109 protein-coding genes and 2 pseudogenes (2 of these 111 cut by a window edge) are annotated in these 114,856 nt (G+C 58.0%); 57 read left to right on the top strand and 54 right to left on the bottom strand.

What is annotated here, in order from left to right:
- From ABJ076_RS12110 to ABJ076_RS12090, 5 genes are all read left to right on the top strand, one after another.
- Positions 1-1,422, top strand: the 3' portion of a protein-coding gene (locus ABJ076_RS12110; protein WP_348189527.1) for a thiamine pyrophosphate-dependent enzyme. The gene continues 222 nt to the left of window position 1, outside the view; only the last 1,422 of its 1,644 coding nucleotides appear in the window; the start codon falls outside the window, past its left edge; it ends in the stop codon at positions 1,420-1,422.
- A 42-nt stretch (positions 1,423-1,464) separates the two neighbouring features.
- Complete coding sequence (locus ABJ076_RS12105) at positions 1,465-2,154, top strand: SDR family NAD(P)-dependent oxidoreductase (RefSeq protein WP_348189529.1); 690 nt, start codon at positions 1,465-1,467, stop codon at positions 2,152-2,154.
- Positions 2,155-2,298: 144 nt separating this feature from the next.
- Positions 2,299-2,844, top strand: a complete 546-nt coding sequence (locus ABJ076_RS12100) for a PadR family transcriptional regulator (protein WP_348189531.1) — start codon at positions 2,299-2,301, stop codon at positions 2,842-2,844.
- A 69-nt stretch (positions 2,845-2,913) separates the two neighbouring features.
- Positions 2,914-4,023, top strand: coding sequence for an efflux RND transporter periplasmic adaptor subunit (locus ABJ076_RS12095; RefSeq protein WP_348189533.1), 1,110 nt, complete (start codon positions 2,914-2,916; stop codon positions 4,021-4,023).
- Positions 4,024-4,033: 10 nt separating this feature from the next.
- A complete protein-coding gene (locus ABJ076_RS12090) occupies positions 4,034-7,216 on the top strand; it encodes an efflux RND transporter permease subunit (protein ID WP_348189535.1) in 3,183 nt (1,060 codons plus the stop codon).
- Positions 7,217-7,218: 2 nt separating this feature from the next.
- Here the strand turns inward: ABJ076_RS12090 and ABJ076_RS12085 are convergent, their stop codons facing one another.
- Both ABJ076_RS12085 and ABJ076_RS12080 read right to left on the bottom strand, forming a co-directional pair.
- Entirely contained in the window at positions 7,219-8,370 is a 1,152-nt protein-coding gene (locus ABJ076_RS12085; RefSeq protein ID WP_348189537.1) for a pyridoxal phosphate-dependent aminotransferase, read from the bottom strand.
- Between the two features lie 19 nt (positions 8,371-8,389).
- A complete protein-coding gene (locus tag ABJ076_RS12080; protein WP_348189539.1) occupies positions 8,390-9,952 on the bottom strand; it encodes a gamma-glutamyltransferase in 1,563 nt (520 codons plus the stop codon).
- 97 nt (positions 9,953-10,049) lie between these two features.
- On the opposite strand from ABJ076_RS12080, the gene ABJ076_RS12075 reads away from it, so the two are divergent.
- Positions 10,050-11,435 (top strand): M48 family metalloprotease, encoded by a 1,386-nt coding sequence (locus tag ABJ076_RS12075; RefSeq protein ID WP_348189541.1) that lies wholly within the window; start codon positions 10,050-10,052, stop codon positions 11,433-11,435.
- A gap of 106 nt (positions 11,436-11,541) precedes the next feature.
- Entirely contained in the window at positions 11,542-12,318 is a 777-nt protein-coding gene (locus ABJ076_RS12070; RefSeq protein WP_348189543.1) for a DsbA family protein, read from the top strand.
- 1 nt (position 12,319) lies between these two features.
- On the opposite strand, the gene ABJ076_RS12065 is transcribed toward ABJ076_RS12070, so the two are convergent.
- Both ABJ076_RS12065 and hppD read right to left on the bottom strand, forming a co-directional pair.
- A complete protein-coding gene (locus ABJ076_RS12065) occupies positions 12,320-13,576 on the bottom strand; it encodes an MFS transporter (RefSeq protein WP_348189545.1) in 1,257 nt (418 codons plus the stop codon).
- Between the two features lie 155 nt (positions 13,577-13,731).
- A complete protein-coding gene (hppD, locus tag ABJ076_RS12060; RefSeq protein WP_348198538.1) occupies positions 13,732-14,823 on the bottom strand; it encodes a 4-hydroxyphenylpyruvate dioxygenase in 1,092 nt (363 codons plus the stop codon).
- A gap of 116 nt (positions 14,824-14,939) precedes the next feature.
- Between hppD and ABJ076_RS12055 the strand changes: the two genes are divergently transcribed.
- The 6 genes from ABJ076_RS12055 to aat all read left to right on the top strand — a co-directional run bounded on the left by ABJ076_RS12055 (position 14,940) and on the right by aat (position 19,213).
- A complete protein-coding gene (locus ABJ076_RS12055; RefSeq protein ID WP_348187384.1) occupies positions 14,940-15,452 on the top strand; it encodes a MarR family winged helix-turn-helix transcriptional regulator in 513 nt (170 codons plus the stop codon).
- A 144-nt stretch (positions 15,453-15,596) separates the two neighbouring features.
- A complete protein-coding gene (locus tag ABJ076_RS12050) occupies positions 15,597-16,163 on the top strand; it encodes a PAS domain-containing protein (RefSeq protein ID WP_348187386.1) in 567 nt (188 codons plus the stop codon).
- A gap of 63 nt (positions 16,164-16,226) precedes the next feature.
- Entirely contained in the window at positions 16,227-16,691 is a 465-nt protein-coding gene (aroQ, locus tag ABJ076_RS12045) for a type II 3-dehydroquinate dehydratase (RefSeq protein WP_348202606.1), read from the top strand.
- A gap of 18 nt (positions 16,692-16,709) precedes the next feature.
- Positions 16,710-17,150 (top strand): acetyl-CoA carboxylase biotin carboxyl carrier protein, encoded by a 441-nt coding sequence (accB, locus tag ABJ076_RS12040; protein WP_348187390.1) that lies wholly within the window; start codon positions 16,710-16,712, stop codon positions 17,148-17,150.
- Positions 17,151-17,165: 15 nt separating this feature from the next.
- Positions 17,166-18,512, top strand: a complete 1,347-nt coding sequence (gene accC, locus ABJ076_RS12035) for an acetyl-CoA carboxylase biotin carboxylase subunit (protein ID WP_348187392.1) — start codon at positions 17,166-17,168, stop codon at positions 18,510-18,512.
- 47 nt (positions 18,513-18,559) lie between these two features.
- A complete protein-coding gene (gene aat, locus ABJ076_RS12030) occupies positions 18,560-19,213 on the top strand; it encodes a leucyl/phenylalanyl-tRNA--protein transferase (protein ID WP_348187394.1) in 654 nt (217 codons plus the stop codon).
- Here the strand turns inward: aat and ABJ076_RS12025 are convergent.
- The 5 genes from ABJ076_RS12025 to ABJ076_RS12005 all read right to left on the bottom strand — a co-directional run bounded on the left by ABJ076_RS12025 (position 19,147) and on the right by ABJ076_RS12005 (position 21,896).
- The gene (locus ABJ076_RS12025) at positions 19,147-19,578 is read right to left on the bottom strand and encodes a DUF2155 domain-containing protein (protein ID WP_348187396.1); all 432 of its coding nucleotides are present in this window, start codon (positions 19,576-19,578) and stop codon (positions 19,147-19,149) included. The two genes, aat and ABJ076_RS12025, sit on opposite strands and share 67 nt — an antisense overlap.
- A 28-nt stretch (positions 19,579-19,606) precedes the next feature.
- On the bottom strand, positions 19,607-20,065 hold the full coding sequence (gene mlaD / locus ABJ076_RS12020; protein WP_348187398.1) for an outer membrane lipid asymmetry maintenance protein MlaD: 459 nt from the start codon (positions 20,063-20,065) through the stop codon (positions 19,607-19,609).
- A 61-nt stretch (positions 20,066-20,126) separates the two neighbouring features.
- Complete coding sequence (locus ABJ076_RS12015; protein WP_348187400.1) at positions 20,127-20,480, bottom strand: NADH:ubiquinone oxidoreductase subunit NDUFA12; 354 nt, start codon at positions 20,478-20,480, stop codon at positions 20,127-20,129.
- An 88-nt stretch (positions 20,481-20,568) separates the two neighbouring features.
- A complete protein-coding gene (locus ABJ076_RS12010; protein ID WP_348187401.1) occupies positions 20,569-21,231 on the bottom strand; it encodes an RraA family protein in 663 nt (220 codons plus the stop codon).
- 35 nt (positions 21,232-21,266) lie between these two features.
- Positions 21,267-21,896: a LysE family translocator gene (locus tag ABJ076_RS12005; RefSeq protein WP_348187403.1), complete on the bottom strand. Its 630-nt coding sequence runs from the start codon at positions 21,894-21,896 to the stop codon at positions 21,267-21,269.
- Between the two features lie 567 nt (positions 21,897-22,463).
- Here ABJ076_RS12005 and ABJ076_RS12000 point away from each other — a divergent pair.
- The 9 genes from ABJ076_RS12000 (at position 22,464) to ABJ076_RS11960 (ending at position 32,921) form a co-directional block, all read left to right on the top strand.
- The gene (locus ABJ076_RS12000; RefSeq protein WP_348187405.1) at positions 22,464-26,150 is read left to right on the top strand and encodes a vitamin B12-dependent ribonucleotide reductase; all 3,687 of its coding nucleotides are present in this window, start codon (positions 22,464-22,466) and stop codon (positions 26,148-26,150) included.
- Between the two features lie 155 nt (positions 26,151-26,305).
- A complete protein-coding gene (locus ABJ076_RS11995; protein WP_348187407.1) occupies positions 26,306-28,003 on the top strand; it encodes a methyl-accepting chemotaxis protein in 1,698 nt (565 codons plus the stop codon).
- 246 nt (positions 28,004-28,249) lie between these two features.
- Positions 28,250-28,426, top strand: coding sequence for a hypothetical protein (locus ABJ076_RS11990; RefSeq protein WP_348187409.1), 177 nt, complete (start codon positions 28,250-28,252; stop codon positions 28,424-28,426).
- Positions 28,427-28,429: 3 nt separating this feature from the next.
- Positions 28,430-28,921: a hypothetical protein gene (locus ABJ076_RS11985; RefSeq protein WP_348187411.1), complete on the top strand. Its 492-nt coding sequence runs from the start codon at positions 28,430-28,432 to the stop codon at positions 28,919-28,921.
- 547 nt (positions 28,922-29,468) lie between these two features.
- Entirely contained in the window at positions 29,469-29,936 is a 468-nt protein-coding gene (locus ABJ076_RS11980; RefSeq protein ID WP_348187413.1) for a RidA family protein, read from the top strand.
- A 74-nt stretch (positions 29,937-30,010) separates the two neighbouring features.
- Positions 30,011-31,183 carry a GNAT family N-acetyltransferase gene (locus tag ABJ076_RS11975; protein ID WP_348187415.1) on the top strand — a complete coding sequence of 391 codons (1,173 nt, stop codon included), beginning with the start codon at positions 30,011-30,013 and terminating at the stop codon, positions 31,181-31,183.
- Between the two features lie 140 nt (positions 31,184-31,323).
- Positions 31,324-31,512, top strand: coding sequence for a hypothetical protein (locus ABJ076_RS11970; protein ID WP_348187417.1), 189 nt, complete (start codon positions 31,324-31,326; stop codon positions 31,510-31,512).
- Positions 31,513-31,770: 258 nt separating this feature from the next.
- The gene (locus tag ABJ076_RS11965) at positions 31,771-32,577 is read left to right on the top strand and encodes an MFS transporter (RefSeq protein WP_348187419.1); all 807 of its coding nucleotides are present in this window, start codon (positions 31,771-31,773) and stop codon (positions 32,575-32,577) included.
- Between the two features lie 29 nt (positions 32,578-32,606).
- Complete coding sequence (locus tag ABJ076_RS11960; RefSeq protein ID WP_348187421.1) at positions 32,607-32,921, top strand: hypothetical protein; 315 nt, start codon at positions 32,607-32,609, stop codon at positions 32,919-32,921.
- Between the two features lie 146 nt (positions 32,922-33,067).
- Here ABJ076_RS11960 and clpA read toward each other — a convergent pair whose 3' ends face one another.
- The 3 genes from clpA to ABJ076_RS11945 form a co-directional block, all read right to left on the bottom strand.
- Positions 33,068-35,383 (bottom strand): ATP-dependent Clp protease ATP-binding subunit ClpA, encoded by a 2,316-nt coding sequence (gene clpA, locus ABJ076_RS11955; protein ID WP_348187423.1) that lies wholly within the window; start codon positions 35,381-35,383, stop codon positions 33,068-33,070.
- Between the two features lie 6 nt (positions 35,384-35,389).
- A complete protein-coding gene (clpS, locus tag ABJ076_RS11950) occupies positions 35,390-35,716 on the bottom strand; it encodes an ATP-dependent Clp protease adapter ClpS (RefSeq protein WP_348187425.1) in 327 nt (108 codons plus the stop codon).
- A 320-nt stretch (positions 35,717-36,036) separates the two neighbouring features.
- On the bottom strand, positions 36,037-36,567 hold the full coding sequence (locus tag ABJ076_RS11945) for a phasin family protein (RefSeq protein ID WP_348187427.1): 531 nt from the start codon (positions 36,565-36,567) through the stop codon (positions 36,037-36,039).
- Positions 36,568-36,943: 376 nt separating this feature from the next.
- On the opposite strand from ABJ076_RS11945, the gene ABJ076_RS11940 reads away from it, so the two are divergent.
- On the top strand, positions 36,944-38,185 hold the full coding sequence (locus ABJ076_RS11940; RefSeq protein ID WP_348187429.1) for a D-alanyl-D-alanine carboxypeptidase: 1,242 nt from the start codon (positions 36,944-36,946) through the stop codon (positions 38,183-38,185).
- Positions 38,186-38,254: 69 nt separating this feature from the next.
- Here the strand turns inward: ABJ076_RS11940 and ABJ076_RS11935 are convergent, their stop codons facing one another.
- From ABJ076_RS11935 to ABJ076_RS11910, 6 genes are all read right to left on the bottom strand, one after another.
- Entirely contained in the window at positions 38,255-38,731 is a 477-nt protein-coding gene (locus tag ABJ076_RS11935) for a DUF2867 domain-containing protein (RefSeq protein WP_348187431.1), read from the bottom strand.
- Between the two features lie 103 nt (positions 38,732-38,834).
- Positions 38,835-40,217, bottom strand: a complete 1,383-nt coding sequence (locus tag ABJ076_RS11930; protein ID WP_348187433.1) for a phosphomannomutase/phosphoglucomutase — start codon at positions 40,215-40,217, stop codon at positions 38,835-38,837.
- Positions 40,214-41,542, bottom strand: coding sequence for a UDP-glucose/GDP-mannose dehydrogenase family protein (locus ABJ076_RS11925; protein ID WP_348187435.1), 1,329 nt, complete (start codon positions 41,540-41,542; stop codon positions 40,214-40,216). Before ABJ076_RS11925 ends, ABJ076_RS11930 begins: the two co-directional genes overlap by 4 nt.
- Before the next feature lie 15 nt (positions 41,543-41,557).
- Complete coding sequence (galU, locus tag ABJ076_RS11920; RefSeq protein ID WP_348187437.1) at positions 41,558-42,427, bottom strand: UTP--glucose-1-phosphate uridylyltransferase GalU; 870 nt, start codon at positions 42,425-42,427, stop codon at positions 41,558-41,560.
- 105 nt (positions 42,428-42,532) lie between these two features.
- Positions 42,533-43,258 carry a DnaJ domain-containing protein gene (locus ABJ076_RS11915; RefSeq protein ID WP_348187439.1) on the bottom strand — a complete coding sequence of 242 codons (726 nt, stop codon included), beginning with the start codon at positions 43,256-43,258 and terminating at the stop codon, positions 42,533-42,535.
- 25 nt (positions 43,259-43,283) lie between these two features.
- Complete coding sequence (locus ABJ076_RS11910) at positions 43,284-44,018, bottom strand: VWA domain-containing protein (protein ID WP_348187441.1); 735 nt, start codon at positions 44,016-44,018, stop codon at positions 43,284-43,286.
- Between the two features lie 85 nt (positions 44,019-44,103).
- On the opposite strand from ABJ076_RS11910, the gene ABJ076_RS11905 reads away from it, so the two are divergent.
- Positions 44,104-44,589, top strand: a complete 486-nt coding sequence (locus ABJ076_RS11905; RefSeq protein WP_348187443.1) for a GNAT family N-acetyltransferase — start codon at positions 44,104-44,106, stop codon at positions 44,587-44,589.
- 13 nt (positions 44,590-44,602) lie between these two features.
- On the opposite strand, the gene ABJ076_RS11900 is transcribed toward ABJ076_RS11905, so the two are convergent.
- Both ABJ076_RS11900 and ABJ076_RS11895 read right to left on the bottom strand, forming a co-directional pair.
- Positions 44,603-45,007, bottom strand: coding sequence for a VOC family protein (locus tag ABJ076_RS11900; RefSeq protein WP_348187445.1), 405 nt, complete (start codon positions 45,005-45,007; stop codon positions 44,603-44,605).
- 61 nt (positions 45,008-45,068) lie between these two features.
- Positions 45,069-46,010 carry a division plane positioning ATPase MipZ gene (locus ABJ076_RS11895; RefSeq protein ID WP_348187447.1) on the bottom strand — a complete coding sequence of 314 codons (942 nt, stop codon included), beginning with the start codon at positions 46,008-46,010 and terminating at the stop codon, positions 45,069-45,071.
- 448 nt (positions 46,011-46,458) lie between these two features.
- On the opposite strand from ABJ076_RS11895, the gene ABJ076_RS11890 reads away from it, so the two are divergent.
- Positions 46,459-46,668: a hypothetical protein gene (locus ABJ076_RS11890; RefSeq protein ID WP_348187449.1), complete on the top strand. Its 210-nt coding sequence runs from the start codon at positions 46,459-46,461 to the stop codon at positions 46,666-46,668.
- Positions 46,669-46,786: 118 nt separating this feature from the next.
- Here the strand turns inward: ABJ076_RS11890 and ABJ076_RS11885 are convergent, their stop codons facing one another.
- The 3 genes from ABJ076_RS11885 to ABJ076_RS11875 are packed head-to-tail and all read right to left on the bottom strand — an operon-like array spanning position 46,787 to position 51,190.
- Positions 46,787-48,004 (bottom strand): hypothetical protein, encoded by a 1,218-nt coding sequence (locus ABJ076_RS11885; RefSeq protein ID WP_348187451.1) that lies wholly within the window; start codon positions 48,002-48,004, stop codon positions 46,787-46,789.
- Positions 48,001-48,813, bottom strand: a complete 813-nt coding sequence (locus ABJ076_RS11880) for an outer membrane lipoprotein-sorting protein (protein WP_348187453.1) — start codon at positions 48,811-48,813, stop codon at positions 48,001-48,003. Before ABJ076_RS11880 ends, ABJ076_RS11885 begins: the two co-directional genes overlap by 4 nt.
- Positions 48,814-48,817: 4 nt before the next feature.
- On the bottom strand, positions 48,818-51,190 hold the full coding sequence (locus ABJ076_RS11875) for an MMPL family transporter (protein ID WP_348187455.1): 2,373 nt from the start codon (positions 51,188-51,190) through the stop codon (positions 48,818-48,820).
- 117 nt (positions 51,191-51,307) lie between these two features.
- Between ABJ076_RS11875 and ABJ076_RS11870 the strand changes: the two genes are divergently transcribed.
- Positions 51,308-51,940: a TetR/AcrR family transcriptional regulator gene (locus ABJ076_RS11870; protein WP_348187457.1), complete on the top strand. Its 633-nt coding sequence runs from the start codon at positions 51,308-51,310 to the stop codon at positions 51,938-51,940.
- Positions 51,941-51,968: 28 nt separating this feature from the next.
- Here the strand turns inward: ABJ076_RS11870 and ABJ076_RS11865 are convergent, their stop codons facing one another.
- Entirely contained in the window at positions 51,969-52,874 is a 906-nt protein-coding gene (locus ABJ076_RS11865; protein ID WP_348187459.1) for an allantoinase PuuE, read from the bottom strand.
- A 140-nt stretch (positions 52,875-53,014) separates the two neighbouring features.
- Between ABJ076_RS11865 and ABJ076_RS11860 the strand changes: the two genes are divergently transcribed.
- On the top strand, positions 53,015-54,007 hold the full coding sequence (locus ABJ076_RS11860) for an NAD(P)-dependent oxidoreductase (RefSeq protein WP_348187461.1): 993 nt from the start codon (positions 53,015-53,017) through the stop codon (positions 54,005-54,007).
- Positions 54,008-54,033: 26 nt separating this feature from the next.
- On the opposite strand, the gene ABJ076_RS11855 is transcribed toward ABJ076_RS11860, so the two are convergent.
- The 3 genes from ABJ076_RS11855 to ABJ076_RS11845 all read right to left on the bottom strand — a co-directional run bounded on the left by ABJ076_RS11855 (position 54,034) and on the right by ABJ076_RS11845 (position 57,070).
- Positions 54,034-54,933 carry an HNH endonuclease gene (locus ABJ076_RS11855; protein ID WP_348198354.1) on the bottom strand — a complete coding sequence of 300 codons (900 nt, stop codon included), beginning with the start codon at positions 54,931-54,933 and terminating at the stop codon, positions 54,034-54,036.
- 46 nt (positions 54,934-54,979) lie between these two features.
- Positions 54,980-56,212, bottom strand: a complete 1,233-nt coding sequence (locus tag ABJ076_RS11850; RefSeq protein ID WP_348187465.1) for an aminotransferase class I/II-fold pyridoxal phosphate-dependent enzyme — start codon at positions 56,210-56,212, stop codon at positions 54,980-54,982.
- A gap of 114 nt (positions 56,213-56,326) precedes the next feature.
- Positions 56,327-57,070: a transporter substrate-binding domain-containing protein gene (locus ABJ076_RS11845; protein WP_348187467.1), complete on the bottom strand. Its 744-nt coding sequence runs from the start codon at positions 57,068-57,070 to the stop codon at positions 56,327-56,329.
- Between the two features lie 242 nt (positions 57,071-57,312).
- Here ABJ076_RS11845 and ABJ076_RS11840 point away from each other — a divergent pair.
- A pseudogene (locus tag ABJ076_RS11840) lies at positions 57,313-57,502 on the top strand (helix-turn-helix transcriptional regulator).
- A 70-nt stretch (positions 57,503-57,572) separates the two neighbouring features.
- Here ABJ076_RS11840 and ABJ076_RS11835 read toward each other — a convergent pair.
- Positions 57,573-59,051 (bottom strand): MFS transporter, encoded by a 1,479-nt coding sequence (locus tag ABJ076_RS11835; RefSeq protein WP_348187469.1) that lies wholly within the window; start codon positions 59,049-59,051, stop codon positions 57,573-57,575.
- 145 nt (positions 59,052-59,196) lie between these two features.
- Between ABJ076_RS11835 and ABJ076_RS11830 the strand changes: the two genes are divergently transcribed.
- Complete coding sequence (locus ABJ076_RS11830) at positions 59,197-60,102, top strand: LysR family transcriptional regulator (RefSeq protein WP_348187471.1); 906 nt, start codon at positions 59,197-59,199, stop codon at positions 60,100-60,102.
- A 98-nt stretch (positions 60,103-60,200) separates the two neighbouring features.
- Here the strand turns inward: ABJ076_RS11830 and ABJ076_RS11825 are convergent, their stop codons facing one another.
- On the bottom strand, positions 60,201-60,722 hold the full coding sequence (locus ABJ076_RS11825; protein WP_348187473.1) for a CIA30 family protein: 522 nt from the start codon (positions 60,720-60,722) through the stop codon (positions 60,201-60,203).
- Positions 60,723-60,987: 265 nt separating this feature from the next.
- Here ABJ076_RS11825 and ABJ076_RS11820 point away from each other — a divergent pair, with 265 nt between their 5' ends.
- Positions 60,988-62,034 carry a hypothetical protein gene (locus ABJ076_RS11820; protein WP_348187475.1) on the top strand — a complete coding sequence of 349 codons (1,047 nt, stop codon included), beginning with the start codon at positions 60,988-60,990 and terminating at the stop codon, positions 62,032-62,034.
- A gap of 156 nt (positions 62,035-62,190) precedes the next feature.
- Here the strand turns inward: ABJ076_RS11820 and ABJ076_RS11815 are convergent, their stop codons facing one another.
- Positions 62,191-62,595 (bottom strand): ester cyclase, encoded by a 405-nt coding sequence (locus ABJ076_RS11815; protein ID WP_348187477.1) that lies wholly within the window; start codon positions 62,593-62,595, stop codon positions 62,191-62,193.
- 129 nt (positions 62,596-62,724) lie between these two features.
- On the opposite strand from ABJ076_RS11815, the gene ABJ076_RS11810 reads away from it, so the two are divergent.
- On the top strand, positions 62,725-63,099 hold the full coding sequence (locus tag ABJ076_RS11810) for a VOC family protein (RefSeq protein ID WP_348187479.1): 375 nt from the start codon (positions 62,725-62,727) through the stop codon (positions 63,097-63,099).
- A 27-nt stretch (positions 63,100-63,126) separates the two neighbouring features.
- Here ABJ076_RS11810 and ABJ076_RS11805 read toward each other — a convergent pair whose 3' ends face one another.
- The gene (locus ABJ076_RS11805) at positions 63,127-63,816 is read right to left on the bottom strand and encodes a glutathione S-transferase (RefSeq protein WP_348187481.1); all 690 of its coding nucleotides are present in this window, start codon (positions 63,814-63,816) and stop codon (positions 63,127-63,129) included.
- Positions 63,809-64,807: a rhodanese-related sulfurtransferase gene (locus tag ABJ076_RS11800; RefSeq protein ID WP_348187483.1), complete on the bottom strand. Its 999-nt coding sequence runs from the start codon at positions 64,805-64,807 to the stop codon at positions 63,809-63,811. The genes ABJ076_RS11805 and ABJ076_RS11800 overlap by 8 nt, the downstream gene beginning before the upstream one ends.
- 198 nt (positions 64,808-65,005) lie before the next feature.
- Between ABJ076_RS11800 and ABJ076_RS11795 the strand changes: the two genes are divergently transcribed.
- From ABJ076_RS11795 to ABJ076_RS11785, 3 genes are all read left to right on the top strand, one after another.
- Positions 65,006-65,926 (top strand): dihydrodipicolinate synthase family protein, encoded by a 921-nt coding sequence (locus tag ABJ076_RS11795; protein ID WP_348187484.1) that lies wholly within the window; start codon positions 65,006-65,008, stop codon positions 65,924-65,926.
- 126 nt (positions 65,927-66,052) lie between these two features.
- The gene (locus tag ABJ076_RS11790; protein ID WP_348187486.1) at positions 66,053-66,547 is read left to right on the top strand and encodes a DUF302 domain-containing protein; all 495 of its coding nucleotides are present in this window, start codon (positions 66,053-66,055) and stop codon (positions 66,545-66,547) included.
- Positions 66,548-66,623: 76 nt separating this feature from the next.
- Complete coding sequence (locus tag ABJ076_RS11785) at positions 66,624-67,418, top strand: SDR family NAD(P)-dependent oxidoreductase (RefSeq protein WP_348187488.1); 795 nt, start codon at positions 66,624-66,626, stop codon at positions 67,416-67,418.
- Positions 67,419-67,440: 22 nt separating this feature from the next.
- Here the strand turns inward: ABJ076_RS11785 and fliG are convergent, their stop codons facing one another.
- Positions 67,441-68,463 (bottom strand): flagellar motor switch protein FliG, encoded by a 1,023-nt coding sequence (fliG, locus tag ABJ076_RS11780; RefSeq protein WP_348187490.1) that lies wholly within the window; start codon positions 68,461-68,463, stop codon positions 67,441-67,443.
- Between the two features lie 205 nt (positions 68,464-68,668).
- On the opposite strand from fliG, the gene ABJ076_RS11775 reads away from it, so the two are divergent.
- On the top strand, positions 68,669-69,880 hold the full coding sequence (locus ABJ076_RS11775; protein WP_348187492.1) for an MFS transporter: 1,212 nt from the start codon (positions 68,669-68,671) through the stop codon (positions 69,878-69,880).
- A 142-nt stretch (positions 69,881-70,022) separates the two neighbouring features.
- Positions 70,023-70,580, top strand: coding sequence for a CIA30 family protein (locus ABJ076_RS11770; RefSeq protein ID WP_348187494.1), 558 nt, complete (start codon positions 70,023-70,025; stop codon positions 70,578-70,580).
- A 74-nt stretch (positions 70,581-70,654) separates the two neighbouring features.
- Here ABJ076_RS11770 and ABJ076_RS11765 read toward each other — a convergent pair whose 3' ends face one another.
- The 4 genes from ABJ076_RS11765 to ABJ076_RS11750 all read right to left on the bottom strand — a co-directional run bounded on the left by ABJ076_RS11765 (position 70,655) and on the right by ABJ076_RS11750 (position 73,536).
- On the bottom strand, positions 70,655-71,293 hold the full coding sequence (locus ABJ076_RS11765; RefSeq protein ID WP_348187496.1) for a phytanoyl-CoA dioxygenase family protein: 639 nt from the start codon (positions 71,291-71,293) through the stop codon (positions 70,655-70,657).
- 36 nt (positions 71,294-71,329) lie between these two features.
- A complete protein-coding gene (locus tag ABJ076_RS11760; protein WP_348187498.1) occupies positions 71,330-71,518 on the bottom strand; it encodes a hypothetical protein in 189 nt (62 codons plus the stop codon).
- Positions 71,519-71,688: 170 nt separating this feature from the next.
- Positions 71,689-72,852, bottom strand: a complete 1,164-nt coding sequence (locus ABJ076_RS11755; protein WP_348187500.1) for an S-(hydroxymethyl)glutathione dehydrogenase/class III alcohol dehydrogenase — start codon at positions 72,850-72,852, stop codon at positions 71,689-71,691.
- Between the two features lie 27 nt (positions 72,853-72,879).
- Positions 72,880-73,536, bottom strand: a complete 657-nt coding sequence (locus tag ABJ076_RS11750; protein ID WP_348187501.1) for a DUF1826 domain-containing protein — start codon at positions 73,534-73,536, stop codon at positions 72,880-72,882.
- 342 nt (positions 73,537-73,878) lie between these two features.
- Here ABJ076_RS11750 and ABJ076_RS11745 point away from each other — a divergent pair, with 342 nt between their 5' ends.
- Positions 73,879-75,033, top strand: coding sequence for an iron-containing alcohol dehydrogenase (locus ABJ076_RS11745; RefSeq protein WP_348187503.1), 1,155 nt, complete (start codon positions 73,879-73,881; stop codon positions 75,031-75,033).
- A 200-nt stretch (positions 75,034-75,233) separates the two neighbouring features.
- Here the strand turns inward: ABJ076_RS11745 and ABJ076_RS11740 are convergent, their stop codons facing one another.
- Positions 75,234-75,803 carry a Pycsar system effector family protein gene (locus tag ABJ076_RS11740; protein WP_348187505.1) on the bottom strand — a complete coding sequence of 190 codons (570 nt, stop codon included), beginning with the start codon at positions 75,801-75,803 and terminating at the stop codon, positions 75,234-75,236.
- Between the two features lie 181 nt (positions 75,804-75,984).
- On the opposite strand from ABJ076_RS11740, the gene ABJ076_RS11735 reads away from it, so the two are divergent.
- On the top strand, positions 75,985-76,482 hold the full coding sequence (locus tag ABJ076_RS11735; RefSeq protein ID WP_348187508.1) for an XRE family transcriptional regulator: 498 nt from the start codon (positions 75,985-75,987) through the stop codon (positions 76,480-76,482).
- A 140-nt stretch (positions 76,483-76,622) separates the two neighbouring features.
- Here the strand turns inward: ABJ076_RS11735 and ABJ076_RS11730 are convergent, their stop codons facing one another.
- On the bottom strand, positions 76,623-77,642 hold the full coding sequence (locus ABJ076_RS11730; protein ID WP_348187511.1) for an IS110 family transposase: 1,020 nt from the start codon (positions 77,640-77,642) through the stop codon (positions 76,623-76,625).
- A gap of 582 nt (positions 77,643-78,224) precedes the next feature.
- Here ABJ076_RS11730 and ABJ076_RS11725 point away from each other — a divergent pair.
- The 3 genes from ABJ076_RS11725 to ABJ076_RS11715 all read left to right on the top strand — a co-directional run bounded on the left by ABJ076_RS11725 (position 78,225) and on the right by ABJ076_RS11715 (position 82,816).
- Positions 78,225-79,223 carry a toll/interleukin-1 receptor domain-containing protein gene (locus tag ABJ076_RS11725; protein ID WP_348187515.1) on the top strand — a complete coding sequence of 333 codons (999 nt, stop codon included), beginning with the start codon at positions 78,225-78,227 and terminating at the stop codon, positions 79,221-79,223.
- An 81-nt stretch (positions 79,224-79,304) separates the two neighbouring features.
- A complete protein-coding gene (gene uvrB, locus ABJ076_RS11720; RefSeq protein WP_348187517.1) occupies positions 79,305-81,515 on the top strand; it encodes an excinuclease ABC subunit UvrB in 2,211 nt (736 codons plus the stop codon).
- Positions 81,516-81,838: 323 nt separating this feature from the next.
- On the top strand, positions 81,839-82,816 hold the full coding sequence (locus ABJ076_RS11715; RefSeq protein WP_348187519.1) for a calcium/sodium antiporter: 978 nt from the start codon (positions 81,839-81,841) through the stop codon (positions 82,814-82,816).
- 6 nt (positions 82,817-82,822) lie between these two features.
- On the opposite strand, the gene ABJ076_RS11710 is transcribed toward ABJ076_RS11715, so the two are convergent.
- Positions 82,823-83,185, bottom strand: a complete 363-nt coding sequence (locus tag ABJ076_RS11710; protein ID WP_348187522.1) for a dihydroneopterin aldolase — start codon at positions 83,183-83,185, stop codon at positions 82,823-82,825.
- 2 nt (positions 83,186-83,187) lie between these two features.
- Positions 83,188-84,012 carry an SDR family oxidoreductase gene (locus ABJ076_RS11705; protein ID WP_348202625.1) on the bottom strand — a complete coding sequence of 275 codons (825 nt, stop codon included), beginning with the start codon at positions 84,010-84,012 and terminating at the stop codon, positions 83,188-83,190.
- 471 nt (positions 84,013-84,483) lie between these two features.
- On the opposite strand from ABJ076_RS11705, the pseudogene uvrC reads away from it, so the two are divergent.
- The 6 genes and pseudogenes from uvrC to ABJ076_RS11675 all read left to right on the top strand — a co-directional run.
- A pseudogene (gene uvrC / locus ABJ076_RS11700) lies at positions 84,484-86,391 on the top strand (excinuclease ABC subunit UvrC); the annotation flags it as partial.
- Positions 86,392-86,466: 75 nt separating this feature from the next.
- Positions 86,467-87,096: a CDP-diacylglycerol--glycerol-3-phosphate 3-phosphatidyltransferase gene (gene pgsA / locus ABJ076_RS11695; RefSeq protein WP_348187528.1), complete on the top strand. Its 630-nt coding sequence runs from the start codon at positions 86,467-86,469 to the stop codon at positions 87,094-87,096.
- 37 nt (positions 87,097-87,133) lie between these two features.
- Complete coding sequence (mobB, locus tag ABJ076_RS11690) at positions 87,134-87,640, top strand: molybdopterin-guanine dinucleotide biosynthesis protein B (RefSeq protein WP_348187530.1); 507 nt, start codon at positions 87,134-87,136, stop codon at positions 87,638-87,640.
- Between the two features lie 3 nt (positions 87,641-87,643).
- Positions 87,644-88,915: a gephyrin-like molybdotransferase Glp gene (gene glp, locus ABJ076_RS11685; RefSeq protein WP_348187532.1), complete on the top strand. Its 1,272-nt coding sequence runs from the start codon at positions 87,644-87,646 to the stop codon at positions 88,913-88,915.
- Entirely contained in the window at positions 88,912-89,163 is a 252-nt protein-coding gene (gene moaD / locus ABJ076_RS11680; RefSeq protein ID WP_348187535.1) for a molybdopterin converting factor subunit 1, read from the top strand. The genes glp and moaD overlap by 4 nt, the downstream gene beginning before the upstream one ends.
- 4 nt (positions 89,164-89,167) lie before the next feature.
- Entirely contained in the window at positions 89,168-89,626 is a 459-nt protein-coding gene (locus tag ABJ076_RS11675) for a molybdenum cofactor biosynthesis protein MoaE (protein WP_348187538.1), read from the top strand.
- 3 nt (positions 89,627-89,629) lie between these two features.
- Here the strand turns inward: ABJ076_RS11675 and ABJ076_RS11670 are convergent, their stop codons facing one another.
- Positions 89,630-90,307, bottom strand: coding sequence for a GntR family transcriptional regulator (locus tag ABJ076_RS11670; protein ID WP_348187540.1), 678 nt, complete (start codon positions 90,305-90,307; stop codon positions 89,630-89,632).
- 80 nt (positions 90,308-90,387) lie between these two features.
- On the opposite strand from ABJ076_RS11670, the gene ABJ076_RS11665 reads away from it, so the two are divergent.
- The gene (locus tag ABJ076_RS11665) at positions 90,388-91,560 is read left to right on the top strand and encodes a benzoate/H(+) symporter BenE family transporter (RefSeq protein ID WP_348187543.1); all 1,173 of its coding nucleotides are present in this window, start codon (positions 90,388-90,390) and stop codon (positions 91,558-91,560) included.
- A gap of 74 nt (positions 91,561-91,634) precedes the next feature.
- On the opposite strand, the gene ABJ076_RS11660 is transcribed toward ABJ076_RS11665, so the two are convergent.
- Positions 91,635-91,991: a helix-turn-helix domain-containing protein gene (locus tag ABJ076_RS11660; RefSeq protein ID WP_348187547.1), complete on the bottom strand. Its 357-nt coding sequence runs from the start codon at positions 91,989-91,991 to the stop codon at positions 91,635-91,637.
- A gap of 141 nt (positions 91,992-92,132) precedes the next feature.
- Between ABJ076_RS11660 and ABJ076_RS11655 the strand changes: the two genes are divergently transcribed.
- From ABJ076_RS11655 to ABJ076_RS11630, 6 genes are all read left to right on the top strand, one after another.
- A complete protein-coding gene (locus tag ABJ076_RS11655; protein ID WP_348187550.1) occupies positions 92,133-92,978 on the top strand; it encodes an SDR family oxidoreductase in 846 nt (281 codons plus the stop codon).
- A 329-nt stretch (positions 92,979-93,307) separates the two neighbouring features.
- On the top strand, positions 93,308-93,673 hold the full coding sequence (locus ABJ076_RS11650) for a hypothetical protein (protein ID WP_348187552.1): 366 nt from the start codon (positions 93,308-93,310) through the stop codon (positions 93,671-93,673).
- Positions 93,674-93,755: 82 nt separating this feature from the next.
- Positions 93,756-94,112: a CidA/LrgA family protein gene (locus ABJ076_RS11645; protein ID WP_348187554.1), complete on the top strand. Its 357-nt coding sequence runs from the start codon at positions 93,756-93,758 to the stop codon at positions 94,110-94,112.
- Positions 94,112-94,831, top strand: a complete 720-nt coding sequence (locus ABJ076_RS11640; protein WP_348187556.1) for an LrgB family protein — start codon at positions 94,112-94,114, stop codon at positions 94,829-94,831. Before ABJ076_RS11645 ends, ABJ076_RS11640 begins: the two co-directional genes overlap by 1 nt.
- A 10-nt stretch (positions 94,832-94,841) precedes the next feature.
- Complete coding sequence (locus ABJ076_RS11635) at positions 94,842-95,831, top strand: DMT family transporter (protein ID WP_348187558.1); 990 nt, start codon at positions 94,842-94,844, stop codon at positions 95,829-95,831.
- Positions 95,832-95,943: 112 nt separating this feature from the next.
- A complete protein-coding gene (locus ABJ076_RS11630) occupies positions 95,944-96,945 on the top strand; it encodes a DMT family transporter (RefSeq protein WP_348187561.1) in 1,002 nt (333 codons plus the stop codon).
- Between the two features lie 59 nt (positions 96,946-97,004).
- Here the strand turns inward: ABJ076_RS11630 and ABJ076_RS11625 are convergent, their stop codons facing one another.
- The 4 genes from ABJ076_RS11625 to argC all read right to left on the bottom strand — a co-directional run bounded on the left by ABJ076_RS11625 (position 97,005) and on the right by argC (position 101,191).
- Complete coding sequence (locus tag ABJ076_RS11625; RefSeq protein ID WP_348187564.1) at positions 97,005-97,868, bottom strand: LysR substrate-binding domain-containing protein; 864 nt, start codon at positions 97,866-97,868, stop codon at positions 97,005-97,007.
- Positions 97,869-98,177: 309 nt separating this feature from the next.
- Complete coding sequence (locus ABJ076_RS11620; RefSeq protein ID WP_348199723.1) at positions 98,178-99,155, bottom strand: NAD(P)-dependent oxidoreductase; 978 nt, start codon at positions 99,153-99,155, stop codon at positions 98,178-98,180.
- Entirely contained in the window at positions 99,155-99,916 is a 762-nt protein-coding gene (locus ABJ076_RS11615) for an aldolase/citrate lyase family protein (RefSeq protein WP_348194311.1), read from the bottom strand. Before ABJ076_RS11615 ends, ABJ076_RS11620 begins: the two co-directional genes overlap by 1 nt.
- Before the next feature lie 252 nt (positions 99,917-100,168).
- Entirely contained in the window at positions 100,169-101,191 is a 1,023-nt protein-coding gene (argC, locus tag ABJ076_RS11610) for an N-acetyl-gamma-glutamyl-phosphate reductase (RefSeq protein ID WP_348194312.1), read from the bottom strand.
- Between the two features lie 327 nt (positions 101,192-101,518).
- Here argC and ABJ076_RS11605 point away from each other — a divergent pair, with 327 nt between their 5' ends.
- Positions 101,519-101,641 carry a hypothetical protein gene (locus tag ABJ076_RS11605; RefSeq protein ID WP_348194313.1) on the top strand — a complete coding sequence of 41 codons (123 nt, stop codon included), beginning with the start codon at positions 101,519-101,521 and terminating at the stop codon, positions 101,639-101,641.
- A gap of 190 nt (positions 101,642-101,831) precedes the next feature.
- The gene (locus ABJ076_RS11600; protein WP_348202604.1) at positions 101,832-103,667 is read left to right on the top strand and encodes a type II toxin-antitoxin system HipA family toxin; all 1,836 of its coding nucleotides are present in this window, start codon (positions 101,832-101,834) and stop codon (positions 103,665-103,667) included.
- A 456-nt stretch (positions 103,668-104,123) separates the two neighbouring features.
- Here the strand turns inward: ABJ076_RS11600 and ABJ076_RS11595 are convergent, their stop codons facing one another.
- From ABJ076_RS11595 to ABJ076_RS11585, 3 genes are all read right to left on the bottom strand, one after another.
- Complete coding sequence (locus tag ABJ076_RS11595; RefSeq protein WP_348202603.1) at positions 104,124-105,107, bottom strand: HupE/UreJ family protein; 984 nt, start codon at positions 105,105-105,107, stop codon at positions 104,124-104,126.
- Complete coding sequence (locus tag ABJ076_RS11590; RefSeq protein WP_348194319.1) at positions 105,104-105,943, bottom strand: peptidylprolyl isomerase; 840 nt, start codon at positions 105,941-105,943, stop codon at positions 105,104-105,106. The genes ABJ076_RS11595 and ABJ076_RS11590 overlap by 4 nt, the downstream gene beginning before the upstream one ends.
- Before the next feature lie 146 nt (positions 105,944-106,089).
- Positions 106,090-107,952, bottom strand: coding sequence for a DUF3604 domain-containing protein (locus ABJ076_RS11585; protein WP_348194321.1), 1,863 nt, complete (start codon positions 107,950-107,952; stop codon positions 106,090-106,092).
- 1,013 nt (positions 107,953-108,965) lie between these two features.
- On the opposite strand from ABJ076_RS11585, the gene ABJ076_RS11580 reads away from it, so the two are divergent.
- On the top strand, positions 108,966-109,799 hold the full coding sequence (locus tag ABJ076_RS11580; protein ID WP_348194323.1) for a transporter: 834 nt from the start codon (positions 108,966-108,968) through the stop codon (positions 109,797-109,799).
- A 1,290-nt stretch (positions 109,800-111,089) separates the two neighbouring features.
- On the opposite strand, the gene ABJ076_RS11575 is transcribed toward ABJ076_RS11580, so the two are convergent.
- From ABJ076_RS11575 to ABJ076_RS11560, 4 genes are all read right to left on the bottom strand, one after another.
- Complete coding sequence (locus ABJ076_RS11575; RefSeq protein WP_348194325.1) at positions 111,090-111,722, bottom strand: DUF3726 domain-containing protein; 633 nt, start codon at positions 111,720-111,722, stop codon at positions 111,090-111,092.
- On the bottom strand, positions 111,719-113,356 hold the full coding sequence (locus tag ABJ076_RS11570) for a hypothetical protein (protein WP_348194327.1): 1,638 nt from the start codon (positions 113,354-113,356) through the stop codon (positions 111,719-111,721). The genes ABJ076_RS11575 and ABJ076_RS11570 overlap by 4 nt, the downstream gene beginning before the upstream one ends.
- 95 nt (positions 113,357-113,451) lie before the next feature.
- Complete coding sequence (locus tag ABJ076_RS11565) at positions 113,452-114,510, bottom strand: betaine/proline/choline family ABC transporter ATP-binding protein (protein WP_348194329.1); 1,059 nt, start codon at positions 114,508-114,510, stop codon at positions 113,452-113,454.
- A 16-nt stretch (positions 114,511-114,526) separates the two neighbouring features.
- On the bottom strand, positions 114,527-114,856 hold the end of the coding sequence (locus tag ABJ076_RS11560; RefSeq protein ID WP_348194330.1) for an ABC transporter permease subunit. The gene runs 708 nt beyond the window's last position; the window shows 330 of its 1,038 coding nt (coding positions 709-1,038); its start codon lies off the right edge, out of view — the gene reads right to left on this strand; it ends in the stop codon at positions 114,527-114,529.

Here is a 114,856-nt window from a genome sequence, read left to right as displayed (position 1 = left end):
TATGCCGTGGTTCCCGGCCCCGGCCTTCTCAACACTTTCGCCGCGCTCTCCACCGCCTACGGATGCAATGCCCGCGTCCTTGCTCTTACCGGGCAGATCCCGAGCAACACCATCGGTCGCGGCCTGGGCATGTTACACGAGATCCCAGATCAGCTCGGTCAGATGGAGCGACTGACGAAATGGTCCCACCGGATCAATCATCCGTCAGAGGTCCCCGCCGTCATGGATCAGGCCTTCCGGGAACTTTGGAGCGGGCGCCCTCGCCCCGTCGGCATCGAAATGCCGCTCGACCAGTTACACTTGGAAGCGCCCGTCAGTCCGATCACACCGACCGTGCCCCCGGAGCCACCCGAGCCCGATCCGGACAAGATTGTAGAAGCGGCAAGGATGCTTGGCGAGGCCAGCAACCCGATGATATTCGTCGGCGGCGGTGCCTATGAAGCGGCCGAAGAAATCCGCGCGTTGGCGGAAATGCTTCAGGCGCCTGTGGTTTCCTACATGAACGGCAAGGGTGTGCTGGACGACCGGCATCCACTCTCCCTGCACCATCCGGCGGGTAACCGGCTCTGGGGCGATGCGGACGTGGTTATTTCCATCGGCTGCCGCCTGCAGCACGAGCGCATGACATGGGGCATGGATGAACAGCTCTCCATCATCCACGTCGATATAGACCCGGTCGAGCTGACCCGCGTCGGCAAGCCCGATGTCGGCATTGTCGCCGACGCGACGGATGCGGCGCGTGCATTGCTCGACAAGATACCGGCGCATAACCGGGCACGGCCATCACGCACCGACGAGATGGAGACCCTGAAAGCGGAGTTCCAGGCGCAGTTTGAAGCCAAAATCGGCCCGCAGATGGAGTGGCTGGCGGCCATTCGCACCGCTTTGCCCGAAGACGGCTTCCTGGTCGATGAGTTTACCCAGGTCGCCTACGCCTCCCGCGTAGGCTTTCCGACCTACGGCCCACGCACTCTGGTCTCGCCCGGCTATCAGGGCACGCTCGGATACGGGTATGCCACCGCGCTTGGCGTGCAGGTTGCGCACCCGGACAAGCAGGTGCTGTCGATCAATGGCGATGGCGGCTTCATGTACACCATGCCGGAGCTGGCGACCGCCGTACATCACGGCATCAATGTTGTCGCCGTGGTCTTCGCCGACGGCGCCTATGGCAATGTGATGCGGATGCAGAAAGAGCTCTATGACAACCGGGTTATCGGCAGCGAGTTCACAAATCCCGATTTCGTGAAGCTCGCCGAAAGCTGCGGTGCGTTAGGCTTGCGCGCAACCACACCGACCGAGCTGAAGAAAAAGATCGAGGAAGGTTTCGCCTCCGGGCGTCCGACCCTGATCGAGGTTCCGGTCGGTGAATTTCCAGAACCCTGGCCGGTGATCAGGCCGGGACCGTCGCGACCGAAGCGGTAGCGGCGATCCTGCCCGGCACCGCCCGAACCATTTGGACGGACCATGAGCGAAACTGCCCTGATCGTGGGAGCCGGTGCTGGCCTGAGCGCCTCCCTCGCCCGCCTCTTCTCAACAAACGGCATGAAGGTCGCCCTGGCCGCCCGCAATACGGACAAGCTGAGCGAACTGGCGTCGGAGACCGGCGCCCTCACCCAAGCCTGCGATGTCTCCGACAAGACAAGCGTCGCTGACATGTTCGATTGGATGGATGACGCACTCGGCAGTCCAGACATTGTCGTCTTCAATGCCTCGAAGCGGGCGCGCGGACCGATTATCGAGCTCGATCCGGATGAAGTCCTCGCCGCCACGACAGTGACCTGCCACGGGGCCTTCCTGGTAGCTCAGCAAGCGGCACGACGCATGCTGAAAACCGGTCATGGCACAATTCTGCTCACCGGCTCGTCGGCCGGGGTGAAGGGCTATCCACAATCCGCGCCCTTTGCCATGGGCAAGTTCGGGCTGCGAGGCCTTGCACAATCCATGGCCCGTGAGCTGCATCCGCAGAATGTTCATATCGGTCATTTCGTGATCGATGGCGGTATCCGGGCCTCAAACGATCAGCGCGAAGCTCTCGGAGAAGACAGACTGCTAGATCCGGACGCGATCGCCGAAAGCTACCTGCATTTCCACCGCCAACACCGCTCGAGCTGGGCCTGGGAAGTCGAACTCAGGCCCTGGAAAGAGACTTTCTGACGCCGGGAGCTGTTACCCTGAAACCACAGAACGTGCGTAATCTCACATGAGATAACAACTCAGGCTTTTTTTCCTTCCATCTACAAATGCATCCCCCATATATCGGTCCGACATATATCAGACCGATATAGTTTGGCCTTGTTCATGGATGTAAAGACTCTCTGTCTTGCGGTTCTCAGCCGACGAGACGCAACGGGCTATGAGATCCGCAAGCAGTTTGCGGAAGGACCGTTCGCGCATTTCCAGAAAGCCTCTCTGGGCGCCATCTATCCAGCTTTGACGCGCGCCGCCAGAGAAGGTCTGGTAACGGTTACCGAAGAAGCACAGGACGGCCGACCGGATAAGAAAGTCTATTCCTTGACCGAGGCGGGCGAGACGGGCCTGCGCCTCGCTTGCGAGATCGAACCTGAGCCAGATCAAGTTCGTTCCGATCTTTTTTTCCTGTTTTTTTTCGCCCGCTATCAATCCCCGGAGAAAATCGCCCGACTGATTGATGAGCGGATCGCATTTTACGATACCCAGCAATGCGAGCTCGACGAGTTCAACCCGAACTGTGCCGCCGACCCCGGAATGAATTTTGTCCGAGGTCTCGGCAGTACGATCTATCGCGCCGCCGCCGACTACATGCGGGCCAACCGCGCGTCGCTTCTAGCTGAGCTCGGCTCGGAGACGCGCCATGCAGCTGAGTAAATTGCCACCCTGCCACCTCATCAGAACGCGCGCTTGCGCTCCAAAACCATACAGCCCCGCCGAGGTCCTATGAGAATCAACTATTCCATCCTACTGGCTACCGTAATCGCTGTCGGGACAACTACTTGGATTCTATCAGGCCAGTTCGCCAACGGGGCTCGAACGGAAGGTGAGGACACAACGGAGACAAAACCGGTCACACCTGTCGCCGAAATGGCCTCCGTACGCGTTAGAGAGAGCATCGCCGAGCCATACCGCTCAGCCGTTGTCATTACCGGCCGGACAGCTCCCTCGCGTCAGATCGAACTGAAAGCGCAAATTCTGGGCAAAGTCGTCGCGCTTGGCGCGAAGGACGGCGACCATGTCAAGAAAGGCGCTCCGATTATCCGCTTCGACCCTGAAGATAGGGAAGCCAGGCGGCAGATGGCGAAAGCCCGGATCGTGCAGCGCGAAACGGAGTTCAATGCCGCCGATAAACTTGCCAATAAGGGCTTCCAGGCAAAAACGACCCGCGCTGGAGCCTTCGCGGACTTGCAGGAATCAAAAGCAGAACTCGCCAAGATCGAAGAAGAAATTCGGCGTCTCACCATATCGGCACCTTTTGATGCTGTGCTCGACGATGTCTTTGTAGAAATCGGCGATGTCCTGCAAAGCGGCGATCCGGTAGCCACCCTCTACGATCTCGACCCAGTTCTCGTCGTAGCCCAGGTAGCCGAGCAGGAGCGGGTCAAACTCGCGGTTGGGCAACCCGGTAGAGCCAAATTGCTCAACGGCACCGATCTGATTGGAACCATCCGGTACATCACTGCCGCGGCCGATTCCGAAACCCGGACGTTCCGGGTTGAACTTGAAGTTCCGAATCCGGACAAATCCCTGGAACTCGGGGTCACGGCCGGCGTCATCCTGCCACTCCCGGAAGTCACCGCACACAAAATCACCGCTGGCGTGTTCACGCTGAATGATGATGGACAGCTCGGGGTGATGACGGTCGATGCATCCGATATCGTTCGGTTCAATAAGGTAAACGTGCTCGACAGCGATGCGGACTGGGCCTACGTGACTGGCCTGCCCGAGCGCGCGATGCTGATTTCGGTCGGCCAGGAGTTTGTTTCCGACGGCGAGACCGTGCGGGCAGTCCCGGAATCCGCCGTCGGTACTGACGCCGCCAAAGCAAGCTGAGGACCGCCCGATGCACGCTCTGATCGACGCCGCCCTGCACCGCAGCCGGACTACCCTGATGGTGCTGGCCCTGATCCTGATTTCTGGAGCGGTCGCCTATGTGACCATCCCGAAAGAAGCGGATCCGGACGTCAATATCCCGATCATATACGTTTCGATGAAACATGACGGCATCTCGCCGGAAGATGCAGAGCGCCTTCTGCTGAAACCGATGGAATCCGAAATGCGCGGCATCGAAGGCGTGAAGGAAATGCGCGCCACCGCATACGAGGGCGGCGCGAACGTCACCTTGGAATTCACAGCCGGATTCGATGCCGATCAGGCCATGCTGGATGTCCGAGAGAAAGTCGATCTCGCCAAACCGGAATTGCCTGAGGAAACGGACGAGCCGACAGTTCACGAAGTCAATGTGAGCCTTTTCCCTATTCTGGTTGTTACCCTTTCGGGCGAGTTGCCCGAGCGTACAATGCTGCACCTTGCTCGCAATCTGCGTGACGAGATCGAGGGCGTCACCTCCGTGCTCGAGGCGAAACTCACGGGTGAACGGGAAGAGCTGGTCGAGATTGTCATCGATCCATTGCGTCTCGACAGCTACAATATCGACGCGACATCCGTGCTCAATATCGTCGCCCGCTCGAACCAGCTGGTTGCGGCGGGAACGCTTGATACCGGCAACGGCCGATTTCCGATCAAGGTGCCGGGCCTTTACGAAAACCTGCAGGACATCCTCGATCAGCCGATCAAGACCAACGGCGACGCTGTGGTCCGGGTTCGTGATATCGCCCATGTCGAACGCGGCTTCAAGGATCGGGAAACCCATGCCCGGCTTGACGGCAAACCAGCGATTGGCATCGAGGTAACAAAGCGGATCGGCACGAACGTGATCGAGACCGTAGAGAATGTCCGCGCCATCGTCGCCGAAACCCAAAAAGCATGGCCCGCCGGCGTTACAGCAACCTTCAGTCAGGATAAATCCGGCCAAATCCGAACCATGCTTACCGACCTCCGGAACAACGTCCTGAGTGCCGTCCTGCTGGTCATGATCGTCATTGTCGGTGCGCTCGGCTACCGCTCGGCCGGATTGGTCGGCATTGCCATCCCGGGCTCCTTTCTTCTCGGTATCCTGACTTTGTCCTCACTCGGACTGACGGTGAACATCGTTGTGCTGTTCAGCCTGATCCTCGCGGTCGGAATGCTTGTCGACGGTGCGATCGTGGTCACCGAATATGCGGACCGGAAATTGTCCGAAGGGCTTGACCGGCGTGCCGCCTATTCGGAAGCGGCCAAGCGCATGGCCTGGCCGATCATCGCCTCGACCGCAACGACCCTTGCCGCCTTCCTGCCGCTGCTGTTCTGGCCAGGTGTGGTTGGCGAGTTCATGAAATTTCTGCCGATCACACTCATCGCGACCCTCACCGCATCCCTCTTCATGGCCTTGCTGTTTGTTCCGGCCCTCGGGTCGATCTTCGGCAAATCCGGGGCTCAGACTGAGGAAAGCCGGGCATCTCTGGCGGCCATGGAGAGTGGAGACCTGAGCAAGGTCAGGGGCTTTACCGGTGGGTATCTGAAGGTCCTCACACTCGCGCTGAGAAATCCGGGCAAGGTGATACTGGTCGCAGCCGCGTTGCTTGTTGGCGTGCAGTATTATTATGCCAATCACGGCAACGGGGTGGAGTTCTTCCCCGAAGTCGAACCCGACAACGCGATGATCCATGTTCACGCCCGCGGCAACATGTCGACGGCCGAGAAGGCTCGGCTGGTCTTCGAGATTGAGAAAGAAGTCCTCGATGTCGGCGGCTTCAAGTCGATCTACACGTTCGTCGGAGAGAAGGAAGGCGGCGGGCAGGACCTGGCCGAGGATGTTGTCGGCACCATTCAGGTCGAGTTCGACGATTGGCAGAACCGCGCGTCAGCCAACGAGATCCTTGCCGAGATTTCCGAGCGTGGAAAAGCCTATCCCGGCATTTTCGTCGAAACCGCCAAGGAAGAAAGCGGCCCACCAACCGGCAAAGCGGTGCAGGTCCAGCTTCGATCTGTCTATCCGGATCGTCTGATTGAGGCGACAAGGTTAGTACGAACCCAGTTCAACAGCATGGCGGGGCTGCAGAATATCGAGGATGATCGGCATATCCCCGGCATCGAATGGCAGATTGCTGTCGACAGGGCCCAGGCGGCGAAGTTCGGAGCAGACATTGCCCTTATCGGCAGCTACGTGCAGCTCGTCACCCGAGGCCTCAAGATCAGCGATTACCGGCCGAACGACAGCGACGAGGAAATCGACATTGTTGTCCGTTACCCTCGCCAATCCCGCCGGCTGGATCAGTTCCTCGCGATCCGGATGATGACGGACAAGGGGCTAGTGCCCCTGCGGAATTTCGTCTCCTGGTCACCGCAGGCCAAAGTCGGGACCATCAAGCGCTCTGATGCCCGACAGGTCATGGCGGTGAAGGCGGATGTGCTGCCCGGCGTGCTGGCGGATGAAAAGGTTCAGGAACTGACTGCCTGGCTGGGCAAGACCGAATTGCCGAAAGGCGTTAGCTACACCTTCAAGGGCGAGGACGAGGAGCAGAAGGCTGCCCAGGCCTTCCTTGGCAAGGCTTTCGGTGTCGCCCTGTTCATCATGGCGATCATTCTCGTCACCCAGTTCAACAGCTTCTACAGCGCCTTCCTGATCCTGAGCGCCGTGATCATGTCCACGATTGGCGTGATGATCGGCCTGATGGTCACAGGTCAGCCGTTCGGTATCGTGATGAGCGGCATCGGCGTGATCGCGCTGGCCGGTATCGTGGTGAACAACAACATCGTGCTGATCGACACGTTCGACGCCCTGAAGACGACCACGGGCAGCACCATGGAAGCAATTCTCCGGACAGGCGCCCAGCGCCTTCGCCCGGTGATGCTTACCACGATTACAACGATGCTCGGCCTGATGCCGATGGTGTTCCAGCTCAATATCGATCTGTTCACGCGGGAGATCGCGGTCGGGGCGCCGTCGACCCAATGGTGGGTGGCCCTAGCCTCCGCCATCGTTTTCGGGATGGGCTTCGCCACGATACTGACACTGATTGTCACCCCTTCAGCGTTGCAGATCCGGGGAAATTATCAGGACTGGCGCGCTGCCCGGCGGGCACGCAAGGGTGGACACGATCAGAACGGCGGCTATGACGGCAGTGTCTCCAACGCGGCTGAATAGCGTCAGCGCTTCAGCCAGCCCTTAAGACGGCTGGCTGCCTCCACCATGTCCGCCGTTGCTCCGGCAAAGGAAAAACGCAAAGAGCCATGACCGCGCGCCGGGTCGAAATCGACACCCGGCGTCGCGGCGAGTCCGATCTCCGCCAGCATCCGTTTCGAGAAATCCACACTGTCGTTCGTGAAACGGGTGACGTCCGCATAGATATAGAAAGCGCCATCCGCCGGTGCCAAATCATCCAGCCCAGCGGCCGGAAGCTCGTTCAGCAGCACCTCGCGGTTCTTCGCGTAGCGCGCAACATTGGCCTGCAACTCCTCTTGACAGTCGAAAGCTGCGACCGCCGCATGCTGCGACAGGGTCGGCGGCGAGATAAAGAAATTCTGCGCCAGACACTCCATGGAACGGGCCAGATCTTCCGGCACCACCATCCAGCCCAGCCGCCAGCCGGTCATCGAGAAGTATTTCGAGAAGCTGTTGATGACCAGCGCCTGACCGTCGCTCTCCAGAGCCGAGACCGGCCGACTGCCAAAGCCGATCCCGTGATAGATCTCATCAGAGACGACCCGGATACCCTTCTTCTTGCAATAATCGGTCAGTGCGGAGAGCTCGTCCTCCCCCAGCATTGTGCCTGTCGGGTTTGATGGGCTGGCAACAATCAGGCCGTCGATCTTTTCCTCCACCGCGTCGAGCAATTCCGGGGTCGGCTGGTAGCGGTGCTTGCGCTCCGTCTCCAGCAACACAGTTTCGACGCCAAGAGCTGAAAGAATATTGCGGTAGGCCGGATAGCCCGGCGAGGCCATGGCGACCCGGTCGCCTGCCTCAAAGGCCGCGAGAAAGGCAACCTGGAACGCGCCGGAGGACCCGGTCGTAACCATGATCCGGTTCGGGTCCAACGAGACGCCGTACCAATCTTTGTAATGCTGCGCGATGCGCTCCCGGAGGGGGTTTATACCGGCGGCCAGCGTATAGCCGATCCTATCATCCTCCAACGCCCTCTTCGCCGCCTCAATCACACCACGCGGCGCCGGAGTCGCGGGCTGGCCGACCTCAAGATGCAGGACGTCGCCCCCGGCTGCCTCGCGGTCGGCAGCTGCCTGCATTACATCCATGACGATGAAGGCGGGCACAGCGCCGCGCCGAGATACTTTCAGGGTCACCGGTCGACCTTTCCGTTGATTAGTCGCCGCCTTCAAACAAAATCATACCGCGTCCGCGCGGATCGTCGGCAATGCTACAGTCCTTGTCGCTGCGCGGCAGGCCTTCCTTACAGCGGAACAGCCTGACCGCACCTATCGGATGACTGGCCGGTTGCACCGGATACCCTGCTCGCTCAGCCAGCGCTCTGGCTGTCGGTGTTATGCCGGACTCGACAGACAGCGTGCCAGCCGCCAGATCGAAATGGGAGCGCGGTGCGGCCACGGCGGCGCTCATTGCCTGGCCCGCCACATAGTTACGCAAGATCGGCGGAACCAGAGCTGAGACCATCTCCCTGCCACCAGTTGCCATGGCTGTCACGTGAACTTGCCATGCATTGGTATTCCCCGCGATAACGGCGGCAGCCAAAGGTGGGTTCGAAGACGGCAACGCCGGAGCCGGAATGAAACCGAGATCCGGGAGCATCTGGCCTGTCCCGAAAGGGGCATTCATGGTCAACGCACAACCAACCGAAAGACCACGCCTGTCTGTGATCACAAAACTCGTTGCGCCAGATCGCGATTCCCCGCCGAACAAAGCGGCCGCAGCGGGCGTTACAGCAGTGCGGGGAGCACTAGAGCGAAAATCTCCGAACAGTCGATCAGCGGCATCCGCGCTCACATCCGTATCACCACCTGCAACAGCGTTCGCGGCGCGGACCTGCATCTCAGCGAGCATCAGCGGGTCGATATCCTGCGGCGAAGACGACCAACCGGCCTCATTGAAAGCGAGAGAAAGAGTTTTCGCAATCAGAGCACTGTCGGCACTTCGGCTAGCCGCGACCGCCCAAAGATGATTGTCGAAATCGACCCCTTCGGCACCGCTCCAAACCGGAACCGCACCGCGCAACCGGGCACGGTCAACTTTGTATCCGAATACTTCCGCCTCGGCGACAAGGCGGCGGGCCAGCTGCCCTGAATAGAGATCGCCGACACCCGCGACCCGGAGCCGGCTGAAGGTGGAGGCCAGATCCCACTGGACCAGAGAGCTGCCCGCTTGCAAAGCAACACCACCCGGAGCGAACAGACTGGGACGTCTGGCGCCCGACGGTTTCAGAGCCGCGCCATCACGCTCTAGGTCCTCCGCGAGGCGTCGGGACACAGGCTCGCCAAACCGGGCAAGCTGCTCTGGAGCGCCAATCAGCTGTGTGATCGGCAGCCGGCCATAGCGGGCATGCAATGCGAACATCGCGCGTGGCCCCAGCGGAGCGGCTATTGCGTTTCGATCATCCGAAAGAGGCTGAGGCAGGAATGAGAGCTGTTCGAACCGCTTGCTTACCGGATCGAAAGCAAGGCAGGAACCACCCGCCCCGAGCCCAGCGGAAGAAGGCAATGTCACAGCCAGTGTGAAATAGGCAGAGACAGCAGCGTCTGCGGCAGTGCCCCCTTGGACCAGCACATCCTGGGCGATGACGGCAGCCCGCGGCTCGTCAACGGCGACGGATCCGAAGAACCCTTCAGTGACCTCAATGACTTCGTCGCTCGCGCAGCCTGTAAGCAATCCGGCGCAAAGCGCCAATGCCACGGGCACGGTCCTCTTAAACATAACGTCCTCTCAAATCGCCGCTGGCTATTGAATGCAAGCCCGGAGACGCGCACATTATGAAGCTATGCAGCGCACCAACAGGCTCGGATCCAAATCCATGAAGTGCAAAGCCCTCGTTGGCAAGCATCTAATTGCGTTCATTTTTGCGGTAAGCTTTCTCGCCGGATGGTCCCGGCCCGCGGATGCGCGATCCTTCATTACGGATACGGAGATCGAGCTCTATATTCGTGAAATTGCGACCCCGATCTTCCAGAGCGCAGGTTTGTCGCCATCTGCGATTGATCTCTATTTTATCAACGATGATACGTTGAATGCCTTCGTGGCTGGTGGCCAGAACATCTTCTTTCATACCGGCCTCCTGATGGCGACAGACACGCCGGAGCAGTTGCTCGGCGTAATCGCCCACGAAACAGGACACATAGCCGGCGGCCATCTGGCGCGGAGCGGAGAAGTCCTGCGCAGTGCCAGCCAGAATGCTCTGCTTGGCATCATCCTCGGCGCCGGTGCGGCAATCGCGACCGGCCGGGGAGATGCCGCCGGAGCAATTATCCAGGGCAGCCAGTCGGCTGTGCAGGGCTCCTTACTCCAGTACAGCCGGGCTCAGGAATCCTCTGCGGATCAGGCGGGAATCCGTTTCCTTGAAAGCAATCAGGAATCCTCGAGAGGCATGCTGGAATTCCTCTCGAAACTCAGCGGCCAGGAACTGTTGAGCGGACGCAGCCGCTCTCCTTACGCAAGCACCCATCCGCTGACCCGGGATCGGATAGCTTTTGTCGAGGAGCAGGTGAAAAACTCACGCTACAGCGATGAGAAACTGTCGGACGAGCTGCAACAGAAACACCGGCGAATGGTGGCCAAACTCAATGGCTTCATCCGCTCTCCCGCACGCACCTTCAAGGCATATCCCGATACGGATACATCGGTTGAAGCCCGTTACGCCCGTGCCGTTGCCACATACCGGCTACCAGATGCCAATGGAGCCGTTGCGCTCATGGAGGAACTACTCGCCGATTACCCCGACGATCCATTTTTCCATGAGCTGAAAGGTCAAATTCTGTTTGAAGCAGGCCGACCGGCCGACGCTGAAAGCGCGTATCGCAGAGCCCTCGAAGCCCTACCGGACGCGCCGCGGATTGAACTGGAGTTATCACGGGTCCTGCTCGCTCTGGACGCAACGGAGTACAACGAAGAGGCCCAAACGCATCTTGAAAACGTCGTGCGATCGCTTCCGAATGCGACTTTCGCCTGGCGTCAGCTGGCCATTGCCTATGGCCGTAATGGCGATCACGGCATGTCAGCGCTCGCCCTCGCCGAGGAGGCTTTCCGCTCCGGTAACAAACGGGATGCCGCCTTGCAGGCAAACCGGGCGAAGCAGACACTAAAACCGCATACTGAAGCCTGGCTGAGAGCAACCGATATCGAAGAAATCTCTACCCCGCGCGACAGAGACCGGAAAAGAAAACAGTTGTCCGAGAAAAAATAGCGCGCGCCGTTCCATAGTGAGAATGCAATAACGATAACGTGGTTTGTCGGCAGCGACGCGCTGGCTCAATTTAATGACTTTAAGCACGACTAGAAAGGCACGCAGCATGGCCACCATGACGCCCGTTAAGAATTCCCACAAAGCGTTAATCCTGGCCCTGACGCTCGCCACCGGCATTGCAGTTTATCCAGCAAACCATCATGCCGTAGCTGCAGAACCGTTTTCATCAGCTCAAAAGTCGGCTCTCGATACAGCCATCCGCGATTACATCCTATCCCACCCTGAGGTGATCGTTGAATCCCTGAACGCCATGCAAGCACGCCAGGAATTGGCGGAGAAGGAACGCCAGCGCGCCGCCCTCGCCCATATGCAGGAACAGCTCACCGGTAACGAAAACGACCCGGTGATCGGCAATCCGGACGGCGATGTCACTGTAGTCGAGTTCTTCGATTACCAGTGTGGTTACTGCAAGAGGATGATCGATCCGGTAATACAGCTGCTGAAGCAGGACCCGAATGTCCGCTGGGTGATGAAAGAGTTTCCGATTCTCGGTCCGGCATCCGTGACCGCCGCCCACGCGTCGATCGCGGCCCGTAAGCAAGGCGCCTATACCGAATTCCACGTCGCCTTAATGAAATATCGCGGACGGCTGAGCGATGCCGTCGTGTTCCAGACGGCCGTTGAAGTCGGTCTCGATCTAGATCAACTGAAAGCAGACATGTCATCTCCGGAGACCGGCAAAACAATCCAGGACGCCACTAATCTGGCACGCGCCCTCGGCGTCAACGGAACGCCGGCCTTTGTCATCGGAGGTGAGTTGTTGCCGGGCGCTGTCAGCCTAGACACCTTGGTGGAACAGATCGAAGCTGCTCGCAACGGCTAGGTCATGAACCGGTCACGGTAACAGACGGCGGAATATCCCGGACACGGCTGTAGAACAACGAAGCCAGTACGACCAGTCCGGCCACACTGGCGAAAACCAGCCGGTATGCGCCATCCGAGCCGCCGCCCGCATGATCGACTATCAACCCGGTGATCCACTGCGAGAGGAAAATCGTCCCTACACCGACGAGACTCATGGCTGTAATAGCCCTGCCAGCCAGATGATTCGGCACGAATCCTCGGCAATGCGCGGCCAGCACAACGAAGAACGGCGAGACGAAACTGAATGCGACCATTAGCAGCATAGCCAGCCAGAGCGGGGGGCTCGCGATCACCGCCATAATGCCGAGCAGCAGCACCATTAGCACACAGCTCCCGAGGACCACACGCTTGCGGGAGTTAAACATCCGATCCAGCGGACCAAAGCCCAGCGTCCCGGCATTCTGTGCCAGAACCATAACGAGCAATGCATAGCCAGCCTCCGTCTGGCCAAGTCCGTGAACTTCCCTGAGATAAGGCCCGGCCCAGAGACCGCCAACCGTTGCGAAAGGCGCAGCAAAACAGCTCGCCATTATGAGGGTCCCACGGATATCGCGGTCACGGAGCATCGTCAGGATCGCTGAAAAGGCCTGCCCGATACTCTCATGAGGCCGCTCCGGACGGGCTGTTCCCGGAGGGTGATCCCGGCCCCAGAGAAAGATCAGGATCGTCATCAGCAGAATTGCTGCGGCGAGGAGCAGGAACGTCACGGTAAACCCGACGTGCTGCAACATGATGGCGAGCGGAGCCGTCGCGAGCAGACCGCTTGTCGCCCCGGCAAATGCGATGAGCCGGGCCGAAACGGTGGCAACACGATCCGGGCGGACCCAGCCGAGAACAATCAGATAAACGGTTGTCACAGCACCAGCATGCCCCACGCCGAGCAGTATCCGCCCGCCGATCAATCCCGTGGCATTTTCAGAGATTGCGAAGAGCACCATCCCGCCCACGGCAATCAAGCTCAGCGCCGACGTGGTAAGGCGCGCGCCATATCGGTCGAACAGAACGCCCATCGGGATCTGCACGAATGCAGCGGCAAGCGACATGATGCCGATCACCGCGCCGATTTCAGCCGGGGATATACCGCGCTGATCAATCAAGGCATTGGCAATCACCCCGCCGCCTACCCGGTTGATCTGCACCAGTGTCAGAAATGCGCAAAGAATAAAGAAAACCCGTGCGGCCCCGCTGCGCACGGCATGTCCGTTAGTGCCTGTCACAAGACACCCCCGGACCTACCGGCACTGTGGACCGCCCGTGAGAACAACAGCGGAACCATGAATACCCCGGTCAAAATGTAACAGCCCGCCAGCATCGGCTGGCGGGCTGACCTGTGAGCCAAGAGCGATTTGGCCGCCTGGTCAAGGCTCTTCTATCAAGCGTTGAGAACCCCGCGCTTGACCTGATCCTGTTCGATGGATTCGAACAACGCCTTGAAGTTACCTTCGCCGAATCCTTCGTCGCCCTTGCGTTGAATGAGCTCGAAGAAGATCGGGCCGATCACCGTCTCGGTGAAAATCTGTAACAGGAGCCCACCATTTTCAGTCGGTGCACCGTCGATAAGGATTCCGTGCTGCTTCAGACTGGCGACATCCTCACCATGCCCGGGCAACCTTTCATCCAGCATTTCATAATAAGTATCCGGCGGCGGCGTCATGAATCTGGAGCCGGCGGCCTTGAGCGCTTCCACACTCGCGAAGATATCATCAGTCGCCATTGCGATATGTTGGATACCTTCCCCCTTGTAGGCGGTGAGATATTCCTCGATCTGGGATTTGTCATCGGAGGACTCGTTGATCGGAATCCGGATCTTGCCGCAAGGGCTGGTCATCGCCTTGGACTTCAGCCCGGTGAGTTTGCCTTCAATGTCGAAATAGCGGATTTCGCGGAAATTGAAGAGCTTCTCGTAGAAGTCCGCCCACACATCCATGCGTCCCCGATGCACGTTGTGAGTCAGATGATCCACCATAGTGAAACCGGCACCAGCAGGCACCTGCTCTACGCCGTCCAGAGGCACGAAATCGACGTCGTAAATGCTTTGCTCGCCATAGCGGTCAACCAGATAAATCAGGCTGTCCCCGATACCGTGGATCGCCGGAATGTTCAGCTCCATCGGCCCGACCTTGCCTTCAAACGGTCGTGCTCCGCGCTTTAAGGCGCGGTCATAGGCTGCCGCTGCATCCTTTACCCGGAACGCAATGGCGCAGCAGGACGGCCCGTGAACACGGGCGAAAGACTGGGCAAAGCTGTCCGGCTCCCCGTTGACGATGAAGTTGACGCCGCCCTGACGGAAAAGCGTTACGTCCTTCGACCGATGCCGGGCAACCGCAGTAAAGCCGAGGGACCGAAACAGCGACTTCAGGTTTTCCGGGTCGGGCGCGGTATATTCAACAAACTCAAAGCCGTCGGTCGCCATCGGATTTTCGACGGTGCCGCCCGGAATTGGGGAAAGTGTTTCGGATGCCATGAATGTCTCCTCCGGTCCACTGACGGGTTAGTTCTCGCCTTGACAGCAATCCGGCAAGAAAGGAACGTCAGAACAGATCATATTTAGTTACATATGAAACTAATTAAGGATTGCGCGTGAAGAGTCAAGAAAGCAGCGTTCACACGTCCAAAGACCCGGAGTCGAAGCAAGAGCAGGCGGCATTCGCTCTCGACAGTTTTTTGCCTTACAGGCTGGCGTTGCTCTCGTCACTGGTCTCCGGCAGCATCCAAAAGCTATACGCGGCGGAGTTCGATATCAGCATCCCAGAATGGCGGCTCGTGGCCATCCTCGGCAGCGACGGTCCGATGACGTCGAACGACATTCGACAGCGAGCCGCAATGGACAAGGTTCAGGTCAGCCGCGCCGCCGCGAAACTATTGGATGCCGGGCATATTCGGAAACAGGTCCACCCAGACGACAAACGCCGCGCAATCTTGTCCCTCTCCGACAGCGGGTTAACAATTTACAATCAAATCGTACCAATCGCCCTCGAACGGGAAGCTTTTCTCGCATCGGCCCTCACAAAGAAAGAGAAGGACACCTTTATTAATTTGTTGGAAAAATTGACAAAAATGGCCAGAGGCATGGCGACCACTCCACCGACGTAAATTTTCGCAAGTCCAAACCTAAAGGTGCGTACTTTCCACACGAGGTTTGTTGCCACAACCATTGCGGCATGATATCCGGATTCCAATTGAGGTTCGCACGGCCGCGCTTTGGAACCGCCCAAGCTCTTAGAAAGAGTTCAGGCAATGAGCCAGATACTCGAGAACATCGACGATCCGACACTCGGGAAATTGGTGGAAAGATGGTTCGCGTGGCGCGACGGAAATACCTATCCAGCGCGCAAATCGATTGAACCGCTTGAGCTTGGTCCGGCACTTCCGTTTATCTGGATATGCCAACGAGAACCGGAGCTGAATTGCTATCGCTATGACCTCGTAGGCGAGGCCGTGAACACGCTTTACGGACAGGGTCTACGGGGCTGCTCGCTGAAGGATTTCCTCTCCGATCAAACTGCTCGCCTTGTCAAAGAGCGTCTCGACGACTGCCTTGAGTCCGGACAGCTTGTTCATACCGTTAGCGCTCAGACCCTAAGTGATAAGCGCCATGTCGTCGTCCAGCGCCTGTTTCTGCCCATGACCGGCGCCAACGGGAATCTGGATACAATCCTCGGATGCACAAAAGTGACTGACACGATTTCAAATAGAGCAGGACAAGAGACATCCTCCCGTGAAGCCGCTTACAGAAGCGACGGCACTCGAATTAAGGTAGGCAACGCCACTCTCACCATGTATTCCATGGATCCGTTATATTAGGCTGTACGACATCCGGTTCCGATTGCGTCAGACGGACCGCGTGATATAACCCTCGAAACTGAGATGCAGGCGAGCATAGTGTCCGAACGCCCGGAAATTCTTATTCTCAATGGCCCGAATCTGAACATGCTGGGAACCCGGGAGCCGGAACTCTACGGGGCTGAGACATTGGATGATGTGGATGCCATGTGTGCGGACCACGCGGCTACTCTCGGACTCGCCACTGATTTCCGTCAATCGAATTTCGAAGGCGAGATGGTGACGATCATCCAACAAGCGCGCGGCAGCGCGTCGGGGATCATCATCAATGCCGGTGCCTATACGCACACTTCGGTTGCCATTCACGACGCCTTGCGCGTGGCAGACTTGCCGGTGATCGAAGTCCATATTTCGAACATCCACCGGCGCGAGTCCTTCCGCCACACATCCTATATTTCCTCCGTCGCCGAAGGAATCATCGTCGGTCTTGGAACCCAGGGCTATGTCCTGGCCCTCGATGGTATGGCGCGGATACTTGATCGCACCTGAACGAACCCGGAGACCCCTTTGTCGCACGACATTGACAGCAAACTCGTAAGGAAGCTCGCCGCCCTCCTGGAGGAGACCGGCCTCGGAGAGCTTGAATATGCGAAGGACGATTGGCGAATCCGCGTGGCCCGACCGGCCGTGCAGCAGGCAGCCAACATAGTCGCGGCGCCAACGCCGGCGCCCGCAGCAGTCGCGCCAGCCGCGGATACAGCATCTGCAGATATTGCAGGCGCAGTGACGTCCCCGATGGTCGGCACAGCCTATCTCGGACCAGATCCCGATTCAGCGCCTTTCGTTTCTTCAGGCACCAGGGTAGCCGAAGGTCAGACGCTGATGATCATCGAAGCCATGAAGGTCATGAACCCGATCCCCGCACCGCGTGCCGGAACGGTGAAGGATATTCTGGTTCAGAACGGGCAGCCGGTCGAGTTCGGCCAGCCGCTGTTCGTGATCGAGTAGCGGGCTGGAGCCGAAATGTTCGAGAAAGTCCTGATCGCCAATCGCGGCGACGTGGCCCTGCGCATTCACCGGGCCTGCCGGGAAATGGGCATACGGACCGTTGCTGTGCATTCAACCGCCGACGCGGATGCAATGCATGTGCGTCTTGCCGATGAGAGTGTCTGCATAGGTCCTCCTGCCGCGAAGGACAGCTATCTCAACATTCCAGCTATCCTCACCGCCGCAACCGTAACCGGCGCCGACGCCATCCATCCCGGTGTTGGCTTTCTGTCAGAGAACGCGGACTTCGCTGAGATCGTCGAAGCGCACGGTTTCGTTTTCATTGGCCCCTCGCCGCAACATATCCGCGACATGGGCGACAAGATCATTGCCAAGCGGACAGTCAAAGCGCTGGGCATTCCCTGCGTGCCCGGCTCGGACGGACCCGTTGAAACGGTAGAGGCAGCCGAGGCAGCCGCCGAGGAAATCGGCTTTCCGGTTCTGATCAAAGCGACTGCCGGCGGCGGCGGACGCGGAATGAAGATCGCCAATAACCGGGCCGAAGTCAGAGAAGCCTACACTATGGCCCGCCGGGAAGCCGCGGCGGCCTTCGGCAATGACGAAGTTTATATGGAGCGCTATCTCTCCAAGCCGCGCCATATCGAAGTGCAGATTGTCGGCGACGGCCAAGGCCATGTGGTCCATCTAGGCGAGCGCGACTGTTCGCTGCAGCGGCGCCACCAGAAAGTTCTGGAAGAAGCACCGTCTCCGGCCCTGAACGAAGCTGCGCGGGCGAAAATCGGCGCGATTGCCGCCAGCGCTACGGCGAAGATGAATTACCGCAGCCTTGGCACGCTTGAGTTCCTCTACGAGGATGGAGAATTCTTCTTCATTGAAATGAACACCCGCCTACAGGTCGAGCACCCGATCACCGAGATGATCACCGGTATCGACCTCGTGCGTGAACAGATCCAGATCGCCTCCGGTGCCTCGCTCTCATTCACACAGGATGACGTCGTTCTGAACGGGCACTCAATCGAGTGCCGTATCAATGCGGAAAACCCGCGCACATTCATGCCCTCACCGGGCCGTGTCACAGATTACCACGCTCCGGGCGGTCTCGGGGTTAGGGTCGATTCGGCGCTCTATGCCGGCTACCAGATCCCGCCCTACTACGACAGCCTGATTGCCAAGCTGATTGTGCACGGCGCGAACAGGAACGAGTGTTTGCTCCGGCTTCGCAGGGCCTTGGACGAGATTGTGATCAGCAATGTGGAGACTACTGTGCCTCTGCATCAGGATCTCTCGCAGGCCCCTGATTTCATTAATGGCGAATACGACATACACTGGCTTGAAAAGAGTTTCCTCGCCGATCCAGCCTGATCGGGACGGCCTATCGCCCACACGGGCGCAGAGGAGTCGCCGGCACGATGTCGCAATTGCGGCCCGAACTGTTGCTGCAGGCTTACGCCATCGGTGTTTTCCCGATGGCGGAAAGCCATGACGACGCCCGCACCTTCTTCGTTGACCCGGAAAATCGTGGCGTCCTTCCACTCAACGCCTTTCATGTGTCGCGAAGCCTCCGCAAGGAAGTGAAACGGCGGCGCTTCGACATCCGGTGCGATACGGATTTCAAGGGCGTTCTTGAAGGCTGCGCAGAGACAAGAGACGAGCGCCCCGACACCTGGATCAACGACGAAATCTTCAGGCTCTATATGTCGCTTCATGAGATGGGTTATGGGCACAGTGTGGAATGCTGGCGCGGCGGTAAGCTCGTCGGCGGGCTCTATGGAGTCGCCCTTGGAGCAGCTTTTTTCGGCGAAAGCATGTTCAGCCGCGAACCCAACGCAAGCAAAGTCGCACTTGTCCATCTGGTGTCCCGGCTCAAGGCGTCCGGCTTCACTCTCCTGGACAGCCAATTCATCACCGACCATCTGGCACAGTTCGGAGCGATCGAAATTCCGCGACAGAATTATCGCGACCAACTCGCTGATGCCATCAAGTTTCCGGTCGAGTTTTACTCCGGGTCCGAAGATTGGCCGTTCGTCGAGGAACTTCTGCAGTCGAGAAGCCAGACATCGTAGACCGGATGCTCAACCGCATTCAGCGCAGGGCTTGAAGCAAACATCCAACCGGTGAAGAGGCGGATTTCCGCCTCATCGGGTTTCTGCTCGTCGATCTCGAGGAACGCAGCGTTTTCCGGCGTCTCGGTCGGCGGCCGCTTGCGGCACGCACGTGGCGTAATGGAGAATGTCCCGAAGGTCACCGTCTGATCAACCTGCGCCTCAAACGTCGAAATCCGCGCCGTGATCTTGTCCAGCCCCTGCATGACCGCCACGGGAAGCTCGATCCAGCCTGGCTCGGGAGCCGGCGTCTGAGCCACAGCGCCAACAGATCGGGCGATCAGGAAGACCGCCACCCAGATAAGCACACACTTCGACAATCGCATGGGAGCGGTTCCAACCAGTTTCGCCCAACTATTCCTTTTTAGCGGAAGAACTGGCCGAAAATATGAACTTGCCGAGAAGTTGAACGATATCCACGGGGTCCTGCGTAAATTCAATTGAACCACCGTTTTTGATGGTTTCCGGATCGCCACCCGGAACAATCTCCATAAAACTCCCGCCGAGCAGACTTTCGTTGGAGATTGCAGCCGCGCTATCGGCAGGTAGCTCAATATCGTCACGGATGCTCATCGTCACCTTAGCCAGAAAGGACTCTGGGTCCAGTTCCTGACTGACGATGCTACCGATCTTGATCCCGCTCATACGGACATCACCGCCGACGGCAAGGCCCGCGACCTTGTTGAAGTTTGCCGTCACGATATAGCCGCCACGCGTATTGAGATCGGCCGAAATATAGGCGAATACCGTAAATATTCCGGCAATCAGCAACACTACAGCGCCAATAACCGTCTCGATCGTATTGCGCTTCATGAGACCTCAGCAGGTTGAACCAGAAGATACCGGAGCGTCGCTTTCGAGCAGCCGGAAACCGTCAGTTCGGCGTCCAAGCTTCATAATCCCCGGTAGCCGCAGCGCGCTTACCACCCTCGAGGACATGCCCAGGCGGACGATAGGCGTATCGGGTGCCAGTAAGATTTGGCAGATGCTCTTTCTGCCATTCGAACTCATGTTCGGTTTCAAGCGGTGCTTCGGCTGTATAGTGCAGCCAGGCATGCCACTCCGCCGGAACCTTCGAGGCTTCTACGATCCCGTTGTAGATCACCCAGCGCTTCCGCTTGTAACCGGCCGCCGGTTCGGACTTGTGCTCGTAATAGCGGTTACCGAACTGGTCCTGGCCGATCTGGCGACCATGAAGCCATGTGTAAATTGACGTGCCGATGTTCATCGACGAACCACCCTGTCACCTGCATCAATATCTTGGCGGAATATGTCATTCCCGCGCCCCGCAGTCCAGTCGGACGCGCATCTATTCACTACACGTTGATTTCTGGAATTTCTATCCCGAGCATCTCCGCCGTGGTCTTACCGGCTGCAAGCTGCGCCAGCATATCCGTCTCCTTGCGAACATGCGCCTCGCCGGCTTCTAGAATCGCAGCAGCCTGCTCAAGCGGCACGACGGTCACACCATCTGCGTCGCCGAGAATAAGGTCTCCTGTCCGCACTGGGACGCCGCCGCAGGAGATCGGACCGTCGATAGAGCCGCCAAAGCCCTTGTGCGGCCCCGCCGGAACGGACGCCGAAGCGAAGACCGGCACATCTCCGGACCGAAGCTCCGCCACATCCCGGGCGGCTCCGTCTATCACGAATCCGGCAACCCCCTTGAGCTTCGCTGCAGTCACCAGAATTTCACCGATGATGGCCACATCTGGATTCCCGCCGGCATCAATGACAATGATTTCGCCCTGCTGCATCAGCGGGATTGCCGCATGAACACAGGCATTGTCGCCGGCCATCACCCGAATGGTCCGGGCATGTCCGATGATTCGCATGTCAGGGTGCAAAGGGGAGACCCGACCGGCCATGCTTGCTGTCCGGTTCAGACAATCTCCGGCAACTGCCGGCGGCACACCTTTCCAGCGTTCGAGCGCCTCCGCGTCGAGCGCCTCATAGTCGCCCTTGTATCTGATGATCGCCATTGGTCCGCTCCCTTGTCTCTTTACCCTTTAGTGCATCAAACGGCAGAACGCCGGGTCAGAGCCGTTAAAAGCCCCGCGCCGATCATTGCACTCCCACCGAGCCTATTCACTAATTGAAGCGCGCGCGGACTGGAAAACCGATTCCGCATCGCACCGGCCATCACAGCCCAGAAGGCTGCATTCAGTGCGCCAAGAACGACGAAGGTCGCAACGAGGATGACACATTGCATCACGATGGGGCGCCCCGGATTGACGAATTGCGGCACGAAGGCCACGAAGAACACGATCCCCTTGGGGTTCAAGGTGGTCACCACAAAGGCATTGCCGAACATCCTCAGCTTATCGCGCCGCCCGGTCCCTACCTCGATTGGTGCCAACTCAGGCTTGCTTCGCCATAGCTGCACGCCGAGCCAGAGAAGATATCCGGCTCCAGCCAGCTTCATTACGGTGAAGAGATCGGCCGATGCAGCCAGAACCGCGCCCGCGCCCAGCAGTGACACTGTCATGGCAACCGAGTCGCCAAGCGCTACACCCGGCACCGTCGCCCAGCCGGACTCCCGTCCGCGCGCCATCGCGTAACTTGCAACCAGCATCACAGTCGGCCCCGGAATCGCCAGCATGAAAACCGAGGCGGCTGTGAATGCGAGCCAGAGTCCCAAATCCATATCAAACCTCCATGCAAGATTCCGCACCGGCGGAATCGCCAGCGTCAGGGAGTGAGCCACAGCCCCCGGCCTTGGGCAAGACCTGCTTTTCTTTGCACCTGAAATACCCCGGACCACCCCGCCACGGCGCAAAAACCACAATATGTAGGCTTTATGACATTTCAGCGCACAAAATGTGTTGATTCGGAAAACCGAAAACGGCATTATTCTGGGCGATGGCTTGGCACGGGCCTTCTAAAGAAAAATTCAGACTTGGTCATTTATTCAAGTGTTCGGATCGGCGATTGCAAGATGCAAGCCGGAGCGACTAACCCTGCCTTTAATTCACTCAATATAATTGGTGAATTTACTCTTATTTTACTTCCAATTTACTTCAACACTCACAGCGGATCGTCAAATTTCGCAGAAATCTGCGGACAATGATCCGGCATTCATTTTTTCCATCCTTCCGGTTCATTTATCATTGCCTCCAGGAACCCAAATCCAGTATCGTCTCAACCTTCGGCCACAAGATCTTGTGGCGTCAGCGTCAAAGCCACTGATTGAACGGAACGGGGGGTTCCAAGTATGAGAATCGAACGCCGGTTTACGGACTCTAAAAAGGGTCCTTACGCAGGTATTGAATTCCGGAAAACCAGCAGCGAAATCCGTAATCCGGATGGATCTGTTGTTTTCAAGAATGCAGATATTGAAGTCCCGGCCGATTGGTCGCAGGTGGCTTGCGACATCCTCGCACAGAAATATTTCCGCAAGGCGGGCATCCCGGCACGCCTGAAGCCGTTCGAAGAGAACGACGTTCCTTCATGGCTGTGGCGCATGACCCCGGACAAGGACGCCATCGCGGCCCTGCCGGAAGATGAGCGCACGGTCGGCGAAAGCAGCGCCAAGCAGGTTTTCAATCGGCTGGCCGGCACCTGGACATACTGGGGCTGGAAAGGCGGCTATTTCGACGCCGAGGCTGATGCCAAGACCTATTATGAAGAAATGTGCCATATGCTTTGCCGGCAGATGGCTGCCCCGAACTCCCCCCAATGGTTCAACACCGGCCTGCACTGGGCTTATGGCGTCGACGGCCCCGCACAGGGCCACCATTACGTCGACTACAAGACCGGCAAGCTGACGCGCTCCAAGTCGGCCTACGAGCACCCCCAGCCGCATGCCTGCTTTATCCAGGGCGTCAGCGACGATCTGGTGAATGACGGCGGCATCATGGACCTCTGGGTCCGCGAAGCGCGCCTGTTCAAATACGGCTCCGGCACCGGCTCCAATTTCTCCCGCCTGCGCGGCGAAGGCGAGTCCCTCTCCGGCGGCGGCAAATCATCCGGCCTCATGAGCTTCCTGAAGATCGGCGACCGGGCTGCCGGCGCCATCAAGTCCGGCGGCACGACCCGCCGGGCAGCGAAAATGGTCACCGTCGACATCGACCATCCGGACATCGAGAAATATATCGACTGGAAGGTGCAGGAAGAGCAAAAGGTCGCGTCCTTGGTCGCCGGCTCCAAGCTGTCCCAGAAGCATCTTAAAGAAGTCATGGCCGCTTGCCGTGACGCAGAAGGCGTCGAGGGCGCTGCCCGCTTCGACCCGAAGCAGAACCGTGCCCTGAAAAAAGCCATTATTGCCGGCCGCAAGGCAATGATTCCGGAAAACTATATCCAGCGTGTCATCCAGTTCGCCGAACAGGGTTTCACAGAGATCGATTTCCCAACTTACGACACCGACTGGGACAGCGAAGCCTATCTCACCGTCTCCGGCCAGAATTCGAACAACTCTATCCGGGTCAGCAATGATTTCCTGGAAGCGGTTGCAGAAGGCAAGAACTGGGACCTGATCCGTCGTACCGACGGCAAGGCTGCCAAATCAGTCAATGCCGCCGAACTGTGGGACAAAGTCTCCAACGCGGCCTGGGCATGCGCCGATCCGGGCATCCAGTACGACACCACGATCAACGAATGGCACACCTGCCCGGCCTCGGGACGGATCAACGCATCCAACCCGTGTTCCGAGTACATGTTCCTCGACGACACTGCCTGCAACCTCGCATCGATGAACCTGATGCAGTTCCGGCATGAGGATGGCAGCTTCGACATCGAAGCGTTCGAACACGCCACCCGGATCTGGACCATTACGCTGGAAGTCTCCGTGCTGATGGCGCAGTTCCCATCGAAGGAAATCGCCAGACTGTCATACGACTTCCGTACTCTCGGCCTCGGCTTCGCCAATATTGGCGGCCTGCTGATGGCCAGCGGCTTTTCCTACGACAGCGATGAAGGCCGCGAGCTTTGCGGCGGCATCAGCGCCCTGATGACCGGCATAGCCTACAAGACCTCTGCTGAAATGGCGGGCGAGCTGGGCACGTTCCCGGAACACAAGCCGAACGCCGAACACATGCTGCGTGTCATCCGCAACCATCGCCGCGCGGCCTATGGCGAGGATGAAGGTTACGAAGAACTCGCAATCAAGCCAGTGCCGCTGAACGCCCAGAACAGCCCGAACAGGGATCTGAACGCGGCCGCGATCGCTGCTTGGGATGCAGCCCTCGAACTTGGCGAAAAGAACGGATATCGCAATGCCCAGACGACGGTAATCGCCCCCACCGGCACCATCGGCCTGGTCATGGATTGCGATACCACCGGCATCGAGCCGGACTTCGCCCTGGTGAAGTTCAAGAAGCTGGCCGGCGGCGGCTACTTCAAGATCATCAATCGGATCGTGCCGGAAGCCCTCAGCAATCTCGGCTATTCGGACGCGCAGATCGAAGAGGTCATCCGCTATGCTGTCGGCCACGGCACGCTCGAGGGCGCGACGGGCATCAACCCGGAAAGCCTGAAGGCAAAAGGCTTCGGCGATGCCCAGGTGAAAGTGATTCAGGATGCGGTTGCCAGCGCCTTCGACATCAAGTTCGCCTTTAATAAGTGGACCCTAGGCGAGGATTTCTGCCGCGACACGCTCGGCTTCACCGACGCGCAGCTGAACGATCTCTCCTTCGACATGCTGCTGTCTCTCGGCTTCACCAAGAAGCAAGTCGAGGAAGCCAACACCTATGTCTGCGGTGCGATGACGCTGGAAGGCGCGCCTTACCTGAAGGACGAGCATCTGCCGGTGTTCGATTGCGCCAACCCGTGCGGCCGGATCGGCAAGCGGTTCCTCTCCACCGAGAGCCACATCCGCATGATGGCGGCCTCCCAGCCGTTCATCACAGGCGCGATATCCAAGACCATCAACATGCCGAACGCGGCGACAGTCCAGGATTGCTCTGACGCCTATATTCTCTCCTGGAAGCTCGGCATCAAGGCTAATGCCCTCTATCGCGACGGCTCCAAATTGAGCCAGCCGCTCTCCTCTTCCCTCGTTGACGATGAGGACGAGGACGAGATGGAGGATCTGATGGAAGCGCCGATCGCCGCCAAGGCACCGGTCGTCGCGGAACGGATCGTCGAACGCATCATCGAACGAGCCGCTGAGCGTCAGCGCCTGCCGCATCGCCGCAAGGGCTACACCCAGAAAGCCAATGTCGGCGGCCACAAAGTGTATCTCCGGACCGGCGAGTACGAAGAAGGCAAGCTTGGCGAGATCTTCATCGACATGCACAAGGAAGGCGCTGCTTTCCGGTCGCTGATGAACAACTTCGCCATCGCCGTTTCCATCGGCCTGCAATACGGCGTGCCGCTCGAGGAATATGTCGACGCTTTCACCTTCACGCGGTTTGAGCCGCAAGGCATGGTGACAGGCAACGATGCCATCAAAATGGCGACCTCGATCCTCGACTACATTTTCCGGGAGCTGGCGATTTCCTACCTGGACCGGCACGATCTCAGCCATGTCGACACTAGCGACCTGATGCCGGATGCAATGGGCGGCGGCGACGACGAAAACGCCGTCGACAAAGCCAAGGCCCAGCTCATGGAGCAGGTCGGCACAATCACCAGCCGCGGTTATGTCCGCAAGAACCTGGTGGTGCTGCAGGGTGGTCAGTCGAACCAGATGAAGGCCACCGGAACGGACAATGTCCAGCCAGTCATGGCGACGGCAGCCACACACGCGGCAACTGTGACGACAACGGTGCAGAAGAGCGCATCGGTCACCGTCTCCGAAAGCGTGATGGACGCAGCCGACGAAAAGCTGAACCGGATCCGCGAAGCCCGTATCAAGGGTTATGAAGGCGAAAGCTGCGGCGAATGCGGGAACTTCACCCTGGTCCGCAACGGCACCTGCATGAAGTGCGATACGTGCGGCAGCACATCCGGCTGCAGCTAACCATCTACCATCATGGAATACAACAAGGCCGTCGCAGGACTCTGCGGCGGCCTTTTTCTTAAGCGCAGCATCACGTATCAATATTGTTAGTGGTCTTTTAACCCTATTGGCTCATAAAAGGTCGCTTTGAAGCCACTACCTCCGGAGCCTTCCCTATGGGACTGGATCGCCTCTCTTTCGCGCAGAAAATCGCCCTGATCATTCTGCTCGCTGCCATTGCATTCATCATACAAATCACAACCAAAATTTTGCTTGAGCGCAAGCAGCTCTACAAAGACAGGGTTCGTGAAATTCAATCCGTGGTAGAGACAAGTGTTTCCCTGGCACTGTCCTATGAAGAGCGGGTCAAAAAAGGGGAGCTGACGAGAGAAGAGGCCAGGGCAGCATGGGAACAAGCCGCTTTCGATACCCGTTTCCGGGAAGTTGAATACCTGTTTGCCCAGACGATGACGGGTGTCACTGTCCTGAATGGCGGGACACCGTCGCTTAAAGGCAGAGATCTGATCGGCATTACTGACACGAACGGTGTCAAGTTCATGCAGGAAATGATCAAGATCGTCGAGAAGGACCCTAAAGGCGGTCCGGTTGAGTACTTATGGCCAAAAGCCGGATCCGGAACCGACGTTCCCCAACCGAAACTGACTTATGTGGCCTTGATCGAACCTTGGGATATCCTCGTCGGTACAGGAATCTATATCGACGACATTGACGCCTCCCTGTTCGAATACGCGATGCGTTCTGGTGGTTTCTCCGCGGCCTTCCTGTTGATCATGGTAGCAGCCGGAGTCGCCATCGCGCGCAGCATGACACGGCCAATGGATTCCCTGCGCAATGCGATGTCCCAGCTCGCGGCAAACAATGTCGCGACCGTGGTGCCAGGAATAGACCGGCGGGACGAGATCGGATCCATGGCGAAAGCCGTTCAGGTCTTCAAGGAAAATGCTGAACGTGTTTCGATCCTAGAAGAGGACCGGGCGCAGGACGCCGCGAAAGCGCAAGCTGAACGGCAACAATTCCTGCAGGAGATCACCAGAAATATGGAAAGCTCCATCGGCCGGGTCACAGGTGAGGTCGAAACCTCAGCGAATTCCGCACAGAATTCCGCAAACGATATGCAGCACAACGCGGCTGAAACCGCCGAGAGTGCCCGTGAAGCAAATCATGCGGCACACGAAGCTTCAGAAAGCCTTCAAAGCGTTGCCGCCGCGACAGAGCAGCTTACGAACTCGATCGCTGAAATCGGCCGGCAAGCGGACCAGTCCGCATCCATATCAAGATCGGCTGCGACTGAAGCCGAAGACGCCAATGCCAAGGTGACGAGCCTTCAAAGCTCCGCCGAGCGGATTGGCGAAGTTGTCAGCCTGATCAACGATATTGCCGAGCAGACAAATCTCCTCGCCCTCAACGCGACCATCGAGGCGGCGCGGGCTGGAGAAGCTGGCAAAGGTTTTGCCGTGGTTGCGAGCGAAGTGAAATCTCTGGCCAATCAGACCGGAAGCGCAACACAAGAGATTGCCGGGCAGGTTTCGGCCATTCAGCAGGCGACCAAGGATGCTGCCGACGTGATCGGCGCAATCGTCGGGACGATCCAGAATATTGACGAGACGACGTCCGCAATTGCTGCTGCCGTTGAGGAACAGGCATCCGCAACGCGCGATATCTCCAACAATGTCGAGCAGGTCTCCCGTGCGACAGATACCGTTACAAGCAATATTGGGCGGGTAAGTTCTGCCGGCGAACGCTCAGATGATACGGCGCGCGATCTGTCGAACGTGACTGAAAATCTCAGCCAGCAAGTGCGCGGACTCCGTCAGGAAATCGACACCTTCGTCAAAAAATTGAGCGAAAACTGACCTAAAACGGCCCGGCTGGTGGTCTCCGCAGCCGGGCCATTCTGTCTCCGGACATCGACCACGCCTTGCCATAAAATACCAAAGCCCTTTTAAAGGACCGACCTCGATAATCTCACGGACGGTCCGGACCTCCCACCCCAGCAGCCTATGGCTCCGGGTTGCAAGCAACGCTCCCTAAGCCGGGCCCACCTCGATGCTCCAGCGCTCCTCGAGTATCTCGGACGGCTGCGACAAGAGGTTGACGCCATGCTTGCCCCCCAATTCCCCGAGTTCAGTGGGAAACTTTATCCGCTGGGCCCTTGCCGGGAAATTCGGGACGCGGTCTATGACCGGCTGGTCGCCGACATTCATCAGCCGCGATGCCCTACATCCCTTGCGCTCCTCAAATTCATTCGTGCCGGCGGCATTGGCCGCAAGATCTAGGACGTGCTGCGGGAGAGCTATTTTCAGAATGCGATGCAGTTCGGCACATACTATGTCGATGTCGCCAACGACACCGTCAATCCGGCGAAGCCACAGATCGAAATCCTGCCGCTCAAGAAGTCTGGCATGGTGCCGGTCTACGATTTTTTCCATTTTCCCCGGATCGTCGACACATACTGGAATCGTGAAATCTACGCGAATACTGAGTTTCCAGGCATTGCCGCCATTTTCCCCATCATTTGCGTCAATCGCGTTGGCGTTGGGATATCTCTCGCCCCAGCGTCGGACCAGATGACTACCATGACAAGGCTTCGCAAATTTCAGCCATCACTCGATTTTCTGAAATCTGCCCCGCCACCTCCGGAAGCGGTGCCGCATGAATTGGCAAGGCGGCGTGAGGCCAGCACACACGAGCTGATGAAGATTGTTGGTGACCCGGTTGCCGCAGTAGAGCGCGCCATCGGAGATCAGGGCTACGAACGCGACACGTATTAGGCGTCATGCGTTTCCGCATTCAAGGAATTCGCCGCACTCCCGAAAAACCGGGGGACCCCGCGCTCTGAGAACGACATCCAGGCTGGGTCAAAGACTCGATAAGAATAACCCTAATACGCAGGAGGCTACCCTGGTAACCAGTGATTAGCTCAGGTTCATTTTAAATATTCAAAGAAATTACCCGCAAAAATAGTTATTGCGGTTCAGCATGCCTTAAACTACTATATATAGAGTTTCGGAGCTGAATCTGGAATAGCTCCACCCCTGGTAGCGGACCCGTGAGGGCATAGCTTCAGTCCTCTAGGTTCAGAGTTCCATCGTCAGCCAAACGATGGAAAACCGGGGAGCGGTACTCTCCCATCCCCGCTCCCCGATTACCCTGTGAAGCTCCAAAGGACGAAGCCTCTATCGTCCGATACTGGGTGCGTCATTTTTTGACGCACCCCTCTTTTTGGAAAAAGTAGCGGCCTCCGGTGTGACTGTCTATGCTCTGCGCGGTCCTTCAGGACAATTCGCAAGAACATTCCAAGAGACTAAGGAGTCTGCCATGGCCGGCGCAATTGACGCACGCCTTTCCGAACTCGGTATCGACCTTCCCAACGCCGCCGCGCCTGCGGCTAACTATGTGCCATACATGATTTCCGGGAAGACCCTTTATATTTCAGGACAGGTCCCGTTCTGGAATGGAGAGCTGAAGGGCGTCGGCAAAGTTGGCAAAGACATGACCGCCGAAGACGCACAGAAGATTGCCCGAATCTGTGCTCTTAACATTATTGCCCAGGCCAGCGCGGCGTGCGGCGGCGACCTCGACAAGGTCGCACGGATCGTGAAACTTGGCGGCTTCGTCAATGCCACGGACGACTTCACGCAGCACCCGATGGTGGTGAATGGCGCTTCCGACCTCATGGTCGAAGTATTCGGCGAAAAGGGTAAGCACGCCCGTTTTGCCGTTGGTGCAGGCTCCCTGCCCCTCGGCGTCGCGGTCGAGGTTGACGCGGTCATCGAGCTCGCTTGAGGAACCGGTTGCAGTTGACTGATCGTTGCGGCGCACAATCTTCCAAGAGCAACATCAGCGGAAGGTGAGAGCCGGTGCCCGACGGTGAAAACAATACGGAGGCGCGGGCGGCCATCTCGGTCGTCCGCTCCATTCACGAGATTGATCCGGCCGATTGGGATGCCTGCGCCGGTGCGTCTAATCCTTTTCTCAGCCACGCCTTCCTGTCCGCGCTGGAAGATAGCGGCTCGGTAAAGGCCGAGACCGGCTGGCTGCCACAGCATCTGGTCTATGCTGACGATGAGGACCGGATCGCCGGTATCGTTCCCCTCTACCTGAAGGGCCACTCCCAGGGCGAATATGTGTTCGACTGGGGTTGGGCGGACGCCTATGAGCGCGCTGGCGGCGAGTATTACCCAAAACTGCTCTCCGCAGTACCCTTTACCCCTGTGACTGGCCCCCGCCTGCTCTGCCACCCAGATGTGGATGCCGAAGCGGTCGGCAACATATTGATTAGCGGCCTGATTGAGATAACCAAGCGCTTCGGGGTCTCCTCCCTGCATCTGAACTTCTTGCCTGAAGCACAATGGAACGCCCTTGGTGAGGCCGATTTCCTCAAGCGGGTCGGCCTGCAATTTCACTGGCATAACGACGGATACCAAACGTTCGGCGACTTCCTTGACGCGCTCTCTTCCCGCAAGCGCAAAGCGATCCGAAAAGAACGAAAGGCGGCGGCGGAATCCGGTCTTACAATCCGACAGCTGACAGGTACCGACATAGAGACCCGCCACTGGGATTCCTTCTATCGCTTCTATACCGATACTAGCGACCGGAAGTGGGGGTCGGCCTATTTGACACGCTCTTTCTTCGATTTGCTCGGCGAGCGCATGGCGGACCGGGTGCTTCTCGTGATCGCAGAGATGGATGGAACGCCCGTTGCCGGGGCTCTCAACCTGATTGGTGACGATACGCTCTATGGCCGCAACTGGGGCTGCATTGCCGACTTCAAGTTCTTACATTTCGAGCTTTGCTATTATCAGGCCATCGATTTTGCCATCGCACGCAGCCTGAAGTGGGTCGAAGCCGGTGCGCAGGGACAGCACAAGATCCAGCGTGGCTACATGCCCCGCTATACCCGGAGCTGCCATCTCATCCCTTCCCGCTCCTTCAACGATGCTGTAGGGGATTTCTTGCGACGGGAGACGGAACAGATGGCCTATGAGAAAGAAGCCCTCGAAAATCAGTCCCCTTTCCGATCTGAGGGTTGATCTCAATGCATGGCTGATCTTCGCTATTTGTGCACCGCAAAACCGGTGAATAGGTCAATATACCTCTTAGAAAATGAGCTGCCTGGCCAGCCATCTGGCGCCGTCAGCTTTATCAAGATCAAGATATTGGGAGATAGATCATGAGTGATCGTTTTTGCCTCACACTTCTCGAAGCCGCCGAAATGAACGGTTTCACAACTTCTGAAATGCTGATTCTCGTTGATCGCCATACAGACATTGCCGCGAACGCCAATGGCGCCTGGCGGATCGACCCCGACGCCCTCAAGGCTGTCGTTGAAGGCTCGGCAAACTATCTGAAGGCTGCCTAAACCGCAGCGGAAGACAGATCAAATCATTGAAAGGCCCGCGCTCCACGCGGGCTTTTTTATATGGAAAATTGCCTGGCGCGGCGGCAATTGCCACGCCGAGAATGAATGAGAGCTTCGACGCCTATTGGAGCCGTTCAGTTACAATGGTCTGTTCTCGGAAGATGCACCTCTTCCGCATCGGGATATCCTTGCAGCACGAAGCGTGGTTGCCGTCTGAGGGATCGTCAAGGTCTGCCTGGGTTCCCCAACGGAGCCGAAATGACAACTGAAAAACAACGCCGTTTGGTGGCTTGGACACTGGCGTTAGGCATGTTCATCATTGGCACGACATCGCTGAGCATCCTTGGTGTCGGGCCCGCCTTGACCAGAGACCTTGAAATTGCCCCCGGAGCGGCGGGCTGGCTCGTGACCGCCTTCGCAGCAACTTTTGCCATCGCTGCACCGGCTGCACAGTTCACACTGAGACGAAAACTGACACCTTGTACTCTCATCGTCAGTGGAACCGTCATTCTCGTTGCGTCTCTCATCTGGACAGCGGTGGCTACAGAGTTCCTAAGTCTTCTCATTGCGCGGATATTGTCCGCTTTAGGAGGGGCACTTATCGCACCGACAAGCTCAGCTCTTGCAATTGCCTGCGTCCCGGATGAGCGCCGAGGCGCCACTCTCGCAACTGTTTTTGCCGGCTTCACATTAGCCACGGTGGGAGGTGTTCCGATTGTCACATGGCTGACACTGCTGCTGGACTGGCGTGGTGCGATGGCCGCAATCGCTTGTGCTGCCGTTCTTTTTCTAGTGCTTGCGGTGGTGTTTCTACTGAAAGAAAACAACACCACACCCATCTCCGAACCTGGAAAGAGCCAAGGCGTCAGTTTTTGGAAGCCGACAATTATCCTATTGGCAACGATAGGGATGCTTGCGGCGCAGTTCACGATTTATGCCCTGATGGGCGAGCTTCTGGGTCAGAAATTCAGTGTGAGCAATGAAGATCTGCCCATTGCGATCCTGCTCTTTGGCGTCTTTGGCGTCGCCGGAAACGCTGCTGCGGGTTTTTGTCGGATCGCGTAGGAGCGAGTTCTCTTATCTGGGCGAGCATTGTGAGCCTTGCGGCATTGCTGATCGCTATGAATGCAGAACTCGGTGCGGTGATGGGAGCTTTGATACTCGCCGGTTGCGCTTTCGCCGGAACTCTTTTTGCCACCCCTCAGCAAAGCCGGCTGGTTGGACTAGTGTCAAAAGATCAGCACGCGTTAGTCCTGGCGGGTAACTCATCAGCAAGCTATTTGGGCATTGCCCTGGGATCAGGATTCGCAAGCTTGTTGGCGATCAGCGTAGGCTTGGACTTCCTGCCCTTCGCTGCGTTGGGAGTTCTCGCATTGACGGCGCTACTTAACTTCCTAACGCGCACCTAAGGGGATAAATCACCGCAAATAGCGGTCCTTCAGGTCGCGAATTATATACGAGACTGACAGGCCGCGCTGGTTCAGACAGCGCGGCCTTGTATTTCCTATTGTGATACCGGACCCTCCAACATAAACGGGACGGTCTCAGGACAGTGTCAGTTAACCAGTTCCGGTTTTTTCTTCGCACCCTTCGGGCCGCCGCTTGAGCTGTCACCGCCATCGTCTGGATAGGAGAAGGTCAGGCCATCATCCTTCAGCTCGACCTGCACCAGGCCGCCCTTGACCAGCTTGCCGAAGAGCAGTTCCTCCGCCAAAGGCTTCTTGACGTGCTCCTGAATGATCCGACTGAGCGGACGGGCACCATAGAGACGGTCATAGCCCTTCTCGCCGAGCCAGTTGCGAGCCGCCTCACTGAGCTCGATGGTGACGCCACGATCAGAGAGCTGCACCTCAAGCTGCATGATGAACTTCTCGACCACACGGGCGATGATTTCCGGCGTCAGGTTGCTGAACGGAATGATGGCATCCAGACGGTTCCGGAACTCCGGGGTGAACATTCGGTTGATCGCCTCGGAATCGTCGCCTTCACGTTCCGTACGCATGAAACCGACAGCTTCCTTCGCCAGATCGGATGCACCGGCATTAGTCGTCATGATCAGGATGACGTTCCGGAAGTCGACGTTCTTGCCATTGTGATCCGTCAGCTTGCCGTGATCCATGACTTGCAACAGCACGTTGAACAGATCCGGGTGCGCCTTCTCGATTTCGTCCAGCAACAGAACACAATGCGGGTTCTGATCAATGGCGTCCGTCAACAGGCCACCCTGATCGAAGCCGACATAGCCCGGAGGTGCGCCGATCAGACGGGAGATGCTGTGACGTTCCATATATTCCGACATATCAAAGCGCGTAAGCTCGATACCCAACGCATTCGCCAGCTGGCGCGCCACCTCGGTCTTGCCGACACCGGTCGGACCGGAGAAGAGATAATTGCCGATCGGCTTCTCGGGCTCGCGCAGCCCAGCTCGTGAGAGCTTGATCGCGGTTGCCAGCGAGCCGATCGCGTCGTCCTGACCGAAGACCACGGTCTTTAGATCTCGTTCCAGGTTCTTCAGCACGGTTCTGTCGTCGGTCGACACGCTCTTCGGAGGTATCCGGGCGATCTTCGCAACGATTTCCTCGACTTCCTTCACCCCGATGGTCTTCCGGCGCTTGGATGGTGCCACCAGCATCTGTGCCGCGCCGACCTCGTCGATCACGTCAATCGCCTTGTCGGGCAATTTTCTGTCGCCGATATATTTCGCCGAGAGTTCCACAGCCGTCTTTAGCGCCTCTGCTGTGAAGCGCACCTTGTGGTGCTCTTCATAATAAGGTTTCAGACCCTTCAGGATCTTGATGCTGTCTTCGATGGACGGCTCTTTCACGTCGATTTTCTGGAAACGGCGGACCAACGCACGGTCTTTTTCGAAATGAGTCCGGAATTCCTTGTAGGTGGTCGAACCAATGCAGCGTAAGGCGCCGGACTGAAGCGCGGGCTTCAGCAGATTCGACGCATCCATAGCTCCGCCGGAAGTAGCCCCGGCACCGATCACCGTGTGAATCTCATCAATGAACAGGACGGCGTCCGGATTGCGCTCAAGTTCCGAGACAACGGCCTTCAGCCGCTCCTCGAAATCGCCGCGATAGCGGGTACCTGCAAGCAGTGATCCCATGTCGAGCGAGAAAATCTGGGCGTCCTGCAGAACTTCAGGAACCTGGCCATCAACGATGCGGCGCGCCAGACCTTCGGCGATAGCAGTCTTGCCAACGCCAGGGTCACCGACATAGAGCGGGTTGTTCTTGGTCCGGCGGCAAAGGATCTGGATCGTGCGTTCGACCTCGAACTCGCGGCCGATCAGCGGATCAATCTTGCCGGCGATCGCCTTCTGATTCAGATCAACACAATAGGCATCCAGCGCCTCGTTGCCGCTCTTATTCACGGTATCCTGCTTGGCGTCTTCATCGGCGCCGTCGACCCGTGGGGCTTCCGTCTGGCCATGAACCTTGGCGATACCGTGGGAAATGTAGTTCACCGCATCGAAGCGGGACATCTCCTGCTCCTGCAGGAAATAAACTGCATGGCTCTCGCGCTCGGAGAACAGGGCGACCAGGACATTCGCGCCCGTCACCTCTGCCCGGCCGGATGATTGCACATGGATCACAGCCCGCTGCACGACCCGTTGGAAGCCGGCGGTCGGTTTGGCTTCCTCTTCCTGACCACCGATCAGGTTCATCAGATCATTGTCGATATATCCGGCAAGATCACCGCGCAACCGCTCGACATCCACATCGCAGGCGCGCATCACCGCAATGGCATCCTGATCGGTCGTCAATGCATAAAGCAGGTGCTCGAGCGTTGCATACTCGTGGCTTCGCTCGTTCGCGAGATCGAGTGCTCTATGCAGACTTTCCTCTAGGTTTTTCGACAACATTTGTGCTCAAGCCTTTTCAAGAGTGCATTGCAATGGGTGCTGGTGCTGACGGGCAAAATCCATTACCTGCGTTACTTTTGTTTCAGCGACTTCGTAGGTATATACACCACAGATACCGACACCGCGCTGGTGGACATGCATCATGATCGTCGTCGCTTCATCCCTATTCTTGGAGAAAAATCTTTCCAGAACGTGAACGACGAACTCCATCGGCGTATAATCGTCATTCAGCATGATGACTTTATACATCGCCGGCTTCTTGGTTTTCGGGCGGGCCTTGATAACAACGCCCGTGTTGGTGCCGTCACCGATCTTGTCGTCGTCTTTACTCATTTCCAGAACCGTAACTCTCCCGCGCCGCACCGGGCCGGTCTTCATATGCTGCACAATCTGAATTAAGTCGTCTCGAGCCGGAAAAAAGCCCTAGCGGAAATTCCCGCCTGACCTCTTGCCCGATGCGAATAGGGTGACAGACATTTCGTGTCGAGCACAAGCCGTTGCAAGGTTAAATCCGTCAGACGCCTCATGATTTTCGGACTGCAAAATCACCCTGCTAAAGAAAATCCGGGTTCGGAAGTGGCTTCGGATCGACAAAATACAAAAAGCCCGGCTGTTGCAGCCGGGCTTTCGTTCGTCATATGTGAGACAACCAGTTAGGCGGCGGCCTGCTTGGTAATTTTCTCAAAGGTACCGGTCAGGCTTTCCTGGATCGGCTTGATCGCTTCATTGACCGTCTTGACGGACATCTCGGAAATCTTGGTGATTTCCCCGACGGCCTTGTCATAGCTTTTCTTGGTCATGTCGGTCTGCAGTTCCATCAGATCATTGACGGTCTTGCAGCTCATCACGGTCTTTCCTGTTTCGACGGAGACCTCAACGCTTTCCTGACCGAAGGCATAGAGCTCTTTGCCGATGGCCTCAAAGCCCTTGGACCAGGTGTTCATCGCCGTGACATAGGCGTCGTAGTTAGCCTTGCCCAGCGACGTGTATTCGTCATAGCCGCCATAGAGAGCCTTCTGGGCCTTCTCCGCATGATCTTTCATGAGCTCGACCGCCTGGCCGTAGCTCTTCTCGGCAACTTCCTGAGTCGCCTTCACAGCGGCTTCAACAGTTTCCTTACCAACTGCGACCGCGTCTTCGACCTGGCCGGCAGCAGCGGTAGAGGTGGTTTTCTTCGCAACCATAATAACTCTCCTTGCGCATTTGTTGTCAAAATCCGGGGACTTAGCCCGGCGGGCCGCAGGCATGTCCCTCGGACACGCACATTCACAGGATATGTCCGGGCTCATGCTGCATTGCAACATATACGGTAAGATAGGAATTACAGGAAAAAGGTCAAGTGTATTTTTTGTGCGCTGCAGCATAATTGATTGAAAGAGGCAATCGACTCGTGTGCCAACCTCTGATCAATTCCACAACCACCCTCAAAATTGACGGCATGTTTAATTTTGTTTCAATCGGTTATGGACAAGAGCTAAGCTCTTACATAAGATTTCGATGATTTTTGGTACGATGTACCCGTATTGCATTTCTGGCAGGACGGACGAATGGGGGGGGCACATGGCGGACTGCGTGACACGGCGAGCCTTCATGGTTTTCTGCGCCCTCGCGGTTGGGCTGATGCTCTGGTTGTCGGCTGGAGGCGCGGAAGCACGCTATGCCTCTTTCGTCATGGACGCGGAGACACTGGACGTCCTCTACGCGAAGAACGCCGACACCAAAAACTACCCCGCATCACTCACCAAAATCATGACCCTCTACATGGTTTTCGATGCCTTGGATAAAGGCAAGGTTACGCTGAAGACCCGGATGAAGGTTTCCAAGCGTGCCGCAGGGCAACCGCAAACCAACATTGGTTTGCGTAAAGGTGATCAAATAACCGTCAAAGACGCTATCCTCGCCCTGGTCACCCGCTCTGCGAATGATGTCGCCACCGTTGTTGGTGAGCATCTGGCACGAAGTGAAGTCAATTTCGCTGTCGCGATGACCAAGAAAGCACGCACACTTGGCATGACCAAGACCAGCTTCCGGAACGCTTCGGGCCTCCCGAACCGACGGCAGAAAAGCACAGCCCGAGACATGGCCAAGCTCGGTCTCCGAATCCAGCGCGATTTCCCGCAGTATTACCACTATTTCCGAACAAAGAAGTTCACTTACAAGGGCCGTACCTACGGCAATCACAACAACCTTCTCGGCCGCTATTCCGGAACCGATGGCATCAAGACGGGCTACACCCGTGCATCCGGTTTCAATCTGGTATCCTCCGTGCACCAGGGCGACAGACATCTGATCGCCGTGGTGTTTGGTGGCCGGACCGCAAAATCCCGCGACCGACACATGATCTCACTCCTCAATCGTGGCTTTAAAAAGGCGGAACTTATCGCCCGCAACCGGACACCAGCTCCTATCCCGATGGCACGGCCAACCTTCGATGAAAACGGTATAGTTCAGCTCGCATCCGCTCAATCGACTATTACCGATGCCACCTTGCAAACTGAAACGGTTCTTGGCGGATCGGATCGCGGCTGGGGTATTCAGGTGGGTGCCTATTCAAGCAAGGGGCCAGCTGAAGCGATGATCGATACAGCCCGCAAGCACCTGAAGCTAATCTTGAAGGGTTCAACCGACTCCGTCGAGCGCGTGACCCGCGAGCACGGCACCGTCTATCGCTCCCGCGTCACTGGCCTGAGTGAGGCCGGTGCCCGTAACGCCTGCGCCTTGCTGGCCCGAAAACATGTGCCTTGTGTTCCCGTTCCTGGTAACGACGGCCTCGAAGTCGCCACGATCCCTGCCGCCGACTAAGGCGCATCGATTTTCTCACCTCGATAATCCGCAGCAACTTTCCTGCGAGCAGGTCAAATGCCAAATGCCTTACCGAAGGGCGGCGTCTGATACCGCAACCCGAGCCAAGGCATTCCGTACGACAAGGATATGAAATGGCAGGATTGTCGCCAAATAAAGCCAGCCTCCGAGATTATGTGGGTGCACCCAGGTAGCCAATGACACCCTGCCTCCGTCGCTGAAGACCGAAACACGAAAATCAAGATGGCGATCGTTGAAACCGGCGATCAATTCCGTCCCGGTTTCCTGCTCCACCGGGAAAACTCCTACCTTGTCAGCTGCGGCCGGGCCATCTGCCGACAGACCAAACGGTGAGGTCAAAACATTGCGTAAACGCAGCAATGCTCGGGCCCACCCTGGAAAGTCGACAATAATCTCCGCCGCCCGCCTAGGCGTCATCTCCGAAGCGACTGAAAAACAATCCAGGAAATCGGATGGCGCAATACGCTCACGCAGAATGCTTTCGACCGGTAACTCGGAAGCAATAACTTTCGATGCCCCACTCATCTCGTGACGGCCCCGCAAACAACTGAAATTGGTTTCATTGCATCGACCTCCGATGCCTTTACAAGATCTGGCGCCGCTGCATCTCTGCTCCCGCGCCCGTCTCTCAGATATCCGGCAGGGTCTCACCTACGGCCGTCAGTGCATCCCTGAGCTGGCCCTTCAGCCGGTCCAGCCCAGCCTCGGTCTGCGACTCGCAACGCGCCACAAGCACGTCCTGTGTGTTGGAGGCGCGCAGCAACCACCAGCCGTCCGGGGTGTTGACCCGGACGCCGTCCGCGTCCGACACCTCGATGCCGGTCTGGTCAGAGAGCCAGTCCTTGACCTCGGTCACAACATCAAACTTGCGTGTGTCGTCGCACTGGAAGCGCATCTCCGGTGTGTTCATGACCTGCGGCAGCGCATCCCGGATCGCAGACAGCGGCTCGTCCCGGTGGCTCAGCCCCTCGACCAGCCTGACCGCCGCGTATAGCGCGTCGTCGAAGCCGTAATAGCGATCCTTGAAGAAGATGTGCCCGCTCATCTCACCGGCGAGCGGTGCACCTGTTTCCGCCATCTTGGTCTTGATCAGGGAATGACCTGTCCGCCACATCAGTGGCTTGCCGCCAAATTCCGCGATCTTGTCGAACAGCACCTGGCTTGCCTTCACATCGGCGATAACGGTGGCACCCGGGTTTTCTTTCAGCACATCCTCGGCCAGCACTGTCAGCAGTTGATCACCCCAGAGCACCCGGCCCTTGTCATCAATGACACCGATACGATCGCCATCGCCATCGAAAGCAATCCCGAGATCGGCACCGCGCTCCTGCACCATGGCAATGAGATCCTCAAGGTTCTCGGGCACAGTCGGATCGGGATGGTGATTCGGAAAGGTTCCGTCGACTTCGGGGAACAACACCTTGTGGTTCGAGGGCAGCCGCATGCAGACCTGGTTTACTGATGGGCCCGCAGCACCGTTTCCGCAATCCCAGACGATCTTCAACTGGCGACCTAGGCTGACGTCCCGCAGCAGGCGGTCGACATAGCTGTCAAGAATATCGGCATCCTCGACCGAGCCTAAACCACTCTCAAAATCGTCTTCCGCCGCGATCCGGCCAAGATCCTGAATATCGGCACCGAAGAACGGCCCTTTGCCCAGCATCATCTTGAAACCGTTATGGTTCGGCGGATTGTGCGAGCCGGTGATCATGATCCCGCCATCGGTCTCGAGTGCATAGACCGAATAATAAAGCATCGGTGTGGCAACGCCGCCAAGACGGGTGACGGCGATCCCGGCGGCCATCAGCCCCTCGACCACCGCCGCTTCCATGTCGGGCGAGCTGATCCGTCCGTCGCGTCCGACAGACACCTTTGTGCCGCCATTGCGGATGACCCGCGTTCCGAACGCCCGGCCGAGAGCCCGGGCATCGTCGGTACTCAGCGTTTCGCCGACAACACCGCGAACATCATATTCCCGAAGGATCGTCGGTAGGAACTGGTGTGCACTCATGCCTGAACCTTCGCGTCAATTGTGCTGCGGCCTACGCAGACATAGGTAAATCCGGCATCGGCCATCTCGTCCGGGTTATAGACGTTACGCAGATCGACCATCAGGGGCTCCTTCAGCAACCCCTTGACGCGCTTCAGGTCAAGCGCCCGGAACTCGTTCCACTCGGTGATGAGCACAACGACGTCGGCCCCTTCAATCGGTGCATATGCATTGTCATACATCTCGACACCCGGGAGCATCTCCCGCGCTTCCTTCATGCCTTCCGGATCATAAGCCTTCACCGTTGCACCGGCCGCCTGCAGGGCGGGGACAATGTCGAGGCTGGGGCTATCCCGCATATCATCTGTATTCGGCTTGAAAGTAAGGCCGAGGACAGCAATGGTCTTGCCGGAGACCGAACCACCACAGGCTCGAATGACCTTGTCCGCCATCTGCTTCTTGCGCTTATCGTTGATATCGACCACCGTCTCGACGATCCGCAACGGCGCCTCGTAATCCTGTGCGGTCTTCACCAGCGCCAGCGTGTCTTTCGGGAAGCAAGAACCACCATAACCGGGACCAGGATGCAGGAACTTGCGGCCGATCCGGCCATCGAGGCCGATACCCCGCGATACGTCATGCACATCTGCGCCAACCTTCTCACACAGATCCGCGATTTCATTGATGAAGGTGATCTTGGTCGCGAGGAACGTGTTCGCCGCGTATTTGATCAACTCACTGGTCTGCAGAGAGGTGAAGACGATCGGCGTCTCAATCAGATAAAGCGGCCGGTAGATTGCCCGCATCGCTTCCTGGGCGCGCTCGCTTTCCGAGCCAATCACCACCCGGTCGGGACGCATGAAGTCCGCGATCGCGGCCCCCTCGCGCAGAAATTCCGGGTTCGAACAGACATCGAAATCCACGTCCGGCCGTGCTTCACGAATGATACGCTCGACCTCGCGGCCAGTTCCGACAGGGACCGTCGATTTGGTGACGACGACAGTATAACCTTCCATCGCATCGGCGATCTCTTTTGCCGCGCCGTAGACGTATGACAGATCCGCGTGCCCGTCACCGCGCCGCGTCGGCGTGCCAACAGCGATGAACACCGCGTCCGCATCCCTGACCGCTGAGGTTAGGTCGGTCGTGAAAGTAAGCCGCCCTGCACGCACGTTATTCGCGACCAGGTCGTCCAGGCCCGGCTCGAAGATCGGTATTTCCCCGCGATCAAGACGTGAGATCTTCACCTCGTCCTTATCGACGCAAACGACGTCGTTACCGAATTCCGAAAAGCAGGCTCCGGATACCAGGCCGACATAGCCGGTACCGATCATGGCAATACGCATGAAGTCGCTCCGTGATCAGGCGTAATTCTTCAAAAAGCTCCGGACGGCATCTGCCATGTCCGGACGGTCGAGAGCATAGGCTATATTCGCCTCGAGAAAGCCGGACTTTGTGCCGCAGTCAAAACGATGCCCTTCAAACAAGTAACCGTTGAAAGGCTGAAGGCCGAGCTGGCGGGCCATGGCATCCGTAAGCTGGATTTCGCCGCCGGCGCCTTTTTCAAAACGCGCCAGGTCCTCAAAGACCTTGGGCTGCAGAATATAGCGGCCGATGATCGCATAGTTCGACGGCGCCTCTTCCGGTTTCGGCTTTTCCACCAGGCCACGCACTTCTATGAGCCGGTCCCTCACCTCACCCGGCGTGATGACGCCGTAGGATTGGGTTTCCTCGCGTTCGACTTCCATGGCCGCAACCATGTTTCCGCCGACCTTGTTATAGGCGTCGACCATCTGCTTCAGGCAGCCCTGGCCGTTCAGGATCAGATCATCCGCCAGCAGAACCGCAACAGGCTCCATGCCGACAAAATTCCGCGCGCACCAGACCGCATGACCCAGGCCAAGCGGTTCCTGCTGACGGGTATAGGAAAACTGACCGGCGGCCGGGATCGTCGCCTCGACCACCTTCAACGCGTCTTTCTTGCTCCGCTCGTTGAGCATGGATTGCAACTCAAACGCGTGATCAAAATGATCCTCTATCGCGGTCTTGCCGCGGCCGGTGACGAAGATGAACTCCTCAATCCCGGCGGCACGCGCTTCTTCAACGGCATACTGAATGAGCGGTTTGTCGACAACCGGAAGCATTTCTTTCGGCATTGACTTGGTTGCCGGCAGGAAACGCGTGCCAAGCCCCCCGACCGGAAATATCGCCTTCCGCACTGGTACTGGCATATCTGAACTTCTAATCGTTGATAGGGTCCACTGCCCAGCCATCACGGTTAGCAGGGCACTCCGTTATTGGCACAGAAGCAGCGAAAACAGCAAGGATCGCTTGGATCACGAACCAAGCAGAACGTCTTTTGCCTCATTAATCTGGGCCGCGAGATAATCTGATCCTCCCCGATCAGGGTGATTAGCCATCATCAGCCGACGGTGCGCTTCTCGAATCGCAGCCTCGTCAGCGCCATTTTCGAGCCCCAGTATTTCGAGCGCCTGCTCTTTCGACATCGCGCCTGAGCCAGACGAAGCACGGCCATCACCAGCACTCGTATTCGCACCCGCTCGCTCCTGCCAATCCCGCCCATGAGCCGCATCCAGGTAACTTTCCAGAATAGCGACGGACTGGGGATCGTTCTTCGAGCAGTCGGCCAGCAATTCCAGCACGTCATCGAAGGACAGGGCGGAGAGCTGCATTCCCGCAAAACGGCCGCGCAATACCTCGCCTTCGATGGCTCCACTGTCATGATCCAGGCTGACAGAAAGCGTCTCCGTGCGCACCGCGCTGCTCTGGCCGGGGGCTGGGCCTCGTGCCATTTTGACAGTGTTCCGGAAGCGGCGAAAAAGAGCGCCGGCCCGCATAAGAAATGGCAATACCACAAGCCCGGCATACATCAGCCAGTCGAACCTCCGGAAGAAAATCAGCGCGATGACCAGGACAGCGAGCAAACCAAGCCCGATCCATTTCGCGGTGACGCGAATCTTTGCCGGATCAGCATTTACAAACCAGTAGCCGATCATACCGAGGCCGACCAGAAGGCTGGCGCCGAGTATCAGAAACTGCACTGGACTACACTCCCGCCGATCACTGTCATTTGCCGAAGCGATGGGTCAGCTGCAATGCCGCACCGCCCCGCCGTGCCGAAAAGTCCTGTAGGGCCCTCCTGCCGCCCGCGGCATAAACCGCAACCGCCGCCAACAAGTCCCGGAGCTGCTGCGCGCTGTTGCCGTCAAACGGGCAGCAGGCGCCCTTGGTCAGCCGTGCGATCTGTTCGAAAGTGCGCCGAGCCATAGGGTCGCCACCTTCATGAAAGATGAAAACCGGGACACCCAGAACGCCCAACTCGCCAGCCTGATGACACACTGCGTCGATATCCTCTTCGAAGGCATCGCCAACAAACACTACCGCCTGAATTCTCTCCTGACGGGTCTCGGAGATGACATGGCTGAGCAAGCGTCCAATCTGAGTCTGCCCACCAAGGCAGAACACGCCGGTCATCACACGCAACAGTTTCTGAGTGTCTGTCAGCCAATCGCTGGATTTGAATTCACCGAAACCGCGATAGTAGGCAAGCTGGACCGAGAGACCGCCAAGGGTCGCAGTTTCCGAAAACATCTCTCCCTGAATTTGGCAGGCCCGGTCCCAGGAGGACTCCCGGCTGGCAGTGGCATCCATACCGAACAGCAGACGCCCCGGACGACCAGCCGGAACTGCGGCAGGTGCGCTTCGCACCTGACGCACAAAGGCATCTATGTCGGACTGGGACGAAACCGGTCCTGAAGCCGTCTTATTGACTATCCACCCGCTCTTTTTTTGCGTGGCCATCTTCGCCGCTTCACTTTCATCATAGCTTTAGCATTATGTTGCATCGCAGCCTGAGATTTCCAACCCACATCACAAGGAGATCATAATGGAATTCAGCGTCAGGGGATTGCTGGAGAAGGATGCAGAGCGCGTGGCGCAGATGGCCGCCGCCTTGTCCGCCCACGAAGGCATGCCACCGCCTCCCTTCGGAGCCGACGACGTGATCCGTTACGGGTTCGGCGACCAGAAAAGGTTCGACGGGATTGTAGCGGAGCAGGAGTCGGAGCTGATCGGCTACACAATCTTTATCAACAGCTTCAATATCGGCCTCGGCACACCGGGCGTTCACATGCTCGATCTCTATGTCGAACATCGGGTCCGTGGCACCGGAGCCGGGCGTGCTCTGATCGGCGCCGTGGCAGCAGAGACCATAGCACGCGGTGGGTCCTGGGTCGTCTGGCAGTCCCTGCCTACCAACTCGGTTGCCATTGAATTCTACAATCATATTGGAAGCCGACAGTATCAGGCGGCTGACTTCGAGCTAAGTGGATTGGCACTGAACGAGATGGCCACCGAGTCAAGCTGGCGCTGAGCGGAATGACCGCCTAAGCGGTTCCCGGCCAGACCAGTTCAAGGCGAATGCCGCCCGGCTCGCGGAACATCATGTGCTTCCTTGGTCCCGTCCCCATGAATTCCGGCATGAATTCGATCTCCACACCTGGCCAGTCCCTCACTCGCCCGGCAATTTCATAGAGTGCATCCTCATCGGGGACCTCCATTGCAAGGTGGTGCAAGCCAATATTCGCTCGTCGGTCGAAATCGATCACGTTCTGCGAATGGTCGACCTGCCAAAGCGTTAAGCGCAAGTTTCCATCAGTGACAGCGTTGCGAGGATAACTCTCGTCACGAGACAGCTCTTTCCAGCCAAGTACATCGACAAAAAACCGGGTGGTCTCGTTCAGATCACGGACAGACAGGCCAAGATGGTTCAGTCCGGCAGTCACACTCACGGCATATCCCATTCTCACGGCAATTGCGGGGCATAAAGTCCAGGGAAACAAGCAGTGGACCTTACTCTTCCAGTTCCTCGTCCCCCATCAGTGATGGCGTCTCAATGGCCTCGTCAGGAGGTTCACTCGAATGCGGCGTCGGTATTCGGTTCGGCAGCTGCAACGAATTCAGGAGGCCACGGACCTCCTGTCGGGCGGCGACGTGAGAAAGCTGCGGTTTGCCGCTGTCGCCGATCTCGAAGACATCGAGCATTGTAAGGCCGCGCAGGAACAATTCACGGAAGATAACCCGCTCACTGAAACCGGGCGCCACCCGAAAGCCAATCCGCTTTGCAAGCAGACCAACCACGCGCTCCATCTCCTGCTTGTTGCGAGCAGCAAGACTGGAGAGGCGGTTGCGCATCACAATCCAGTCAAGCGTACCGCCATCTCGAGCCGCTTTCTGCTTGCGGGCTTCCCAGACCATTTCGGAATAGACACTGGGCTTGATGATCTCGCCGGTCCGGCCATCGACATTGGCCAGCATGTCCAGATCGACGAAGCTGTCATTTAGCGGCGTGACGAGTTTGTCCGCATAGCCGGTCGCAAGACGGCCGACATAAGTGTCTGTGCCCGGACAATCAACCACCACAAAGTCTGATTCTGAACGGAGCTTCGTCAGGACCGCCTCGAACCGCTGCTTGTCCTCTGCCTCTGCTTCCTTGCGGTTCGGCTTGTCGCTGCGGGAAAGGAACACATGCACGGGCATAGGCATTGAAATGCCATCGTTCTTCATCGTCGCCGCGCGGTTAGAAAGATACCGCGTCAGCGTCCATTGCCGCATATCAAGATCGATGGAGCCGACTTTAAAGCCAAGCCGGAGTAAGGCGACGGTCACATGCATCGCGCCTGTTGATTTACCGGAACCGCCTTTCTCGTTGCCAAGCACGATAACTGTTGCCGGATCGTCAGGGCCGAGCGGCGCTGGCGCCGGAGCGCCGGTATCCGGAGAATGGTCGGTCAAGTCATCACCTCACGAACAAATGCCTTCGGTTCTTATCTCCGCGCCCCAGCGGCGTAAAGAGAGAAGCCGCATCAATGGGTACGTCAACGCGCACGATCCACTGTTGTGAAGGCCAAATGCGCACAGGAGTCGGCTTTCTGGATAAACGCACGGCTATTGGCGACGATCGAACATCAAACAAAGGACGGCCGCAAGAAAGGCATCTTACAACACGTCACCATTTCGTATGCAGAAAGCGCCTTTTCGGACTAAAAATCATATTTCTTCACTTAAATAGTGGATTAATGCATCGATCCGACCAGTTTTTGAAAAATTCACCCAGAGCAATCGGTTAGCTTACCAATAAGCGAAAATTTTCTTTTTTTCGAATATTTTTAGGCAAGCTGGCACTTCACCTATCGCCCGCTTTTCCGTCAACTGGGCATACCATTTGGCGCGGGAGGTCGCGATGAACCTGACTATGGAACACCGAACCGCTCGGTACACTGGCGATATTTATGAGCTTTTGTTTAACCGAGTTGGCACGATCAGCAAGGCGAACGGGCATGACGACCCGCGCTCTCCGGAAGTAGGCCTCTGGGTCTTCTTGCCGAAGGAAGCCGATTATGAGCCCGTGTTGATCCGAAGGCGTGACTGGGAAGAGGCTATGCAGCATTAATCCCGATTATATCAGGTTCGAACAGATGGAGTCGCTTTTGCGCGTCACCGACCACATCATTCTTGTCGCAGTGAAACCGGCGCCATAGCCGGACCGAACTGTATTCGCCGATCACACCTCAGAAATATCGGATCAGCGTCAGACTGACGAAATCGTCACGCTCCAGCACCTTCAGGGCATTCTCCCGGTCGGCATTGAGGAAGAAACGGGCAACCGCCTCCACCTTCCAGGCGTCCCCGATCCGGCGCTCCGCCTCCAGGGACAGCAAGGTCGAGCCATCCTCGTTATCGACCACAGCACCGGCGAGGATCGAGATGTCGTCCACATCGTTGAAGGTCAGCCGCGTGCCGACGAAGGTATCGTTATTGGCAAGTGTGCCCGGCGCGCTGCCATCTTCGTCCCGGCCGTCATACTGATATTCGGCGAGAAACCCGAGGTCCATGTCAGTCCCGCGAATGCCGAAGAGCGTGTATTCAATCCCAGCGACCGCAGCAGGAAAATAGTCTCCGTGACCGCCCCTGCCTATGGCCTCCAGCTTCCAGAGCCAAGCATCGGTAGTGTATTGCAGATCCAACCCGGTTTGGTCGATCTTATCGTAATACGGGGTGAGGTTGGTTGGGTTGGCCGGGTCGAGTGCAAGCAGGCGCGGCTCCCGGCTGGTGCCATGAAAATGCGACAGCCCAACGTCGAAATCACCGATCACATGGGACCAACGGACGGCAAGATCCGGATGGAATTCTTCCGAGTCCGCGTCAAACTGCGCATCGCCATCGACACGTGCACCACCGCTCAGCCGCGCATCCGCATCGGGAAACGTACGTTCCCGGAAGTAAGGCATGACAAAAAAGCTGAACGTGCCCAGATCGCTCGGCACCGCGAGTTGGACCATCGGCTGGCCGAGCTTGTCTTCACCGTCTACGTCCTCAACCCCGTCGCTCTGGTTGACAATGTCCACCAGATGCCGGGATTCGGTCACCCCCCAGAACACCTTGTCAGCACCAACCACCAGATCGTAGCCGTCACCGAAATGCAACCAGTTGGCCTCCCGGAGATCGACATGGGTCCGGCTGTCATCGTCCTGATCCACACGGGCATAGGGCACCAGTGTGAAACGGTCGTCTCCCCCGTTCCAGTCCGCTGTGATTTCCGGTTCCAGGTAGAAAGATGGACTGGCAGCCCGGTCTTGCTGCGACCCGAAGGCGGGATCGCCCGGAAACACCCGGAGCTCCATGCCGAGTTCCAGACTGGTTTCGATGTTCGGCTCTTCCGCCAGTGCGGGTAGAGCTCCGGCGGCGAGGCAGAGCCCCGCCGCCGCGAAACGAGCGCTCCTGATCATCTTACGCGCTTCAGCCGGTTCTTTTCGAAGTCACTCTCCGAGAGTCCCACTTTAAAACTGTAATCCTCGAAGGTCAGGGTTGTGGACTTGCCGGTCTGGTGATTGATCATGTCCATCCGGTGTGTTCGCCAGTACTGACTCTGATATTGCTTGTAATCCAGTATCAGCAGGGTTTTCAGCAACGCGTCCTTACGGTCGTAGAACTCGGTCTTGCGTGGCTGATAGTCTTGCTTGTCCACCCATGAGATCTGCTTGGTATAGCCGGAATGCTCGTAGAGAGGGGTCCTCTCGACGACGAAGCACTCCAGGGTCGGCGCTGCCTCGCCACAATTCTCATCCCGCAACCAAGCGTAGTCATATCGGTCGACTTCCTGGCTCACAAGATCCTCGTAAGCGAACTCTGAGCCGACAAAGGGGCCGGATTTGTTCTTGGACGAAATCCGCTTCACCCGCTTTAGCGCCGGCAGGTAAAGCCATTGATCATCCGGATCCAGAATCTTGGTGTGGGACAAGAAAGCCGTCCCTTCAATATCCCGCGGTTTGTCGAATACCGTGATGCTTTTGTCCCCGACACCTCGCTCCGGCACTTCAAGGGACCGAAGCCGGAGTTCGCGGACACTGCTCTCTCCATCGGCGTTGCGCAGGATCATCGACATTACGACATTGCTGTCGCCCCAGCCGAGATCCCGACGATCAGTTTCCTGGGCTATGGCACGCCCCTTCTCCTGTGGTGTTTCCGCGTAGGCGGATTGCAGCACAGGGCTGATGGCCAGCACCGTCAGGGCCAAAACACGCTTCAGATTTGTCATTTTCTTACTCCGCAGCTTGGGCAAGGGGAGCCTGTCCGGCATCCCGATCTTTACGACGGCCATCGAGCAACAGCAGCATTGCTGGCAACAGGAGGAAGTCGATGATGATGGCCATGACCAGCGTGATCGCGGTCAGCATCCCCATGACCCCGTTGATCTTGAAGGTGGAGAGTGAGAGCACCGCGAACCCGGCGACCAGAATGGCCGTGGTTACCCAGAGCGCCGTGCCAACCGTCGAGAAGGCGTAGCGCACCGCATCTTCCGCATCCTCACCCCGCTCGACCCGGGCACGCCGGTATTTCGAGAGGAAATGCACCGTTGCATCGACGATGATTCCGAGGCTTGTTGCTGCCACGACAGAGGAGGCCATGCCAACCTCGCCGACAACCAGCCCCCAGATCCCGAAGGCCATCGCGGCCGGCACCAAATTCGGGGCCAGCGAGATAGCGCCAAGCTTCGGACTCCGGAGTGCGATGGTCAACGTTGCCGAGATCAAAACAAAGGCGAGGAAAGTCCCTGTCAGCATTCCCTCAATATTGCGCTTGGCAATATAGGCGAACATGACGAAAGGCCCCGACGCTTTGGTTTCCGCAGCACTCGGGAAGTTATCCCGGAGCCAGGCCGAGGCCTCATCGTCCAGAACCTGGAGCTCGTTGGTGGTGACGTTCTCCAGAGTGGCGATCACGCGCACGGCCGATTTGTCGACATTGACCTGATTGTTAAGGTCCAGGCCGAACGGAAGGGACATCTCGAACAGCAACAGATACTGCGCGGCAAGATCCCGCTGGTCAGGCAGCTTGTACCAGTCCGGATCGTCGCCATGCATGTTCTTGTTCAGGCGCTTGAAGATGTCGGTCAGTGTCAGGACATGGACGACTTCTCCGCGTGCCCGAAGGAACTGGCTGAAACCTTCAAGACGACGGAGGTAATCGGGGTCTGAAATACCGCCGCTCCCGGCCGCCGGAATGCTCCACTGGGCCTGATAGATGCCCGAGAGGTTGTCGGTCGCCCAGTCCGTATCGTTCCGGAACTCGATACTCTTGTCGAAATACTTCACGAATTGATCGTTCAACTCGATCTTCGGGATGAATGCGACGAGCCCTACAACAAGCGCAAGCGTGCCGACCATGATCGGACCCCGGCGCCGGATGACAAAATCCGCCAGCCGCTCCATGGCCGCGCTCTCATGTTCCTCCCTCTGCTTCACACGCACCGGGAGCACGACCATCAGGGCCGGCAGGAAAGCGATGGAGAAGAACCAGGCCGCCCCCACGCCCATCGCCGTGATGTTGCCAAGATCGCGGAACGGCGGCGCGTCCGAGAAATTCAGCGACAGGAAACCGATTATGGTGGTCAGGCTGGTTAGGAAAACCGGCTGGAAATTGACCCGAAGGCTTTCCACCAGTGCGTCACGTTTGGGCACACCACGCCGCATGCTATGGAACATACTGATCAGCACATGTATCGAATCCGCAATGGCCAGGGTCAGAATAATGGTCGGCGCCATAACTGAAGGCGGAGTCAGCGGAATAGCAAACCAGCCAGCCAGCCCCATCGCCGTCATTGCGGAGAATGCGATCACCAGCAATGTTGCGAATGTTCCCGAGATCGAGCGCAAGAGGACGGCCATCACAAGCAGCAGAATCCCATACATCAGCGGGATCAGGGTTTGCATATCGCCCTGTGCGGAAACCGAGAAACTGTTGTTGAGGGCCACCGACCCGGTGATCGCCAGGGTGATATCCGGATTATCGGCCCGGAACTCAGCGACAAGTCCATCGACATAAGCCATCGCCTCCGGCACTTCCGTCAGGGCCTTCTGCGGCAGAGTGATGGTGATGTTGACCATCGTTGTGCGGGCGTCCGGTGCTATAATCCGGGCCAGCAGCAACGGCTCGCTCATCGCTGCGGTACGAATGCGGTTCAAGTCGGCGACATCGAGAGGACTGTCTGCCGGCACCAGATCATCGACGATCAGATCGTCCTGCTCCGCCGTGCTGTTCTGAAAATTGGAGAGACTGTCGACCCGGGTTGCAAACGGGACTTGCCAGGATTTCTCCGTCAGATCCCGGATTGCGGCCAGCATGTCTGGCTGGAACACATCACCATTGTCCGGCTGCAGCACCAGAGAAATATTGTCTTCTTTGTTAAACACCCGCTGCAGCGATTCAAACGCCTGAAGCTGCGGATTTTCCTTACTGAAGAAGACACGGTAGTCAGTAGAAAAGGACAGGAATTGGCCGCCGAAACCTGTTCCAAGCGTTATCAAAATTGAAGCGGCAATAACCGCCCAGCGCCAGCGAATGACCCATTGGGCATATTTCGTAACCCAACCGGCCTTCCGGATAGCGGAATTCCCCAAACCTTCGTCCGACATCAGCCCCTCCGGCATATAAGAGAATGTGCTATTGTTTTCATGAGAGTGACAAACAAAATACACTACACGGTGTAGTGTCTGTAAACTAATTAGTGTACCGAACGACTTCAAGGACCCATGACCCAGATTGATAAAAATTTTCCGGATGATGGTCCGGTGACCGAGAAACAGCGACAAATCGTCAATGCTGCTTGCAAGCTGTTCACGGAACAGGGATATGAGATCACATCAATGGACAAGGTGGCGGCGGAAGCGAATGTCTCCAAGCGCACCGTCTACAGCTATTTCGATAGCAAAGAGCACCTGTTCAGCACTGTTATGGGAGGGCTGTGCGTCGGTTTCGGTGAAGAAAACTCAGATGACGTCGACTATTCCGGCACACTTGTCGAAGTACTGACCGAATCCGCCCACATGCTGATGTCCAAGGTGACGGACCCGGACAAACTGCGCTTCATGCGCACTGTGATCCGTGAAGTTGAGCAGTTTCCGCTGATCGGGGAGTCTTTCTGGTGTGCCGGTCCCGGGAAAATGCGCGAAGAGATGGCGGAATACTTCCTGACCATGCAGGAAAAGGGACTTATGAAGAAGGCTGACCCCGTCATCGCTGCCGCTCAGTTCCAAAGCGTCATCGCCGGCCCGTTCCTGATTCAAACCCTGTTCTCTGGTACCTGCGACTGGACCCCGGAACAGGCAACAGCCGCCATCGACGAGGCTGTTGACGGATTCATAAAGGCCTACGCTCCGGACTGATCCCGCACGGAGCGATTTCCGCGGGGATTCAGCGGTATGAATGATGCTCCCGCCAGTGCCGGGCAATATCAAGCCGCCCTGTCACCCAGACATCATCGAAGCCCTTGATATAGTCCAGAAATCTCGCAAGCCCGGCCGCTCGCGCCGGATGACCTATGAGCCGTGTGTGCAAGCCGATAGACATCATCTTTGGCTGGGTCTTTCCCTCCGCATAGAGCATGTCGAACCCGTCTCGGATAAACTCAAAGAATTGTTGGCCGGTATTCAGCCAGCCTCGGGAAAATTTCGAGTCATTGTGGGTCAGGGAGTAGGGCACAACGAGATGTGCATTGCCACCTACCGTCACCCAATAAGGCAACTCGTCATTATAGGCGTCGCTGTCATAGAGAAAGCCCCCCTCTTCCACTAACAGTTCCCGCGTCGCCTCTCCCGGGCCATGTCGGCAGTACCAACCGAGCGGACGTTCCCCCAGGGTTTCCTTGAGAGAGTCCACTGCGCGTCGGATGTGATCCTGCTCCTCGTCACGCTGGAGTTTGAAATGCTCGATCCAGCGCCATCCATGGCAGCAAATATCAAAACCCGAGGACCGGATCGCCGCTGCCAGTTCCGTGTTGCGCTCAACAGCCAGTGCGCAGGTGAAGAATGTCGCGGGCATTTCCCGTTCTTGGAACAGTCGCAGTACGCGCCAGAAGCCGACCCGGCTGCCATATTCAAACATGGATTCGGCGGCAAGATCGCGGCTGCCCGGCATGTTCGGAGAGCCGGGTGATTCCGTCAGGCCGGACTCGGAAAAGCCATCGCCGTCCAGGATCGAATATTCCGACCCCTCCTCGACATTGATGACGAAATTCACCGCCAGCCGCGCGCCATCCGGCCAACGCGGATCCGGTGGATTGGCTCCGTACCCTACAAAATCGCGCGGAATTACCGCCATGCCACATACTCCCCTGATTTCCCCCGGGAGGGAGCCTAACGCGGAGATGCGCAGGGTGCGATGCCTTTGACGCCCCTTGGCAATCGCACCACCTGCATTAGGATCATCTTCAACAACGTGCAGAAGAACTGGAGAGAAACGTGGCGGTCTTAATTCTTGGCGGCGCAGGCTTTGTCGGACTCAACATCGCGGAAGCCTTGCTGGCAAAAGGTGAGAGCGTCGTTGTGTTCGACCGGCGCGCGATCCCTCCAGCCGCGAAACGTGCCTTCGCCACGCACCCGGGCACCGTTGTCGAGGTGATCGGAGACGCTCTCAAGGACGGCGCCATTCTCTCCGCCTTGAAGGACAACAAGGTCGACCGGATGTTCTGCGCCGCCGCGATCACCGCCGGGCCGGAAAGAGACGCAAACGCCCCGCGCTCGATCCTTGAAGTCAATCTGATGGCCTTCACCGCCGCGCTGGAAGCGGCACGGGATGCCGGCCTCAAGCGTGTGATCAATGTCGGCTCCACCGCTGCCTATGGCAGCACGGCCTTCGGCGACAAACCGTTGTCCGAAGACCTCCCGGCCTGGCCCCACAACATGTACTCCACGACGAAATTCGCCTCCGAATGCATCACCCGCCGCCTTGCTGAGCTCTGGGAAATGGACATGTTCAGCGTCCGCCTTTCAGGCGTCTTCGGTCCCTGGGAAGTTGACAGTGGGCTGCGCGACACGCTCAGCCCCCAGATGCAGGCTTCCCTCATTGCGCTCAAAGGCGGCGAGGCAACCCTGCGCTACAGGGACATGCGCGACTGGACCTACAGCCGCGACATTGCAGATGCTCTGGTCCGACTGATCAACAGCGAGAGCCGCCCCTATGACGTCTTCAACATCAGCTGCTCCGATCCGTGGAGCACAGCCGACTGGTGCGAATTGCTGGCAGGCGGTTATCCGGACTTCTCCTGGCGCCTCGCCAAACCGGATGAAGAGCCGACGGTGAATCTGCATGGCGACACAGACCGTCAACTGCTGGTCAGCGCCCGCCTGAAGGAAGCACTCGACTGGTCACCGGACCTGAACCCGGAGCGCAATTTTGCCGATTTCAAGAAATGGGCGGACAGCTATGGAGATTACTGGCTCGGAAAGCCCTGAGGTTTCAATTCAATTGGCACCAGATTTTACAGCTTGAAGCAATTATCCCGGTGCCATTGGAGATATTCAGGGTGCGGTCGGTCGGACGTTCGCAAAGAGGGTAAGGCTCGCCCCGTTTCGTTAATCAATGCCCGAACCGCACCGGGGTCGTTAGCTTGCCGTGAGACGAGCACCTCAAGGTCATCGCCCAAACTGATCAAACCGCGGTCAAACATCCAATGCACCGTGCCAGAGAGTGCGAGACCATTATTGACGATATCTGGCCCGTCGTTTGAAACCGGTCGGATATGAGCAGCCTCAACTTCCGCACGCCCACCTCCATTAATGAGCTTAATTCCACTGATTGCACATCGCTCATCATATGCCTTGAGAACGACATCACGAAAAACCCTGTTCCGAACAACGCGTGAAGAAAGAACAGCGACCCTCTCGCGTTCAATGCCATACAGGAATGGCTCCTGATCCTCGCCAAACCCATCAGCCGGGGCCGGCTGATCAATTCTCGGCAAAACAGGAGCCTCCTCGCCCAATCCCAAATCGACGATCCGGCTGAAATCCTCCGGTGAAAGCGGCCGAACAGCGGATTGAGCGCGGCCAGTCAAATTTCCATCAACGTTTAGCAAACCTTGTTCGACATATTCGCCACCGACCGAAAGCGGAACCGGGTTGGAAAAGGATAAATATGTTCCCGGTTCGATCAGAGCTAGAAACATCTCCGCCGCTGTTGGATCTGGAACGATCTGCGCCACTCTTGCAACGGCATAGTATCCGCGAGTGTCCGAAACTTTGGTCGGTTCATAGTAGACGATCCAGCCGCCAACGCACGCGGCTGCGCGCTTTAGATATTGGCTCGGGAACTGATAGCGCTCAGCGGGACTATCCTCATAAATCGAGTCAGCGCGGTGAATGAATATGCCAAATCCCATGAGGCCTATTGACCGGAATATGCCCGCTGATAACTCAGCACTACCATCAATCCGCAACCTTCTGTAGACACACCATCTTGGCCGTCGTGCAGAACACCTCCATCGCCCGCTCCAACTCGTCCACTGTCGGCATGGTCGGGGCGAGGCGGATGTTGCGGTCGCGCGGGTCGTTGCCGTAGGGGAAACAGGCGCCGGAAGCGGTGAGCTTCACGCCGGCCTCGGCGCAGAGCTTCACGGTTTCTGCGGCGCAACCGTCGGCGAGATCGACACTGACGAAGTAACCGCCCTCGGGTTTGGTCCAGCTGGCCAGATCTGTGCCTTCGAAGGCTGCGGTGAGCGCTTTTTCGACGACAGCGAATTTCGGCGCGATGATCTCGGCATGCTTAACCATGTGTGCCGCGACCCCGGCGGTGTCCTTGAAGAACCGGACGTGGCGCAGCTGGTTGATCTTGTCCGGGCCAATACTGGAAAAAAACATCCGCTCCAACTGGTCGTCGATGTTGGTTTTGGAGGCTGACATAGCGGCCACCCCGCCACCCGCCAGACTGATCTTCGAGGTCGAGACGAAGGTCAGGATACGGTCGCCATTGCCAGCCGCTTCAGCCGCTTTCTGGATGTTTTTTACCGAAGCGATGTCACCGGTCAGATGATGCACCACATAGGCATTGTCCCACATGATCCTGAAATCCGGCGCGGCACATTTCATAGCCGCCAGCCGGTCCACCGTCAGGTCAGAATACACGGCACCGGTCGGGTTTGAGTATTTCGGCACGCACCAGATGCCTTTGATAGAAGCGTCCTCGGCAACCAGCGCCTCGACCGCATCCATATCCGGTCCGTCATCCAGCATTTCGACCGGGATCATCTCAATGCCAAGCCGTTCGCAAATGGCGAAATGCCGATCATAGCCCGGCACCGGGCAAAGAAATTTGACACCCTGCCAAGGACCGTCACCGCCCGGCACACCGAACATGACCGCCCCCAGAAGCGCGTCATACATCATCTGCAGGCTGCCGTTACCGCCCGTGATCACTAAATCCGGCGTTGTTTCCATCAGCTCCGCGAACAGCGCCCGCGCCTCCGGGATGCCCGCGAGGATGCCGTAATTGCGGTAGTCAGTACCGTCTGCACCCTTGCAATCTTCGCTGCTGACGAGATCGAACATAGCCGCTGCCAGATCGAGCTGAGCAGCCGAGGGCTTACCCCGAGTCATATCGATATTCTGGTTGCGGGATTTCAGGTTCCGGTAAGCGGCGGAAAGGGTTTCGAGGTCGGACATGGGCTCGATCCGGTTGGTACTGTTGCGGTGCAGCAGACGCTAACAGAAGGCCGGTTTTAAGACCAGAGCAGGATTGTCCAGACTAATTCAGAAGGCGACCGTGCGCCGACAGTGTCAAGACGCGACCGACAGTCGTCCGCGCTGACCGAACTCGTTTATCAGCCCATCGATCAGGCCGTTCGACTTTGCCTCCGCGACGAAGCGCTTCACAGCCTTGGCAAAAGCAGGATTGCCTGGCCTGACACCAATCGCCTGACGAACGGCCATATATGCACCGCCCATTACGCGAGAACCTGGCAAGGTTGCCGCATTTTCTAACAACGCCGGCCGAAGCCCGGCCAGTGCTTCCAGTTTTTGATCGCGGAACAATTCGAAGGCCGCTGTGAGCCCCGGTGCTCTCTTTAACTCCGCATGCTTCAAGACGCGGCTCAAATAGAGATCATAAGCGGATCTATCGGACACTGCGATCCGCACTCCCGGCTTGTCCACGTCTTCAAGACTCGTCAATTTCGAGCCTGCCGGCACCATATAAGTTGCCTCGATCTCAGCGTAAGCGCCACAGAACTCTATAGTTTCCGCTCGCTTGGGGTCCTCTGCTATGAGGCAGATGTCCCAGTCTTCCTGATCGGCGGCATCCGCAACCGCGCCCGGAGACGGATAGGTCCAGTATGAGACACTGAAGCCGAGATTGCGGGCCAAGGCTGCCGCGATGGCTGGGGAGACCCCGAATGGATTTCCGGTTTCCGTCGCGCCGGTCACCAGAAGCACATTTCCGAGATTGATACCCGCTCTCAGCTTGCCGGGCTCCGCCAGCCCGAAATCCTCGATATCGATCATCTCGATGCACTCCTCATTCACGTCACGCTCGCACGTCACAATATAGTGCTCAATTTATTCGATGGAAACAGCAATGAAATCTCGCATATTCCTTAAATACGAAGGAATTCCAATTACCTAGCTATAAACTTCACCCCGTAGAGCGAAGCCCCTGCCACCAGAATTCCACGATCACGGGCAGCAAAGCCCCCTTCCGCCGAAATATGGCCACTGATGGCCGGGTTCTGGGTCGTCGGCAGCGTGACTGCCCACCGGCGCTATCAATGAAGAACAGTCTGAAAGCATTGCGGGCGGAACGGGGCTGGTCCCAGGCCGATCTCGCCGGGCTGCTTCAAGGTCTCGCGCCACACGGTGAATACCATCAAGAACGGTCGCTACGATCCAAGCCTGCCGCTCGCGTTCTCTATCGCCCGGGTGATGCGGTTGCGGATCGAGGAGATCTTCGAGGAATAAACGGCACATTTATCGAAGCACCGCATCGGAACAGGTCGTTCGGTAGAGCGGCCGTCGATGGCCATAATAGTCATCGGTCGCGTCGTGTAGCGTCGTCCGGGGGGCCAGATCGCCAATCCAGTTTCGACAGCACACGGCTTCCAATCGAGAGAATAATCGCCATTGCGATCAGCCCTGCTGCAGCGATGAAAGCCACCTTCATACCGATGGTCGCGACTTCCGGTCCCGACGCGGAAATGCCTGCTCGCGCAGATGCAAAAGTGAACAAGGCGCCCATAACAGACGCTCCGGTAATGAAGCCGAGATTGCGTGACAGACTCAGCAAGCCGGAAACCACCCCGCGCCGCTCTTGTGGCACCCCCGCCATAACCGATGTATTGTTAGCCGCCTGAAACAGCTGATAGCCGGGAGCCAGCAAAGCGATGGCCGCAATGTAACCGGCGACGCCGCCGATGGGCGGTAGGACGATCAGAGCAACCACCCCGGCGGCCATGACAACTAGACCAATCATGACCGTGGCAGATGCCCCCAACCGGTCCACGACCCGGCCGGCAGGAACACCGCAAAGAACTGAAACACCCGGACCAACCGACATCACGGCGCCGACCATCATCTCTTCAAGGCCGAGTCCTCGGGACAGATAGAACGGGCCGACAATCAGCGTCGCCATCATCACGGTCGAGACCAAAGCGGTCATCATCAGGCCAGCGCTCAGCTCGACGTCACGAAACGCCGCCAATCGGATGAGCGGCGCGGACGCCCGCGCCTCCACGAGGAGAAAGAGACCACCGCAAATGAGCGACATCAGGATCAGGATTGGCCTCACACGATCGAAATCCTCCCCACCTGCCGTCAATGCGAGCGCATAGGCCGCCAGTGTCAGCCCGAGAAACAGGGTACCCCAGAGATCGAATGCTTTTCGTTTTGCCGCCTCCCGCGAGGCATCCTCCGGCAAATAGCGGCGTACCAGCAAAAAAGCCAAAATTCCCAGCGGCACCATCACAAGGAAAATACCCCGCCAGCCTGGGCCCGCGATCAGAAGCCCGCCAAGAGAGGGACCAAGTGCCGTGCCGATGGCAGACATGCTGCCCAGCAGTCCCATGGCACTTCCGGTCCTCTCTTCTGGAACCGCGTCGCGCACCAGTGCGACTGTCAGAGCCATCAAAACAGCTCCCCCAAGTCCCTGTAACGCCCGGGCAGCGATCAGCACCGGCAATGTCGGCGCGACAGAGCACAGAATCGACGCTGCGGTGAACAACATGATGCCGCCAAGGAGCACCCGTTTATGCCCGAGTAAATCCCCGAGCCGCCCCGCATTGACGATCACAATAGTAATCGTGAGCAAGTAGGAGAGAACCACCCACTGCACCTGGCCGAACGAAGCGCTAAAAACCTCTATCAAAGTCGGCAGGGCCACATTCGCGCTGCTGACCCCGAGAAAAGGCAGCAGCATTGACAAAGCGAGGCCCAATAGCGCCCATCGGCTCGCTGTCTCCTGGACACCGCCTTCGGGAACCGCTCCATCCTTATCCGCAATGATTGATTTCAACACACACTCCATTTTCCCGCTGCTCCGAACCTGGAGCCATTCGGAGACTAGGAGCCCACCAAACAATGCAGAAGATGCAGCATTTGCATTCAATCACTGCACATAACGCCATGCCAAATAGATGCGTCGATGCTATCCTCTTCTCATGCAAACACCCGATCTCAATCTGCTTCTCACCCTTGATGTCCTTCTTACCGAAGGCAGCGTGGCCAAGGCGGCGGAGCGCCTGCAACTCAGCCCGTCGGCAATGAGCCGGGCCTTGGCCCGGCTGCGCGAAAGCATGAACGATCCCGTACTGGTCCGGGCCGGGCGCGGCTTGGTGCCGACTCCCCGGGCGCTTGCCCTGCAACAGAAAGTCAGCCAACTGGTTCTGGATGCCAAAACGGTTCTGCAGCCCGCCGATATGCCGGACCTTGAAACCCTGGTGCGGACTTTCACGCTGCGCACCCGGGAAGGTTTCGTGGAGAATTTCGGCCTCGCCCTGATCGATCGGGTGCGGATGGAAGCGCCCGGTATCCAATTGCGTTTCGTTCAGAAAACCGACAAGGACAGCGCCCCACTACGCGACGGAACAGTGGATATGGAAACCGGTGTTCTGGGCAAAACGGCCGGTCCGGAAGTGCGAATGCAGGCCCTGTTTCAGGACCGTTTCATCGGCGTTGTACGTACTGGGCATGAACTAAGCGACGGCGAGATGACCGCCACGCGATACGCGGAAGGCGACCATGTCAATGTCGCCCGGCGCAGCCGCGTCACCGGCCCGGTCGACGAGATACTGGAGCCGCTGGGGCTGGAGCGCCAGATCGTCACCATCGTCAGCAGCTTCGCGACGGCACTCTCCATCGCCCGCTCGTCCGACCTGATCGCCACGGTTCCTGAGCGCTATACTGGTAATCTACGCACTGGCATGCACAGCTTCCCACTGCCGGTGGAACCTCCGTGCTTCACCATCTCCCTGTTCTGGCATCCCCGTATGGATGCTGATCCAGTTCATCGCTGGCTGCGCCGATGTGTGCGCGAGATCTGCACGGAACAGTCTGTCACGACCTAGATCTCGTCGAAGGTGAGCTCATCCTCTCTGACAAGACAAACGCGACTAAAGCGCTGGCCGGTCTCCTTGTTCGTCAAGGTAGTTCCGGAAACGCTATCTCATTCATAGAAGCGCAAATCAGAGACAGCGAGATCTGCCTCGAAAGCACGTCCGATGGCCACAAGTCCGATCCTTCGCAAAGAGGAGCGATCCAGCGGCTCCTCTAGCCGATGCGGCATGAAAGCAGAGAATGGCAAATGAACGGTCAGCCATTCCGGGTGCGCCTTGAAGCTCTGGCGATAGGATTGCCAGGATCGCTTAACGTCGTTTGTCCGCAGGTGCATATTGTAGGTCTCGCCATTGCCGCACACTTCGAGCGCTATCCCCGTCCAACGCGTAACATCTTCGCCCTTGCCCTCGGGTTCGATATCCAGTGCCATCTGAAGAAAGCCGCCATTGTTTTCGAGGCTGACCGCTCCTCTCATCCGAAGCGCACGCCTTCCTGCCACCGTCTCACGGCTCATTTGTCCGCCGGAGACACCGCCCATTACCTGATCGGAAACGAGTTGCCAGTTAGCACCACGAGACGATTGCGGATGAGCATGGGAAAAATCGTCGATAACCGGACTGCCGGTAGCCATGGTGGATATCCTCGGGATGAGTGAAGTGGGCCCTCGCCCACCGAGTAACGCAATGGTATGCGGCGAGCGATGGGCAGTCTGATCGAAAGATAGAAACAGTTAGCACTGCGTCCACATCTGGAAAGGGCTCCAATCCTTCAAATCGCTCAATCTGCAAGCCGGATTTGCCTTATGACTCGTCGGCTTCTTGATCCCTGATCCCAAATCTTGCATAAAAATCATGGTAATGATGCCAGTTGAAGGGGCAAAAAATGGACACTGCGCAATGAAAATGGGTCGAACTCTCGCAACCCTGCTTGCGACAATGTCTTTCGCGTCCCCCGCAGCCGCGCATATAAAGTGGTTCGAGCCCTTCGATGTCGCGGGCCAGCCCAAGTCTATCGACGCGGTACTGAGCCCCACATTCGTAATTTTCTTCCTGATCTCGGTCGCCCTTGTCTACCTGTTCTTCGTGGTCGACCGCATAGCGCTGCGTCGCGGCATCCTGGATGCGTTCCACCAGCGACTGAAGGTCTTCGACGGGCTTTCGATCCTGATTATGCGCGGGGCGGCCGGTCTGTTCTTTGCTTCGGCGTGGGCCATGGCCACATTCGGCAGTATCAGCTTCTATCTTGCACCGGAGCTGGCAGCCGATCAGGACTGGGTGCCCTGGTTCCAACTCGCCATAGCGCTCTGCGCACTAAGCCGGTGGACCACACCACTGCTGGGTGCGGGAATTCTGCTGCTCTACGCGCTTGCGCTGCACCAGTACGGCGTTTTCCATCTGATCGACTACCTGATCTTCCCGGCCGTTGCCTATTTCTTCTTGGCAACAACCAGCACCTCAGATAGCTGGAAAAAGTCCGGCTTTGTGACTCTCTATGCTGTCACCGGGATCAATTTTCTCTGGCTTTCGATCGAGAAATTCGCCTTTCCGGATTGGACCTATCCGCTGCTGGCCAAACATCCTGGGATTCTGATGGGCATCGACCCGGAGATCTACATGGTGCTGGCCGGGTTCGTGGAATTCGTGATCATCTTCACCTTGCTGGGCGCGGCTTCGGTGGCGACCCGCTTGATCGCCTTCGCCTTCCAGACCCTGTTGGTCCTCGGGATTTTCGAGTTTGGACTGGTTGATGCCGTCGGCCACCTGATGATCAATGCCGTCCTGTTCGTGCTGATCGTTCGCGGCCCGACCGACGCGCGTAACATCCTGGTGCTGTCTACAAAATCGCCGCAGATGGAGGCCTATTTCATGACCGGTCTCTATTATCTCGCCTTCGTCAACGCCTTCATCCTTTACTATGGTCTCCATGCCTTGTTGTACGGCTGAGGTATTCCCAGAACGCCGGCGTTGCGCCTTGATCAACGCCCAGCGATGAATGCCGCGACGGATTAATTCCAACGGCGCCCGCGGCTAGTTTCTAAGCGCTCATTGATTGGAGGTGACACGAGAACGGATCCGTGTCTCCAGCTTTACATGATCGCTCTATCCGGTTTTAAGGGACTGTACGACCAGCGATAGCGTGTTCAGCCCCCAATGCTCGATATATTTGCCGTCGCTCAGGCGGACAATGTCATAGACATTGATCTCGACCGCACGCCCCGTCGCCGGAACACCGGCAAGGATACCGGTATGCCGCGCGAGAATACGCTTGCGGGTCGAGACTTTGTCGCCTTCTTCCAGCTGATCGTCGATCTCGACCCGGATATCCGACAGCCCGGCATGCAGCAGCTTGAAAATCGCGTTCCGCATGCTGTCGATACCACTGCCCATCCCCGGAATTGTCGTGTGGTTTACGAATTCCGGGTGAAAAAGCTCTTCGAAGACACCCTGATCACCGCCCGCAAGGCAAACATGATTGAAGCGCTGAACGATTTCTTTATTCGTCATTACAATTCCCAAATATTGAAAGCCGAACGTGGGCTCTGAGCCGCCACATTATAAACAAGTTTTCACTTGCTTAATTTTCTTCGAACGCCATGCTCCAAGCGATCCTCTCAGGCTGCAGGCAGAGCAACGATGAAATTTACTCGCCACGGTATCATCCTCTTCACCGATAACTATGATCGCTGTGTCGAATTCTATACTGGCACGCTCGGCCTTCCGGTGATGTATGCGAAGGATGAGCCCGGATCGCATCTCACCTGCTGCGCCTTTGGCGACGCATACTTGATGATCGAGACCGGCGGGCCGCCTCCAGCCGCACGGAAAAGCCTGGAGCAAAACCCGACAAAGCTCCGTTTCAATGTCGAGGATGTAGAGGCCGCCGCTGCGGAACTACGCGCCAAGGGAGTCGTGGCGGAGATCGAGACCTTTTCCTGGGGCACCATCGCCAACTTCACAGATCCGGACGGCAATCTCTGCTCGCTCCGCGATGAGGTCAGTTTTCATTAGGATCGCGCACGCCGTAATCTGAAAAATCTAGTCCAGCAACCTCTGCACCACAGCGGCGTTCGCGCTTTCCCTGCGGCGGATGATAAGCTGAAAAAGCTCCGAATTCAGGTGACCAGCGAGCCAGGTTTGTAGATCTGTCAGAGGCTGGGCATCGAACCATACCCGGTCAGTATTGGCGAATTGGCGCACGAACGGAAAAATCGCGAAATCCGCAAGGCTCGACCGATTTCCAAACAGATTAGTCTGGTCTTTCAAACGCTCGTTTAAGCGTTTCAGAAAAACCGCCCCCGCGCTTCGATGGTACAGAGGGTCGGTCTCGGGACCGTAGCGAACCGCATACTTGTAGCGATCAAGGTGATGTTTGAAGCTCCCATCGCTTTCGGCAATCAGCGCTTCCATCTCCGCCACGCTACCGGTCTCCGGTGTAAGCCAACCTTCGGGATCGTGACGTGCCAGCGTCCACCGCATGATGTCCAGGCTCTGCTCCAACACCTGCCCGTCAGGTAAATGCAGAACGGGGACCGTACCTTTTGGCGAAAGCTCCAGCATTTTCGGCGGCTTATCCCGTAGGACAACCTCATGAAGCACGCAATCCTGTCGACTTATCGTCAGGGCCAGCCGGGCACGCATGGCGTAGGGACAGCGGCGGAATGAATAGAGGACCGGAAGTTGAGCGCCTGCTCTCTCCGGGCTTGCGATGGCCCGATCTTCAGTCACCGGCATCCCCGGAGCGGGCTGACGGCGTTTTATGTGCCGCACCAATATGCTTGCCCCCCCGCTGCTCCGCCAATTCCACCTGACGCTCACGCTCCTCGAAGCGCTTCTTCTGACTGGCGTCACTGGTGCTGTGACAGGACGGGCAAGAAACACCCGGAACATAGAGAGACGAAGCCTTGTCCTGCTCGTCAATCGGCCTTCGGCAAGCATGGCACATGTCGTAGCTGCCGAGTTCGAGGCCGTGCTTTATGGAAACGCGCTGATCGAAGACGAAGCACTCCCCTTCCCACAGCGACTCTTCCGGGGGAACGGTTTCGAGATATTTCAGAATCCCGCCCTTCAGATGAAAAACCTCTTCGATACCCTGCTGCTTGACGAAGGCCGTCGCCTTCTCACAGCGAATACCGCCGGTACAGAACATCGCCACCTTCTTGCCACGCACGGCATCGGGAGAGAGGCTCTCCTGATCCCTGAACCAGCCCGGAAACTCACGAAACGTCGTCGTGTCCGGATCGATGGCGCCCTTGAAGGTGCCAATCCCGACCTCATAGGCGTTCCGTGTATCGATCAGGATGACATCCGGGTCGCTGATCAGATCATTCCAGGCGTCGGGCTCGACATAGGTGCCGACCGTTTCGCGCGGATCGATGTCCGGCACGCCCATCGTGACGATCTCTTTTTTCAGCCGCACCTTCATGCGGAAAAAAGGATTCACATAAGCGAAGGATTCCTTCAGCTCCAGATCGTTACAGCCGGGAATGCTGCGAATATAATCAAGCGTTGTCTCGATGCCGCTCCGGCTGCCCGCGATGGTGCCGTTGATGCCTTCGGGCGCCAGCAAAAGCGTGCCGTACACATCGGCCATCCGGCAGGCTTCCAGCAGCGCCGGCTGACGGGCTTCGAAATCCGGCAAGGAGGTGAATTTGTAAAGCGCCGCGACCACGAATGGGGCATCGTTAACAGGTGCAGCTTTATGTGACGCGTCCGTCAATTCAGGAAGCTCCTTCAATCCTCGTCTTCAGTTCTAATGCGCATGCGGCGGTGTGATGACGCCAAATTCAATCCGGCGCCAGAATCATATCCCGAGATCATATCACAGACGACGTAACACACTGCGTGGATCGGGCAGTGACACAGCCCCCGGATCGGCTAATCTTGCGCGCAAAAGAAATGAGGGAGGAAAAACACCATGACTAGCAAACCGTATTCCGGCATCTGGCCGGTCGCCCCGACCCCGTTCACGGACAATGGCGCCGTCGATTTCGAGAGCATGAAGCGCGTCATCGACTGCATGGTGGACCAAGGTGTGGACGGCATCTGCATCCTCGCCAATTTCTCCGAGCAGTTCCTGCTAAACGATGCTGAACGGAGGGACCTGACCAGGCTCTGCCTTGAGCACACGGCGGGCCGGATTCCGGTGATCGTCACAATCTCCCATTTCTCCACCGGAATCGTCGAGACACGCGCCCGCGAGGCGGCTGCAATGGGCGCCGCCATGGTGATGATCATGCCGCCCTATCACGGCGCTGCTCTGAAGGCAGACGAGACGGGCATGTTCGAGCATTTCGAGCGCGCGGGCAAAGCCGGCGGCATCCCGATCATGGTGCAGGATGCGCCGCTCTCCGGCGTTGTCCTCTCCGTACCCTTCCTAGTGCGCATAGCGAAAGAGATCGAGCAGGTGAAACTGTTCAAGATCGAGGTACCCCAGGCTGCGGCAAAGCTCCGCGCCCTGATCGAAGCAGGGGGCGATGCGATTGAAGGTCCGTTCGATGGCGAGGAAGCAATCACCCTGCTCGCAGATCTCGATGCCGGCGCCACTGGCTCCATGACCTCTGCCATGATCCCCGACCTAATTCGCCCCGCCATCACCGCCCACCTAGCGGACGACCGGGCAGAAGCGAAACGGGTCTATGAACGCCTGCTGCCGCTGATCAACTTCGAGAACAGACAATGCGGCTGGCGTGCCAGCAAGGCGGTGATGAAAGAAGGTGGCGTGATTACGTCAGAGCATGTGCGGCATCCGGTGGCGCCGCTGCATCGGGAGACACGGGCGCAGTTGCTGGAGTTGGTGCGGGAGGTAGATCCAGTTGCACTGAAGTGGGGGAAGTAAACTGACCTCCCAGTCTCCCACGCTCATAAATATTCAATGACGGGAATGTGACTCTTGAACTGCGAGAAACCGAAATAAGATTTCCGTCAGATTGCAAATCTGACAATCAAGCTCGGGAGACCATTTGTGAGTCACAAACTGCACACCAGCATTCTCGCTGTTCTATTTCTTGGCGTCATCACCTTGGCTCCCGGTCTCGCCAGGGCCGATGGCAACGGGATGATCGTCAAGACGAGTGACTTCGGCGTGACCAAGACTCTCGACCGCCTCGGCATCGCGCTGGAGCGGGCCGGAATTACGGTCTTTGCCCGGATCGATCATGCCAAGGGCGCAAAGAAGGTCGGGATGGAGCTGGCGCCGACGGCCCTGATCATCTTCGGGACACCAAAGATCGGCACGCCGCTGATGCAGTCGAACCCGCAGATCGGACTGGACTTGCCCTTGAAAGCGCTCGCATGGCAGGCGGCGGACGGGTCCGTGAAGCTCGGCTATACCGATCCCGCGTGGCTGGCAAAGCGCCACGGCATCGCCGATCGGGACGCGGTCTTCAAGAAAATGACCGGGGCCCTCAACAAGTTCACGAACATGGCGGTCAAAAAGGGCGGTCTGCCGAAAGAGTAGGCACGCCCGCAATTTGCCAACCGCTCCGAAGTTGAGGAGACTACGCCCACACAAAACCTATGGGCGGGGAATCCCAATGCGTTTGAAAGACAAGGTCGCGATCATCGTCGGCGCTGGGCAGCAACCGGGCGAGACCGCCGGGAACGGGCGGGCCGTTGCCCTTCGCTTTGCCGAGGAAGGCGCGAAACTGCTGCTGGTCGACGCGAACGCGGACTGGGCCGGGGAAACCGCCGCACTCTGCCGGGAGTCAGGGGCCGAGGCGGAGGTCGCTGTCGCCGACATCACCCGCGAAGGCGACTGCCGCCGCATCGCCGAGGCCTGCGTCGAACGCTTCGGACGCATCGACATCCTGCACAACAATGTCGGGCGGTCACGCGGGGACAAGCCGACGCCGGATATGGAGGCGGACATGTGGGACGAGCTCATGAACATGAACCTCAAGGGCATGTTCATGACCTGCAAGCACGTGCTCCCGGTCATGCGGGAGCAACGTTCCGGCGTGATCCTCAACATCTCCTCGACCTCGTCTATCGCCGCCCGGGGCACCGTTACCTACAAGACCAGCAAGGGCGGAGTGAACACCATGACCCACCATATCGCGATGGAGAACGCGCCCTACGGCATCCGCGCGATCTCGATTCTGCCCGGCCTGATGGATACGCCGATGGCGATCGAGCGGCGGGCAAACGAAACCGGGAAGTCTCGCGACGAAATCCGTGCCGAACGTGCGGCGGGCGTGCCGCTCAAGGGCCATACCGGAACTGCTTGGGACGTGGCCAATGCAGCGCTGTTCCTGGCCTCGGACGAGGCTGGGTATATCACCGGAATCTGCCTGCCGGTGGATGGCGGGATAACGGCGAATGTTGGGTAGAGAGAGTGTCGGCTAGCCCGCGTCAGTAAACCAGCTCGTCGTCGCCGCCGGAGCCGCCAATCACCAGCTCGCCTCTGTCGGCAAGATCCTTTGCCGCCGTCACCATGGCGGTCTGCGCGTCCTCCACATCCTTGAGGCGCATTGGGCCGAGCGACTGCATGTCCTCACGCAACAGCTTGGCCGCACGTTCCGACATGTTGGAGAAGAACAGGTCTTTCAACTCCTCCGACGCGCCTTTCAGCGCGATGGTGAGCTTGTCCTTGTCGAGTGCGCGGAGCAGGGTCTGAACTCCGGCTGGGTCGACACGTGAGAGATCCTCGAAGGTGAACATCAGGCTGCGGATCTTCTCCGCACTGTCCTTGTTGCGCTCTTCCAGCGCAGACAGGAAGCGGGACTCGGTCGCCCGGTCAAGATTGTTGAAGATTTCAGCCATCATCTCGTGGCTATCGCGCCGATTGGTGCGGGCAAGATTCGACATAAACTCGGTGCGCAGCACGCGCTCCACGTCTTTCTCGATATCCTTGTTCACCGCCTCCATGCGGAGCATGCGCATGACAACTTCCATGGCAAAGTTTTCCGGCAGGATCGACAGCACCTTGCCGGCATGTGCCTGGCCGATCTTGCCAAGGATCACGGCGACAGTCTGCGGGTATTCATTCTTCAGGAAGTTCGCGAGAACCTGCTCGTTCACATTGGCGAGCTTGTCCCACATGGTCCGCCCGGCAGGACCACGGATCTCTTCCATAATATCGCCGACACGTTCGCCGCCGAGCACCTTGGTCAACAGCCGCTCGGTCGAATCCATAGAGCCGACGAGCGAGCCGGTCGACGAAACCTGTTCCGCAAATTCTACAAAAAGGCGTTCGACGATGTTGGAACTCACCGTACCGAGCCCCGCCATGACCTGAGAGACTTCCTTGATTTCCTCATCGTCAAGCAGAGAGAACAGCTTACCGGCTTGCTCTTCGCCAAGAGACATCAAAAGGATGCCAGCTTTTTCCGGCCCGGTAATGCCGCGATAATCCTCGCGAATGCGCATGCCCATATGGTGTGCCTTCTCTGCGGGGGTACCGAAATGATGGACTAGATTACAGCAAACACCATAAAAGTAATCATAACTTTAATAAAATGGGTTTTCCGCGATCATCTGAAAAATCCGACTAAGGGAGGGACCGAAATCCCGCGCAACAATCGGATATCTCGAAACCGCACCGGTGCGTATCACCCGGCTAAACGTTTTGGAGATACACATGTCCGTCATTCATCGCCTTGCTGGAGCCGCTTACGGGACACATCTCGGCGATCAGATCGCCCTTGTCTCCGTTCCGCTTGTCGCCGCGCTTGTTTTCAATGCCTCCGCCGAGCTCATCGGTATTCTCGTCGCTTGTCAGTCCGTGGCGCATCTGCTGGGCTCGATCCCCTTTGGTGTTCTGGTAGACCAGCGGCAGCAACGTAGCCTCGCCATCGTCTCTTCCGTGATCTCTCTTTTTGGTTTTACGTGCGCCGGGCTCGGCGTCTGGGCCGGTAATGTTGTCTGGTTCGGGGCAAGCATAACCTTGGCCGGGTTCGGCACCGTCCTGTTCGCCCTCACCGCGCTGTCGATCCTGCCGAAAACCGCACCGCCATCCGGGCTGGCCCGCGCAAATGCTTCCATCGAGACACCCCGCGCGATCTGCAGCTTCATAGTTCCACTCATAATCGGTCTGGTCGTGGCCAAGGTTGCCGCCCCGCTGATCTATGTCGCCGCCGCATGCGCGGCCCTGGGCGCACTGCTCTTCACCGCGTCCCTGCCAACATTCGAGACATCCCAGGCGCCGCACGTCTCCCGGATCACACAGATTCTTGAGGGCGGGCGCTATGTCGTGGCGCACAAGCTGCTGTTGGCCATCTCCTTCTGCGCAATCTTCTGGAACCTTGCCTTTGCGGCCCTGCTCGTCGTGTTGGTGCCGACCATTCGGGACATATATCAATTCAATCCCGGCAGCTTCGGCGTGGCCCTCTCGGCCTTCGGGTTGGCGGCAGCCACAGGCACCTGGCTGTCCGGCCTCATCGCGGACAAACTCGCCCCGAGCACGGTCCTGCTGTTCGGGCCCGGCAGTTCGGCCATCGCCGCCGCCTGCCTAACGCTGATTGGGCCGGGAAGCCCTGATTACCTAATGCATGCATGCTTCTTCGGCCTGGGCTTCGGCCCCTCGATGTGGCTGAACGCTCAGAACTCGGTTCGCCAGCTCGTCACACCTCCCGCCTTGCTCGGAAGGGTTAACGCAGTAATCCAATCCGCCATTTACGGCATCCGCCCGCTCGGCGCGCTGATCGGCGGCGCCGTTGCCGGCGCCGCGGGACCGGAGGTCGGGATTATGTTCGTGGCTCTGGCGTTTGCCGCATCTTTCGCGGTGTCGCTGTTCAGCGGATTACGGCGCATCGAGAGTTACGAGAGCCTGACGGCGCCAGAAGCCGCATGACCTCAATTCATACACTCCTCCGCCGGTATATAAACTTATGTCGCCCTCAAACATGGCCACCCTCGGGGTGGCCACCGCCTGCCAGACGACTATTTACGTTAGTGACCCGGCAATCCCCAGACCGGAAGCGGAAAATCGGAAGATGATGAAACGGACCTTTCTGGCCCTCGCGGTAATGCTCGCAATTTCCCCCGGGCCAGGCGCCACAGCTGAGAAGCTCATGATCGAGACGTTCGACGACCGTCCGGAGACACGCTGGCGTTTCATCGCCGATACTGTGATGGGCGGGGTGTCGACTGGCGAGGTCGATTTCCGCACGGAGAACGGCATCTCCTACGCGCGTCTGACCGGTAGCGTCAGTACCGAGAACAACGGTGGCTTCATCCAGTTCCGCACAACCCTAGGCACGCCGCCACCTGATGGAACGGAAGGCGTCAGGCTCAGCGTGCGCGGCAATAGTCAGCGCTATTTCGTCCATCTCCGCACCACCGGCACCCTGTTGCCATGGCAATATTACCAGGCAGGCTTCGAGGCGGGGGCGGAATGGGCCGAGGTCCGGCTGCCACTTGCGGCTTTCGAGCCCTCTGGCTGGCTGCTCGCGGACACACCCGGAGCAGCGAGCCTGACCTCCATCGGCATCGTTGCTTTCGGGCGGGATCACGAGGCGGAGATCGAGGTGCGGGAAGTCGGGTTCTATTAGTCTGGTCTGTAAATCTGACCGCCCCCTGCTCAGCGGTTTGCTGGGAATGACCCCGGAGAGACATGGGATACGCGTCAGTCTTTCCCGACCTGTTGCGCGAAGAAAGAAGCGCCTTTCGGAATGACCGGGGTCTCTATATCGAACTGTATCGACCGAATACGGCCGGGCTCGGCCCCGCGCACGATCCGCCCCTGATGCGGGCTGGGCACCGCAACAGGCGATAGAGGCGCAGCGTCGGCCGCAGCATATGTCACGATATAGAGTGTTCGTGCCGCAGAAGAATTGTTGGCAGTGGAGGCATGCGCAACACGGCTGTGCATCAGGCAGACGGCGCCCGCCGGACCAATGCAGGGCACAGCCTCGGCGGCGAAACCGCTGGCAGCCGAATCCGGGACCGCGCCGATAAAGACGCCGTCCTGGAAGTGCGAGAGCAGCGGGCCCCGGTGAGATCCTGGCGCGATCATAAGGGGGCCGTTTTCCTCGGTCACGTCGTCGAGGAACAACAGGGCCGTCAGCGTGTCGTCGTTGGAGTGCGGATCGAACGGAAAGTCCTGATGCCACTTCACAATTGTTTTGGTCAGCGGCAGCTTCGAATTCACTTTGGCGTGGTGGAAGCGCACGTTAGAGCCGAGAAGATCCGCCGCCATATCGGTCATCGCGCTGTCAAAGGCAGCGGAAGCGTAGGTCTCTGAAATGTCGGTTGGCGACGCCACCCGCCGAAGCGACGGATGATCCGGCGCATGATCTTCTTAGATATCGAAGCGCGGACGCCCGTCACAGATCTGGCCGTAGGGCGCGTCATACGCACGGCTCTCCTCGACCCAGTCGCCGAATTCTGCCTGAAGAGCCGCGAGCACGTCCGCCGATACGGCATTCTCCACTACGATCGCACCGTCACGGCGGAAGATTTCAATCTGATCTTCCCTAAGAACGCCCATCCCATGACCTCCAGGACGTAAGATTTCCCCGACGGCGAGTTGCCGATTAGAGGTTCGTTATAGCCTCTGACAACGCAGTGACGGGTAAATCTTACGCAATGTCCGTGGGTCGCGGAAGCTTGGTAGTCTGTTTCACTGTTTCCGGAATAAGCCACCTACCCCCTAAATTCTTACTCGGGCAGCACCATTCCCGGCAGTGTGTTGACTGTCATGGTTTCTTGCGGCTGGAAGTGGATGACTGATCGGATTGATTCTCCAGCCTTCAACAGGTCGAAGGCTGTATTGATCTGGCCATGGTTCATGTGGTGCGTGATGTAAGGGTCCACACTGAAATCACCGCGCATCCATTCATCGACCATGCCCGGCAATTCGCTGCGGCCCAAGACGCCGCCGAAAGCGGTCCCGCGCCACACCCGTCCGGTGACGAGCTGGAAGGGCCGTGTTGAAATCTCCTGGCCCGCACCGGCCACACCGATGACAGTACACTCACCCCAACCTTTATGGCAGGATTCCAACGCTGCACGCATCAAATCAACATTTCCGACCGCCTCGAACGTATAGTCCAGCCCGCCGCCGGTCATCTCGATCAAAACGTCCTGAATCGGAGCACTATGGTCCCTCGGATTGATGCACTCAGTCGCGCCGAGGGATTTCGCCAGCAGGAATTTCGACGGGTTGACGTCAATGCCGATGATCCGCGACGCACCGTTCATCACGGCACCTTGAACCACGGCCATTCCGACCGCGCCCAGACCGAAGACAGCAACGGTCGCGCCCGCTTCAACCTTTGCCGTATTGCGCACCGCGCCCATACCGGTCGGCACCGCGCAGCCCATAACAGACGCTTTGGACAGGGGTGCTTCTTTTGAGATCTTCGCCACGGAAATCTCGGGCAAGACAGTATATTCGCTGAATGTGCTGGTGCCCATATAGTGCAGGATCTGCTTTCCCTTGTACGAAAAGCGCGATGTTCCGTCCGGCATCACCCCGGCACCCTGGGTTTTTCGGATGGTCTGGCAAAGATTGGTTTTACCTGACTTGATGTATGGGCAGTCGGGATCTTCGGGAACATAAAGCGGGATCACATGATCGCCGGGCACCACAGACGTAACACCCTTACCGACCTCTTCGACGACACCGCACCCTTCATGGCCGAGGACGCACGGAAACAACCCCTCAGGATCCTCACCCGACAGTGTGAACACGTCAGTGTGGCACAAGCTGGTTGTGACAATCCGAACGAGAACCTCACCCTCTTTCGGGCCTTCAAGATCGATCTCTTCAATTTCCAGCGGGCGGTTGGGCTCCCACGCAATGGCTGCGCGTGTCTTCATCTTGGGTCTCCAGTTCAAAAAAACAAATCAGTGCATGAGTCTGCGATCCGGGTGAGCCTCCGGATCGGCAACGGGGTCAAGGACGAGCACAAGGCGTGTCTCGCCGGTTCCTGCGATGGGTGGAGAGCGGTGCTGTAGCCCGGCATCCGGACTCTCCGGCCAAAGCCTCCCGCGCAGCAGGATCGGCGCGCCGGTCCCAGCGGTGAAGACGCGCCTCGGCGCGGCATCGCCGGCAGCATTGCCATAGTGCGTACCGGTCCCCCGATAGGTGCAGATGAGACGGGCCGTGACGGCATCGATGTGGAACTTCCGGCAGGAGTTCGTTGTGACCACATCGAACCGCAGGCGCAGATAGGCCGTATCCATCAATCCCGCAAAAAGGTTCGCAAGGGCTGCCGTGTCATCCACCAGCATCTGCCGCTCCGGACAATCCGGCGTGCCGCATGCCTCGCAGATCTGCGTCACAGCATCGTGCACATCCTCCACCCGAAGAATGACGCGCGCTTTAGGCAAATTACTCGGGGGCAGCATGTCGATCCAAGACTGAAATCCTGCCAAGGGAAGCCGCTGCCAAACGGCCGCGGCACAATCCGGCCGCTGGATAATCGACAGCCCCTCGGGACGATCTACCACGCCAACACCGATGGCGGTCTCTTGTCTCACAAGCTCTCGGACGATTGTCATGCCGCCACCATCGCGGCCGAGGCAAGGACAAGGGTCGCTCGTGTGTCAGTCGTATCGAGATTCGGGGCGCCGCCGCGCAAGCGTGACGGTGAGTTTGCGGCTTGCATACGCGATAGCTCCTGCAATTGACCGTATAGTACAAATGCAATGTTATACTATAACATAACAAATCAACAACCTCCTGCTGCATGACGCTCGGTGAAGAATGGCGTTGCTACCGGCATTGCAAGCGCCTTTCGAAGTTGGCGCGGCACGTACTTTCGCGTACGTCTAAACTGCAAAATCGAATGAAATATGCCGTGCTCGAGGCTCTTCACTACGCGGCATTCACGGGGAAACATCATGGACAGCTTCCGCTTTCAGACGACTGGGTCAGTGCTCGCCGAAATCGACGGCACGGCAAAGATCGGCGCGTTTCTGGCCGACCGCGGCTGCCGGAAGGTCGCGTTCGTCACGGATGCAATCATTCTCGAACATGGATTGGCCGAAGCTGCGCTGGATGGAATTCGGAAGGCCGGGCTGGAGGTCTGGATATTCTCGGATGTGCAGCCCGACCCGCCGGAAGCGATGGTCCTGGCCGCTGTAGAGTCCGCGCGGGCTGAAGGTGTCGATTGCGTGGCGTCAGTCGGCGGCGGATCGTCTCTGGATACCGCGAAACTCATTGCCGTACTTCTGAATACCGACCAGCCGATCAGCGAGATGTACGGCGTTAATCAGGTCCGGGGTGAAAGGCTGCCACTGGTGCTCGCACCAACGACTGCCGGAACAGGCTCGGAAGTGACGCCCATCTCGATCGTAACCACCGGCATGAACGAGAAGAAGGGCGTCGTCGCCCCGCAACTTCTGCCGGACTTCGCGGTTCTCGACGCCGAACTCACCGTGGGATTGCCGGCTCCGGTTACCGCCGCGACCGGGATCGACGCGATGGTTCATGCCATCGAGGCCTTTACCTCGAAGCGCCTGAAGAACGTGGTGTCAGACTGCCTGGCCAAACAGGCGCTGGAGCTGTTAGGCGCAAACATTGAAAAGGCGTGTTTCACACCGGAAGACCGGACCGCACGGTCGAATATGCTCCTTGGGTCAATGCTGGCGGGAATGGCCTTTGCCAACGCACCGGTCGCCGCCGTCCACGCATTGGCCTATCCGCTCGGCGGGCACTTCCATGTGCCGCACGGCCTCTCGAACGCGCTCGTTCTGCCCTATGTGCTGGAATACAACCTGCCGGAAGCAGCATCAGCTTATGCCGAGCTCGCGCCTTTGATTTTCCCCGACCTCGCCGGTAAGCCGGAAATGGCCCGTGCGGAAGGCATGATCGACAGCTTCCTGGCACTCGGCCCGAAGCTCGGCATGCCATCGCGCTTGTCGGAGGTTGGCGTGAATCACAACCACATTCCGATGCTGGCCGAAGACGCGATGAAACAGGAGCGTCTGCTTATCAACAATCCACGGGAGATGACGTTTGAAGCAGCGCGGGACATCTACACCAAAGCGCTCTAGCGGCTTAGGCCCTACCCGCCCCGCATGCCATTATCTCCTGAATGCCCAGCTTCCACGCCAAGGATCTGCAGATCGGCTTTTTGATCAGGCGACTGGTAACGCCGCGGGGAAGCTGCCGTTTTCAGTGCCATACGCTGCGGATTTCGATGCGGGATTTACCCTTGTTCTTAGATCAGTTTTTAACCCGTCGTTGGCCGTGATCAAAAAATGAACATGAAGAAGAACAGACTCACAGCGATGAAAAGAAAATAAATCGAAAAACTGGCGATCAGAAATTTCGTCGTCGCGATACGCGATACAATCCAAATTTGCGTCGCGAGATCGGACTCCACGTCATCCAGACTATTTTCGACTTCAAACTTGCGCGTCAGCGACCGCCCATATGCCTCAACGCTGTGATGCATCGCAATGTCGCGGAAATAAACAATGCCGTATTCTCCGGGACCCACCCCATCGCGGCGGAACATCCTGTTTATCCAGTTCACGCTGCTAATTCTTAAGGATCTTTTTGAGACAGAGGGGATGAGTGCCAGAGATGACAGCATAAAAGACGCCGTCAACAGCGACACAATCAGAGTGTCCTGTATCGGCAGATTGCCAAACTCTTGAGACGCCACGATCTCCCACGTATTGCCCTGTTCCCCGAACAGGTACCGAAAGTAAGAGATCAAAAGCGTAAAACTGGCCCCGGCAATCACAACGCATTTTGCATCGCCATACCGAACCGAGTTTCCAACCTCTCTCAGCTCACTCAACAGGAAGCTTTTCACAGCATTTTCTCGCCTGAGGCCAACAACAATAGCGTCATATAATCAATTAGTTACAGGGACGCCAGATCATTCTATCGGCATCTGGCATTAGGGTGATCCAGGCAAGCATGCGGCATATGACAAGATCGATGTGACGAAGGTCTGAATACACGGCGCGCTGGAAAGGCCGGAGAAGGAGCAGATGATGGAAATACGCCCGATCAAGACCGAGGTCGACCATGCGGCAGCGCTGGCGCGGATCGACGCCCTGATGGATGCGGCGCCGGACAGTTCCGAAGGCGATGAACCCGACGTGCTCGTCATTCTGGTGGAAGCGTGGGAGGCAAAACACACCCCGATCCCCGCAGCCGATCCGGTCTCGGCCATCCGCCACGCCATGGAAGCGCAGGGCTACCACCAAAGCGACCTCGCCCGCCTGCTAAATTCCCGCTCCCGGGCCAGCGAAGTACTACTCGGCAAACGTGAGCTATCGAAGGCGGCGATGTGGCGACTGCATACGGAGTGGAAGGTGCCGGCGGAATGTCTGATTGCGCCGCGTGAGACCGCTGATTTTGAATTAAGTCGTGTGTTGTCTAATCGCGGCCTCTTTCGTCAAGCACCGCGTTTTCGTTCCCGCCGGTATCATGGTTGTCTCCGCGGTCTGTTGAGCCTTTTGGTGTTTGTTTGGCTCGCCGCATGATGGCTTCAGAAGGCTTGGGCTTCCCAATGTCCCAATTGCGCGTTTCCGTTGATGGTCGGACGCACACACACTGGCGGGTTTGGCCCGCGCCTCTCGTCCGGCGGGGACGAAGCTGGCAAATGGTCCTCAGTCACTCCTGCTCATGCGGCGCTGCATCGGAAGGTGGTGCCGTCGGCCCAGAGCCGGTGCAGGATGGTGGCGAGTTTGCGGGCGAGCGCCACGCGTGCCTTCTTCGGCCCGACGCGCTTGACCAGCCGCGCCGCCCAGGCCTTTGGGGCGGACCACTTTCGGATCCGGCAGAGCAAGCTGTTGGCAGCCTCGTAGAGCATATGCTGGGCGAGCGCGTCGCCGTGTTTGGAGATCCGGCCCGACCAGGCTGTTTCCCCCGACTGATGAGTTCGAGGCGTCAGGCCAAGATAGGCGCCAACGCTGCCCGATCGCTTGAAGCGCGCCGGATCGTCGATGGCGGTGACGAAGGCTAGCGCCGTTATCGGCCCGACCCCGGGCACGCTCATCAATCTGGTGCAGACCGGAGAGGTGGCGGCCACATCCCGTATCCGCTCCTCCAACCCGTCACTCTGTTCAAGCAGCGTGCGCCGGACTGCCAGCAGCGGCTCTATCGCATCCTGCAGCAGCGGTATTTCCTCCAGAAGGCCCCGGACCCTTGTCTCGAAGCGTTGCTTTGCCACGGCCCCGACAGCAAGGCCGAAGCCGCGCAGCAGGGCGCGGATCTGGTTCTCGATGTCCCGGCGCCCCTTGGCGAGTTGCTGACGGGCGAGCAGCAGGCTGCGGATGATACGTGTCTCCGGCCGCTTGGCAGCCACCTCTCGGTACCAGCCGGTACGGGCCAGTTGCGCCAGACCCTCGGCATCGTTGGCATCGGTCTTGTTCATCAGGCAGGACAGCGCCGCTTTGGCCCGGCGCGCATCCACGATCACCGCCGGAACAGCGCGCAGGGTCAGCTCCTGGTGCAACCAGCTCGACTGCCCGCCCGTCTCCAGCACCACGACCGACGCTGCTGGCGCCAATTCGCCAAGCACCACGGCCAGCCGCTCCGGCTCCGTCGGCACACGGCTGCGGGCCAGTACGGCACCACTCCCGTCCACAACGCAGATCTCGGTCTCTTTCAGGGACACGTCCAATCCGACATACTGTTCCATGGTCACGCTCCTCTCATGGCCTATTGGGGCTGCTCAATACAGACCCCGTATTATAGACCCGGAGCGTGACCAGCCGCGATTACGGCCATGTCCCCTTAATTCCGAACCGCCACCCTCCCGTCCAACATCACTCAAGGGAGAGAACAGGCCGAACGTGAGGCCAATCACCACCGTGTCTATCGCGAAGCCGACGATCCAAAAAACCGGCGGTATGAAGAAAACCAAAGACAACAGCAGCAGGTTTCTGAGTCTCAAACCGGGAAACAGAACCGGCTCGGTCACGAGGGAGATCAACAGGCGGCGAGGATCGAACATTGGACCAATCTGACAGATGTTTTTATCGCCCAATTTAGTGGGATTAGGTGCTGTGTCCCCATAATTCCCTTAATTCCCATTATTTCGCCCAAAGTGCGCGGCAATAACCAGCGCTATTTCGCTTAATTTCCTTGGACCCAATTTTTGCTGAATTTTTAGTGTTTGGACTCCTGTTGGCATCATCATTTATTGTAGAATAAATAGTATTAATAACATCGGGGAATTAGGTGCGTGCCGCCTTAATTCCTCAGCAATGCAAGAGAATAGATGATGGTAGAATTACGCCCGAAAGTCTTCATATGCCATTCAAGTAGTGACAAACCGATAGTACGCAAACTCGCATTGGCACTGGAGACACGCGGAGCGCAGGTGTGGCTTGACGAATGGGAGATGCTAGTCGGGGACTCTCTACTGGAAAAAATTCCAAAAGGCATCGACACTGCTGATTGGTTGATTGCCGTTATCTCGGCAAACACCGTCGGCTCAAAGTGGGTTCAAGAGGAACTTAAGATTGCCACCATGAGAGAAATTGAAGATGAAAAAGTATTTATTCTTCCCGCAGTTGTCGACAACTGCACTATACCACCATTTCTGAGATCAAAAATATATGCAGACTTCCGAGAATCATTTAAAATAGGACTCGATATTCTCTTAGCGCGTATTCTTCCAAATCACCAAATTCGCCCCTCTTTAAAGCCTTACATTGTTAAACTTCACTCGTGGATCATAGATATAGACGACAATCGTGAAGGACATGCAAAACTAACCTTTAATTCGATTATTGTACCGGTTAGACCCGACGTATCATCTATAGAATTGCTAGACTTAACGCCTGGATCGCCAAATTTATTACTTGAAAACATAAAATTATCTGACTTCGATAAAAGTCAAATGAATTACTCACTTACTAACATTGGAGGGACTGGGGCTGTAAAAATAAAATTAAAAAACAACATGATTGAAGGAAAAAAATATAATGTAGAAATGAAATTTGACCTGAAAGGCACTTTTTCTGAAGAAAATCAAAGTTTCATACAAAGAATATTTCATCATATTGACGGAAAATTTCACGTACTTGTTTCAACCCCCAAGCAACTACCAATAGAAAGAGAAACTGTTTCTGCAAAAATATCGATCGATGGAAAAGAAATAAATACTACCAATGATGTTTATATATCGGCCGATTCAACCATTATTGAACACGAAATACTCTACCCAGAAACAGGCAGTTACTACGTGCTTGAATGGATAAGAGTTGGATGGTGAAAATGTTAAATTTCGTGTGCTAGGCACCAGGCTCAAACCTACTCACTTCCCCCACGCCTCTCCACCCCCTACATTCCCCTCATGAGCACCCAACTCGACGATCCTCGCCCGCAGCCGCTTTACGGCGCCGTGAAGCCCGACCTGAAGTCCGACGCGGCGCCGCAGGATCGGGGGCATCCGTTTGAGATCGTCTCGGAATACAAACCGGCGGGCGATCAGCCGAACGCGATTGCGGAGCTGATCGGCGGGATTACCCAGGGCGAGATGGATCAGGTGCTGCTCGGGGTTACCGGCTCGGGCAAGACCTTCACCATGGCGCATGTGATCCAGCAGGTGAAACGGCCAGCCCTGGTGCTGGCGCCGAACAAGACCCTCGCCGCGCAGCTTTACGGGGAGATGAAGAGCTTCTTCCCGAACAATGCGGTCGAGTATTTCGTCTCCTATTACGACTATTACCAGCCCGAAGCCTACGTCCCGCGCACGGACACGTTCGTTGAGAAGGAAGCGACGATCAACGAGCAGATCGACCGGATGCGGCACTCCGCGACGCGCGCGCTGCTGGAGCGGGACGACGTCATCATCGTCGCGTCCGTGTCCTGCATCTACGGTATCGGTGCGGTCGAGACCTACGGAAAGATGACGGTCAATGTGAAGACCGGCAGCACCATCGACCAGACCAAGCTGATGCGTCAGCTGGTCGAGCTTCAATACAAGCGCAACGATGCCAGCTTCCATCGCGGCACCTTCCGGGTGCGCGGGGACAGCATCGAAATCTTTCCGGCCCACCTTGAGGATCAGGCCTGGCGGCTGTCGCTCTTCGGTGACGAGGTGGAGAGCATCCAGGAATTCGATCCGCTGACCGGACACAAGTCGGCCGAGCTGGAGCAGGTCCGGATCTTCGCCAACAGCCACTATGTGACGCCCAAGCCGACGCTGCATCAGGCCGCGAAATCCATCAAGCAGGAACTGAAGCTGCGGCTGGACGAGATGCACAAGGCGGGCAAGCTGCTGGAAGCGCAACGGCTGGAGCAGCGCACCGTCTTCGATATGGAGATGATGGAGGCGACCGGCTCATGTGCCGGGATCGAGAACTATTCCCGCTATCTCTCCGGCCGCAATCCCGGCGAGCCGCCGCCGACCCTGTTCGAGTATCTGCCCGAGAACGCCATGCTGATCGTGGACGAGAGCCACGTCACCGTGCCGCAGATCGGCGCCATGTATAAAGGTGACTTTGCGCGCAAATCGACGCTGTCCGAATTCGGCTTCCGGCTGCCCTCCTGCCTCGATAACCGGCCGCTGAAGTTCGAAGAGTGGGAGGACATGCGGCCGCAGACCGTGTTTGTCTCCGCCACCCCCGGCCCGTGGGAGCTGGACCGTACCGGCGGCGCCTTCATCGAGCAGCTTGTCCGGCCGACGGGCCTGATCGACCCGGTCTGCATCATCCGGCCGACCGAAACCCAGGTCGATGACGTGATCGCCGAATGCAAGACCTGCGCGGCGCTCGGCCAGCGGGTGCTGATCACCACGCTGACCAAGAAGATGGCCGAGGCGCTGACAGAATATATGCACGAGGCCGGTATCAAGGTGCGCTACATCCATTCCGACGTGGACACGCTGGAGCGGATCGAGATCATCCGCGACCTCAGGCTCGGCATCTTCGACGTGCTGATCGGCATCAACCTGCTGCGCGAGGGGCTGGATATCCCGGAATGCGCGCTGGTCGCCATTCTGGATGCGGACAAGGAAGGCTATCTGCGTTCGAAAACCTCGCTGGTGCAGACCATCGGCCGCGCCGCCCGGAACGTCGAGGGCCGGGTGCTGCTCTATGCCGACAAGATGACCAACAGCCTGCAATATGCCATCGACGAGACCAACCGGCGCCGGGCCCGGCAGGAAGAGTATAACCGTGAGCATGGCATCACGCCGGAAAGCGTGAAGAAGAGCATCGGCGACATTCTGGAAAGCGTCTACGAGCGCGGCGACCATGTCACGGTCGAGACCGGCTCCGATGAAGGCGATCTGATCGGCAAGGACATCAAACAGGTCATCGCCGAGCTGGAGCAGGCCATGCATGCCGCCGCCGCCGATCTCGAGTTCGAGGAAGCCGGCCGACTGCGCGACGAAATCAAGCGGCTGGAAGCGGCAGATCTCGGCATGACGCTGGACGGCAAGCCCCTGCCCAAGGGCGCCGTGGTCCGGGTCAAGGGCCCGGTGCAGCCCCCAAAAGGCAAGCCGGATAAGGGCAAGTCATCCAGACGCGGCTCGGGGCGCGGCTCCGGCCGGCGCCGGTAACGCCGACATGGTTAACATCTCCTAGCGTCGAGAATCTCGTAAATCGACTAAAAAGCTGCATAAAAGCAAAGAGTTCGACGCGATCCATTTTGTCGCCGCCCGCTGCGCTGGGAATACCTCCTTAAGCCATCAAAGTGATTGAAAGCACCGGCCAAGGTCTAATATCTAAGGACGGTCATTTAGGCCCACCCTGGCCTGCTGCCAAACTGGGGTGTCCGGGTCTGTCCCGAATCCGATGTTGGCTATCGTCCTTGGAAGGCTGTTTCCGTGACAGCAGAATGTCGTCATAAAATGCCGCATTGCATGCATCTGGGAGTTCCCGCTTGATTGCCCCACTCGCTTTTTCCATCGGCGGACTCGTACTCCTGCTCGTTGCTGCGGAGATCATGATCCGCGGCGCTGTCGGCGGCTCCCGCATTCTGAAGATCTCACCACATGTGATCGGCCTCACGGTCATCGCCTTCGGCACTTCGGCACCGGAACTCTTCGTCAGCCTGAAAGCGGCACTGCACGGACATGACGGCATCGCCATCGGCAATGTGGTGGGCAGCAATATCGCCAACATCCTGCTTATGATCGGCACCGTCGGGGTGATCTTTCCCTTTGCCTGCGGCGATCCGGCGCTGCGGCGCGACGGGTTCGTCCTGCTGGGCTCCACCATCGTCTTCGTGATCTTGTGCCACTGCGACGTGATCGACCGCTGGCAGGGCATCATCATGCTCTCCGTGCTGATCGGCTATCTAGCCTATTGCTACATCAGCGACCGGCGGAGCTGCACGAATGACGAAAGCATCCATGCCAAGGAAGTCGATGAATTCGACAATTTGCCGGACACCCTCCCAAAAGCGGCGCTCTATACCATCATCGGGCTGGTGGGCGTGGCCTTAGGCGCTCAGTTACTCGTCAACGGCGCGGTAGATGTCGCCCGGCTGCTCGGCGTCTCGGAAACGGTGATCGGTATCACCATGGTCGCCCTCGGCACCTCCATGCCGGAGCTGGCGACCACCGTGGTTGCCGCCGTACGCCGTCACAATGACGTCGCCCTCGGCAACATCATCGGCAGCAATATCTTCAACACGCTGGGCATCCTCGGCGTGGTCTCGATCGTCACACCACTCGATATCCCGCCGGAGATCATGCATATCGATATCTGGGTGATGCTGGCCGTGACAGTGGTTTTCGTCGCAGCGGCGCTCGGGCTGAAGACCCTCAACCGGCCGCTCGCGGTTCTGTTCTTCGCCAGTTACGCACTTTTCACCATCGGCCAGTTCACCGACCTGACGGCACTGTTCACCAGCTAACGCCCCTTAGCGCTCATACAGCAGGCTAAAGCCGACCGCCTCGCAATCCTCGTAGACATCGGGTTTGCGCGTGGTCACGCGAGCCCGGCGCACGACCGGACGCTCCGCGATCATCTGAACGATGGCGTGGCACAGGGTTTCCTGCAGGTTGAAACGGCGGCGCTCCACAAGCTCCAGGATCTCGGTACGGACAAAATCATAGTCCAGCACCCGCTCGATGGAATCGGCGGTGCCGGTTGGGTCGACATCGACATCCATCTCGACGCTGACGAGTACCCGCTGCGGCTTGCCCCGCTCGAAATCATGGATACCGATATCCGCGATCACCGCGAAATTCTCCAGCAGGATCCTTGCGTTCGTAATCGGCACGCTTAGCGGTCTCCCCGGCTCGGAATATCTGGATGCCCTATAAAGGCTATGTCGCGCGGCATAGCTTGCAAGACCTGACCACCATCGATGGTGATGCACTGTCCCGTGAATGCCGGAGCGGAGAGAATGAAACGCAGCGCCGCCAGTATCTGCTCCGGAGAGGAACCGCGTCCAAGCATGAGGGACGCCTGGGAGCTTTCAAACTCCTCCTGTGTCTGCGGCCCGCTCGGCAAGGTCACGCCGGGCGCGATACCGGCCACCCTGATATCCGGCGCCAGCTCCATCGCAAGCATCTGCGTCATGCCGTGGAGCGCGAATTTGGTCAGGGAATAGGAAAGATAGTCCGGATTCGGGCCAAAAACCTTGTTATCCAGCAGGTTCACGATGCAGCAATCGGTGCGAGGCTCAATGCCATCTGCGGCCTGCCTGCCTACTATTTCGGCAAAAGTTCGCGAAAGAAGCGCCGGCGCCCGAACATTGACTGCATGATGCCGGTCGATCAGTTCAGCGGTCAGGCTGCCCAATCGGTCACCCTCGAACAGTGCGGCATTGTTAACCAGCAGGCCCAGCGGGGGCGCACCTTCGCTCGCGCGGTCAATCAGACGTGTAACAGCGGCCGGGTCAGAGAGGTCACATTGTATGGCCTCGGCGGTGCCACCGGCGGCACGAATCTCGCCAACCAGGCCCTCCGCATTCCTCTCGGAGCCGTTGAAATGCACCGCCACATGCCAGCCATCCGTGGCGAGCCCACGGCACAACACCGCGCCGACACGGCGGGCACCTCCGGTCACAAGGGCTGTCCTTTTTTCAGCAGCGTTTCTGATCATCTGGAAACAGGCTTCACTCATGCGGTCAAAATCAGCTTTGCAGACCCTATCCTTGTGCGCCGGGCGCGAAAAGCCACGAGTGCGTTAGGGCAATTTTTTTGCACATTTTGCATCAATAGCCACAAAAGACAGGAATGTGTCACGACTCCGTCACAAATAGTGACCGGAATCAGCGCTCTAAAGCAATTTTTATTGTATATCAATTAGTTATCTAACATGCTCAAATTTTGAGCAAAACGGACAAACTGAGAGAAAGTGGGCCTTCGAACCCTGCACACAAGACTTATTCACAGCCTTGTCCACAAATATCGGGGATAGAGTCCGGATTGATTTCATTAACCATATTCGCCGCTTGAGACTTGCTGGCGACATCCCGTTTCCGGCGATGATGAGATCGGTTACAAAGGCGCTATGTCGACAATAAAACCCGAACCAGACCTGCCGGAACAGACTTCTTCAGCGGAGCCAAAAGCGGACATCGCGCGGGGTGTGAAGGTAATCCAGCAGCAGGTCAAACTGTTGCCAAATGCACCCGGCGTCTACCGCATGCTCGATGCCGCCGGCGACGTGCTCTATGTCGGCAAAGCGCAAAGCCTGAAAAAGCGGGTCTCGAACTACACCTTTCCGGCCAAGTTGCCTCACCGCATCTTCCGCATGGTCAGCGAAACGATCCGCATGGAGTTCGCGCGCACCCATACCGAAGTCGAAGCACTGCTGCTCGAAAGCAACCTAATCAAGAAACTGCGGCCGCGCTTCAATGTGCTGCTGCGCGACGACAAATCCTTTCCCTATATCCTGCTGACCGGCGATCACGACTGGCCGCAATTGGTGAAGCATCGCGGCGCCCGTAATCGCAAAGGGGACTATTTCGGCCCCTTCGCCTCGGCCGGTGCGGTGAACCGCACCATCACCGCCCTGCAGCGCGCCTTCCTTATACGGAACTGCACGGACGCAACCTTCGCCAGCCGGACCCGGCCCTGCCTGCAATATCAAATCAAGCGCTGCGCCGCCCCTTGCGTCGATTACGTTGGCAAGGAAGACTATGCCGAGCTGATCGATCAGGCGAAGGCCTTCCTGACGGGCTCCAGCAGGAAGATTTCGCAGCAACTTGCCGAGCGCATGCAGGAGGCAAGTGACAGTCTCGATTTCGAAAGCGCTGCCCGCTACCGGGACCGCATCCGGGCGTTGGCCCATGTTCAGTCGCATCAGGACATCAATGTCGAAGGCGTCGAGGATGCGGACGTCATGGCGCTGCATGGCGAAGGCGGCTCCGCCTGCATTCAGGTATTCTTCTTCCGCGGCGGCAGCAACTACGGCAACCGGGCCTATTTCCCGAGCCACGACAAGAGCATGGAGCCTGGGGAGATTCTGGCTGCCTTCATTGGCCAATTCTACGACAACAAGCCGCCGCCGAAGCTCGTGCTAGTGAGCCATGACATGCCGGAACAGGAGTTGATCGCGGAAGCCCTTGGCACCAGGGCCGAATGCAGGGTCGAGGTGTTGCGCCCGCAACGCGGCTCCAAGCGCAAGTTGATGGAGCATGCGCTGTCAAACGCCAAGGAAGCTCATGCGCGACGGCTGGCCGAAAGCGCCTCCCAGCGGCGCCTGCTTGACGGGCTCGCAGAAGTGTTGGATCTGGACGGCCCGCCGGAGCGGATCGAGGTCTACGACAACAGCCACATCCAGGGCACCAACTCGATCGGCGCCATGATCGTGGCCGGGCCCGAAGGGTTGATGAAGAACGCCTATCGCAAGTTCACCATCCGAAACGTGGTGCCAGTGGATGTCCCTTTGCCCGAGGTACCCGAGACCGATGAGAACGGCGACGCGCCGGTTCAGGCCGGAGACGATTACGCCATGATGCGGCAGGTGCTGACCCGCCGGTTCAGCCGGGCACTCAAGGAGGACCCGGACCGCAAATCCGGCAACTGGCCAGACCTGGTATTGATTGATGGAGGCCAGGGCCAGTACACGGCCGTTCGGGAGGTGTTCGATGAACTTGGTATCGAGGATGTCGCCCTTGTCGCCATAGCGAAGGGGCCGGACCGGGATGCCGGAAGGGAAAGATTCTTCTCAGGGAAGCGCGCGCCCTACTCCCTGCCGATCAACGATCCGGTGCTGTATTTCCTGCAGCGTCTGCGGGACGAAGCACACCGCTTCGCTATCGAGACACACCGGGCAAAGCGGACCAAAGCCATCGGCCAGTCGAAGATCGATGAGGTCCCCGGGATCGGCGCCAAGCGCAAGAAGGCGTTGCTGCATCATTTCGGCTCAGCACGCGAAGTTTCCCGCGCCGGACTTCAGGATCTCGAGGCGGTCGACGGTATTAGCAAAACTGTAGCCAGAAAAATCTATGATTTCTTCCATGACGAGGGCTGATTGGTGTAGCGTCTCGGCAATTGAACAGGAGGATGGAATCGCCATCCCGCTCACTCTTTAGACCGACGCAGAGATATGACCGGCCTCCCCAATTTACTCACTCTGTCGCGCATCCTCGTGATCCCCCTCATTGTGGGGTTCATCTGGTATGGTGAGGACACGTACCGTTGGATCGCCTTCGGCCTCTATGCCTTTGCCGGCATTACCGATTATCTGGACGGCTATCTTGCCAGGTCGCTGAACCAGATTTCCGATTTCGGCCGCCTGCTTGACCCGATCGCGGACAAACTTCTGGTCGGCGCCGTGCTGCTGATTCTCTGCGCACATGACCATATCTCCGGCTACAGCCTACTGCCCGCGCTGATCATTCTGCTGAGGGAAATACTGGTCTCCGGCCTGCGGGAGTTTCTGGCCGAAATCCAGGTCCGCATGCCTGTGAGCAAGCTGGCTAAATGGAAAACGACCTTCCAGATCGGCTCGCTCGGCTTTCTGATTGTTGGGGCTGCAGGTCCCGAATGGCTACCGACCGTGCTGATCGGCGAGGGTCTGCTGTGGGCGGCAGCCATCCTGACCCTGATCACAGGCTACGATTACCTGCGTTCCGGCCTGCTGCATGTGACCCCGGAAGCGGAAGCCGAACGCGCACGCAGGAAATCCGACACTGGTAAAAATGCTTCCCGTGAAAGCGCTCCTGCGGATGCATGACTTGAGTCCGGCCCGTCCGGACCACTAGACTTCGCTCATGAAAATTTTTGGCCTTGTTGGATGGAGCGGCAGCGGCAAGACGACCTTGATGGTCAAGCTGCTGCCAGAGCTCGTTGCGCGCGGTGTCCGTGTCTCGACCATGAAACACGCTCACCATGCGTTTGATGTGGATAAGCCGGGTAAGGATTCCTTTGAACACCGGGCAGCCGGGGCGAGCGAAGTGCTGGTCACCTCGGCGAACCGCTGGGCCCTGATGCACGAAAATCGCGGCACGCCTGAGCCGACCATTGAGGAACTGATCCAGCATATGAGCCCGGTCGATCTGCTAATCATCGAGGGGTTCAAGGACCACGCGCATGACAAGATGGAAATCTATCGCGTGGCCACCGGCAAATCCCTGATCCAGCCGAACGATCCGCTGATCAGGGCTGTGGCGTCGGACGGCCCGGTCGCAGCCGCGACTGTTCCCGTGCTCGATTTGAACGATATTTCAGCTCTGGCGGACTATATTCTCGACTTCACTGGATTATCGAAAGCCGCGTGAGCCATGTCGCAACTGACAGATGACTGCTTCGCCTTCGGCGGGAAGCTGATACCGGTCGCAGACGCGCTTGCCCGGTTTCGCGAGATTCTGGTGCCGGTGGTTGAACCGGAAACCGCATCGCTCGCCGATGCCCTCGGGCGCGTGCTCGCAACCGACGTCATCGCCAGCCGCTCCGTCCCTCCGCATGACAATTCAGCCGTGGATGGTTTCGCCGTCTATTTCGACGATCTGGCCGAAGGGGCGGACACGGTGCTGCCAATTACCGCCACCATCGCTGCGGGGCATCCTCTGAACGGCCCGCAGAAACGCGGTACAGCCACAAAGATCTATACCGGCGCCCCGATGCCGACCGGACCGCACGGTACATCCCCAGACACAGTACTGATGCAGGAAGACTGCCGCGTCTCCGGTGAGCGCGTCGTTATCCCAAACGGTATCAAGCGCGGGGCAAACCGCCGCTTTGCCGGTGAAGATGTGCGGCAGAACGCCCGCATTCTGGAAGCAGGCATGCGCCTGCGGCCACAGGATATCGGGCTTGCAGCCGCCGTCGGACGGACAGAGCTCACCGTTTGCAAGCCTCTGCGCGTGGCGATTTTCTCGACCGGCGACGAAGTTCGCGATCCCGGGACGGATGCCCCCGGCGGCACGATCTTCGATTCGAACCGCCACACCGTCTCCGCCCTGCTGCGCGGCCTCGGTTGCACGGTGATCGACATGGGCATCCTGCCCGACAGCTTCGACGCCATTCATGGCGGGCTTGAAGATGCGGTGGGCAAAGCCGACATGATTTTGACGACGGGTGGCGTTTCCACAGGTGGAGAGGATCATGTTCGGAGTGCTGTCGACGCTTTGGGCTCCCTGCATTTCTGGCGTCTCGCCATCAAGCCGGGGCGACCGGTTGCGCTCGGCCAGATCGGCAACGTGCCTTTTATTGGCCTGCCCGGAAATCCCGTTGCCGTGATGGTGACGTTCCTCCGAGTTGCACGGCCATTGATCCAGCGGCTCGCCGGAGCCATGGATTCTGACCCGGCACTGTTTCCCGTTCGGGCCGCCTTCGATTACAAGAAGAAGAAGGACCGGCGCGAATATGTCCGCGTCACCCTGAAGCGCACCGGCGCGGGTGATCTCGAAGCCGTGAAGTTCGACCGGGAGGGCGCCGGGATACTCTCCTCGATGGTGGCCGCCGACGGGCTTGTCGAGCTGCCAGAAGACTGCACCGGCGTGAAAGCCGGAGATATTGTCGACTACCTGCCCTTCAGCGAGGTTGGCCTGTGAAGATTCTGTATTTCGCTTGGATGCGCGGCAAGACGGGCATCGGGGAAGAAGATGTCTCCCCGCCCGAGACAGTGACCGACGTTGCCGGGCTGGTGGCCTGGCTGAAGACGCGCGGCCCCGGTTTCGAGGACGCCTTTTCAGATATGAAAGTGGTGCGAGCCGCCGTGAATCAGGAATTCGTCGAGCTCAACGCTGCGGTCGGCAACAATGACGAAGTCGCCTTCTTCCCGCCGGTAACGGGGGGGTGACGTCGTGATCCGGGTGCAGAAGGAAGATTTCGATCTCGCCGCCGAACTCTCCGAGCTCAGCGCCGGGAATCACAATATCGGCGGCATCACCAGCTTCGTCGGGTTGGTGCGCGACATGGCCGACGGCGAGCATATCGGCGCGATGACACTGGAACATTATCCTGGCATGACCGAGAAAATGCTGGAACAGATCGACGCGGAAGCCAACAAACGCTGGCCCCTCGAAACCAGCCTTATCATTCATCGCTTCGGCAGGATGGAACCGGGCGAGCAGATCGTCCTCGTCGCCTGTGCCTCACCCCACCGGGAAGCCGCCTTCGAGGCCTGCCATTTCCTGATCGACTGGCTGAAGACCAAGGCGCCGTTCTGGAAACTCGAAGAAAAAGACAGCGGCGCTGAATGGGTCGATGCGCGAGAGAGCGACAACGAGGCAGCCGCAAAATGGAACAACACAGACGCGTAGCCACTACCCCGTCTCCAAACGCGCGACCAACGCTTCACCGGCGGTTTCGATATGCGATGCAAGACATGAGATAGCGCGGCTTTCATCGCGCTTTCTGCAGGCGACGAGCAAATCGTGATGCTCTGCGTTCGAGCGACCCGCATAATCCAGCGTGACAATCGCCATGCTCAGATAGCGGCTCGCCGCCTGGCTCAGCATATCGATATGGTTCAAGAGCCGGGGGCGCCCAGCCGGAACATAGAGCGCCTTGTGAAACGAAGCATTCAGCAAACCATATTCAGATGCTGGCGCGCTCTCGATGCGGTCCTGAAGCGCGGCAGCCTGATCGATGTGCGTATTGCTCAATTCCGGCAATGCAATCCTCAGCGCAAGACATTCAGCGGCAATGCGCATCTCGAATATCTCACGCACGTCATCTGCCGAGACCGGCGCCACTCTGGCCCCGCGGTTGGGGTCGAACTGCACGAACCCCTCACCTTCAAGAAGCCGCAAGGCATCGCGCACAGGCATACGGCTGGCCTCGAAGCGCTGCGCCAGATGCTCCTGGCGTAGCGGACTGCCCGGCATCAACCGGCCAGAAATGATCTCGTGACGCAGCCCCGAGACGATATCCGCCACCGTCCCGCCGCGCCGTTTCAACACCCGGCCATGTGTTTCCATAACGCTTTCTGAATCAATCATGGCTCAACTTAATACATTTGATTAATTGACAAAATTAAATTTTGTATCCAATTTTTATTTTTGTATCCAAAGAGGCATAGATGCGCTCCTCAATCGTCATTTCAGCTTTCATAGCGGTTCTTGTCGGCTTTGGCGGATCGGTCGCGGTCGTGTTGGCAGCCACCAAAGCCGTTGGCGCCACGGAACTCGAGACGGCGTCCTGGGTCGGCGGTCTCTGCCTTGCCATGATGGCAACTTCCTTAATCCTGAGCGTGCGCCACAGGCTTCCTATCGTCACCGCCTGGTCGACACCCGGCGCCGCGCTGCTCGCGGCAACCAGCGGTGTGACCATGAGCAGCGCGGTCGGCGCCTTCCTGCTTGCAGCAGCCCTGATGCTGGCCACAGCCGCCTTTCGCCCCCTCGGCGCGCTTGTGGAGAAGCTCCCGGCACCGATTGCCTCCTCCATGCTGGCGGGTGTCCTTTTTAGTTTTGTTCTCAACATATTTGAGGCCTTGCAGGTGAATCCGGTATTTGTCATGCCGCTGGTCGGCGGCTTCATGATTCTCCGGCTGATCTCGCCAATTTGGGCCGTCTTGCTGGTCCTGATTGGCGGCATCCTTTTGGCCATGGGCCTGGGGATGATCGGCCCGGTTCCCGCACTCGGCTTATCCGCGTTCACAGTGATTCGTCCGGCGTTCGATCCGGCGATCCTGATCGGGGTCGGGGTTCCGCTTTATCTCGTCACCATGGCCTCGCAGAACCTTCCCGGTGCAGCCGTGCTCCGCGCTGCCGGATATCCCGCACCAATGCGCTCCATCCTGGCGGTAACGGGTCTCGCTTCGCTCCTGACTGCCCCGCTCGGCGCCCATACATCCAATCTCGCGGCAATCACCGCTTCGATCTGTACAGGTCCGGACGCCCATCCGGACCCGTCAAAACGATGGCTATGCGGGCCATTCTATGCGCTCGGATATGGTTTTCTCGCCCTCTTCGGCGCGTCGGTCGTCGCACTCTTCGCCAGCTTTCCGGAGACGCTGATCCTGACGATCGCCGGCCTCGCACTCCTCGGACCGTTCGTCGCCGCGATCGGCAACGGTGTATCTGAAGAGCGCTATAGATTTGCTGCAGCCGTGACTTTCGTCGTCACAGTTTCCGGGATCGGCCTGTTTGGCATCGGGTCCGCGTTTTGGGGGCTTGTCGCCGGGTTGGCGATCCTCGGGCTGGACAAGCTCAAAGCCAGACTATCCCGAGAGTCGAAATCACGCGTCGGATGAGCCCCATAAAGAAAGGCCCCGCAACCTGCCGCTCCCCATTCAACCGATACGCGATTGCCCAAAGAGAGTCGGTTCTAGGTTTTGCTGTCTGGTGACGGCCGCGCCTCGACAAGTCTCTGCATATTCAACTCGACCCAGTCGGCCAAATCCTGAACCTTCTCCGCTGCTTCACGCCCAATCGGGGTTAAACTGTACTCGACATGCGGCGGAACCACGGGATAAGCGACGCGTTTCACCAAGCCATCCTGCTCAAGCTGGCTCAGCGTCTGGGAGAGCATGCGTTCGCTGACGCCATTGATAGTGCGCCGGATCTCGCTGAATCGCCGCGTCTTGTCCATCAAAACAATGAGCGCAAGAACACCCCAACGGCTTGTGATATGGCGCATCACATCCCGCGAGGGGCAGGCCACCGCCATGAGATCCCCCCGCATGAGGTGTTCGGAAATTGTTGCGGGAGCGCCGTCCGGAATGTATTGCCGATTTTTTTCCATACTTACACTTATGTGCGTACTTACCTTTGATAAGCAAGTGCCGATATTAGTGGCGAAACATTTCCATTGAAGGGAACGACAATGACTATCGCCATTACGGGAGCAAGCGGACAGCTTGGACGTCTGGTCATCGAACAATTGGCCAAACACGACGCGCAAGAGGACGTCATCGCTCTCGTCCGCTCGCCCGAGAAAGTATCGGATCTGGGCATTGAAGCCCGGGAATTCGATTACTCGAAGCCCGACCTTCTCGCCAATGCGCTTTCCGGGGTGGACACATTGCTGCTGATTTCGTCAAGCGAGATCGGGCAACGTGCCGCTCAGCACAAAAACGTCATTGATGCGGCCGCTAGGGCCAAAGTCTCCCGGATTGTCTACACGAGCATTCTCAGAGCTGGCACTACAGACAACCCGCTGGCTGATGAGCATAAAGTCACCGAAACAATGCTGCAGAGTTCGGGCATAGCCACGACGATTTTACGCAACGGCTGGTATTGCGAAAACTATGCACAGTCCATTGCCGGCGCACTTGAACATGGCGCCGTTATCGGAAGCGCGGAAGACGGCAAGATCTCGGCTGCTGCGCGAGTTGATTATGCGGAAGCAGCGGCAATTGCCCTGACGGAAAGCGGCCATGACGGCGCAATCTATGAATTGGCTGGCGACACCGCCTTCACAATGGGCGAGCTGGCCGAAGAATTGTCCCGGCAAAGCGGCAAGACGATTCCATACGTAAACATGCCGGAAGCCGACTATGCCGCAGCTCTTGGCAATGCGGGCCTCCCTGAGCCGTTCGCAGCACTGCTTGCGCGCGTCGACGTGACGGTCGCAGGAGGCTCTCTTTTCGATGACGGCCAGCAACTTTCCGCTCTCATTCGACGGCCGACGACGCCAATTTCCGAGACCATTGCGAAGGTCATCTCCTGAACGGCATGGACATCCGTTTCTGAAGGAGCCAAATGTGTCGTTTTGAGAATGTAAATAGCCGCCCTGAAGCAATGCTGAAGCAGCTCCTTCAGAAGAAAGCAAACACTTGATCTGGCAAGTTAAATTTTGCCATTTGCCATGATCTCACAGCATGCGGCCCATGCAAAAAACGCAGTTGTTGCAACGCCCGCGCTCAACGATACGGGGGGCGGCAATTACACGGGCCGATTGGCCGTTCGCACCACCCTGCGGACGGCCTTTGCTCTTCCCGGAGCAGCGCTTGCCCGTCGCCGGATGAGAAACCGACGATGTGGCAGGGAGACCCGGCGATGGGCATTCGCTTGGCAGAGCGCGATTTACTGGACGTGGCGACGGAGTGCGGCCTTGAGGACTATCCTTATTGGGCCGGCAGCGAGCGCCGTATCACCGACGCTGACATCCATCGTGCACTGGCCGACGACCGGCTGATCGCTCCCGATGACAATCGCGATCCAAACACCCCGATGAGCGCAGAGGATCATGCCGCGCGCGTAGCCTGGCTGGTCCGCCACGGCGACCGAAAGCGGATGAGCATCATTATCCGCAACGGGAGACTGTGTGACGGCAACCACCGTTTTGCCGCATGCCTCTTCGCCGGGATCGAGCGAGTGCGCTGCGTTATGATGGAAACGGAAGAGCTGGCAGCCGCCGCCTGACCCCTTTCTCTCTGCGAGGCTGTTGTTTACCGGCTGACACCGGAGCTAGACTCCGGCTTGTCTTTGCCTCCGGAGGTCCCCGATGATCGGTGCCATTACCCTGCTGCTTGGCTGTCAGCTGCTGGGAGAGTTATTCATTGCCGCTACCGGCCTGCCCCTGCCCGGCCCGGTTGTTGGCATGGTCATTCTGTTCGTCGGCTTATTAATCCACGGTAAGGTGCCCGGTAACGTCGCTGCTGTTTCCGACACACTGCTCCGCAATCTCTCTCTGCTTTTTATTCCCGCCGGCGTCGGCGTCATGCTCCACCTCGCCTTGATCGAACGGGAATGGCTCGGCGTGACTGCGGCGCTGATAGGCAGCAGCGCCATCACAGTCGTGGTCACCGCATTCCTGATGATCGGCCTGAAGAAATTCACCCGCGCCGGGGGAGAAGGCTGATGGATGGCGATTTCAGCGATATCTGGGTCTATCTCTCAACGAGCCCGCTTCTGCATCTCTTCCTTACCCTGGTCGCCTACCTCAGCGGTCAAAAACTCTACGAGCGGTTTGGTATGCACCCGTTGCTCAACCCGGTCCTGATCGCGGTCGTTGTATTGGTCGCGATCCTGACGGTGACCCGAACCCCTTATCTGGTCTATTTCGAGGGCGCGCAATTCGTTCACTTCCTGCTTGGACCGGCCACAGTCGCCCTAGCGGTGCCGCTGTACCGGCAAGTCGCTCGGATCAAGAAAAGTCTTCTGCCAATCCTGCTGAGCGTGATTTGCGGCTCACTGGTCGCCACAGGGAGCGCGGTGGCTATCGCCTGGTTCTTTAATGTTTCCGAAGCAACGCTGATCTCCATCGCACCGAAGTCAGTCACTACCCCCATCGCTATGGGCATCAGCGAGAAACTGGGTGGCCTGCCGTCTCTAACTGCTGTGTTCGTCATCCTGACAGGCATTCTGGGCGCCATGATCGGCCCGCTACTGCTCGACCTGTTTCGCATCAAGGACTGGGCCGCACGCGGCTTTGCCATCGGTATCGCCGCGCACGGCATCGGCACCGCCCGGGCCATGCAGGTAAGCGAGATTGCAGGCGCCTTTTCGGGCCTTGCAATGGGACTCAATGCCCTTGCAACGGCGATCCTGCTGCCCCTGCTCTGGCAGCTATTTTTCTAGGCCCAAGAAGTTGCCCGAAACCTCACGTCTGAACCGGCCTTCCCTTGGCATCGCACTGGTGCTCGCCGCAGTGCTCGCGATGTCGATAAATGATGCCTTGGTCAAGAGCCTTTCCGGTGGCTATCCGCTGCATCAGGTGATTTTCACACGCGCTCTGATCGGCCTTGCTCTCTGTCTCGTTTTTGTCCGGTTCGAGGGCGGCTGGTCGATCCTGAAAACCCGCCAGCCGGGCCTCCACTTCCTCCGGGGACTGTTGATCGTCATTGCCAATTCCTGCTTCTTTGCAGCGATTGCGGTTGTGCCCCTTGGTGAGGCGACAGCCATCTTTTTCGCCGCCCCGCTTCTGATCACCCTGTTTTCGGTGCCGGTGCTGGGCGAGCGCATAGGACCGGTCAGACTGGCCGCGGTTCTGATCGGCTTTGCCGGTGTTCTTGTCATGCAGCGCCCCTGGGCCAATGCTGGCGATCTGGGCGTCAGCCGGATCGTCCTCCTGTTACCCCTCATCGCAGCGACAACCTATGCCCTGCAACAAGTCATGACCCGCCGGCTTGGTCTGACATCCAAGGCATCAGCAATGGCGGTCTACATCCAGCTGGTCTTTTTTGTGGTTTCGATAACGGTTGGAGCCATCGCAGGCGACGGAAAATTCGTTGCCGGATTAGAGAATCCAAGCCTGATTTTTCTGTTGCGACCCTGGATCTGGCCCGAAGCCGAAGATCTTTGGCGCTTCCTTGCCCTCGGGATGAATATTGCCGTCGCCAGCTACTGCATATCGGCGGCCTATAGAACAGCCGATGCCGGGGTACTGGCGCCTTTCGAATATTGCGGATTGCTGTTGGCCGTGTTCTGGGGATGGGTATTTTGGGGAGAATTACCGGGCCTGGAAGTCGCCTTTGGGATCATCCTGATTGTATCCGGCGGCCTTGCCGTTTACCTGCGGGAGAAACAATTGGCACGCCGCCGCGCACTGCATCGGGATATCGGGGAAATGAAATCCTGACGCAAAATCTCGGAGTTTCAGAGAGGATTGTTCTTCATGCGCCCCACCGTCTGAAAGGAGGCGGCGCGTAGGGACAAGACATGCCGGACGCAAGGCCCTAGTCTCGCCGGTAATGACCGATACATCCGTGACGTCCATCAACCGCCCGACCTTCGGAATCGCCCTCATTCTGTTTGGAATGCTCGCGATCTCGATCAATGACATGCTGATCAAACAACTCTCCGGCGGGTATCCGCTGCACCAGATGGTGTTTACCCGCTCGGCGATCGGTATTGCCTTCAGTCTAATCATCGTTCAGTTCGAGGGTGGCTGGCACATCCTGAAGACGCGGCGGCCAGGACTGCATGCCCTGCGCGGCCTGCTGGTCGTCATTGCCAACATGTCCTATTTCGCAGCCCTCGCAGTGCTGCCGCTGGCCGATGCGACCGCTCTGTTCTTCGCGGCACCTCTGTTCATCACCCTGCTCTCCATCCCGATCCTGGGCGAAAAGGTCGGGCCGTTCCGCCTCGGTGCCGTGCTCGTCGGTTTTATCGGGGTGGTGATCATGCAGCGCCCCTGGGCCAGCACAGACGATCTCGGCGTCAGCCGCCTGGTCCTCGTGCTGCCTGTCATCTCGGCGATAACCTATGCCGGCATGCAGATCATGACCCGCAAACTCGGCATGACCAGCAAGCCCTCGGCGCTCGCGGTTTATATCCAGGTCATGTTCTTGCTGGTCGCGGGTCTATTCTGGGTCTTCGCCGGTGACGGCCGGTTCGCGGAAGGCAGCGACAATGAAAGCCTGATCTTCCTGCTCCGCGCCTGGGTCTGGCCGGAGGGTGTGGATTTCTGGCTTTTCATCGGGCTTGGTCTCAACTCGACCGCCGTCGCCTACTGCCTCTCCGCCGCCTATCGGTCCGCCGATGCGGCCACGATTGCGCCGTTCGAATATACCGGACTGCTGCTTGCTGTGTTCTGGAGCTGGGCCATCTGGGGATATTTGCCGGGTCTTGAAGTGATGATCGGCATCTTCCTGATCATGGCCTCCGGCCTGTTCGTCTTCCTGCGCGAGCGCCAGCGCAACCGCCCGATGGCGAGCGCCCCGCCTGCTGGAACCGGCGCAACCCGGCGTTAGGTTTCAGCCAGAAGCTCCGCGCAGCACGACCGGAACTCAGTGTTCATACCTGCTGTGCTTCAAATCCGGTGCCGACTGAGTTCGGACAGAATGAAGTCGGAGGCGAGAGATATATGCGCGGCTGAATTTCCCGGACTTTGGTGCAGAGAAATCACAACACCGGGAAGCAACGGGAACCCGTTGGTCCCATCCAGTATTACGAGGCCTGCGGGAATGACCGATGCCTCCATGACGGAAACACCGGCGCCTGAAAGAACCGCGCTTTCAATCAATGCAAGGCTCCGCGTGGAGTAACTGATATGCCACGGTCGATCCATTTGCTTCAGCGAGGCAAGCACAATATCTCGGCAGGCACAGCCTTGCGGAAAGAGCACGAGAGAAAGTGGCGCCGTCGGATCGTCGATATAGTCCGGCGCCGCGACCCAGTGAAGCGGCTCCCGGCGCGCAAGCTGACCGGCGACATCGTCATGAGGATGGGTCGCGAGCACGAGGTCCAGTGCGCCATTGGCCTGTGCGTCCAACAGTTCAACACTGTTGTCGCAATGGACTTCAATCTGGATCAGCGGATGCTCGCGCGAGAACTTCTTGAGGATCGATGGTAACAGGCACGTTGCATAATCGTCGGGTGCACCAATCCGCACCAGGCCGACAGCATCAGGTGTTTGAATATAGGATAACGCCTCGTCGTTAACGGCTAGGATCCGTTGCGCATAGACCAGAAGAGATTCCCCAGTCCGGGTCGTCGTCACCGATTGCCGGCTGCGCTCGAAGACCCGGCACCCGACGATATCTTCCAGACGCTTGATCTGAAGACTGACGGCCGACTGAGTCCGCCCGGTCACCTGTGCAGCACGCGTGAAGTTACTGTGTGCGGCGACAGCGACAAACGAGCGAAGAAGGTCAATTTCAAGATCGCGTTGCATTTCTTACATTAACAAAAATCATCAATATCAGAAATATAATTCGTTTCACGCATACAAAACAGATCGGTACCTCTGTTGCATCAGCACGGAGGATCGAAATGTTCCAGATATTTGCAAATGCATTGTTCGAGGCCACACGGATGCCGCCGCCGAACCAGACCGCGGCGGTCAAATCGGGATGGAGACGGCACTGCACCGATGGGAATGTTTCTGGCAAAATACCTTCAGAATCCTCAGCAACTTGCGCATCACTCCAGGCCGAATCCGATCAGGACCCTGATGGAGCCGGTATACGGGCAGCGTCCGACATCAGGTGACTGGATGAACCGGGTTCTGTCCAAGCGAAACATCGACAATCGACCGTAGCGCTGTCCGGGCAATGTCCTCGAAACATTCATCCGTCCAGCACAGCGCATGCGGCGTGACGATGGTGTTTGACATGGTCAGGAGCGGGCTGTCCGGCGAGATAGGCTCGACTTCCGTAACGTCGAGCCCGGCTGCTGCGATCTGGCCTGACGAAAGTGCTTCGCAGAGGGCCTCTTCGTCATGGATCGGCCCCCGCGCCACATTGATGAAACAGGCGGACGGCTTCATTCTCGCGAAAGCTGCCGCATTCATCAGGTGATGGGTCTCGTCGTTCAGCGGGCAGGCGACGACGACGAAATCCGCTTCCGAGAGTGTCTCCTCGAATGAACGCTTCTCGGCTCCCAGCCCGACTAGTAGGGCGGCATCAGTATAGGGATCATGAACCAGCACATCGCGAAAGAACGGCCTGGCGAGCGGGATCAGTTCCTGGCCGATACCGCCAGCGCCGATCAGACCAAGACGCCGGCCGGTCAGGCCGATCCCCATATGCTCGACGCGATCATTCCAGCGGCCTTCGCGAACAATGCGATCCTTGGTGAAAAGCTTCCCCGAGAGCGCAAAAATCAGCGTCAGCGCTGCAACGGCGACCGGCCTCCGGATCGCAAACGGCGTGTTCGTGACCGTGATCCCACGGGCGGCGCAGGCCGCCACATCGACCGTATCGAATCCGACCCCATTGCGGCCAATGATCTTTACCCTGCAGTCCTCGCGCGCGACCGAGGCCGCCGTGACGCGCGGCAGGTTTACATGGAGGCCGTCATATCGCGCCGCAATCTCCGGCGTGATTTCCGGGACGTCTTCAGGAATCCATTCCCACTCGATATCCGGGTTGCGCTGCAATTCCTCGAACGCGGCCTCGTTGAATGCCGGCTTGCCGGATGCCGTCAGCAAGTCACGTGTCGTTCCGATCCTGAATGCCATCACGCCCCCTCCACGTCCTGCAAGACGGAGCGAACGCCCTGCATCAGGAGCCCCTGATCCGTTCCAACCGCAAGCATGTTGAAGCCGTACCCCTTGTATTCCCGTGCGACCGCGCCGCTGGCTGGCATGAAACCGAGCCCCTTTCCGTGCCGCCGTGCCGCCGCAACAACTGTCTTCACCGCATCGATAAAGACGGGGTTTCCGAACGCGCCGGGAATGCCGAGAAAGTTGGCGAGATCAAAATGACCGACCCAGAGCACGTCGATGCCATCCACCGCCGCGATCTCGTCCACATGCGCCAGGCCGTGTTCCGTCTCGATCTGCGCGATCACCGTGATCTCGGAATTCGCCTTCGCGATCTTGTCCGCGGGATTGCCGTCCGAATAATCGTCGTGGGCGAACCCGAAAGCCGCACCGCGCCGTCCGACCGGTGGATAGCGCGTTGCCTCGACAATCCGTTCGGCTTCTTCGGCGCTTTCGACCATCGGGATCATCAATCCCTTCATGCCGATATCGAGTGCCCGTGCGAGGAACTGGTATTCCCCGCGCGGAACGCGGCACATCGGGACAATCGGCAGACCTCTGCAAAATGAAACCTGGTCCTTCAGTGTCTCAAGCCCGATCCCGGTATGCTCCATGTCATAGAGCACATATTCGCAGCCCGCATGCGACAGGATCTGGGCGATACCGGGACTGAAAAACTCGAAAATCATGGCGCCGAGCACCGGCTCCCCCGACATCGCTCTCTGCCTGAGTGTCATCGCTTGCTCCCCTTTTGGCACCGCTTGACGCGCGGCACTCTCGATCTGGGTCATGCCGGACGCGTGGTCCCGCGCATTGTATGCAGCGTGCCCCCATTCAATGCGGGGCTCAATGGGTAGATTGGCGGATTTCAGCTAGCGGGAAGACAGGCATGGATCAGAGCACAGACCAAAGGTCCGCCCAGGCCCCATTGCCGCTTGAAGTCATCGTTCGCCGAAGGGCACACACGCGACTTCCGACGAAACCAGACATCACGGCCAGAGAGGTGCGCCGTCCAGCCCGGCTGTTTCCGGCAGACCGCAGATCAGGTTCGCGTTCTGCACCGCCTGCCCCGCCGCGCCCTTGCCGAGATTATCCACTACGCCCAGCGCAATCACCAGATTGCGCTCGGGATCCGCCGCGTAGCTGACGAAGGAGAGGTTCGAGCCGGTCGCCCATTTGGTCTGCGGCGGCGTGTCGGTGACGCGGACAAACGCACGCCCGTCATAGAAGCGCCGGGCCGCGTCCAGGCACTGCGCCGTGGTGGCAGTGCCGCGGCAATAGATCGTGACGAGCACGCCCCGGGTCATCGGCACCAGATGCGGCGTGAAAACCAGCTCGTCCGCAGCGCCGCCGCTCAGCAGCTCGATCGTTGTGGCCATCTCGGGCATATGGACATGCTTGAGCAGACCGTAAGGCACCAGATTCTCGTTGCTTTCGGCATAGCCGAACTTGTTGTCTCCCCCGCCACGGCCAGCACCGGAAATGCCCGTCTTGGCATCCACCACGATGTTCCCAGGCTCGATCAGCTTGCCCGCCAGCAGCGGCGCCAGCGCGTTCAGCGTTGCCGCCGGGAAGCAGCCGGGATTGGCGACGCGGCTCTGCCCCTCGACCTTCTCAGGCCAGACATCCGCCAGTCCATAGACCCAGCCTTCGACATGGCGATGATCGCCGCCGATATCGACAATCTTCACGTCCTTGGAAACCCGCGCCAGCGCCTCGGCAGAAGCGCCCGTGGGCAGCGATGCGAACAGCACGTCGAGCTTCGGCAGGGTTGCAGGGTCCCACTTCTCGATCACCAGCCCGGCCAGTTTGGTCGGCACACCGGGGAAGCGATCCACCAACCGGCTCCCGGCCGTGCTCTCGCCCGCGGCATAGACCAGCTCAAACGACGGATGCCCCGCGATCAGGCGCAACGCCTCGCCCCCGCCAAACCCGCTGATCCCGACAATGCCGACGCGCATGCTCATGGTGGTGTCCTGCTGCTGGAGTGATGCCAAAACAGTTATAGCCATGTTGCGGTTCGGGACAAGGAGGGAGTTGAAGAGTTGTGGCAGGTGGCAGGTGGCAGTTTCGTCCGCAAACCCACCCGGGATGATTCAGACGAATGACTACTTCCCGTCCAGTAGAGTCGAGTGCTCTATTAGGCTGGTAACGACCCTTTGCGGTCGTTCACTCACTGAGATAATGCTGCGATTCAACTCTCCGAAGCCGCCATTCGTTGCATCTGCGAAGATGAATGCCCGCCATATACCGGTGATGCGCCGCCACTTCGGTCGTTGAGCTGATCTTGATCTGATCCTGAAAACAGCCCTTCGCCGCGCTTCGCTGATTAGCTGCGCATGATCATGATGATCGCCATGGTGGTGATCATCATAGCCATCTTCGTCGTCGCCGACATCGGCGTCATGGGTGCCATGGCGGCGATGACGATCATTATGCTGATGATGGTGCCGATGGCGTAGGCGTTGTAGCTGCGGTGGGACGCAAGCCCCGGTACCGCGTTGCACGGCTTTTTAGTCCCGACCGGTGGGGAGAGATGGTGGCGAAAATCTAATCTTTGCGTGCATGAAACACGCGAAAGTTCGAAAACCTTGACATCTGATGTGAGGAATTCTAGCTATTGCGTATGTGAAATACGTGAAAGTTAGAAAATTGCTCTATCTCGTCGGCGAGAACCTCGACAAAACCCGTGCCCACTATCAGGCCGAAACCGGCAAGATCGTGCAGCTCATGCGCGGTATCTATGTCGATGCCGACGCCGACGCAGATGCCAATGTGCTCAAGCATGCGATCCGGATCGCCCGCTATCTCTATCCGCGGGCCTATCTCTCGGCCGCCAGTGCCATTCTGCTCGCGCCGACGCGCGATGGCCGGCTCTTTATCAGCGGGCCGCGTAACCAACGCACCCGGATCAGGGCCCTGGAAATCATCCAAAATGCTGCACCCGATCATCCGTCGGTTGCGAGCGCTATCATCGATGACGGGCTAGGAGAGTTCCAAACCAACGTCTCGTCCATTCGTCAGCGCTTTCTCGAAGCATTCCGGCTGCGCAGCGAACACGCTGCCTCTATCGATGAAGCGAGGCGCGCCGACATCGCGCAGCGGCTGGTTGCCGAGTATGGCGATCCCAAAGCAGCCGCTGATGCACTCTGGGCGCTGGCCCGGGAAAACAAATGGTATCGCGAAGGGGAGCAGGCCGAGCGCTATCTGCTCCATACACCAGCTGAGATTGAGGTTCGCAATGAGGCGGCACTCGATTTCATCGTCGCGTGGCATGGGACCCACATCGGGCATCTCTTGTATGACGGCTTTGAATGGCGCTGGAAGCCAGACAAAGGGTTCGATCTGCCGCTGATCCAACAGCGCGTTCCAGGCAAGCTGCCGCCCTTCATTCTATCTCTTTTACCCGAAGGATGGCTGGAGCGCGTTCTCAAGGAAAGTGACGAGCGCGCCGTTCTGCGCTCGGGCAAGCGCTACATGTCAAATATAACGATCAGCACCAAGGCTACCGATCTTGACGCCTTGCCCGCAGATGTTCTGGTCAGTCGTCTGGGCGACTTCAAAACCGGCGGCATCTTCACCGGCACCTATGCCGGCCCAAGCCGCGGCGACATTGAGCAGAGCTTCGAAGAAAAGCTCGCGCGCCTTTACGCCAGCGCCGACACACCCCGTCTGTCCGGCGTCCAGATCAAAGCGCCGATGTTCCTCGGTGAAGACGGGAAACTTGTTCCCAGTACCGGCCTACCTTTTACGCACATACTTAAACCTGCCGGGACCAGCGGCTTTCAGGCGCTGCCGGTGATCGAGTTTCTCGCCATGGCGCTTGGTCGCCATGCCGGGCTCGACGCGCCGCCGACGGCGTTGATCGCTATGCCGGATGGCATGCCACCGGCATTGATCGTCGAGCGCTTCGATATTCGTACTTCGACGGATGACACGCGGCGCCTCGCACTCGAAGATTTGTGCTCGGTCCTCGATCTTCCCCCCGACGCCAAATATGACGGTACGATAGAGCGTATCGCCCGCGCCGTCAGACCACTCTCGACCAATCCCGAAGCTGATCTGCTGCTGGTGCTTAAACGCGCATTATTCGCCTGGCTCATTGCGGACGGAGACATGCATCTCAAGAATCTCGCGCTCCTCAAGGTCGCGCAGCCGGATGCACGCACCTTTGAGATCGTGGGGCTCGCGCCGCTCTATGATGCCGTCACCACGGTCGTCTTTCCCGGCCTTGAGCATGACCGCATGGCCTTGAAGATAAACGGCAAGGATAATCGTCTGCGCCGCGCTGACTTCCTTAAGCTGGCAGCGACGGCGGGGCTGACTGCCACGGCAGCGAACCAGGCGATCGAAGAGTTGCTTTCAGGACTGCGTGCAGGCGTTGACGCGCTCACCACTCCGGATGTCGCCCGCAATGACGAACACATTGCCGGCAAAGCCGAGCAGATGCTCGCGATCTGTCGTGAGCGCATCGGCGAATTCCAATAATGTTGAACCTTATACTTCCGAGTGAACCGCGCTTCATGTGGGTGATCGAAGCACATATGGCACGTCTACTTCCCTGCCTCTCTTTTTCAAGAAGCCGCCATTCCCCTCGCAGCCTCATGGGATGATTATGTGCCGTCTGAACCAACGTCTGCTTATTTGCGTTCGCGCCTAGGAGCCGACAGTCCGAAGACGACCCAAAGCAGTTGATCGCCCAATTCCATGTCGCTGCGGTGTAGTCAGCCGAAGGCGACATTCGTGGCAACTGGTAAACCAGGACACTCGGTAAAGTCGGCGGAGCGGACAAATCGGACTTTCGCGACGGCTGCCGATGGTCAAAGCCGCGATACCGGATTTCATCCTTGAAAATTCTCCCAGGCTCGCCCGAATAAAACTCGACGATATGGTAAGTAATGATGTTCGTCTCGACGCGTCTCAGCAGACGAATACGTTCAAGTACTACATGATGACGTCAACGGTTCGTTCTATGCTCCAATAGGCAGCAACTACGCCAATCGCATAGGCGATCGCCATCTTGACGCGCATATCAATGCGCCTCACCGCCGCAAACAGCACTAGAGTTCCCGCCACAAACGCAAGTTGGCCCAATTCGACGCCGACATTGAAGAACAACAAGGATGTGGGAATCGCGTCGTTCGGCAGGCCAGTTTTCGACAGCGCTCCGGCAAACCCAAGGCCATGGAGGAGTCCGAAACCAAATGCCACGGTCCACGGATATCTGGCTGTAATGCTGACCTCTCCGCGACCGATCGAGACCACCTCCGCTGCCACTAACACGATGCTGAATGCAATGAGCGCCTCGACCGGCCCTGACGGCGTCGTGACATAGCCAAGCGTTGCTGCTGTAAGGGTCAGAGAATGTGCGACTGTGAAGGCCGTGATCGACCAGATCAGTCGGCGCACATCGGCGATGAGTAGCAGCAACGCCAACACGAAACATAGGTGATCGAAGCCGAGCAGGATGTGCTCAAAACCAAGCAAAATATACACGCCCGCCACCTCGGAAAAGGATGACGGCTTGGCGGCGACGAAAGAATTCTGACCGGACATCAGCCGCAGCGTCTGTGTCGCGCCATTGCGCCGCTCGAAGCGCATGATTGTCTCAATCAGCGTTTTCTCAAGGCCCACGATCTGAATCTTTTGTCCGGCAAGTCCGCCCGCGCAACTTGCCGACCAACGTTGAACGGTCGCACCAGCAACACCATAGCTCGCCCTCGGCGAATCGTCCTGGCACACTTGTGGCAGTTTGACGTATATTTTCGCGACCGCATTTCCTCGCGCCGGCCGCTTCCACAAGATCGAATACTGCTCTGGCCCTGTTTCGTGAATTTCCAAATAGGCCGGGCGAACCTCATGAGCCAAAGCTATCGTGGAGGCAACCGCCGCAAGTCCGCACAGGATCAGGGCGCAAAAGCGGTTCACGAGCCCAGTTCCTTGTTCTCGATAACGATTTTGTATTTCCGCTTCAGCGACTCACGGTAGGTAGCGTGCGCCTTGCGTCGCTCATCGGCACGCCAATCGCGCTCCACTGTACGGCGCGCCTCCTTAAGCGTGACTGATCGGCTTGCAACTTTCCCGTCAATCCTGATCAGGTGGGCACCAAAGGCAGATTTCACTGGGCCCAGCCAATTTTTTTGCGTCCCCGCTTTGTCAAGCGCCTTTGCAAAATCGGAACCGAATAGGCGTGCAACCGTAGAAACGGTCGCAGCCTTCATCGAGGGCGGCAAGAGACTTGGGTCACCCATTGCTTTGGGATCACCACCACGCTTCAATTCGGCAAGTAGCACACGTGCATGATCGAGAAGTTTCGGTCCGCGCTGATCTGCATTCAAAAAAACCTGACGAAACGTGAGCGCGGGTTCGCCCACATATTTGCCAGGGTTGGCTTTGAGGTAGCCTTGCAGATCTTCATCACTCGGGGCCTTGCGTGAGGCGAGATCGTCCGTAATGAATGTGAGTTTCTGGGCCAATCGCCTTCGCACCAAGATGTCGTTCTTGCCAAGCCCAAGCGCAAGTGCCTCTCGGTAAAAAAGTTCTTCTCCGACCCTATTTTCGATCAGGCCATCCAACTCCTCGGGTGTCGGGTCGCGCTGCCAGGTTTTGCGAAACAGAGCCGCGAGGTTCATCTGCTCCTTGACGGAAATCACAATCACGCCTGCGGGTTTCGAATTCTTCTCACCTATCAGCGCGTGAAGAGCGAATACCAGAACGCCGACAATGAGAAACTGAAACAGCGGCTCTCTGACAATCTTCATCATCGAGCCACCTATACTACGCCCTTAAGAAATGAATACACCATATCGCAACCCGAAATTGTAACACCAAACCGGTCGGCCAACACCTGTCGAACGCTATCTGATTGCGGGCGCGGCATTCAGAGACAGTACCAGCCGCGCCTTCATGCTCACCTCTTCGGTGTGTACCAGATCGGCGAAGTGTAGGCGCGTTCCTGGATTGTCGCCGGACGCCCTGTCTCCTTCACGTCGATGCCAAGCGCGATCGAGTCGAGAAGCGAATATCTTGGTGTTGGAATTTGAAGGACACGTGCGTAATAAAATGCTGACTGAAACGGATCGAAATTCGGGTCTTTCCAGACTGCGGATAGCGCCGATGCACCAATCTCATTGGTGTAGTCGCCAGTCTTCAGATCAACGGTGTTGCCAACGGCTACCTTCCCATCGGTGCGGCCATCCGACAGCGCCACATCGTAGATGCGCTCATTGGTTGTTCCGTCCTTATTGAGCCATCCCTTGATGATCTGGACACGGTCGAGGTTGGCATTGTTTGGATCTTTCATTGCGGCAACGAGAAACGTCGGCGCCTTTGTGCTTGCGGCCAAATCACCGCCCATCGGAACGCCTTTGCTATAACCCGCCACAGCCAGGTCGCCAGTGATGTCTGTGTCTGTAAAGCCCTCGCCACCAAAGAAGCGTACCGTCAATCGCGGACCTGTCGTGGCGTAGATTTCTTTGCGCCGGAACGCATCGAAAATCGATCGCCGGGTGTTTTCTTCGGCCCAAACGCCGGTAAAACCGGCAGCACCCATGTCCCACCCAACGGCGGCGCCGATACCGCTGGGTTTGGGACGTTTGGCGGGCGAGGAATCGTGACCGCTCTTACCAGCAAATGCTGTCTCTTCAATTGCCGGAATGCCGACATGGCTGTCTGTTCCTGCCGCCATGCCCATCTTATATGGATTGACCCCCAGTTTGGCACCAAGGGCAAGACCGTTCCTTAAGCCCGGACGGACGTAGTCTCCAGTTGCCGGATCGGGTGTCTTTCCGTCTGGCGTTGACAAAAAATTGTAGAATTCATAGTCGGCGAACTGATCGTCGGGCGAGAACATCGGCAACGTCTCGCTGTCCCCCTTAATTTGCGTAACCTCAATTGCAACTTCGAAGCGTGATTTGGTTTTAGCAAACTTCAAATCGATTGGCTTCCCGTTCCGTCGGTTTGGTCCAAACATGAGACCAGCGCTTATATTCGGACCGTGCGGTATTGCCACAAACTCGGCGCCATTTTTTTGTTGTTGGGTGTCGAGCCAATCCCAAAGCTTTTCAGGATCATCACTTTCGAGCGTTGAAAACGGTAGAAACTTTCGCGCTACGTCCCCTCCCTGAGGCATGAACACCACACGGTGAAAATTCGCACCTCCCGGCTGCGATGTCCATTCCCAACCAATGATGGCCGAAAAACGGCCAGGGTCATTGTGGGCTTCGGCGGCATCGATGTTTTCATTCCATGCCGTGCGAATTTTTTCTCCGTGGAGATCTCTAACAAGATCTGCTGGCGTCAGCCCTGTGTCGTTGGGAAGTCCGCTACCAACCCGATTGATTGCGTCGTAAACCGCATCCAACTCTTTCGACGTTCGGTTGCCAGCTGTTTTTATTAGGAATTTACCAGACTTTGTTTTTGCAATGTCTGGCGCCTGACCTTCCAAGACGCGCATTACCGATCCCAGCAGTTCCGCATGATCAGCGATAACAAGAAAGTCTAGCGGCGCTTTCATTTGGACGCGCATACCTGTCACAGGATGAATGACCGGGAACCCTTTTGCGTAGCGATAAGCGAGGTCCGGACGACCGGTTGTCCCGAAGGTATACGAATCGAACGACAAGGCCGTATGCAGGTGTGTGTCACCCCAAAACACTCTGCTTGGGTGTTTTTCGCCTGCCGCTGAAGACTGCCCCCAAGCCGCGTTGAGCCCCATGAACACGCTCAGAACCAAGATGGCGCCTATGAGCTGAGTTCTTATCTGTTGCTGCATTGCTTACTGTCCTTACAAAAGTAGTTGTAACAGGCTTGTTGGAACCGTCCTCCTGAGGTTTAGTGATGTATAGACTATGCGGAATAATAAATAATAAGGCGAGTCAATGCCACCTGTAATGCGTCCATAATACGGTGTATTTGATTTAGCCAGACGTCGCCCTCTAACGTTCGGAGGAAATCTCGCAGTTGGCCTGGAGGCCGATGCATTTGTAAATATCTCCGCACTGCTTCAGTTTTGCCACATGATGTTCTTGATGTTCTTGGTGGTCGGTTGGGGATTGGGGCTGTGTTGCCATTCGTTTCCCAATCGGTTGAAGCTAGTGCACTGTTTAACTTTGCCGGGGTACCTCGCGGCATTAACGCAACGGATGATGTGTTTGCAATCGGTGACCCTCTCCTTAATGCAGTCCTTGATTGGGGCAGTGGAAATTAGCATGCGACGCTGAGCGGCTTGCTCAACATTACTATCGGAAGTTATTCGCAAGGTGCCTTGGCCAACGCCGACTTTAACCGTTGGGGATTGGACACCACATTGGCCCTTACCTATATCAACCAGAAGTCGGGCCTCGAACTGACCGCGGCGCCAGGAACCACTTTTAACAAAAGAAACTTAGACGCTGACTACCGATCGGGACGGAGTTCCATATTGAATATGCCGCCATGATGCACTTTTCTTCACTGTTCGCCCTGGGGCTCTCTGGCTATCACTACGAACAAATTTCTGATGACGGCGGTACGGCACCTCTAGCCTTGAGAGACAGAACTACGGCGATTGGACCTGGGCTCAATTTCAATGTCTTACTCGGGACTCTACCTGTTTCAGGGAAAGTAAAGCTGCTGCATGAGTTCAACGTGAAGAACCGGCTGCAAGGCAATGCTGGACTCGTTCAATTCGCAATGCCTTTGAGGGAGTTCAGGCGTTAGGCGAAATACACGATATCGATTGCAAGAAATTGGGCGCCTCATTGCTCACGGACTCACGCATTCTCGTCCATATTGAGGGAGATGGTTATGAGTTTTGAGAAGCAAATTGTTTTGAAGCTGTATTGTGTAGTGGTGGCCTTGGCGTTTTCGTCGAGTGTCGTAATCGCTGAGGACAATTCGAGTACGCTTCTTGCGAAGCAGTTAAGCAATCCGGTTGCAAACCTGATCAGCGTTCCGATTCAGTTCAACTATGACCGCGGCATCGGCCCCAATGATGATGGCTACCGGCTCACCGCCAACATCCAACCCGTCATCCCGTTCAAGCTTAGCAGCGAATGGACTCTGATTACGCGGACAATTCTGCCGGTTGTCTATCAGGATGACATATTCCCTTCTGCCGGAAGCCAATTCGGTTTGGGAGACACCGTGCAGAGTTTCTTCTTTTCTCCCAAGCCCATCTCGATCGGCGGTGGAAGTGCATTTACTTGGGGGGCTGGTCCGGCCATGCTCTATCGAACCGGCACTGACAAACTGTTATCAAGCGGCAAGTGGGGTGCGGGGCCGACGTTCGTCGGCTTAATGCAGTCGGGTGGTTGGACCTACGGCGCACTCGCCAACCATTTATGGTCCTTCGCCGGTGACAATAAACGTTCGGATGTTAGCACAACGTTCCTGCAACCCTTTGCATCTTACACGACATCCGATGCCTGGACATTCTCACTTACTCAGGACGTGACCTACGAATGGGAGACTGACGAGTCGAGTTTGCCGATCAACGCAAACGTGAGTAAACTCACGACTATCGGGACGCAGCCGGTGAGTATAGGTGTTGGTACACGCTACTACCTCCGGTCCGCAACAGGCGGCCCGGAGGGATGGGGGGCGCGGCTGACCATGACGTTCCTGTTTCCAACTCAGTGAGCAGATTGGTTGGCTCGAACGACTCGGCAATACCTGTTGTATCAGGGCAACCCGCGGTTCAGCCTACCCTTTGTGAACACTACCGCTGTCTCGATCCGTGTGACTGACGGGCATTGATACGGTAACTTCAGTGGTCAGCAACTGGTACGTTACATCAATGACTCAGGCAGCAGGGCTCGCGGTCTTCCAAGCTTCGAATGCTGCGCCTCGAAGTTCTTTGTAAAGGGCTCGTCAGTTTATGTGGCGCTGATGATAGAACGTGACCTGAGCCCCGTAAACTCCTCCACTTTTAGGTAGAGTCCGTCATCCGATAGGAGACAGGTTTATGAAGCGGAGTCGGTTTAGCGAAGAGCAGATCATCGCTATTTTGCGGGATCAGCGATACGACGTTCTACAAGTGGAAGCCCAACCGCCAGGTGATAATGGTCACCCATAACGCTAAGCTCGTCATCAACACTGATGCCGATCAGATCATCGTAGCCGAAGCAGGCCCTCATCCATCAGGAGGCCTTCCCCAAATCAGCTATGTCGCGGGCGGTCTGGAGAATTTGGTAATACGGAAGTCCGTTTGCGATATTCTTGAGGGCGGCAACGCCGCATTTCGTGAGCGAGCGCGTCAGCTTCGTGTCCATCTTGATCGATAGGTTAGCGGCGACTATAAGCTAACTTGAGGTGATTAACAAACTGCACGCACTAAAACCATAGTTCGGACGATCAGAACGTAAAACTGCCGCCGAGAGCTAAATTCTAACGACCGCTTCCCACCCTGCAGAGCCGGATGGCCTATTCGGCCAGCAGCGACCCGGAGCGAACGATACCCCATAAAAGACTTGCGAGCACGTCTGAGCATTTCGCTCAGATAGCCCGCACATTCGGAAGCTCAGAAATTTCCGAATAATCAAAAAATTTTGTCCTACCAGTGTATGAAATTTCTATGCAACCTTTCATAGAAGAAAAAATGAAAGACCTTATGGTGTCGCAAGTTAAGTGTTTTTTGCTTCGCTGATCGGGAGTTCGGCAGGAAAGCCGGTGTTGAGCCCGTTCGCCTCGTTTGTCGTAGGAACCTTGATTGCTATCCCACTCACATGGTTCTTCGCGCGGCATATCAGACAATTGATGGATGAGGCCGAAGGAACTGATTGAGCGTGCTGACCGCCAAGGTCAGGACTATTATCGACTTTCTTCTGGATAAAATTGGTAATGCCCGGCGCCTGATCGCTGTTATCACTGTGCTCGAAGCTCAAGAAACCCCGTAGGCTGGATTTACCGAGTTCGGGCGATTTTTTTGCGTCAGTCGTCTTCGGAAACACCGGCGCCGGCGCCAAGCAAGCGCGAAGCCTCGGTTGCAGGCGCATAGGTTCGCTCGGCAAACCTGCTGAGAACGGCCCAGGCCTCGGGATTGGGCAGACATCGGGTCGCGTGCGCAGAAACTTTTCCAACAGTTCCGCCAGCGCGAACCAAAACGTCCTCCGCCACTGAAATCCGTGTTCCTGTCAACGTGAGGATCCGGCCATCCGTCAATGCGGAAAAAGCCGGTGTGCTCACAGTGACGGTCATTTCCAATTGGAGTGCCGCCCGCGCCGCAAAGGGCAGCAGGAACATAGGCTCGAGAACAATCTCCATACGGATCTCCCGCGACCTGAGCTGCGCCGCGCTATCGGACAGCATCACTCCGGCCAGCAGCGGACACAGCCAGGCTCCCTCCGCCTGTATTGTTCCGGCACCAGAGGTCGGTGTGTGTTCTGCTAAGGTTTCTCCGTCAATTCGCTCAAGTAGGCCGGCAAGAACCGCAACGCTATCCTCACTCTGCATGCAGAGCCAGCGGACTGCCTTGCCCGCCTCTTCGGCCAGCCCCCAGCCGTAGCCAGCACCACGGGCCGCCTTTCGCGCGGTGGCTTCGGCTTCGTTGAGCGAATATGTCATGACGGAAGTGCCGGGTAGCCCCAGAAGTCCGCATTGTCTGCCATCAGGTCTTCAGGATAGGGGGCGCCCGCATACATGCAAATACGAACCCAGCGGTCAGAACGCGGATCAAAATGCGTGGCCCCGAAAAAGGACAGCTTGGCGCGCAGCATATCGATGGGGAGGACATCCGCCGAAATGGTGTTGTCCCGGATCTCACCATAGGGTGCGATCCGGCTGATCTGAGCCCGCCGGACCGTGTGCCGATGTTCCGGATGCAAACGCAGGAACTCGGATATCGGCGTGTCGGGCGCAAAACCGGACAGCGCGGCATGGGCGGCTGCGGCATCACGGGCAGGGGCGAGCGGCTGTTCATAGGCAGCAATCGGCTCCTCGAACCGTTCCCCCAGACGCGGCTCCAATTTCTCCGCCGAGACGTACCAGGCGCGGGCGATAGATCCGGGTGCGCTCCAGTCCACATCGAGCGCCCACCCAAATGACGCGTCGATCAATCTGCACACTTCACCCACTGTCATGGCACCGTCGATGGAGAACACCGAAGCGTCGTTGTCCGCCATCTCGTCCGCCAGCCCATCGACCAGCCCGGAATAAGGCTCCAGGATCAGCGATGCCAGAAGCTCCTGCCCTTCTTCGGTCAGCGCCGTTTCGGCCCAGTTGATCAAACGGTTCCATGGCTGATCGTCAGTAAGGTCGGCCTCGGTAACAAAGGCCATCAGCGTCGCCAGATCCTGCCGGAGTTCAACAAGCCGCGCCTGCTGGATCGGATGGGAGGAGTGCCAATCGGCCACGGACATCCCGGATCGCTCAAGAATCGACAGAAACATCGACCGTTCTTCGGCAGTTGCGGTTGCCACTGAACGGACGCGCGCAATGGCCTCTTCCCGCGCCGCGATCCAGTTGTTGAACAACACCGGATGGTTGACGATGAAGGGCGCCATGCCTAGGCCGGTCGAATTCCCGATCCCCAGTGATTGCGCGATCGCCGGGTCCAGCGCCGCGGTCCTGGCGCCGCCTTTCGTCCGTGCCATATGTTGCACGAGATCGCGGACAAATGTCCGGGTCATGAAGACCGACAGCATCTCTGCCTGGAACGGAGCCCGCATCTCCGGCCGGCCGGCGATCATCTCACGATCCGCCGCGCCGAACTTCCCCGAACCGTAAACCGCGGTCGTCCGCATCAGATAACCGACCGCCTTGACCTTCTCGATGTCCGGCTGCTCGCCGGCGGCCAGGGCGTCAACCACATGGCTCCAGAGGCGCACTGAACGGTTGGCCCGCGACAGGCTGAGTTCGGCCTCACTGATCCGGCCGGCTTCCTGGAGCGGCACGTTGCGGGACAGCCGTTCGATATCAGCCCCGGAGGGAATGCCGTCAAATAGGCAGAACGTGGCATCCCAGGCCTCGGCAATAACCCGGTCGGAACGCATCTCATCCGGCAGGTCATGGGCGAACGCGACGAGCGAATAGGTGCGTTCCGGGCCTTCAGCGCTATAGACCGCGTGGCCGACGCCGTTGGCGTCGATGTCGAATTCGCGGCATGAGAACGTCCAGTTCTCCCGCGCCAGCCGGCGCAAAAGAATGCGCATGAAGCTGAGCCGGCTCTGATGCAGCGAGCCCAGGCGCTTCAGCCGCATTACTTTCGCCGGCGCACGTCGAGCGACAGATGAGTGCGTCCTGTTCATAAGGAATTCAGTCTGGAGCATGCCAATGCCGCCAAGCCTAAAGTGTGTCAGTACTTCCTGGCACCCTCTTCCGAAGCGACGCGCGGGACCAGTGCCTTCAATAGATGGGTCATATCAAGGGTACCGACAGGGGCATCGTCGCGCAAAACGATGTAGGAATGCGAAATATCCCCGCCGGACTTCTCGATCATGCTTTCCAGCGTATCGTCACAGTCCACTTCGCCATGGGCGTCGGCCGGCACTTCGCCGTTGATCGGGGTCATGATCGACCGAACCCGCAGCACGCGGGCGCGGTTGATGTCACTGACGAAGTCCTCGATATAGGGGTCGTTCGGGTTGAGGAGAATGTGCTGCGGCTCCCCCTGCTGCACGATCGAGCCGTCTTTCAGGATTACAAGGTGATCCGCCAGCTTCAGCGCTTCGTCGAGGTCATGGGTGATGAAGACGATGGTCTTGTGCAGCTCCCGTTGCAGCTCAAGCAAAAGGTCCTGCATATCGGTACGGATCAGAGGGTCAAGGGCAGAGAACGCCTCGTCCATCAGCATGATCGGCGAGTTGGAAGTCAGCGCCCTGGCGATCCCGACGCGCTGCTGCATGCCGCCCGACAGCTGATGGGGGTAATGCTCCTCGAAACCCTGCAACCCGACCCGTTCCAGCCATTTATGCGCTTCCGGCAGGGAGTCCGCATCGTTGACACCGCGGACCGCCAGAGTGGTCGCCGCGTTCTGCGCCACCGTACGGTGCGGCAACAGGGCAAATTTCTGGAACACCATGGACATCTGTTCGCGCCGGAGGTTCCGCAGCGCCAGCTCGTCATATTCGAGAACATCCTCGCCATCGACCTCGACCGCGCCTGCCGTCGGCTCGATCAGGCGGTTGAGATGGCGGATCAGTGTCGATTTTCCGGAGCCGGACAGCCCCATGATGACAGTGATTTCTCCCTCGCGCATATCGACATTGATGTCCTGCAAGCCCAGCACATGCTGGTGCTCTTCCAGAAGCTCGGGTTTGCCGACACCGGCACGGACATGCTCCAGTGCAGCAAGCGGGTCATCCCCGAAGATCTTGTAGAGGCTGCGGATCGATATCTTGATGTTTCCGGACATCTGATGCCTCCCTGCCCTACTGCTTCTGCGCGGCGTTGACGCGATCGAGGGCCGCCTTGGTGACCCGGTCAAGAATGATCGCGAGCAGCACGATGCCGAGCCCCGAGATCAGACCGACCCCAAGTTCAAGATTGCGGATGCCGCGCAACACCAGCACACCAAGCCCCGGCGCAGAAACGAGGGACGCGATCACCACCATGGCGAGGCTCATCATGATGGTCTGATTGACGCCGGCCATGATGTTCGGCAGGGCCAGCGGGATCTGCACGCCGAAGAGCTTCTGCCGGTCGGTCATGCCGAAGGAATCGGCTGCCTCGATCACATCCTTGTCCACCAGACGAATGCC

Source organism: Nisaea sp. (assembly GCF_039990255.1).
In the GTDB taxonomy this organism is placed as follows: domain Bacteria; phylum Pseudomonadota; class Alphaproteobacteria; order Thalassobaculales; family Thalassobaculaceae; genus Nisaea.
Note: the sequence above shows the minus strand (reverse complement) of the source record. Positions and strands in the feature narration are given on the sequence as shown.

Excerpts from the sequence above, each read along its gene's own strand:
- ABJ076_RS12105 (WP_348189529.1), top strand. The coding sequence starts at position 1,465 with ATGAGCGAAACTGCCCTGATCGTGGGAGCCGGTGCTGGCCTGAGCGCC.
- ABJ076_RS12100 (WP_348189531.1), top strand. The coding sequence starts at position 2,299 with ATGGATGTAAAGACTCTCTGTCTTGCGGTTCTCAGCCGACGAGACGCA.
- ABJ076_RS12095 (WP_348189533.1), top strand. The coding sequence starts at position 2,914 with ATGAGAATCAACTATTCCATCCTACTGGCTACCGTAATCGCTGTCGGG.
- ABJ076_RS12090 (WP_348189535.1), top strand. The coding sequence starts at position 4,034 with ATGCACGCTCTGATCGACGCCGCCCTGCACCGCAGCCGGACTACCCTG.
- ABJ076_RS12080 (WP_348189539.1), bottom strand. The coding sequence starts at position 9,952 with ATGTTTAAGAGGACCGTGCCCGTGGCATTGGCGCTTTGCGCCGGATTG.
- ABJ076_RS12075 (WP_348189541.1), top strand. The coding sequence starts at position 10,050 with ATGAAGTGCAAAGCCCTCGTTGGCAAGCATCTAATTGCGTTCATTTTT.
- ABJ076_RS12070 (WP_348189543.1), top strand. The coding sequence starts at position 11,542 with ATGGCCACCATGACGCCCGTTAAGAATTCCCACAAAGCGTTAATCCTG.
- hppD (WP_348198538.1), bottom strand. The coding sequence starts at position 14,823 with ATGGCATCCGAAACACTTTCCCCAATTCCGGGCGGCACCGTCGAAAAT.
- ABJ076_RS12050 (WP_348187386.1), top strand. The coding sequence starts at position 15,597 with ATGAGCCAGATACTCGAGAACATCGACGATCCGACACTCGGGAAATTG.
- aroQ (WP_348202606.1), top strand. The coding sequence starts at position 16,227 with ATGCAGGCGAGCATAGTGTCCGAACGCCCGGAAATTCTTATTCTCAAT.
- accC (WP_348187392.1), top strand. The coding sequence starts at position 17,166 with ATGTTCGAGAAAGTCCTGATCGCCAATCGCGGCGACGTGGCCCTGCGC.
- aat (WP_348187394.1), top strand. The coding sequence starts at position 18,560 with ATGTCGCAATTGCGGCCCGAACTGTTGCTGCAGGCTTACGCCATCGGT.
- ABJ076_RS12025 (WP_348187396.1), bottom strand. The coding sequence starts at position 19,578 with ATGCGATTGTCGAAGTGTGTGCTTATCTGGGTGGCGGTCTTCCTGATC.
- mlaD (WP_348187398.1), bottom strand. The coding sequence starts at position 20,065 with ATGAAGCGCAATACGATCGAGACGGTTATTGGCGCTGTAGTGTTGCTG.
- ABJ076_RS12015 (WP_348187400.1), bottom strand. The coding sequence starts at position 20,480 with ATGAACATCGGCACGTCAATTTACACATGGCTTCATGGTCGCCAGATC.
- ABJ076_RS12010 (WP_348187401.1), bottom strand. The coding sequence starts at position 21,231 with ATGGCGATCATCAGATACAAGGGCGACTATGAGGCGCTCGACGCGGAG.
- ABJ076_RS12005 (WP_348187403.1), bottom strand. The coding sequence starts at position 21,896 with ATGGATTTGGGACTCTGGCTCGCATTCACAGCCGCCTCGGTTTTCATG.
- ABJ076_RS12000 (WP_348187405.1), top strand. The coding sequence starts at position 22,464 with ATGAGAATCGAACGCCGGTTTACGGACTCTAAAAAGGGTCCTTACGCA.
- ABJ076_RS11995 (WP_348187407.1), top strand. The coding sequence starts at position 26,306 with ATGGGACTGGATCGCCTCTCTTTCGCGCAGAAAATCGCCCTGATCATT.
- ABJ076_RS11990 (WP_348187409.1), top strand. The coding sequence starts at position 28,250 with ATGCTTGCCCCCCAATTCCCCGAGTTCAGTGGGAAACTTTATCCGCTG.
- ABJ076_RS11980 (WP_348187413.1), top strand. The coding sequence starts at position 29,469 with ATGGCCGGCGCAATTGACGCACGCCTTTCCGAACTCGGTATCGACCTT.
- ABJ076_RS11970 (WP_348187417.1), top strand. The coding sequence starts at position 31,324 with ATGAGTGATCGTTTTTGCCTCACACTTCTCGAAGCCGCCGAAATGAAC.
- ABJ076_RS11965 (WP_348187419.1), top strand. The coding sequence starts at position 31,771 with ATGACAACTGAAAAACAACGCCGTTTGGTGGCTTGGACACTGGCGTTA.
- clpA (WP_348187423.1), bottom strand. The coding sequence starts at position 35,383 with ATGTTGTCGAAAAACCTAGAGGAAAGTCTGCATAGAGCACTCGATCTC.
- clpS (WP_348187425.1), bottom strand. The coding sequence starts at position 35,716 with ATGAGTAAAGACGACGACAAGATCGGTGACGGCACCAACACGGGCGTT.
- ABJ076_RS11945 (WP_348187427.1), bottom strand. The coding sequence starts at position 36,567 with ATGGTTGCGAAGAAAACCACCTCTACCGCTGCTGCCGGCCAGGTCGAA.
- ABJ076_RS11940 (WP_348187429.1), top strand. The coding sequence starts at position 36,944 with ATGGCGGACTGCGTGACACGGCGAGCCTTCATGGTTTTCTGCGCCCTC.
- ABJ076_RS11935 (WP_348187431.1), bottom strand. The coding sequence starts at position 38,731 with ATGAGTGGGGCATCGAAAGTTATTGCTTCCGAGTTACCGGTCGAAAGC.
- ABJ076_RS11930 (WP_348187433.1), bottom strand. The coding sequence starts at position 40,217 with ATGAGTGCACACCAGTTCCTACCGACGATCCTTCGGGAATATGATGTT.
- ABJ076_RS11925 (WP_348187435.1), bottom strand. The coding sequence starts at position 41,542 with ATGCGTATTGCCATGATCGGTACCGGCTATGTCGGCCTGGTATCCGGA.
- galU (WP_348187437.1), bottom strand. The coding sequence starts at position 42,427 with ATGCCAGTACCAGTGCGGAAGGCGATATTTCCGGTCGGGGGGCTTGGC.
- ABJ076_RS11910 (WP_348187441.1), bottom strand. The coding sequence starts at position 44,018 with ATGGCCACGCAAAAAAAGAGCGGGTGGATAGTCAATAAGACGGCTTCA.
- ABJ076_RS11905 (WP_348187443.1), top strand. The coding sequence starts at position 44,104 with ATGGAATTCAGCGTCAGGGGATTGCTGGAGAAGGATGCAGAGCGCGTG.
- ABJ076_RS11890 (WP_348187449.1), top strand. The coding sequence starts at position 46,459 with ATGAACCTGACTATGGAACACCGAACCGCTCGGTACACTGGCGATATT.
- ABJ076_RS11885 (WP_348187451.1), bottom strand. The coding sequence starts at position 48,004 with ATGATCAGGAGCGCTCGTTTCGCGGCGGCGGGGCTCTGCCTCGCCGCC.
- ABJ076_RS11880 (WP_348187453.1), bottom strand. The coding sequence starts at position 48,813 with ATGACAAATCTGAAGCGTGTTTTGGCCCTGACGGTGCTGGCCATCAGC.
- ABJ076_RS11875 (WP_348187455.1), bottom strand. The coding sequence starts at position 51,190 with ATGTCGGACGAAGGTTTGGGGAATTCCGCTATCCGGAAGGCCGGTTGG.
- ABJ076_RS11870 (WP_348187457.1), top strand. The coding sequence starts at position 51,308 with ATGACCCAGATTGATAAAAATTTTCCGGATGATGGTCCGGTGACCGAG.
- ABJ076_RS11865 (WP_348187459.1), bottom strand. The coding sequence starts at position 52,874 with ATGGCGGTAATTCCGCGCGATTTTGTAGGGTACGGAGCCAATCCACCG.
- ABJ076_RS11855 (WP_348198354.1), bottom strand. The coding sequence starts at position 54,933 with ATGGGATTTGGCATATTCATTCACCGCGCTGACTCGATTTATGAGGAT.
- ABJ076_RS11850 (WP_348187465.1), bottom strand. The coding sequence starts at position 56,212 with ATGTCCGACCTCGAAACCCTTTCCGCCGCTTACCGGAACCTGAAATCC.
- ABJ076_RS11830 (WP_348187471.1), top strand. The coding sequence starts at position 59,197 with ATGCAAACACCCGATCTCAATCTGCTTCTCACCCTTGATGTCCTTCTT.
- ABJ076_RS11825 (WP_348187473.1), bottom strand. The coding sequence starts at position 60,722 with ATGGCTACCGGCAGTCCGGTTATCGACGATTTTTCCCATGCTCATCCG.
- ABJ076_RS11820 (WP_348187475.1), top strand. The coding sequence starts at position 60,988 with ATGAAAATGGGTCGAACTCTCGCAACCCTGCTTGCGACAATGTCTTTC.
- ABJ076_RS11815 (WP_348187477.1), bottom strand. The coding sequence starts at position 62,595 with ATGACGAATAAAGAAATCGTTCAGCGCTTCAATCATGTTTGCCTTGCG.
- ABJ076_RS11810 (WP_348187479.1), top strand. The coding sequence starts at position 62,725 with ATGAAATTTACTCGCCACGGTATCATCCTCTTCACCGATAACTATGAT.
- ABJ076_RS11795 (WP_348187484.1), top strand. The coding sequence starts at position 65,006 with ATGACTAGCAAACCGTATTCCGGCATCTGGCCGGTCGCCCCGACCCCG.
- ABJ076_RS11785 (WP_348187488.1), top strand. The coding sequence starts at position 66,624 with ATGCGTTTGAAAGACAAGGTCGCGATCATCGTCGGCGCTGGGCAGCAA.
- fliG (WP_348187490.1), bottom strand. The coding sequence starts at position 68,463 with ATGGGCATGCGCATTCGCGAGGATTATCGCGGCATTACCGGGCCGGAA.
- ABJ076_RS11775 (WP_348187492.1), top strand. The coding sequence starts at position 68,669 with ATGTCCGTCATTCATCGCCTTGCTGGAGCCGCTTACGGGACACATCTC.
- ABJ076_RS11770 (WP_348187494.1), top strand. The coding sequence starts at position 70,023 with ATGATGAAACGGACCTTTCTGGCCCTCGCGGTAATGCTCGCAATTTCC.
- ABJ076_RS11760 (WP_348187498.1), bottom strand. The coding sequence starts at position 71,518 with ATGGGCGTTCTTAGGGAAGATCAGATTGAAATCTTCCGCCGTGACGGT.
- ABJ076_RS11755 (WP_348187500.1), bottom strand. The coding sequence starts at position 72,852 with ATGAAGACACGCGCAGCCATTGCGTGGGAGCCCAACCGCCCGCTGGAA.
- ABJ076_RS11750 (WP_348187501.1), bottom strand. The coding sequence starts at position 73,536 with ATGACAATCGTCCGAGAGCTTGTGAGACAAGAGACCGCCATCGGTGTT.
- ABJ076_RS11745 (WP_348187503.1), top strand. The coding sequence starts at position 73,879 with ATGGACAGCTTCCGCTTTCAGACGACTGGGTCAGTGCTCGCCGAAATC.
- ABJ076_RS11735 (WP_348187508.1), top strand. The coding sequence starts at position 75,985 with ATGATGGAAATACGCCCGATCAAGACCGAGGTCGACCATGCGGCAGCG.
- ABJ076_RS11730 (WP_348187511.1), bottom strand. The coding sequence starts at position 77,642 with ATGGAACAGTATGTCGGATTGGACGTGTCCCTGAAAGAGACCGAGATC.
- ABJ076_RS11725 (WP_348187515.1), top strand. The coding sequence starts at position 78,225 with ATGATGGTAGAATTACGCCCGAAAGTCTTCATATGCCATTCAAGTAGT.
- uvrB (WP_348187517.1), top strand. The coding sequence starts at position 79,305 with ATGAGCACCCAACTCGACGATCCTCGCCCGCAGCCGCTTTACGGCGCC.
- ABJ076_RS11705 (WP_348202625.1), bottom strand. The coding sequence starts at position 84,012 with ATGATCAGAAACGCTGCTGAAAAAAGGACAGCCCTTGTGACCGGAGGT.
- pgsA (WP_348187528.1), top strand. The coding sequence starts at position 86,467 with ATGACCGGCCTCCCCAATTTACTCACTCTGTCGCGCATCCTCGTGATC.
- mobB (WP_348187530.1), top strand. The coding sequence starts at position 87,134 with ATGAAAATTTTTGGCCTTGTTGGATGGAGCGGCAGCGGCAAGACGACC.
- glp (WP_348187532.1), top strand. The coding sequence starts at position 87,644 with ATGTCGCAACTGACAGATGACTGCTTCGCCTTCGGCGGGAAGCTGATA.
- ABJ076_RS11670 (WP_348187540.1), bottom strand. The coding sequence starts at position 90,307 with ATGATTGATTCAGAAAGCGTTATGGAAACACATGGCCGGGTGTTGAAA.
- ABJ076_RS11665 (WP_348187543.1), top strand. The coding sequence starts at position 90,388 with ATGCGCTCCTCAATCGTCATTTCAGCTTTCATAGCGGTTCTTGTCGGC.
- ABJ076_RS11660 (WP_348187547.1), bottom strand. The coding sequence starts at position 91,991 with ATGCGGGGGGATCTCATGGCGGTGGCCTGCCCCTCGCGGGATGTGATG.
- ABJ076_RS11655 (WP_348187550.1), top strand. The coding sequence starts at position 92,133 with ATGACTATCGCCATTACGGGAGCAAGCGGACAGCTTGGACGTCTGGTC.
- ABJ076_RS11650 (WP_348187552.1), top strand. The coding sequence starts at position 93,308 with ATGGGCATTCGCTTGGCAGAGCGCGATTTACTGGACGTGGCGACGGAG.
- ABJ076_RS11645 (WP_348187554.1), top strand. The coding sequence starts at position 93,756 with ATGATCGGTGCCATTACCCTGCTGCTTGGCTGTCAGCTGCTGGGAGAG.
- ABJ076_RS11640 (WP_348187556.1), top strand. The coding sequence starts at position 94,112 with ATGGATGGCGATTTCAGCGATATCTGGGTCTATCTCTCAACGAGCCCG.
- ABJ076_RS11630 (WP_348187561.1), top strand. The coding sequence starts at position 95,944 with ATGACCGATACATCCGTGACGTCCATCAACCGCCCGACCTTCGGAATC.
- ABJ076_RS11625 (WP_348187564.1), bottom strand. The coding sequence starts at position 97,868 with ATGCAACGCGATCTTGAAATTGACCTTCTTCGCTCGTTTGTCGCTGTC.
- ABJ076_RS11620 (WP_348199723.1), bottom strand. The coding sequence starts at position 99,155 with ATGGCATTCAGGATCGGAACGACACGTGACTTGCTGACGGCATCCGGC.
- ABJ076_RS11615 (WP_348194311.1), bottom strand. The coding sequence starts at position 99,916 with ATGACACTCAGGCAGAGAGCGATGTCGGGGGAGCCGGTGCTCGGCGCC.
- argC (WP_348194312.1), bottom strand. The coding sequence starts at position 101,191 with ATGGCTATAACTGTTTTGGCATCACTCCAGCAGCAGGACACCACCATG.
- ABJ076_RS11605 (WP_348194313.1), top strand. The coding sequence starts at position 101,519 with ATGATCATGATGATCGCCATGGTGGTGATCATCATAGCCATCTTCGTC.
- ABJ076_RS11590 (WP_348194319.1), bottom strand. The coding sequence starts at position 105,943 with ATGATGAAGATTGTCAGAGAGCCGCTGTTTCAGTTTCTCATTGTCGGC.
- ABJ076_RS11585 (WP_348194321.1), bottom strand. The coding sequence starts at position 107,952 with ATGCAGCAACAGATAAGAACTCAGCTCATAGGCGCCATCTTGGTTCTG.
- ABJ076_RS11580 (WP_348194323.1), top strand. The coding sequence starts at position 108,966 with ATGAGTTTTGAGAAGCAAATTGTTTTGAAGCTGTATTGTGTAGTGGTG.
- ABJ076_RS11575 (WP_348194325.1), bottom strand. The coding sequence starts at position 111,722 with ATGACATATTCGCTCAACGAAGCCGAAGCCACCGCGCGAAAGGCGGCC.
- ABJ076_RS11570 (WP_348194327.1), bottom strand. The coding sequence starts at position 113,356 with ATGCGGCTGAAGCGCCTGGGCTCGCTGCATCAGAGCCGGCTCAGCTTC.
- ABJ076_RS11565 (WP_348194329.1), bottom strand. The coding sequence starts at position 114,510 with ATGTCCGGAAACATCAAGATATCGATCCGCAGCCTCTACAAGATCTTC.